The organism is Streptomyces sp. TRM68367, from assembly GCF_014495685.1.
In the GTDB taxonomy this organism is placed as follows: Bacteria; Actinomycetota; Actinomycetes; order Streptomycetales; family Streptomycetaceae; genus Streptomyces.
The window spans coordinates 131,614-242,386 of sequence record NZ_JACTVI010000002.1 but is presented as its reverse complement, the minus strand read 5'-3'; the positions used below and the strand labels follow the sequence as shown (position 1 = coordinate 242,386).

At 69.9% G+C, this 110,773-nt stretch carries 118 protein-coding genes, 5 pseudogenes and 1 riboswitch (1 of these 124 cut by a window edge); of the genes and pseudogenes, 76 read left to right on the top strand and 47 right to left on the bottom strand.

Annotated features, from left to right (window positions below):
* The 7 genes from H8R17_RS02590 to H8R17_RS02560 form a co-directional block, all read left to right on the top strand.
* Positions 1–539, top strand: partial view of a M56 family metallopeptidase gene (locus H8R17_RS02590; protein WP_187821433.1) — the 3' portion only. It extends 439 nt beyond the left edge of the window; only the last 539 of its 978 coding nucleotides appear in the window; its start codon lies beyond the left edge, outside the window; it ends in the stop codon at positions 537–539.
* Between the two features lie 141 nt (positions 540–680).
* A complete protein-coding gene (locus H8R17_RS02585) occupies positions 681–887 on the top strand; it encodes a hypothetical protein (protein WP_187821432.1) in 207 nt (68 codons plus the stop codon).
* A complete protein-coding gene (locus H8R17_RS02580; protein ID WP_187821431.1) occupies positions 884–1,117 on the top strand; it encodes a hypothetical protein in 234 nt (77 codons plus the stop codon). The genes H8R17_RS02585 and H8R17_RS02580 overlap by 4 nt, the downstream gene beginning before the upstream one ends.
* Positions 1,114–3,066, top strand: a complete 1,953-nt coding sequence (locus H8R17_RS02575) for a copper resistance protein CopC (RefSeq protein WP_316959285.1) — start codon at positions 1,114–1,116, stop codon at positions 3,064–3,066. Before H8R17_RS02580 ends, H8R17_RS02575 begins: the two co-directional genes overlap by 4 nt.
* 54 nt (positions 3,067–3,120) lie before the next feature.
* A complete protein-coding gene (locus H8R17_RS02570; protein WP_187821430.1) occupies positions 3,121–3,555 on the top strand; it encodes a hypothetical protein in 435 nt (144 codons plus the stop codon).
* Positions 3,556–3,674: 119 nt separating this feature from the next.
* Positions 3,675–4,331, top strand: coding sequence for a DUF3105 domain-containing protein (locus H8R17_RS02565; RefSeq protein ID WP_187821429.1), 657 nt, complete (start codon positions 3,675–3,677; stop codon positions 4,329–4,331).
* Entirely contained in the window at positions 4,328–5,014 is a 687-nt protein-coding gene (locus H8R17_RS02560; protein WP_187821428.1) for a DUF305 domain-containing protein, read from the top strand. Before H8R17_RS02565 ends, H8R17_RS02560 begins: the two co-directional genes overlap by 4 nt.
* Positions 5,015–5,070: 56 nt before the next feature.
* Here H8R17_RS02560 and H8R17_RS02555 read toward each other — a convergent pair whose 3' ends face one another.
* From H8R17_RS02555 to H8R17_RS02540, 4 genes are all read right to left on the bottom strand, one after another.
* On the bottom strand, positions 5,071–5,220 hold the full coding sequence (locus tag H8R17_RS02555) for a hypothetical protein (RefSeq protein WP_187821427.1): 150 nt from the start codon (positions 5,218–5,220) through the stop codon (positions 5,071–5,073).
* Between the two features lie 537 nt (positions 5,221–5,757).
* Complete coding sequence (locus H8R17_RS02550) at positions 5,758–6,759, bottom strand: VPS10 domain-containing protein (protein ID WP_187821426.1); 1,002 nt, start codon at positions 6,757–6,759, stop codon at positions 5,758–5,760.
* A gap of 447 nt (positions 6,760–7,206) precedes the next feature.
* Positions 7,207–7,488, bottom strand: a complete 282-nt coding sequence (locus tag H8R17_RS02545; protein WP_187821425.1) for a hypothetical protein — start codon at positions 7,486–7,488, stop codon at positions 7,207–7,209.
* The gene (locus tag H8R17_RS02540; protein ID WP_187821424.1) at positions 7,485–7,727 is read right to left on the bottom strand and encodes a hypothetical protein; all 243 of its coding nucleotides are present in this window, start codon (positions 7,725–7,727) and stop codon (positions 7,485–7,487) included. Before H8R17_RS02540 ends, H8R17_RS02545 begins: the two co-directional genes overlap by 4 nt.
* A 409-nt stretch (positions 7,728–8,136) precedes the next feature.
* Between H8R17_RS02540 and H8R17_RS02535 the strand changes: the two genes are divergently transcribed.
* Positions 8,137–8,697: a DUF2752 domain-containing protein gene (locus H8R17_RS02535; protein WP_187821423.1), complete on the top strand. Its 561-nt coding sequence runs from the start codon at positions 8,137–8,139 to the stop codon at positions 8,695–8,697.
* Here the strand turns inward: H8R17_RS02535 and H8R17_RS02530 are convergent.
* The 3 genes from H8R17_RS02530 to H8R17_RS02520 form a co-directional block, all read right to left on the bottom strand.
* Positions 8,627–9,148 (bottom strand): DUF305 domain-containing protein, encoded by a 522-nt coding sequence (locus tag H8R17_RS02530; RefSeq protein ID WP_187821422.1) that lies wholly within the window; start codon positions 9,146–9,148, stop codon positions 8,627–8,629. The genes H8R17_RS02535 and H8R17_RS02530 overlap by 71 nt on opposite strands.
* A 106-nt stretch (positions 9,149–9,254) precedes the next feature.
* A complete protein-coding gene (locus tag H8R17_RS02525) occupies positions 9,255–10,184 on the bottom strand; it encodes a M15 family metallopeptidase (protein WP_262504932.1) in 930 nt (309 codons plus the stop codon).
* A gap of 104 nt (positions 10,185–10,288) precedes the next feature.
* The gene (locus H8R17_RS02520) at positions 10,289–10,930 is read right to left on the bottom strand and encodes a GNAT family N-acetyltransferase (protein ID WP_187821421.1); all 642 of its coding nucleotides are present in this window, start codon (positions 10,928–10,930) and stop codon (positions 10,289–10,291) included.
* A gap of 566 nt (positions 10,931–11,496) precedes the next feature.
* On the opposite strand from H8R17_RS02520, the gene H8R17_RS02515 reads away from it, so the two are divergent.
* Both H8R17_RS02515 and H8R17_RS02510 read left to right on the top strand, forming a co-directional pair.
* The gene (locus tag H8R17_RS02515) at positions 11,497–12,177 is read left to right on the top strand and encodes a TVP38/TMEM64 family protein (protein WP_187821420.1); all 681 of its coding nucleotides are present in this window, start codon (positions 11,497–11,499) and stop codon (positions 12,175–12,177) included.
* Between the two features lie 328 nt (positions 12,178–12,505).
* Positions 12,506–13,522: a TerC family protein gene (locus H8R17_RS02510; protein ID WP_399476172.1), complete on the top strand. Its 1,017-nt coding sequence runs from the start codon at positions 12,506–12,508 to the stop codon at positions 13,520–13,522.
* 175 nt (positions 13,523–13,697) lie between these two features.
* Here H8R17_RS02510 and H8R17_RS02505 read toward each other — a convergent pair whose 3' ends face one another.
* The 6 genes from H8R17_RS02505 to H8R17_RS02480 form a co-directional block, all read right to left on the bottom strand.
* Positions 13,698–15,344, bottom strand: a complete 1,647-nt coding sequence (locus tag H8R17_RS02505; protein ID WP_187821499.1) for a VanW family protein — start codon at positions 15,342–15,344, stop codon at positions 13,698–13,700.
* Positions 15,345–16,335: 991 nt separating this feature from the next.
* Positions 16,336–17,013 carry a response regulator transcription factor gene (locus H8R17_RS02500; RefSeq protein WP_187821419.1) on the bottom strand — a complete coding sequence of 226 codons (678 nt, stop codon included), beginning with the start codon at positions 17,011–17,013 and terminating at the stop codon, positions 16,336–16,338.
* A complete protein-coding gene (locus H8R17_RS02495; RefSeq protein ID WP_399476155.1) occupies positions 17,010–18,359 on the bottom strand; it encodes a sensor histidine kinase in 1,350 nt (449 codons plus the stop codon). Before H8R17_RS02495 ends, H8R17_RS02500 begins: the two co-directional genes overlap by 4 nt.
* Before the next feature lie 85 nt (positions 18,360–18,444).
* A complete protein-coding gene (locus H8R17_RS02490) occupies positions 18,445–19,293 on the bottom strand; it encodes an ABC transporter permease subunit (RefSeq protein WP_187821418.1) in 849 nt (282 codons plus the stop codon).
* Positions 19,290–20,261, bottom strand: a complete 972-nt coding sequence (locus tag H8R17_RS02485) for an ABC transporter ATP-binding protein (protein ID WP_187821417.1) — start codon at positions 20,259–20,261, stop codon at positions 19,290–19,292. The genes H8R17_RS02490 and H8R17_RS02485 overlap by 4 nt, the downstream gene beginning before the upstream one ends.
* A gap of 553 nt (positions 20,262–20,814) precedes the next feature.
* The gene (locus tag H8R17_RS02480) at positions 20,815–21,459 is read right to left on the bottom strand and encodes a M23 family metallopeptidase (RefSeq protein WP_187821416.1); all 645 of its coding nucleotides are present in this window, start codon (positions 21,457–21,459) and stop codon (positions 20,815–20,817) included.
* A 1,007-nt stretch (positions 21,460–22,466) separates the two neighbouring features.
* Here H8R17_RS02480 and H8R17_RS02475 point away from each other — a divergent pair.
* Entirely contained in the window at positions 22,467–23,186 is a 720-nt protein-coding gene (locus H8R17_RS02475) for a transglycosylase SLT domain-containing protein (RefSeq protein WP_187821415.1), read from the top strand.
* Between the two features lie 179 nt (positions 23,187–23,365).
* Here the strand turns inward: H8R17_RS02475 and serA are convergent, their stop codons facing one another.
* The 6 genes from serA to H8R17_RS02445 all read right to left on the bottom strand — a co-directional run bounded on the left by serA (position 23,366) and on the right by H8R17_RS02445 (position 30,401).
* Complete coding sequence (gene serA, locus H8R17_RS02470) at positions 23,366–24,955, bottom strand: phosphoglycerate dehydrogenase (RefSeq protein ID WP_187821414.1); 1,590 nt, start codon at positions 24,953–24,955, stop codon at positions 23,366–23,368.
* Positions 24,956–25,292: 337 nt separating this feature from the next.
* Positions 25,293–26,591 (bottom strand): MFS transporter, encoded by a 1,299-nt coding sequence (locus tag H8R17_RS02465; RefSeq protein WP_187821413.1) that lies wholly within the window; start codon positions 26,589–26,591, stop codon positions 25,293–25,295.
* Complete coding sequence (locus H8R17_RS02460; protein ID WP_187821412.1) at positions 26,588–27,796, bottom strand: PLP-dependent cysteine synthase family protein; 1,209 nt, start codon at positions 27,794–27,796, stop codon at positions 26,588–26,590. The genes H8R17_RS02465 and H8R17_RS02460 overlap by 4 nt, the downstream gene beginning before the upstream one ends.
* Positions 27,797–28,558: 762 nt before the next feature.
* Entirely contained in the window at positions 28,559–29,026 is a 468-nt protein-coding gene (locus H8R17_RS02455; RefSeq protein WP_187821411.1) for a DUF6153 family protein, read from the bottom strand.
* 236 nt (positions 29,027–29,262) lie between these two features.
* A complete protein-coding gene (locus H8R17_RS02450; RefSeq protein ID WP_187821410.1) occupies positions 29,263–29,901 on the bottom strand; it encodes a DUF305 domain-containing protein in 639 nt (212 codons plus the stop codon).
* 86 nt (positions 29,902–29,987) lie between these two features.
* Positions 29,988–30,401 (bottom strand): DUF6153 family protein, encoded by a 414-nt coding sequence (locus H8R17_RS02445; protein WP_316959284.1) that lies wholly within the window; start codon positions 30,399–30,401, stop codon positions 29,988–29,990.
* Between the two features lie 110 nt (positions 30,402–30,511).
* Between H8R17_RS02445 and H8R17_RS02440 the strand changes: the two genes are divergently transcribed.
* From H8R17_RS02440 to H8R17_RS02420, 5 genes are all read left to right on the top strand, one after another.
* Positions 30,512–30,715 carry a heavy-metal-associated domain-containing protein gene (locus H8R17_RS02440; RefSeq protein ID WP_187821408.1) on the top strand — a complete coding sequence of 68 codons (204 nt, stop codon included), beginning with the start codon at positions 30,512–30,514 and terminating at the stop codon, positions 30,713–30,715.
* A 100-nt stretch (positions 30,716–30,815) separates the two neighbouring features.
* Positions 30,816–31,190 (top strand): BlaI/MecI/CopY family transcriptional regulator, encoded by a 375-nt coding sequence (locus tag H8R17_RS02435; protein ID WP_187821407.1) that lies wholly within the window; start codon positions 30,816–30,818, stop codon positions 31,188–31,190.
* Positions 31,187–32,098: a M56 family metallopeptidase gene (locus H8R17_RS02430; protein WP_187821406.1), complete on the top strand. Its 912-nt coding sequence runs from the start codon at positions 31,187–31,189 to the stop codon at positions 32,096–32,098. Before H8R17_RS02435 ends, H8R17_RS02430 begins: the two co-directional genes overlap by 4 nt.
* Positions 32,099–32,331: 233 nt before the next feature.
* Positions 32,332–33,357, top strand: a complete 1,026-nt coding sequence (locus H8R17_RS02425) for a C40 family peptidase (protein WP_187821405.1) — start codon at positions 32,332–32,334, stop codon at positions 33,355–33,357.
* 32 nt (positions 33,358–33,389) lie between these two features.
* Complete coding sequence (locus H8R17_RS02420) at positions 33,390–34,259, top strand: F510_1955 family glycosylhydrolase (protein WP_187821404.1); 870 nt, start codon at positions 33,390–33,392, stop codon at positions 34,257–34,259.
* Between the two features lie 252 nt (positions 34,260–34,511).
* Here H8R17_RS02420 and H8R17_RS02415 read toward each other — a convergent pair whose 3' ends face one another.
* Positions 34,512–35,078, bottom strand: coding sequence for a hypothetical protein (locus H8R17_RS02415; protein WP_262504931.1), 567 nt, complete (start codon positions 35,076–35,078; stop codon positions 34,512–34,514).
* 5 nt (positions 35,079–35,083) lie between these two features.
* Positions 35,084–35,251: a hypothetical protein gene (locus H8R17_RS02410; protein WP_223124536.1), complete on the bottom strand. Its 168-nt coding sequence runs from the start codon at positions 35,249–35,251 to the stop codon at positions 35,084–35,086.
* A gap of 119 nt (positions 35,252–35,370) precedes the next feature.
* Here H8R17_RS02410 and H8R17_RS02405 point away from each other — a divergent pair, with 119 nt between their 5' ends.
* The 6 genes and pseudogenes from H8R17_RS02405 to H8R17_RS49050 all read left to right on the top strand — a co-directional run.
* Positions 35,371–36,036, top strand: coding sequence for a TetR/AcrR family transcriptional regulator (locus H8R17_RS02405; protein ID WP_187821402.1), 666 nt, complete (start codon positions 35,371–35,373; stop codon positions 36,034–36,036).
* Positions 36,037–36,175: 139 nt separating this feature from the next.
* Positions 36,176–37,303: a HoxN/HupN/NixA family nickel/cobalt transporter gene (locus H8R17_RS02400; protein WP_187821401.1), complete on the top strand. Its 1,128-nt coding sequence runs from the start codon at positions 36,176–36,178 to the stop codon at positions 37,301–37,303.
* Between the two features lie 67 nt (positions 37,304–37,370).
* A complete protein-coding gene (locus tag H8R17_RS02395) occupies positions 37,371–38,183 on the top strand; it encodes an aminoglycoside adenylyltransferase domain-containing protein (protein ID WP_187821400.1) in 813 nt (270 codons plus the stop codon).
* Between the two features lie 174 nt (positions 38,184–38,357).
* Positions 38,358–39,305, top strand: coding sequence for a metal ABC transporter substrate-binding protein (locus H8R17_RS02390; protein WP_187821399.1), 948 nt, complete (start codon positions 38,358–38,360; stop codon positions 39,303–39,305).
* 552 nt (positions 39,306–39,857) lie between these two features.
* A complete protein-coding gene (locus H8R17_RS02385) occupies positions 39,858–40,628 on the top strand; it encodes a DUF305 domain-containing protein (RefSeq protein ID WP_187821398.1) in 771 nt (256 codons plus the stop codon).
* Positions 40,556–41,212: pseudogene (locus tag H8R17_RS49050) on the top strand (class F sortase); the annotation flags it as partial. The gene H8R17_RS02385 and the pseudogene H8R17_RS49050, both read left to right, overlap by 73 nt.
* 47 nt (positions 41,213–41,259) lie before the next feature.
* On the opposite strand, the gene H8R17_RS02380 reads toward H8R17_RS49050, so the two are convergent.
* Both H8R17_RS02380 and H8R17_RS02375 read right to left on the bottom strand, forming a co-directional pair.
* Positions 41,260–42,030, bottom strand: coding sequence for a methyltransferase domain-containing protein (locus H8R17_RS02380; protein ID WP_187821397.1), 771 nt, complete (start codon positions 42,028–42,030; stop codon positions 41,260–41,262).
* 175 nt (positions 42,031–42,205) lie between these two features.
* Entirely contained in the window at positions 42,206–43,375 is a 1,170-nt protein-coding gene (locus tag H8R17_RS02375) for a lipid II:glycine glycyltransferase FemX (protein WP_187821396.1), read from the bottom strand.
* A gap of 143 nt (positions 43,376–43,518) precedes the next feature.
* On the opposite strand from H8R17_RS02375, the gene murJ reads away from it, so the two are divergent.
* From murJ to H8R17_RS02360, 3 genes are read left to right on the top strand one after another with little or no spacing between them, the layout of a single operon-like run.
* Positions 43,519–45,210, top strand: coding sequence for a murein biosynthesis integral membrane protein MurJ (gene murJ / locus H8R17_RS02370; protein WP_187821395.1), 1,692 nt, complete (start codon positions 43,519–43,521; stop codon positions 45,208–45,210).
* Positions 45,207–45,782 carry a SigE family RNA polymerase sigma factor gene (locus H8R17_RS02365; protein WP_187821394.1) on the top strand — a complete coding sequence of 192 codons (576 nt, stop codon included), beginning with the start codon at positions 45,207–45,209 and terminating at the stop codon, positions 45,780–45,782. The genes murJ and H8R17_RS02365 overlap by 4 nt, the downstream gene beginning before the upstream one ends.
* A complete protein-coding gene (locus tag H8R17_RS02360) occupies positions 45,775–46,644 on the top strand; it encodes a hypothetical protein (protein WP_187821393.1) in 870 nt (289 codons plus the stop codon). Before H8R17_RS02365 ends, H8R17_RS02360 begins: the two co-directional genes overlap by 8 nt.
* A 126-nt stretch (positions 46,645–46,770) precedes the next feature.
* On the opposite strand, the gene H8R17_RS02355 is transcribed toward H8R17_RS02360, so the two are convergent.
* The gene (locus tag H8R17_RS02355; RefSeq protein ID WP_187821392.1) at positions 46,771–47,385 is read right to left on the bottom strand and encodes a TetR/AcrR family transcriptional regulator; all 615 of its coding nucleotides are present in this window, start codon (positions 47,383–47,385) and stop codon (positions 46,771–46,773) included.
* A gap of 88 nt (positions 47,386–47,473) precedes the next feature.
* Here H8R17_RS02355 and H8R17_RS02350 point away from each other — a divergent pair, with 88 nt between their 5' ends.
* Positions 47,474–47,893, top strand: coding sequence for a nuclear transport factor 2 family protein (locus H8R17_RS02350; protein ID WP_187821391.1), 420 nt, complete (start codon positions 47,474–47,476; stop codon positions 47,891–47,893).
* Positions 47,890–48,105 (top strand): heavy-metal-associated domain-containing protein, encoded by a 216-nt coding sequence (locus H8R17_RS02345; RefSeq protein ID WP_187821390.1) that lies wholly within the window; start codon positions 47,890–47,892, stop codon positions 48,103–48,105. The genes H8R17_RS02350 and H8R17_RS02345 overlap by 4 nt, the downstream gene beginning before the upstream one ends.
* Before the next feature lie 416 nt (positions 48,106–48,521).
* Here the strand turns inward: H8R17_RS02345 and htpX are convergent, their stop codons facing one another.
* The 3 genes and pseudogenes from htpX to H8R17_RS02330 all read right to left on the bottom strand — a co-directional run bounded on the left by htpX (position 48,522) and on the right by H8R17_RS02330 (position 50,479).
* Positions 48,522–49,424: a zinc metalloprotease HtpX gene (htpX, locus tag H8R17_RS02340; RefSeq protein WP_187821389.1), complete on the bottom strand. Its 903-nt coding sequence runs from the start codon at positions 49,422–49,424 to the stop codon at positions 48,522–48,524.
* Positions 49,425–49,429: 5 nt separating this feature from the next.
* Positions 49,430–49,708 (bottom strand): PspA-associated protein PspAA, encoded by a 279-nt coding sequence (locus H8R17_RS02335; protein WP_187821388.1) that lies wholly within the window; start codon positions 49,706–49,708, stop codon positions 49,430–49,432.
* Positions 49,705–50,479: pseudogene (locus tag H8R17_RS02330) on the bottom strand (PspA/IM30 family protein). The gene H8R17_RS02335 and the pseudogene H8R17_RS02330 overlap by 4 nt, the downstream one beginning before the upstream one ends.
* Before the next feature lie 232 nt (positions 50,480–50,711).
* Here H8R17_RS02330 and H8R17_RS46225 point away from each other — a divergent pair.
* Positions 50,712–50,813 (top strand): annotated as a pseudogene (locus H8R17_RS46225) (transcriptional regulator); the annotation flags it as partial.
* 50 nt (positions 50,814–50,863) lie between these two features.
* Here H8R17_RS46225 and H8R17_RS02325 read toward each other — a convergent pair.
* Both H8R17_RS02325 and H8R17_RS02320 read right to left on the bottom strand, forming a co-directional pair.
* Entirely contained in the window at positions 50,864–51,202 is a 339-nt protein-coding gene (locus H8R17_RS02325; protein ID WP_316959283.1) for an STAS domain-containing protein, read from the bottom strand.
* Positions 51,203–51,417: 215 nt separating this feature from the next.
* Complete coding sequence (locus tag H8R17_RS02320; protein ID WP_187821387.1) at positions 51,418–51,831, bottom strand: heavy metal-responsive transcriptional regulator; 414 nt, start codon at positions 51,829–51,831, stop codon at positions 51,418–51,420.
* Between the two features lie 95 nt (positions 51,832–51,926).
* On the opposite strand from H8R17_RS02320, the gene H8R17_RS45555 reads away from it, so the two are divergent.
* Positions 51,927–52,073 carry a hypothetical protein gene (locus tag H8R17_RS45555; RefSeq protein WP_223124534.1) on the top strand — a complete coding sequence of 49 codons (147 nt, stop codon included), beginning with the start codon at positions 51,927–51,929 and terminating at the stop codon, positions 52,071–52,073.
* Between the two features lie 94 nt (positions 52,074–52,167).
* Here H8R17_RS45555 and H8R17_RS02315 read toward each other — a convergent pair whose 3' ends face one another.
* The 3 genes and pseudogenes from H8R17_RS02315 to H8R17_RS02305 all read right to left on the bottom strand — a co-directional run.
* Positions 52,168–53,226, bottom strand: coding sequence for an ArsO family NAD(P)H-dependent flavin-containing monooxygenase (locus H8R17_RS02315; protein WP_187821386.1), 1,059 nt, complete (start codon positions 53,224–53,226; stop codon positions 52,168–52,170).
* On the bottom strand, positions 53,226–53,477 hold the full coding sequence (locus tag H8R17_RS02310; RefSeq protein ID WP_187821385.1) for a DUF2180 family protein: 252 nt from the start codon (positions 53,475–53,477) through the stop codon (positions 53,226–53,228). The genes H8R17_RS02315 and H8R17_RS02310 overlap by 1 nt, the downstream gene beginning before the upstream one ends.
* A pseudogene (locus H8R17_RS02305) lies at positions 53,477–54,061 on the bottom strand (arsenic resistance protein); the annotation flags it as partial. The pseudogene H8R17_RS02305 and the gene H8R17_RS02310, both read right to left, overlap by 1 nt.
* Here H8R17_RS02305 and H8R17_RS02300 point away from each other — a divergent pair.
* Positions 54,020–54,463: an arsenate reductase ArsC gene (locus tag H8R17_RS02300; RefSeq protein ID WP_223124533.1), complete on the top strand. Its 444-nt coding sequence runs from the start codon at positions 54,020–54,022 to the stop codon at positions 54,461–54,463. The pseudogene H8R17_RS02305 and the gene H8R17_RS02300 overlap by 42 nt on opposite strands.
* A 5-nt stretch (positions 54,464–54,468) precedes the next feature.
* Positions 54,469–55,452: a thioredoxin-disulfide reductase gene (gene trxB, locus H8R17_RS02295; protein WP_187821494.1), complete on the top strand. Its 984-nt coding sequence runs from the start codon at positions 54,469–54,471 to the stop codon at positions 55,450–55,452.
* A 296-nt stretch (positions 55,453–55,748) separates the two neighbouring features.
* Here the strand turns inward: trxB and H8R17_RS02290 are convergent, their stop codons facing one another.
* Both H8R17_RS02290 and H8R17_RS02285 read right to left on the bottom strand, forming a co-directional pair.
* On the bottom strand, positions 55,749–56,405 hold the full coding sequence (locus H8R17_RS02290) for a DUF2218 domain-containing protein (protein ID WP_187821384.1): 657 nt from the start codon (positions 56,403–56,405) through the stop codon (positions 55,749–55,751).
* A 4-nt stretch (positions 56,406–56,409) separates the two neighbouring features.
* Positions 56,410–57,042 carry a class I SAM-dependent methyltransferase gene (locus H8R17_RS02285; protein ID WP_187821383.1) on the bottom strand — a complete coding sequence of 211 codons (633 nt, stop codon included), beginning with the start codon at positions 57,040–57,042 and terminating at the stop codon, positions 56,410–56,412.
* A gap of 230 nt (positions 57,043–57,272) precedes the next feature.
* Here H8R17_RS02285 and H8R17_RS02280 point away from each other — a divergent pair, with 230 nt between their 5' ends.
* The 9 genes from H8R17_RS02280 (at position 57,273) to H8R17_RS02240 (ending at position 63,884) form a co-directional block, all read left to right on the top strand.
* Positions 57,273–57,686, top strand: a complete 414-nt coding sequence (locus H8R17_RS02280) for a hypothetical protein (protein ID WP_187821382.1) — start codon at positions 57,273–57,275, stop codon at positions 57,684–57,686.
* Positions 57,687–58,025: 339 nt separating this feature from the next.
* A complete protein-coding gene (locus tag H8R17_RS02275; protein WP_187821381.1) occupies positions 58,026–58,616 on the top strand; it encodes a hypothetical protein in 591 nt (196 codons plus the stop codon).
* Positions 58,617–58,712: 96 nt separating this feature from the next.
* The gene (locus H8R17_RS02270) at positions 58,713–58,967 is read left to right on the top strand and encodes a hypothetical protein (RefSeq protein WP_187821380.1); all 255 of its coding nucleotides are present in this window, start codon (positions 58,713–58,715) and stop codon (positions 58,965–58,967) included.
* A 115-nt stretch (positions 58,968–59,082) separates the two neighbouring features.
* The gene (locus H8R17_RS02265) at positions 59,083–59,460 is read left to right on the top strand and encodes a hypothetical protein (RefSeq protein ID WP_187821379.1); all 378 of its coding nucleotides are present in this window, start codon (positions 59,083–59,085) and stop codon (positions 59,458–59,460) included.
* Positions 59,461–59,629: 169 nt separating this feature from the next.
* Complete coding sequence (locus H8R17_RS02260) at positions 59,630–60,226, top strand: carbonic anhydrase (RefSeq protein WP_187821378.1); 597 nt, start codon at positions 59,630–59,632, stop codon at positions 60,224–60,226.
* Positions 60,223–61,767, top strand: coding sequence for a SulP family inorganic anion transporter (locus H8R17_RS02255; protein ID WP_187821377.1), 1,545 nt, complete (start codon positions 60,223–60,225; stop codon positions 61,765–61,767). The genes H8R17_RS02260 and H8R17_RS02255 overlap by 4 nt, the downstream gene beginning before the upstream one ends.
* 120 nt (positions 61,768–61,887) lie before the next feature.
* Positions 61,888–62,238 (top strand): BlaI/MecI/CopY family transcriptional regulator, encoded by a 351-nt coding sequence (locus H8R17_RS02250; RefSeq protein ID WP_316959282.1) that lies wholly within the window; start codon positions 61,888–61,890, stop codon positions 62,236–62,238.
* Complete coding sequence (locus tag H8R17_RS02245; RefSeq protein WP_187821376.1) at positions 62,235–63,137, top strand: M56 family metallopeptidase; 903 nt, start codon at positions 62,235–62,237, stop codon at positions 63,135–63,137. Before H8R17_RS02250 ends, H8R17_RS02245 begins: the two co-directional genes overlap by 4 nt.
* An 87-nt stretch (positions 63,138–63,224) precedes the next feature.
* Complete coding sequence (locus H8R17_RS02240) at positions 63,225–63,884, top strand: class I SAM-dependent methyltransferase (protein WP_187821375.1); 660 nt, start codon at positions 63,225–63,227, stop codon at positions 63,882–63,884.
* Between the two features lie 83 nt (positions 63,885–63,967).
* Here H8R17_RS02240 and H8R17_RS02235 read toward each other — a convergent pair whose 3' ends face one another.
* The 4 genes from H8R17_RS02235 to H8R17_RS02220 all read right to left on the bottom strand — a co-directional run bounded on the left by H8R17_RS02235 (position 63,968) and on the right by H8R17_RS02220 (position 68,954).
* A complete protein-coding gene (locus H8R17_RS02235) occupies positions 63,968–65,593 on the bottom strand; it encodes a multicopper oxidase family protein (RefSeq protein ID WP_187821374.1) in 1,626 nt (541 codons plus the stop codon).
* A 77-nt stretch (positions 65,594–65,670) separates the two neighbouring features.
* Positions 65,671–66,135 carry a hypothetical protein gene (locus tag H8R17_RS02230; protein ID WP_187821373.1) on the bottom strand — a complete coding sequence of 155 codons (465 nt, stop codon included), beginning with the start codon at positions 66,133–66,135 and terminating at the stop codon, positions 65,671–65,673.
* 96 nt (positions 66,136–66,231) lie between these two features.
* A complete protein-coding gene (gene ccsB / locus H8R17_RS02225) occupies positions 66,232–67,338 on the bottom strand; it encodes a c-type cytochrome biogenesis protein CcsB (RefSeq protein WP_187821372.1) in 1,107 nt (368 codons plus the stop codon).
* On the bottom strand, positions 67,335–68,954 hold the full coding sequence (locus tag H8R17_RS02220) for a cytochrome c biogenesis protein ResB (RefSeq protein WP_316959281.1): 1,620 nt from the start codon (positions 68,952–68,954) through the stop codon (positions 67,335–67,337). Before H8R17_RS02220 ends, ccsB begins: the two co-directional genes overlap by 4 nt.
* Before the next feature lie 340 nt (positions 68,955–69,294).
* On the opposite strand from H8R17_RS02220, the gene H8R17_RS02215 reads away from it, so the two are divergent.
* A complete protein-coding gene (locus H8R17_RS02215) occupies positions 69,295–70,719 on the top strand; it encodes a hypothetical protein (protein ID WP_187821371.1) in 1,425 nt (474 codons plus the stop codon).
* Between the two features lie 283 nt (positions 70,720–71,002).
* On the opposite strand, the gene H8R17_RS02210 is transcribed toward H8R17_RS02215, so the two are convergent.
* Positions 71,003–71,707 (bottom strand): vancomycin high temperature exclusion protein, encoded by a 705-nt coding sequence (locus H8R17_RS02210; protein ID WP_187821370.1) that lies wholly within the window; start codon positions 71,705–71,707, stop codon positions 71,003–71,005.
* A 1,113-nt stretch (positions 71,708–72,820) separates the two neighbouring features.
* Here H8R17_RS02210 and H8R17_RS46220 point away from each other — a divergent pair.
* The 4 genes from H8R17_RS46220 (at position 72,821) to H8R17_RS02190 (ending at position 75,788) form a co-directional block, all read left to right on the top strand.
* Positions 72,821–73,492 carry a M23 family metallopeptidase gene (locus tag H8R17_RS46220; protein ID WP_262504930.1) on the top strand — a complete coding sequence of 224 codons (672 nt, stop codon included), beginning with the start codon at positions 72,821–72,823 and terminating at the stop codon, positions 73,490–73,492.
* A gap of 266 nt (positions 73,493–73,758) precedes the next feature.
* Positions 73,759–73,995: a hypothetical protein gene (locus H8R17_RS02200; RefSeq protein ID WP_187821369.1), complete on the top strand. Its 237-nt coding sequence runs from the start codon at positions 73,759–73,761 to the stop codon at positions 73,993–73,995.
* A 210-nt stretch (positions 73,996–74,205) separates the two neighbouring features.
* On the top strand, positions 74,206–75,087 hold the full coding sequence (locus tag H8R17_RS02195; RefSeq protein WP_187821490.1) for a DUF5134 domain-containing protein: 882 nt from the start codon (positions 74,206–74,208) through the stop codon (positions 75,085–75,087).
* A gap of 323 nt (positions 75,088–75,410) precedes the next feature.
* Positions 75,411–75,788: a cupredoxin domain-containing protein gene (locus H8R17_RS02190; RefSeq protein WP_262504929.1), complete on the top strand. Its 378-nt coding sequence runs from the start codon at positions 75,411–75,413 to the stop codon at positions 75,786–75,788.
* Positions 75,789–75,854: 66 nt separating this feature from the next.
* Here H8R17_RS02190 and H8R17_RS02185 read toward each other — a convergent pair whose 3' ends face one another.
* Positions 75,855–76,607: a CbtA family protein gene (locus tag H8R17_RS02185; protein ID WP_316959280.1), complete on the bottom strand. Its 753-nt coding sequence runs from the start codon at positions 76,605–76,607 to the stop codon at positions 75,855–75,857.
* A 10-nt stretch (positions 76,608–76,617) separates the two neighbouring features.
* On the bottom strand, positions 76,618–76,854 hold the full coding sequence (locus H8R17_RS02180) for a CbtB-domain containing protein (RefSeq protein WP_187821366.1): 237 nt from the start codon (positions 76,852–76,854) through the stop codon (positions 76,618–76,620).
* 51 nt (positions 76,855–76,905) lie between these two features.
* Positions 76,906–76,975: riboswitch (cobalamin riboswitch) on the bottom strand.
* A gap of 210 nt (positions 76,976–77,185) precedes the next feature.
* Here H8R17_RS02180 and H8R17_RS02175 point away from each other — a divergent pair.
* Together H8R17_RS02175 and H8R17_RS02170 are read left to right on the top strand one after the other, a co-directional pair.
* Complete coding sequence (locus tag H8R17_RS02175) at positions 77,186–77,479, top strand: heavy-metal-associated domain-containing protein (protein WP_187821365.1); 294 nt, start codon at positions 77,186–77,188, stop codon at positions 77,477–77,479.
* Between the two features lie 112 nt (positions 77,480–77,591).
* Positions 77,592–79,874 carry a cation-translocating P-type ATPase gene (locus tag H8R17_RS02170; RefSeq protein ID WP_187821364.1) on the top strand — a complete coding sequence of 761 codons (2,283 nt, stop codon included), beginning with the start codon at positions 77,592–77,594 and terminating at the stop codon, positions 79,872–79,874.
* A gap of 353 nt (positions 79,875–80,227) precedes the next feature.
* Here the strand turns inward: H8R17_RS02170 and H8R17_RS02165 are convergent, their stop codons facing one another.
* Entirely contained in the window at positions 80,228–80,545 is a 318-nt protein-coding gene (locus H8R17_RS02165; protein ID WP_187821363.1) for a metal-sensitive transcriptional regulator, read from the bottom strand.
* A 296-nt stretch (positions 80,546–80,841) separates the two neighbouring features.
* On the opposite strand from H8R17_RS02165, the gene H8R17_RS02160 reads away from it, so the two are divergent.
* Positions 80,842–82,701, top strand: coding sequence for a PA domain-containing protein (locus tag H8R17_RS02160; RefSeq protein WP_187821362.1), 1,860 nt, complete (start codon positions 80,842–80,844; stop codon positions 82,699–82,701).
* Between the two features lie 228 nt (positions 82,702–82,929).
* The gene (locus H8R17_RS02155; RefSeq protein ID WP_187821361.1) at positions 82,930–83,211 is read left to right on the top strand and encodes a hypothetical protein; all 282 of its coding nucleotides are present in this window, start codon (positions 82,930–82,932) and stop codon (positions 83,209–83,211) included.
* Positions 83,212–83,367: 156 nt separating this feature from the next.
* On the opposite strand, the gene H8R17_RS48515 is transcribed toward H8R17_RS02155, so the two are convergent.
* Both H8R17_RS48515 and H8R17_RS02145 read right to left on the bottom strand, forming a co-directional pair.
* Positions 83,368–84,708 carry a cell wall metabolism sensor histidine kinase WalK gene (locus tag H8R17_RS48515; protein WP_223124532.1) on the bottom strand — a complete coding sequence of 447 codons (1,341 nt, stop codon included), beginning with the start codon at positions 84,706–84,708 and terminating at the stop codon, positions 83,368–83,370.
* Between the two features lies 1 nt (position 84,709).
* Positions 84,710–85,390, bottom strand: a complete 681-nt coding sequence (locus H8R17_RS02145) for a response regulator transcription factor (RefSeq protein ID WP_187821360.1) — start codon at positions 85,388–85,390, stop codon at positions 84,710–84,712.
* Between the two features lie 262 nt (positions 85,391–85,652).
* Between H8R17_RS02145 and H8R17_RS02140 the strand changes: the two genes are divergently transcribed.
* Positions 85,653–86,336 carry a thioredoxin family protein gene (locus tag H8R17_RS02140; protein ID WP_187821359.1) on the top strand — a complete coding sequence of 228 codons (684 nt, stop codon included), beginning with the start codon at positions 85,653–85,655 and terminating at the stop codon, positions 86,334–86,336.
* Positions 86,333–87,106, top strand: coding sequence for a cytochrome c biogenesis protein CcdA (locus H8R17_RS02135; RefSeq protein WP_187821358.1), 774 nt, complete (start codon positions 86,333–86,335; stop codon positions 87,104–87,106). Before H8R17_RS02140 ends, H8R17_RS02135 begins: the two co-directional genes overlap by 4 nt.
* Before the next feature lie 225 nt (positions 87,107–87,331).
* On the opposite strand, the gene H8R17_RS02130 is transcribed toward H8R17_RS02135, so the two are convergent.
* Positions 87,332–88,606 (bottom strand): DegT/DnrJ/EryC1/StrS family aminotransferase, encoded by a 1,275-nt coding sequence (locus H8R17_RS02130; RefSeq protein ID WP_399476137.1) that lies wholly within the window; start codon positions 88,604–88,606, stop codon positions 87,332–87,334.
* A gap of 399 nt (positions 88,607–89,005) precedes the next feature.
* On the opposite strand from H8R17_RS02130, the gene H8R17_RS02125 reads away from it, so the two are divergent.
* The 25 genes from H8R17_RS02125 to H8R17_RS02010 all read left to right on the top strand — a co-directional run bounded on the left by H8R17_RS02125 (position 89,006) and on the right by H8R17_RS02010 (position 109,707).
* Positions 89,006–89,212: a hypothetical protein gene (locus tag H8R17_RS02125; RefSeq protein ID WP_187821356.1), complete on the top strand. Its 207-nt coding sequence runs from the start codon at positions 89,006–89,008 to the stop codon at positions 89,210–89,212.
* A 16-nt stretch (positions 89,213–89,228) separates the two neighbouring features.
* The gene (locus H8R17_RS02120; RefSeq protein WP_187821355.1) at positions 89,229–89,486 is read left to right on the top strand and encodes a hypothetical protein; all 258 of its coding nucleotides are present in this window, start codon (positions 89,229–89,231) and stop codon (positions 89,484–89,486) included.
* A 130-nt stretch (positions 89,487–89,616) separates the two neighbouring features.
* A complete protein-coding gene (locus tag H8R17_RS02115) occupies positions 89,617–90,072 on the top strand; it encodes a hypothetical protein (protein ID WP_187821354.1) in 456 nt (151 codons plus the stop codon).
* 17 nt (positions 90,073–90,089) lie between these two features.
* A complete protein-coding gene (gene lnt / locus H8R17_RS02110) occupies positions 90,090–91,664 on the top strand; it encodes an apolipoprotein N-acyltransferase (RefSeq protein ID WP_187821353.1) in 1,575 nt (524 codons plus the stop codon).
* 18 nt (positions 91,665–91,682) lie between these two features.
* Positions 91,683–92,546 (top strand): prolipoprotein diacylglyceryl transferase, encoded by an 864-nt coding sequence (lgt, locus tag H8R17_RS02105; RefSeq protein WP_187821352.1) that lies wholly within the window; start codon positions 91,683–91,685, stop codon positions 92,544–92,546.
* On the top strand, positions 92,543–92,791 hold the full coding sequence (locus tag H8R17_RS02100; protein ID WP_187821351.1) for a hypothetical protein: 249 nt from the start codon (positions 92,543–92,545) through the stop codon (positions 92,789–92,791). The genes lgt and H8R17_RS02100 overlap by 4 nt, the downstream gene beginning before the upstream one ends.
* Positions 92,792–93,456: 665 nt before the next feature.
* Positions 93,457–95,058, top strand: a complete 1,602-nt coding sequence (locus H8R17_RS02095) for a peptide chain release factor 3 (protein WP_187821350.1) — start codon at positions 93,457–93,459, stop codon at positions 95,056–95,058.
* Between the two features lie 367 nt (positions 95,059–95,425).
* Positions 95,426–95,962 (top strand): DUF4396 domain-containing protein, encoded by a 537-nt coding sequence (locus tag H8R17_RS02090; protein WP_187821349.1) that lies wholly within the window; start codon positions 95,426–95,428, stop codon positions 95,960–95,962.
* A 44-nt stretch (positions 95,963–96,006) separates the two neighbouring features.
* Positions 96,007–96,288 carry a hypothetical protein gene (locus tag H8R17_RS02085; RefSeq protein ID WP_262504928.1) on the top strand — a complete coding sequence of 94 codons (282 nt, stop codon included), beginning with the start codon at positions 96,007–96,009 and terminating at the stop codon, positions 96,286–96,288.
* 137 nt (positions 96,289–96,425) lie between these two features.
* Positions 96,426–97,064 (top strand): VOC family protein, encoded by a 639-nt coding sequence (locus H8R17_RS02080; protein ID WP_187821348.1) that lies wholly within the window; start codon positions 96,426–96,428, stop codon positions 97,062–97,064.
* A 488-nt stretch (positions 97,065–97,552) separates the two neighbouring features.
* Positions 97,553–98,011, top strand: coding sequence for a Fur family transcriptional regulator (locus tag H8R17_RS02075; RefSeq protein ID WP_316959279.1), 459 nt, complete (start codon positions 97,553–97,555; stop codon positions 98,009–98,011).
* Between the two features lie 14 nt (positions 98,012–98,025).
* Entirely contained in the window at positions 98,026–98,316 is a 291-nt protein-coding gene (locus tag H8R17_RS02070; protein WP_187821346.1) for a hypothetical protein, read from the top strand.
* Positions 98,313–99,329 carry a GTP-binding protein gene (locus H8R17_RS02065; protein ID WP_187821345.1) on the top strand — a complete coding sequence of 339 codons (1,017 nt, stop codon included), beginning with the start codon at positions 98,313–98,315 and terminating at the stop codon, positions 99,327–99,329. Before H8R17_RS02070 ends, H8R17_RS02065 begins: the two co-directional genes overlap by 4 nt.
* Complete coding sequence (locus tag H8R17_RS46210; protein WP_262504927.1) at positions 99,326–99,622, top strand: hypothetical protein; 297 nt, start codon at positions 99,326–99,328, stop codon at positions 99,620–99,622. Before H8R17_RS02065 ends, H8R17_RS46210 begins: the two co-directional genes overlap by 4 nt.
* 33 nt (positions 99,623–99,655) lie before the next feature.
* Positions 99,656–100,360, top strand: a complete 705-nt coding sequence (locus H8R17_RS48510; protein ID WP_316959278.1) for a hypothetical protein — start codon at positions 99,656–99,658, stop codon at positions 100,358–100,360.
* Entirely contained in the window at positions 100,357–100,755 is a 399-nt protein-coding gene (locus H8R17_RS02055) for a (2Fe-2S) ferredoxin domain-containing protein (RefSeq protein WP_187821344.1), read from the top strand. Before H8R17_RS48510 ends, H8R17_RS02055 begins: the two co-directional genes overlap by 4 nt.
* Positions 100,756–100,771: 16 nt before the next feature.
* Positions 100,772–101,119 (top strand): metalloregulator ArsR/SmtB family transcription factor, encoded by a 348-nt coding sequence (locus H8R17_RS02050; RefSeq protein WP_187821488.1) that lies wholly within the window; start codon positions 100,772–100,774, stop codon positions 101,117–101,119.
* Positions 101,120–101,333: 214 nt separating this feature from the next.
* Entirely contained in the window at positions 101,334–101,690 is a 357-nt protein-coding gene (locus H8R17_RS02045) for an NADH-quinone oxidoreductase subunit A (protein WP_316959277.1), read from the top strand.
* Complete coding sequence (locus H8R17_RS02040) at positions 101,681–103,108, top strand: hypothetical protein (RefSeq protein ID WP_316959276.1); 1,428 nt, start codon at positions 101,681–101,683, stop codon at positions 103,106–103,108. Before H8R17_RS02045 ends, H8R17_RS02040 begins: the two co-directional genes overlap by 10 nt.
* Complete coding sequence (locus H8R17_RS02035; RefSeq protein ID WP_187821343.1) at positions 103,101–104,045, top strand: NADH-quinone oxidoreductase subunit H; 945 nt, start codon at positions 103,101–103,103, stop codon at positions 104,043–104,045. The genes H8R17_RS02040 and H8R17_RS02035 overlap by 8 nt, the downstream gene beginning before the upstream one ends.
* Positions 104,046–104,077: 32 nt before the next feature.
* Positions 104,078–104,638, top strand: a complete 561-nt coding sequence (locus H8R17_RS02030) for an NADH-quinone oxidoreductase subunit J (protein ID WP_187821342.1) — start codon at positions 104,078–104,080, stop codon at positions 104,636–104,638.
* Positions 104,635–104,940, top strand: a complete 306-nt coding sequence (gene nuoK, locus H8R17_RS02025; RefSeq protein ID WP_187821341.1) for an NADH-quinone oxidoreductase subunit NuoK — start codon at positions 104,635–104,637, stop codon at positions 104,938–104,940. The genes H8R17_RS02030 and nuoK overlap by 4 nt, the downstream gene beginning before the upstream one ends.
* Positions 104,937–106,784 carry a proton-conducting transporter membrane subunit gene (locus tag H8R17_RS02020; protein ID WP_187821340.1) on the top strand — a complete coding sequence of 616 codons (1,848 nt, stop codon included), beginning with the start codon at positions 104,937–104,939 and terminating at the stop codon, positions 106,782–106,784. Before nuoK ends, H8R17_RS02020 begins: the two co-directional genes overlap by 4 nt.
* A gap of 5 nt (positions 106,785–106,789) precedes the next feature.
* On the top strand, positions 106,790–108,295 hold the full coding sequence (locus tag H8R17_RS02015) for a NuoM family protein (RefSeq protein WP_187821339.1): 1,506 nt from the start codon (positions 106,790–106,792) through the stop codon (positions 108,293–108,295).
* Positions 108,292–109,707 (top strand): NADH-quinone oxidoreductase subunit N, encoded by a 1,416-nt coding sequence (locus tag H8R17_RS02010; RefSeq protein ID WP_187821338.1) that lies wholly within the window; start codon positions 108,292–108,294, stop codon positions 109,705–109,707. The genes H8R17_RS02015 and H8R17_RS02010 overlap by 4 nt, the downstream gene beginning before the upstream one ends.
* 240 nt (positions 109,708–109,947) lie before the next feature.
* Here the strand turns inward: H8R17_RS02010 and H8R17_RS02005 are convergent, their stop codons facing one another.
* On the bottom strand, positions 109,948–110,334 hold the full coding sequence (locus H8R17_RS02005) for a hypothetical protein (protein ID WP_187821337.1): 387 nt from the start codon (positions 110,332–110,334) through the stop codon (positions 109,948–109,950).
* 37 nt (positions 110,335–110,371) lie between these two features.
* Positions 110,372–110,773 (bottom strand): annotated as a pseudogene (locus H8R17_RS45550) (hypothetical protein); the annotation flags it as partial.

Sequence of the window (110,773 nt, the reverse complement as noted above, 5' to 3'; positions counted from 1 at the left end):
AACCCGCCGCCTACTGCCTGCCCGGACGCCACCGCCGCACCGTGATCACCACCGGTGCCCTGCGGGCCCTCGACGACGACCAACTGGAAGCCGTCCTCGCACACGAGCGCGCTCACCAGGCCGAGCGGCACGACGCCGTACTGGCATGGGCGCAGGCGCTGGCCCGCGCCTTCCCACGTGTCCCGCTGTTCCGTATCGCCGAGGCGGAGATCGCGCGGCTGGTGGAGATGCGCGCCGACGACGTTGCGGCTGCCCGCTCCGGGCGGCTGACCACTGCGGCCGCCCTCCTCGCGGTCGCCGGAGGGCGCGCCCCGGCCGTGGCCCTCTCGGCGAGCGGCTCGACTGCCGCCCGACGGGTACGCCGCCTCATCGAACCGCACCGCCCGCTCAGCCGCGTACGCATCGCGGCCGGTTCACTGACAGCGGCCGTCGCGCTCGCCGTACCGCTGCTGGTCGTTGGCGGACCCGCGGCGGCCGCGACCCAACTGAACTACTGCCCGGACGGCACCCCGGCCGCCCAGGTCACCACGATGCGCTGACCTTCCCGCACTCCCGGCCGAACGGCATCACACCCTCCCGGCTGGACGCCGCCATCCACGTTGACCTAATCTCCTTAGGAACTAAGGGTCGACGGGTAAGCACGGAAGGCGTCGTCCGCTCGGGAGACAAGGAGTCCCTCCATGGAAAACCTGCTCTACATCCTCCCCGCGCTCGCCTGCCCGGTCGGCATGGGCCTGATGATGTGGCTCATGATGCGCCCCAAGCACAGTGGGCAGACCGAACCCACCTCGGCCCGCCAGGAGCTGGTGCGCCTCCGCAAGGAGATCGACGCCCTGCGCAGCGAGCAGGCATCCGGGGACACCACCCCGCAGGACCGCCCGGCATGACCGGCATCTGGCTCCCGCTGGTGGCGACTGCACTCGCCGCAGCTCTCACCTGGTGGTGCTGCATACGCCCCATGGCCAAGAACCGCGCCTGCCACGCCACTCGGGCAGGCGTGGACGACCCCGAGCTCCAAGAAGAGCTGCGGCACGCCCGCGAGGAAGTCCGGCGACTGCGCGAACAGGCCACCCCGCCTGCCGCCCCCTCCAAGGGACCGGAGATCCTCGACAGGTGACCTCTTCCGCACCAACGGTCCGGCACTCCGTCGTCACGATCGGCTCGATCGGCTCGATCGTCCCGCTCGTCTCGCTCGTCCTGGCCCTGCTGCTGGGCACTGCCACGTCCGCGTCCGCGCACGCCACCCTGCTGTTCACCAGCCCGGCCGCGGACGCCACGGTGGCCGATTCGCCGAAGTCGCTCGTCCTGGTCTTCGACCAGCCGGTCAGCCTGAGCGGAACCTCCGTACGCGTCGAGCCCTCGGCCCGCCTGGGCACCGCCACGCTCAGCCAGGGCAACCAAGCGGTCACCGTCCCCGTCCGCTCCACCCTCGCCGAGGGCGTGCGCACCATCAACTGGCAGGTCACCGCCCGCGACGGCGACATCATGACCGGCAGCTACCGCTTCGCCGTCGGCCCCCGCACCATCGCCCTCGCCTCCGGCCAGACCACCGCCGCCAAGGACGCCACCCCCACCACGATCCTGCGCTGGCTGCTGTTCGCGGCCCTCGCCGTCATCCTCGGCGAGGCGGCCGGCCGACGCCTCACCGCCCGCGTCCCCGACACCCCTGCCCGGCGCCCGCGCTCCTGGGCCCTGCCCGCCGCGCTCATCGGCACCGCCGCCGCACTCGCGCTGACCGCACTGCAACTCGGGGACGGCTCCCCCTCCTTCCTCACCGGCACCCGGCCCGGCGCCCTGTCCCTGGTCGAGGTCGCGGGCTTCGCTCTCGCCGCCGTGGCCGTGCTGGTGCGCCGCCGCACCTGGGCGGTTGTCCCGCTCGTCGCCGTCCTGGTCGCCGAGGCTCTGCGTGCCCACCCGCAGGCCGAGCAGACCATCGCGGGCCCGCTGCTCACGTTCGTGCACCTCACGGCCGCCGCGCTGTGGGCCGGAACGCTGCTGCACGTACTGCGCACAATGGCCGCGTGGCGCGGCGAACGCTCCCCCGTCCGCGCCCTGCTGCTCTCCTACGCCCGCCTCGCCGCTTGGCTGTTCGCCGCCGTCGTCGTCACCGGGCTGATCTCCGCGCTGCTCCTCGTCCCGCTCGACGACCTCTCCACCACCACGTACGGGCAGGTTCTGCTCGTCAAGATCGCCCTGGTCGCTGTGGTCGCGGGTCTGGCCGTTGCCGCCCGCCGACGCCTGCGCCGCACCGGGACGCCGTCGCCGCGGCGCCCGGCCCTTGCCGAGAACGGCGTACTCGCCGTCGTTCTTGCCTTCTCCGCCACGCTCACCGTGCTGTCCGTCCCCGCCGACGCCAACCGGTCGCTCCCCTTCGCCCCGCCGCTCGACGGCCCGGTCGTGCCCGCCGGCACCCGCGCCGGGGAGATCGGCATCAGCGCCCGCGCCGCGACCGGCCGGCTCGTCATCGACCTCACCGCACCCCAGATCGGCGACAGCGAGAAGCAGTCATACGGCCTGAAGGCCACCCTCGCAGACCCGCGCGGCACCCGCCGGGCCCTGAAACTCCGCGGCTGCGGCACCGGCTGCTTCTACACCCCCGTCGCCTGGCGGAAGGGCACCAGCCGTCTCACCCTCACGGCATCGGCGGGTGAAGAATGGGCTGGCGGCCGCGCGGGCCTCGCCGTCACCTGGCCGCCCCGCCCTGACACGGCCCTGCTGCGCGAGACGGTCGCCGCCATGAAGAAGACCCCGCGCTTCACCCTCCACGAACTGGTCACCAGCAACACGGCGCGCGGCCTCGGCGACCTCAAGCAACTCCCCATCACCGGCGAGGAGTTCCTGGCCTCCGAGCCGTACGGCAGCGGTACCGCCCCCGTGATCACCCGCCTGCCGGACGAGAACGGCCACCGTCGCCTTGCCCTCGCCTATCCCGCCGAGCACACCCAGCTCGACCTCACCCTCGACGAGACAGACCGCATCCTCCACGAGACCCTGACCGCCCCCAACCACCTCGTCACCCGCACCTTCGTCTACCCAGAGGCGGACGAGGACGGCCATGACCACTGAGCGTCCCGGCGAAGCCGTCGGCCCGCCCACAGGAACCACCTAATATCAACTGTGATGGGGAGCCGGACACAGCACACGGCCCGCGGAACGCGGCGGACGACGCGGATCGCGGCGCTCTGCCCTGCCCTGGCCGTGCTGCTCGCCGCACTGGTGATCTGCCTGGGGTTCCTGGCCCACGGCCAGAGAGACGCCCCGGTCACCGCTTCCACGACCACCATGTCCGCCACTGCGGTCCCAACCGGCACCCCGGCCGAACACCACGCGTCGACAGCCGCGCACCCGTCCGACTGCCTTCCCGGCGACGTGTGCTGCAGCCCGGCCGCCGACGGCGTACGCGCCGTGCCCGCCGCTCCCGCCCAGCCCCTCCCAGCGGTCCTGCCCCGTCTGCCGGACCTCCCGAGGCAGCTGAACACCCCGTCGCGCTTCGCCGACCCCGCGCCGACCTGCCGCGCTCCCGATCTCCACGTCCTCCAGGTGCAACGGACCTAGACGGATGCCACGGCGCCGTGCGCACGCGCGCACAGCCAGCCGACTCTCGCCATCCAACCCACACTTGCACCCACCGCCGTCCGACGACACCGCGCGGCGGAGACGAGGAACACACAGCCATGAGCAAGTCCAGCAAGAAGGCGGCCGCCGAGGCACGGCGGGCCAAGGTAGAGGAGATGCGCCGCGCCGAGAAGGCACGCGATCGCCGCAACCGGATCATCACCATCACGGTCAGCACGGTCATCGTCGCCGGGCTGATCGGCTGGGGCGGCTACGCCATCAACAGCGCCAACGAGAAGGACGAGCAGCAGGCCGCCGCGGCCAAGAAGCCCGTGAGCGGCGAAAAGACCTGGGACGCCAAGAAGCTCGGCCGCACCCACGTCAAAGGCACCGTTGACTACCCGATGAACCCGCCCGTCGGCGGCGACCACAACAAGGCGTGGATGACCTGCGACGGCACCGTCTACACCAAGCCCATCGCCAAGGAGAACGCCGTCCACTCCCTGGAGCACGGCGCGGTCTGGGTGACGTACAACGACAAGGTCACCGACGCCGACATCAAGACGCTCGGCGACAAGGTCTCCAAGACGCCGTACACCCTGATGAGCCCGGACAAGACCCAGACCGGAGCGATCACGCTGTCGGCCTGGGGCCACCAGCTCAGCGTCGACAAGGCCTCCGACCCCAGGGTCGAGCAGTTCCTGACCAAGTACGTTCAGGGCGCCCAGACGCCGGAGCAGGGGGCCACCTGCTCCGGAGGCCTGACCGCAGCATGAGGGACACGACTGTGACGGCACCGGGCGTTACGGATTCCGACGACACACCCACCCGGAAACCATCCTTCGGCCCGTGGGCCGTCGCCGCCGCGGCCTTGGTCGCCCTCGGCCTGATCGTCTGGTTCGTGGCCGCTCCCGGCGACGAAGGCACGTCCGAGGTGCCCGCCGCCGCCTCCGCCGACGCGGGCTTCGCCCGCGACATGGCCGTCCACCACCAGCAGGCCGTGGAGGTGTCCTTCGTCATCCACGACCGCACCGACGACGAGGACGTACGCCGCCTCGCGTACGACATCGCGCAGACCCAGGCCAACCAGCGGGGCATGCTGCTCGGCTGGCTCGACCTATGGGGCCTGCCGAAGACGTCGGCCGACGGCTACATGACCTGGATGAAAGGTGACGGCCACATGAGGCACGAGACGAAGGAGGGCTCCCTGATGCCCGGCATGGCCACCGACACCGAAATCGGCCGACTCGGCAAAACGAAGGGCAAGGACGCCGAGATCCTCTACCTCCAGCTACTGACCGACCACCACATGGGCGGAGTCACCATGGCCCGCGCCTGCGCCGAGCAGTGCGAGGTCCCCCAGGAGCGCCGGCTTGCCCAGGGCATGGTCGACGCCCAGCAGTCGGAGATGACGCTCATGGCCGACATGCTCAAGGAACGCGGCTCGGCACCCCACTGACGAGGGCCTTCGTCAGGGTCGAGGGCCACCTCCTCCCCCTGACGTAAGGGCCGTGGCTACGATGCGTCCTTCGTGGCCTCGGTCCGCAGCCGTCCCACGCCGGGAAGAGAGCGGCCCGCCGTGGCGGCGTAGTCGAGGTAGGCGGAACCGTGAGCGCCCGGATGTTCATCTCCTGCTCCGACGCGGCGCACGGTCACCGTGGTCACGAGGCCGTCGTGGCGGTGGGGTCGCGGAAGTCGTGCGGCAGTACCTGGTTCACGCGAGGCGCGAGGGCCGGTGCGCACGTGCGCATGCTCTGCCGGGTGACCAGGAGCAGGGACAGCGTGGATCCGGTCTCGTCGTCGATCGGGAAGCGAGCGTCGGGGTAACGCCGTGAGAAGTCGATGATCGTGTCGACGTCCCGGGTGAGCGACGTCTGCTTGCCGTCCCCGCCCTTGTCCGTGGCGCGGCATGCGGCGTGATGCCGTGCAGGGCCTCGTGCACGGGACGCACCTGGGCGGCCGGCGGAGTGACGAAGGACGCGGTGGCGCTCGGCGCGGCGCCCGCGGCCGACCCGCTTCCGCCGCCGGAACCGCCCCGCAGGGCCACCACCGCCGCGGCGGCCACGGCGAGCACCACGGTCGCGGCCACCGCCGGCAACAGCAGGCCCGGCCTGCGGCGGGGCGGCGGGGCGGCGGCCCCGCCCTCGGGGTCGGGTGCGCCCGGGGCGGTGCCGCGGTGGCCGTCCTCCTCGTCGTACGTCGTCACGAGGTGGCCGTCCAGGTGGCGCCGCCGTCGGTGCTGCGGTAGGTACGGGCGTTCTGGCCGTCCAGCGCCCCCGCGTACAGGGTGCTGCCGGTGGCGTCGTAGCCGACCGCGCTGGCGCCCTCGGGCACGTCGGCCTGCTTCCAGGTCCTGCCGCCGTCGGTGCTCAGCTGGGCGCCGTCCATGCCGACAGCGATGATCCTGTTGATGTCCTTGGGGTCCCAGGCGGCGGCCATCGCGCCCATCGGCCCGCCCAGCTCCTTCCAGGTCTTCCCGCCGTCGCTGCTGGTCTGCAGCCCGCTGGCCATGTCGGGGGCGATCAGCCGCTGCGGGTTCTTGGGGTCGACCAGGATGGTGCCCATGAAGGAGCGGCCCTCCTCGGCGTTGACCGTCTTCCAGGTCTTGCCGCCGTCGGTGGAGGCGAGCAGTCCGGACTCCGGGGAACCGATGTAGACGGTGTTGCCGGTGCCGCCGATGGCGTGGACGTCGCCGACCGCGCCCGCGCCGGTCACCTTGGTGAACGTCGCCCCGCTGTCGGTGGACCGATACAGCCCCGGGTGCCCGCCCACCAGTACGGCGTCGGATGTGGACGCCCAGCCCATGGCGTCCGCCCCGCGCAGCGAGGGCACGTCCTGCCAGGTGCGGCCGCCGTTGCCGGAGGCGGCTACGGCCTCGTGCCCGCCGACGAAGAGCCGGTTTGCGACCACGGACACGGTGTGCAGGTCTCCGCCCACCCGGGGCAGCCCCGCCGCAGACCCGCTCCCGTCGCCGCCGCTGCCGCCGCGGGTGGTCAGGAAGACCCCGCCCGCGGCGACCGCCACCACGGCCAGAGCCGCGCCGCCCCAGCGCAGCCGCTGGGCCCGCTGCTCGGCGCGCCGTGCCGCGGCAGCCTGCTCGGCCGCCCTCGCCCGGCGCCGTTCGGCCTTTGTGGACCTGGCGGCTCCCCCCGACTTGGCGGCTGCTGCCGACGGCTTCGTATTGCGGGACGATGTGGAGGACATGATCGTGCTTCCTTCGCAGAGGGTCGTGAGGGGACGGTCGGCGGGGGGCGGTCGGCGTGTCTGCGACGTGCCGGACGGGCATCGCCGCCGATACGTGATGCCGTAGCCGCGCTCGAAGACGACCGCGGAACCCTTGCTGTCGCGGATGTCGATGCCGAGGAAATGCACCCCCAGCGGAGCCGCTTTTCGCGGGCAGCCGGGCAAGCTCGTGGGCCTCCTTGCGGCAGGGCGCGCACCATGAGCCCACACGTTGACGACGACATCACCGCGCCTGTCGGATGTCGACGCGCCCGCCGGTGAGTGCCGCCGCTCTGCTGGGATCCCTTGGCGGTGCCGCAAGCGGTGAGGGTCCCGGCCCCGAGCACACCGAGGGCGCAAACGAGCCGTCGCGACGGCCCCGCGGGGCGGGGACGGCCTCGGGACGTCGTACGGGAAGGAGTGATCTGGTCAGCGAATCTCACCCTTCACGGGGTGCCCGGTGTCGTCGGAGCGCAGATCCGCCTCGCAACGCAGCAGCCGGACCTCTTCGCGCAGTCGCTTGATCTCTGCGTCGACATCCGTGTCCGGGGCCGTCTGGGCGCCCGGCGCCCCGCAGCACGAACGCACCGCGGCCTCCCGTGCCGGGCCCGCGTGCCCGGCGGTGCCCCGGCGGATCGGTCGTACGCAGCAGAAATACAACATCGCGGCCGACGCCACAGCGAGGAGCAGGGGCAGAGCGTAGCCGCTCACGGCGTACGCTCCCGGACCGGGACGTCGGACTGATGACCGACCCGCGCCCGCAGCGCGTCGACCTCGGCGCGCAGCGCCTCCAGCTCCTGGCGCCGCGGATCGGACGTGACCGACGCCGTCGTGCCCTCCACCGTGTAGGTCTCGGTCTTCCGGCGTCCGGACCGGCTCATGAACCACATCATGGCGCCCATACCCAGCGGGCAGGCCAGCAAGGGCAGGACAGTGAGCAGCTGGCTCATCACACTTCTCCCTTCGACGGGAACGGGGGTTGACCGCGCCGGCTCAGCCGACAGCGGACGGCGGCTCAGCCAACCGCACGCTTCTCCGCGAACGACGGCAGTCAGTAACCACATCCTATGTTACTTAGGTACTAAGGCGACTCGGGAAGAGGCCGTCGGGCAACTTGTCCGCCTCGCGCGCGATGGGCGCGGCATGCAAGGCGCAGGCCAGGCCAGGCCAGTGATCGAGAGGGCGACGGTCCGCGACACAGGACAAGCGGGTGCGGCCCTCCTTCCGGGCGTCTGCAGCACAACGCGGTGCGCCGAGTTGGTCGGCCGGTCCGACCAACCTCGACAATGAGAACTCGCAAGGGGCGGGAAGGGCCTGGGGAGGCGGCGGTATGAGGCAACGGACGACGAGGATGCCGGGATGAGTGACAGGGTGACGGCAGGGACGGAGGGGCGGCGGTGGCTGCCGTTGCAGGTACACCTGGAGGGACACGACCGACACCGATGGGCCGGGCCGCTGGCAGCCGTCGGCCTCACGTCGGGTGCGCTGCTGGCCGCCCTCGGGCTGCCGCCGGTGGATCTGCACAGCCCGCTGCATCACGCGGGCGTGATGGACCCGCTGTGCGGCGGCACCCGGGGCCTGCACGCGGCGATGCTCGGGGACTTCGGCGCGGCGTGGCGCTACAACCCGCTCAGTCTGTTCCTTGTCCTGGGTGCCGCCGGGGTGCTGCTGCGCGAGGTGGTCGGTCGGGTGCGCGGCCGGTGGCTGAACCTCCGCGTCCGCCACCGCCGGGCCGCGGTCGCGACCGGTGTCGTGCTGCTGGTCGCGCTGGAGGCCAACCAGCAGGCGCACGCCGACCTGCTGCGCTCGGGACCGGGCAGCGCACCGTCCGCCTGGCTGCTGCTGTCCATCACCCTGCCACTGGCCGCGGCCGTGGTGCTGTTGGTCCTGCGGCTGATCCGGCGGGCCGGTCGGACATGACGGTCCGGCCACTCCCGTACGGTGGTCCGCTCCAGTGGCGTTCTCCCGGGCCGAGGTGAGGGCGGCGCCGTCTCCGCGGGGACCGGCCACAGGCCAGCCCTGCCCCCTTCCTGCTGCGCGCCGACGACGGCGCCCCGTCCCCCATGCGGTACGCCGACGGTCGGCGCCCGCGACGGCCCCTCTGGTGCCAGAGCTTGGCAAGAAGCCGTGTCAGGCCCCTGACCTCGTCCTCCTGCATGGTGGCCGTCACGGCTGCCTGCTGCTTCACGGTCGCATTGCGGCCGTCCTTCCCCACGTCCCGGGCCATCTCGATCTCGCCGCCTCGGTGCTCGATCATCGCCTCCACGAAGGCGCGGTCGAACGCGGCCCCACGGGTGGCCTTGAGCTTCTTCTTGTCGGCGTCGGACATCGAGCCGGACATCTTCATGTCGCTGCCGTCATAGCCGCCCATGTCCGTTCGCCCACGCCGCCGCCACACGCGCTGAGGGGCACGGCTCCGGCACAGACACCTGCGAGGACGAGCAGACGGCGGGGCGTAGGCGATCGGTCTCCCCCGCTCACCCCGCCGGGGCCGACTGCTCCGCGGTCGACGGACTGGCAGTGGACGGACTCGCGGTGGGTCCCTTGAATGGCTTGGACGGGTACCCGGTGTCGAAGTGCATGTAGTCGGGCACCTTGATGTCCTGCCAGACCCATCCCTCCTCCGTGAACGCCCGCCAGACCAGCCCCCCCTCGATGATCTTGCCCTTCCCCTCCGTGCGTGCCTTGTACTCGGCGCTCGGCTGCCACTGCTTGGTCCGCAGGTTGATCCACGGGTTCTCGAGCGGGTTGATGTCGATCGCCCGGCCGTTGGCGTGCGGGGACTCGCTGAACGGGGCGTTGATCTGGTCGGGACGACGGCAGTTGAACGCGGAGGTGTTGTCGTCGCGCAGGCTCGCGTTCAGGTCTCCGTCGTAGGCCTCCATCGGCTGCATACGGCGGATGGGGAACTCTTCCTCGAACAGTCGCGTGAAGATGCGGATGACACTGGCCGTCACGTCGGCGTTGACCACGAGGACGCCGCGGTGCACCTTGCCGTCGAAGCCCAAGTAGTTCATCTCCACGCGGCGCAGTTGCTCGCGGACGTCGGGGCAGCCCTTGCGCCACAGTCCCGCCGCCGTCATGCGGGACCACTGGGCGTCCGTGACCTCTTTGACGGCGGCGTCCAGGGCCGGCGTGGGCGAAGGGGTGGGTGTCGGGCTGGGAGTCGTGGAGGACCGCGCCGATGTTCCGTCGGAGCTGTCGGCACCCGGCGTTGACGGGGCGGCGCCCGAGGCCGACGAGGACGAGCAGCCGCCGGCCAGAAGCGCCGTCGTGGAGAGCAGCGCGAGGCTGCCGAGGGCGATCTTCCAGCGCCGCCCACCCTTGCGGGCCGATGCTGCCGTGTCCCTGCTCGGGTGGTGGAGGCGGGCGCGCATGCGCTCCGTCTCCGGTGCGTGGCTGGTCAAGCAAAGTCTCCTGGAGTGCTTAGGGGGCACCCGTGCCGGGCACGGCCGCGATCCCGGTACGGGGATGATCTGGTTGGTCGGGGTGGTCACCCAGGACCGGTGCCTCAGTGCCGATCTGGCGTCGTGTCCTCGTTCAGCGGGAGGTCATACGTGAGGAGGCGGCGGCCTTCGGGCGTGCGGATCTCTTCCTGACGCCGCCAGCCGAGCCGGTCGTAATACGGTCCTGCCCCGCCCTCGGCGGCGGTGACGAGAGCGACACGCGCGCAGCCCGCGTCGGTGGCGTCCTTGACGAACCGCGCGATCAACCGAGCCCCTATGCCACGGCAACGGGCGTGCTCGACCACGACGACGTAGTCCAGGACAGCGGTGACGCCAGAGTGGCCGACTGCGGGAGCCTGCCGGGCCGCCCGGTTCGGTATCAGCTTGCGGCCGTAGCGCACCAGCCGAGTACGCAGGAAGTGCAGGGCGAGGCGGGGCCGCAGACACAGGCTGCCCAGGGCGCGGAACAGCAGTCCGCGCCCGTAGTCGCGCAGCACATGGCGGCGGTGCGCCGCCGGGTCGGTCGCACCGATGACGAAGCCCACCGGCTGCCCGCCCACCTCCGCGATGTAGGCGCGCGCGTCCGCACCGGTGAGGTAGGTCCCGTTGTACGCGGTCAGGAACTTCGGCCCGAGGCGGGCGAAGAAGCTGTCTGGAAAGTACCTCAGGTGCTCGGCGACCACGAACGGGAGGTCGTCAGGGTCCATGGACCGTATGCAAAAGCCGCCGCGCTCCGCGGGGCGAGCGTCTCTCGTCCCCGGACTCGGAGGCCCGGCGGGGATCTGGCCCGGGTCGACTCGGGCAGGGCTCGGGTATGCGGCTGAGCGCATGTCGGCGTCCACGTATCAGAAATTACTACACTGCGTAGAAACTTAGTAGTTCAGTATCCTGGTCCTGACAACGTCCCGGGTTCCACCAGGCGGAGCACGCCGGCCGAATACAGCTTCTGAGCAGGAAAGGAAGGACCTCATGGCCTGGCCGCCAAGGGCATGGACTTCCACCGCAGGTTCGCGGAAATGATGATCGAGCCTCATCGGTGTGATCGAGACGTCGATGGACGAGCAGAAGAACCGCCGTAATCTTGTTGCAAGAAGCTCGCCGACGATCTGGTGAAGAACCAGTCCGCCGAGGTCAAGCAGATGCGGGGCATTCTCGACCGGCTCTGATCCCGTCGGTCACGCCCCATGCCGTTCCGGGCCTTCCGTGCAGAGGCCCGGAACGGCCGGCCGCCTCCGTCACCGCATGCCATGCCGACCCGTACCGGACAGGGAAGATGAAGAAAATACCGAAGCTGCAGCCAAAAGCCCGCCCCGCGCTGCTCATCGCGCTGCTCGTGGCTGCTGCCTGCTCCCTGTTGGCGTGGAACCCGGAGCGGCTGCTCTCCCAAGGCTTCACATCCGTGGTGCCCGGGATCTGGGCCGGACCGGCCTTCGCCGTGGTTTTCGCGCTGAGCACCCTCGCCTTCTTTCCGAAGCCGGTGCTCAATGTCGCCGCCGGGGCACTTTTCGGTATCCCCGAGGGGCTGGCGCTGGCTGTGATCGGGACCACCCTCGGCGCGGTGCTCGCCTTCGGGCTCGGCCGCAGCCTCGGCCGGGAGGCACTTCAGCCACTGCTGAAGAGGAAGATCCTCGCCGCCGTCGACCGCCGCCTCACTGATCAGGGCTTCGTCAGCGTGCTGCTGCTCCGCATCGTGCCCGGCGTGCCGTTCCAGGGGGTCAACTTCGCGGCTGCCTTCTCCGGAGTGCGCCCGTGGTCCTTCACGGCCGCGACCGCGCTCGGTGTGCTGCCCGGCACCGCCGCATACGTGACCGCCGGAGCCACGGCCTCATCCCCCGCTTCGCCGGTCTTTCTTCTCTCGATCGCTGCCATCGTCACCATGATGGTGCTCACCCTCGCCATCGCGCGGCGGGCGCGGCACAAGGGCACTCCGCCGAAGGCCGTCGAGCCGGTTTGACCAACGGCGGGACAGGTCGGTAGTCCCGCTCTGGGACGCCTGAAGCAGCGCGATTTGCTCGTTACGGCCGCGCCGCGGCAGCAACTCAGCCTGCACCCTGCCCACCTGCGGTAGGTGTGCCGGAGGGACGCCGGGCAGCAGCGGCCGGTGCAAACCAGTGCGGCCGGGCCGGTCGGGCAGTGCCTTTTGGCGCAGCACGGGCAGTCCGGACATTCCTGCGATTCCATAGGAATCAGGTGCCAGCTGATGCATGCTCGGGATCGAGCGCGGTCCTGGCATGCCGCAGCGACGCCTGGCCGTCGACGAGCAGCGAAATGTGGAGGTTCGGGTGGAGGTCACCGCGGTCGGGTGGGTCCTGACGATCGGTGTGATCGTGGCGCTGCTGACCTTGGATCTGGTGCTGGGCACGGTGCGCCCGCACGCGGTGGGATTCAAGGAGGCGACCGCCTGGTCGGTGTTCTACATCGCGGTGGCGGTGCTCTTCGGTCTGGCTTTCGCAGCCCAAGTGGGCTGGGGATACGGGGCCGAGTACTTCGCCGGCTATGTCGTCGAGAAGAGCCTGTCGGTCGACAATCTCTTCGTCTTCGTGATCATCATGTCGGCCTTCTCGGTACCTCGGGAACACCAGCAGCGAGTGCTCACCTTCGGCATCGTCGTCGCTCTGGTTCTGCGAGCAGCCTTCATCGCCCTGGGCGCCGCATTGCTGTCGCTTTTCTCCTTCATGTTCCTGATCTTCGGGTTGCTGCTGCTGTGGACGGCGGTGCAGCTGTACCGTCACCGCGACGAGGACCCTGACGTCGAGAACAACGCGCTGGTGCGCTCCGTCCGTCGAGTGCTGCCGGTCAGCGACAACTACATCGGGGGCCGCCTGACCTCCCGCGTGGAGGGTCGGCGGGTGGTCACCCCGTTGTTCGTGGTGTTGATCGTCATCGGCGGCACGGACATCCTGTTCGCCCTGGACTCGATCCCTGCCGTTTTCGGCGTGACCGAGGAGCCCTACATCGTCTTCGTGGCGAACGCCTTCGCCCTGCTGGGGCTGCGCGCGCTGTTCTTCCTGGTGACCGGCCTGCTCGATCGGCTGGTGTACTTGTCGAGAGGGCTGGCCCTGATCCTCGCGTTCATCGGCGTGAAGCTGGTGCTGGCCTGGGGACATGACCTTGATGAGGTGGTGCCGGAGATCCCCACACCCCTATCGCTGGCGGTCATCGGCGCAGTGCTGGCCATCACCACGGTGGCCAGCCTGGTCAAATCCCGGCGTGATCCGGCGGCCCGGGCACACGCCGGCGCCGTTCTCGGTGCTCCACATCACGCGACCGGCGGTGAACGCCGCACTTCCGGAGACTGAGGGAGGCCGAGGCTGCACGTGGTGGACGGGGACGCTGCATCCCCGCGCTTTCGGCCGAAGGTCCTCGCGCGCCTCTCCTGGCCGCTCACGCGGCCGACCGCGGTGCGCGAGACCCTGTCGGCCGGCACCGGCCGGGAGTGCGTCGCCGGGTCCGGCGCTCTCACCCGGCCGTCGCTCAGTCGCAGGTGACTTCGTCGCGGGGCACGTACCGCGTCTTGAAGGTCTCCCGCTTGACCTCCTTGCCGCCGTCCTTGAAGACCCGGTCAACCGCGACGTTGAAGCCTTCGAGCGGGCTCTGCGGCACGCACTTCTCTCCGGATGCTCCCTCGCGGGTCGCCGGCTCCTTCACGTTGGTGCGCGGGCCCTTGACCGCTTCCACGGAGTCGTACTTCTTGGTCCCCAGGAAGGTGATCGTGACGGACGTGTCCGTGGCGCGCGCGTCGATGTAGATGGCGTTGCCCGAGTCGTTCCGGAACCTCAGGTCGAGGCTGCCCCAGGCCACCGTCGCCTCCCGGCCCTCCGGGTAGCGCTCGATGTAGAACGAGTGCGCTCCGTACTCCACCGGCTTCACGCCGGCGAAGAAGATGGCGTTGAAGGCCGTGGTGGCCACCGCGGAGACGCCGCCTCCGGCCGCCTTCTCGAACTGGTTGTTGTTGATGATGATGCCTTCCACGAACCCGTTGGCCTTGGTCCGCTCGCCCACGGTGCGGTTGAAGCTCCAGGTCTCGTCGGGCAGTACGACGGACCCGTTGATCAGTTCTGCGGCACGGCCGATGTTGGTGACGCGGTAGGGGGCGGGCTCGAAGTCGACCGTGAAGGTCGACATCTTCTCCTTGATGCCCAGGCTGCCGACGTTGTCACGGGTCAGCTTGGGCTCCACCTCCTCGGTGGCCACCACCCCTGTGCGGGCTGCCCCGGTCTCGGTCAGCAGCGGCAGTACGGCCTTGTGGAGCGCCTGGGCCGTGACCTCCTGCCCGGCCTTGCCGTCCGAGGCCACCGCCACTCCCCCGCCGTCCAGGCGCAGCTTGGCGTTGACCGCCTCGTCGGTGGCCAGCGCGAGCGGACTTGCCACCGCCGGATCGGCCAGGAGCCCCTTGCCGTCCAGTACGGCGGTCAGCCGCTCTTCCCCGTCCGGCTTCATGGTGAGGTGCTTGCCGAGCGTCGCTGCGCTGATCTCGATCTCCCGGCCGCCTGCGGTGAGCGTGACCGGCGCCGACATCGCGGGGGTGGCGAACTCCTTCATCGCGCGGTTCACTTCCGCCGCGCCGACATCGGGTTCGGTCGTGCGGACCGGCAGCCGCACCGGCTCCTTCCCCTGGCCCGGGATCGCGGCAGCCAGGGCCTCGACCGCGCCGTCCACGTCCAGGGATCGCCCGATGACCGGCCGCGTCGGCACTGGCTCGCCCGCGTGGAAGGTGACGGCACCTTCCCGTGCCTTCCGGTCGTACTTCTTCGCCTCCTCGGCCAGTGACGCGCGGGCTTTCGCCTCGTCCACGCGGATCACCGGCTCGACTTCGCGATCATCACTCGCGAACAGGCGGCCTATCACGGTGAACGGGTCGGACCCCGCTTGCGCGGCACGGGCGGCGGTCTCCTCACTGTCCAATGAGATGCCGGATACGTGGACGGTGCCATCACTGTCGCCGAGGCGCACCTTCACCGGCTCCGACCAGGCCCCGCCCAGGCTGCTGTCCAGTTTCTCTCGCGCCTGCGAACTACTCAGCCCCCCGATGTCCACACCGCTCACCCGGGTGCCCGCGGGGACATCGTCACCGGAGACCAGAAGGCCCACCAGATACAGCCCGCCGAAACCGACACCCACCGCCCCGGCCACGAGCGCGACACGACGGCCTATTCGCCGACGACCCGCCGACGTGGTGTCGGCGGGTAGGTCGAGCAGGGATGAGCGACTCACTGGTTCTCCTCGTCTGGGACTGTCGCGTGTTGCGGGCAGGGCCCGCACAGAGGGCCACTTGCCGGGTGATGGTAAGAAGAGGTTTGTGGTGATTCCGTAAGCTCCGTCACCGGTCCCGCTCCGGAGCCGCCGCCTCCGGCCCTGTCGGGGCGGTAGTTCCCTGCGAGCAGGACGTCGGCGCACCGGAGGACAGGCCCGGCCGCCGGTTCCGCCGAGCGGAAACCCGGGCCGTCGGAGCGTGGCTGAGGGCGGCGGAGCGCCGACGGCAGCACTTCCGATCAGGTCCGGCGCCGGCGCCAACGGCTCCTCCTGCACCGGCGGTGAATCTCGCCGGGGATCCCGAGTGCCGACGAACAGCCGGCACCGGGCTGTGAGGAATCGACCGCGACGGGCTACCCGTGTATGCCGGCGCCGCCCAGGCTCCTGGGTGGCCGTCCCGCCGGTCCGCCACTACCCGCCTCCGGCGGACGGGCAGGGCAGGCACTCCCCGGGCGACCGGAGCGGGCGGCGACATGGCGCGGGGCGGGCCGAACACTGCGCGATGGACACGACAGCTCCTGTTCTCCGGAGTACCCGGGAGCGGCGGTGCCGTTCCGTCTCGCCGCCGGGCCGATTTTCCTCGGCTGGTCGACACACACCTTATCTCCTAGCCGACTAAGTCAATTAGTTGGATAGCGGTAACCTCGGTCACGATCGCGGTGGTCGCGAAAGGGTGCTGATGGATGGGTCACTGTTCGGCGTCGCTGCCGCCGCCCCCCACCCGTCGGCGGCTTCCGTTCCCGCGGACGGCTGACGGCGGCGACCACGTCGGCCTCGACGCTCAGCCTGTGTCAACGGCCGTGACGAGTAGGGGCCTTCCGCGTTGCTGCGCGGCTTCCTGGGTCGGCCGGGCCGGGGGTCAGCTGGGGTTGTTGGGCCGGGTCAGCCCCAGGTCGTAGGCAAGGATCACGGCCTGGATCCGGTCCCTGGCGCCGATCTTCGCCAGTACCCGTCCGACATGGGTCTTCACCGTGGACTCCGACAGCACCAGCCGCTCGGCGATCTCACCGTTGGTCCAGCCCCGGCCGATGGCTACCAGGATCTCGCGCTCCCGTTCGGTGAGGGAGCGCACCCTGGGGTCGTCGTCGGCTGTCCGATTGTGAGCAGGCCCGGGCAGCTGATGCGCGTAGGCGTCCAGGAGGCGACGGGTCAGGCGGGGGGCGATGACCGCGTCGCCGCAGGCGACGGCGCGGATCCCGGCGAGCAGTTCGTCCGGGAGAGCGTCCTTGAGGAGGAAGCCGCTGGCTCCGGCGCGCAGTGCGGCGTGGGCGTACTCGTCCAGGTCGAAGGTGGTGAGCACCAGGACGCGGGAGCGGCCACCGCTGGCGACGATGCGCCGGGTGGCCTCGATGCCGTCCATGCCGGGCATCCGTACGTCCATGAGGACCACGTCGGGGCGCAGTTCGGCGGCCTGGCGGACGGCCTCGGCGCCGTGGGCGGCCTCGCCGACGACCTCGGTGCCCGGGGTGCTCTCCAGCAGCATCCGGAAGCCCAGCCGCTGCAGCGGCTGGTCGTCGACGATGAGCACGGTCGTCATGACGCGCTGCCCGTTGTTCGCGGCAGTGCCGAGGTGGGGACGGGGACGGGCGAGAGGGGGAGAACGGCGTCGACACTCCAGCCGCCGCCGGGGCGCGGTCCGGCCGTGACGGTTCCGCCGTACAGGGCGGCCCGCTCCCTCATGCCCGCGATGCCATGTGCCTGTTCGTCGAGGCCGGTCGGCGGATGGTGCGCGGGTCGCAGAGGGCCGCCAGGTGGTCCGGTGTCCTCGACACGGACGTGGACCTCCGCTCCTTCGGTGGACACGGTGAGCTGGGCCCGGGTGTCGGTGCCCGCGTGCTTGAGGGTGTTGGTGAGGGACTCCTGCACGATCCGGTAGACCGTCAGCTGGACCCCGGGGTCCAGGGCGTCCGGCTCCCCGACGGTGCGGTAGACGACCTCGGGCCCGGCGGCACGGACTCGCTCGCACAGAACGTCGAGGTCCGCGACGCCGGGCTGTGGGCTGAGCTCGGCGGCCCCCGCTGCGTCCTCTCCGCCCTCGCCTTCCTCGTCGCGCTCCTCGCGCAGCACTGCGAGCATCCGGCGCAGTTCGCCGAGGGCCTGGCGACTGGTGCCGGCGATCAGCTGCAGCGCCTGCTTGCTGCGCGCGGGCGCGACATCCGCGGCGCGGGCACCGCCGTCCGCGAGTCCGATGATGACGGAGAGGTTGTGGCCGACGATGTCGTGCATCTCGCGGGCGACCCGGGCACGCTCGGCTGCGGCGGCCAGCTTGCTGCGCTGGTCACGTTCCACCTCGAGCCGCGCCGCGCGGTCCTGCAGGGCCACCAGGTAGGCCCAGCCGAGCCGGATCCCCAGCCCGAGGGCGACGGCCGCAGTCGCGGCGCTGCACAGGAAGAACAGGGCGATGAGTGGAGAGATCGGGACGGGCACCCGCACAGCCGCCAGCAGGAGGGCGGCAAGCATGGCTCCGCAGCCGAAGCCCAGGTGCTGCAGCCTGCCGTGCCTGGCCAGGCTGTACAGGGCGATGAACAGGGCAATGTCGCTGTGCAGCGACACGTTCAGGGACCACTGCAGCAAGAAGACGGCCAGGACGGCGGCAAAGACCGCCGAGGGCGCTTTGCGCCGCCAAAGCAGCGGCAGCGTCAGCCCCAGTTGCAGAGCGCCGACGCCGTACAGCGGCAGGTCGGCGGTCCGGACGATCGCCACGTGCTCCCTGTCCGGCAGCAGGTCCAGCAGGCCGAAGGCCAGCAGGGCGACCAGCACCAGTACGACGTCCAGCACCCACGGCCGTTCCCGGTCGGCGCGCCGCAGGCGCCGCCCGGCGCATACCAGCCAGGCGACTTGGGGATGGCCCCACAGCGGGTCCTCGGTCATCACTGGTGTCACCTGTCCATCGTCGACGACGACCTTGCGGGCGACACCCTCAGGGTATTGCCGGGGGCGTCGCCTGCGGTCCGCACGGGGGGATCTGTCAGGCGTCGCTGCGCATCAGCCGGTAGGCGGCGCCGGCCAGGGCCAGCGCGGTCCAGCCCAGGAGCGCGGCCAGGCCGGCCGTGGGCGACAGCGCGCTCGCGGCCTGCGAGAGGGTGTACATCGACTCGCCCGCGTTGCTGGGCAGGTACGGGCTGATGTCCTGCTCCCAGGAGGCCGGCAACAGCGCGACCAGCCCGGGGACCAGGAGCAGCACGGCGACCAGTACGGCGATGCCCGCGGCGGCCGAGCGCAGCAGAGCACCGAGAGCGATGCCGATCACGCCGACCAGCGCGAGGTAGAGCCCAGCCCCCAACAGGCTGCGCACCACGCCCGGGCTCGACAGCGAGAGCGCCACGGGCGTACCAGCGACGAAATGGCTGCCGATCTTGAATGCGATGAGGGCACCCAGGCTGCCCACGGCAAGCGCGACCAGGCCGTAGACCGCGGCCTTGGACCACAGCACCGGCAGGCGGCGCGGCACCGCGGCCAGCGTCGAGCGGATCATGCCGGTGGAGTACTCCCCGGCGGTGACCAGGACGCCCAGGACACCCAGCGCCAGCTGGGCGAAGTCGACCCCGAACAGGGCGAGGCTGACGGCGGTGGCGTCGGCGAAGTGCCCTTCCACCTGCCCACCCGCGTCGATCTGGGACTTGTAACGGGCCGAGGCGATCAGACCGAAGGCCAGCACGAAGAGCAGCGCCAGGCCGAGAGTGATCCACGCGGAGCGCAGCGACCAGAACTTGGACCACTCGGAGCGCAGCACCCGCAGGGCGGTCACCTTGTAGGCCGGGCGCGTGGCCCGCTGCGGGGGGTTCGCGGAGGCAGGGGCCTGGGTGACGGTGCTCATACTGCGCTCCCGGTCTTCTCAACGGTGGCGACCTCGCTGACGGAGCCCTGGCGGTCATGAGGCGTGCTGCCGTGGTACTCGACGGCGTCACTGGTGAGGTCCATGAACGCCGTCTCCAGGGAGACGGCCCTGGGGGTGAGTTCGAACAGGGCGATCCCGGCCTCGGCGGCCTTGATCCCGATCGTGCGCGCCGACACACCGGTAACCTGCAGCTCCTCGGAGCCGGCGTGGCCGGTGATCTCGACGCCCGGACCGGCGAGAAGCTCGCGCAGGCGGGCGGGGTCGGCACTGGCCACCTTCACGGTCTCGCCGCCCGCCTGGCGCACCAGGTCGTGCACGGTGGTATCGGCGAGCAGCCGGCCCCGGCCGATGACGATGAGGTGGTCGGCGACCAGCGCGATCTCGCTCATCAGGTGCGAGGAGACGAAAACGGTGCGGCCCTCGGCAGCCAGATCGGTGAGCAGGGTGCGGATCCACAGCACACCCTCGGGATCGAGACCGTTGACCGGCTCGTCCAGCATGACCGTCGCCGGGTCGCCGAGCAGCGCGGCGGCGATGCCGAGCCGCTGGCCCATGCCCAGCGAGAACGCCCCGGCACGCTTCTTCGCCACCGACTCAAGCCCCGTCAGCTCGATGACCTCTTCCACCCGGCGGCGCGGGATGCCATGGGTGTGGGCCAGGGCCATCAGGTGGGCGAAGGCCGAGCGGCCGGGATGGACCGACTTGGCCTCCAGCAGCGCACCGACCTCCTGCAGCGGGGCAGCGTGCTGGGCGTAACGACGGCCGTTGACGCTGACCGTGCCGCCGGTGGGGGCGTCCAGGCCCACGATCATCCGCATGGTCGTGGACTTCCCTGCACCATTGGGCCCGAGGAAGCCGGTGACGGAACCAGGCTTGACCGTGAAGTCGAGCCGGTCCACCGCCGTCTTCTCCCCGTACCGCTTCGTCAGCTCATGCGCCTCGATCATCGAATCTCCCTGGTCCCAGCCACCGGACCGTCACCGGCTGGCGTCGCCGCCCACGCTAGGAACGAGGGCGGCTCCACCCGTGGTACCTGGGTGCTGTCCCGGGCGAAGGACGTCGTACCGCGGTACCACCCGGGGGAACCCGCCGATCCAGACGAATGCGCCGCTACGGGGATCAGAACCAGGCCTCCGCGAGTTGGGCCGACCGCGCACATCGCTTCATCTGTTGGCCGACTGTCTGAGCGTGAAACCGGCGACCTCGCACCTCCGGGCACGGCGCCGCCCCGTTCGCGTTCTTCACCGACATGTCGGAGTCCGCACATACATCCGCGAGAAGTCCTCGAAGTCCAGGCATCCGCCCGCGGGCGCGGTCCCACCACCGACGGCCCCAGGTCGTCGACGACGACGTGGCCGCGTACGTCCGCACGCTGAGGGGCCACGATGTCCCCGAGATCGCCGCCGACCTGTCACCGGGCGCACGCGGGCGCCTGACAGCCGCGTCCTGATGCGCGCGAGCACCATGGCCCACGCCTCGGACTGTGCCTCGGACCGCGCGTCAGACGGTGAGGCCCTGCGAGCGCAGGAACGCGAGGGGGTTGATCGCGGTGCCGAAGTTCGGGCTCGTACGGATCTCGAGGTGCAGGTGGGGACCGCTGGAGTTGCCGGTGTTGCCGGACCGGGCGATGGTCTGCCCGGTCTTCACGGTCTGCCCGGCCTTCACGTCGATCCGGGACAGGTGCGCGTACTGCGAGTACGTCCCGTTGCCGTGCTTGATCACGATGGCGTTGCCGTACGCCGGTCCGTCCCCGCCGCCGTTCGGGCCGGCCTTGACGACGGTACCGCCGCGCACGGCGCCGACCGGGGTGCCGAGGGGCACGGCGAAGTCCTGGCCGGAGTGGGTCGACGACCACCTGCTGCCCGTCTGGGCGTAGCCCGCCGTGAGCTTGTACTTCTTGACCGGGGCGACCCATGAGGGCGCCTTCTTCGCGGCCTTCTTGACGGCTGCCGCCTGCTTGGCGGACTTCTCAGCGGCCTGGGCGGTAGCCGAGCCGGTCAGCGCGGAGGCGGTCTTGCCGGCTTCCACAGCCACCGCGGTACCCACGCCGAGCACCGCCGACGCTCCGAGGCCGACGGCTATGACGGCAGCCCGAGTACGGAGCAGGGACGAGCCGGAATTGTGGGAGCGAGTGCGCTGGGACATTCGGGATTACCTCCGGGCATGAATGGACCCGGCACACAAGCCACATGCCGGGAGGGCCCTTGGTACCCGCGCTCCCTCCATTACTCAAAGGGCCGTTCTACTAGTCAGGGTCGTAGCCGGGCACTTGGATCCCGACCTCCTTGGCACCTACGACCCCTGCGGCCAAATCACCTCAAAACGACCACCAGGCGACCCTCGGCGAAGAGGCCTACCTGCACTACGCAAGTGGCATACAACACCCACCTGTCCGCCTTTCCATCGCTCCGGACTCTGGCACGCAAACCACCACCTAAGCCATGAGACGAAAACATCTCCATTTACTGCAATCTTCGCCCACTATTCAGCCTAGTAAGGGACAAATCAGCTGTGTGGCACATCACCGGACGGCAAGATCCGATAACCCTGGAATGTGACCCGCGCTACGCCGATGCGCATAGCCCGCAGGCGCCGGTCTTGCGGAGCGCCTGCGCCACAAGCCGAAGGAGTCCCTGGTCAGCGCCCGCCACATCGCCGACCAGGCACGCAGGGCCGACGGCGACGCCGTCGTCGTCGGCCGCATCATCGAAACCAGCGGCGAACGCGGCCGATGAACCCCGACCGGTGAACACAGCAACGCCCCGGCGCACCAGAAGAGAGACACGACCGTCGGCCGCTTCCCGCTCGCGGAGTCGATGACCGCAAGAGGGCCTGGATCCGACCGATGTCCAACCAGGCGTCAGGGCAAAAGGGATGTGAGGTTTCCCATGCAACTCGGCATTGCCTCACGGCGTCCCGATCCGGCAGAGTCTGGGTTTCGTCAGGCCCCGCATGCGACACAGCAGTACCCGTGACAACACGAGACCCCAGAGCTACATAGCGAGTCGCCGCATGCCGCCCGAGATCACCACGCGGCACTCCCCGCAAGGGAGTTGCGCACCGGGCCCGTGCCTCCCGTGACCTGTCAGCGACGGAGGCCAGCGCCAGGGGGCACAATCGCGCCCGTCAGGTCACCCAACCCAGAGCGGGCGATGCTGGAAGGAAACCGTGTGAGCCGGATCCGGGGATTCGCAGTGGCCTCCGCCACCGCAGTCACGACTGTCGGCGCCGTCGCGGGTGTTGCCCCGGGCAACACCACGCAGTCATCGAACGACTTCGATGCGACCGCGGCCGACGCGACCCTCCTCTCGGACATACCCGCGGGCCAGCAGGCCCAGGTCCAGAGCAGCTCGCTGGTTCAGCAGGCCGACTCCCAGGCCATCGCCGCGGACACCGCGACAAAGAAGTCCGCCGAAGAGGCGGCGCGCAAGCAGGCGGCCAAGAATGCGGCGGCCAAGAAGGACGCTGCGGAGAAGAAGGCCGAGGCGGAGAAGCTCGCCAAGGAGCGGGAGGAGGCCCAGCAGGAGGCCGTCAGCCGCTCGGCCCGTGACTCCTCCTCCTTCCCGGTCCAGAGCGCGTACACCGCCGCAGAGGTGCAGGCGATGGCGCGCCAGATGGTGCCCGCCGACCAGTTCCAGTGCTTCAGCGACATCGTGGAGCGCGAGTCCAGCTGGAACTACCAGGCGGACAACCCCACGTCCGACGCCTACGGCCTCATGCAGGCGCTGCCCGGCTCCAAGATGTCCTCCGCCGGCGCCGACTGGGCGACCAACCCGGCCACCCAGATCAAGTGGGGACTGAACTACATGAACAGCCGCTACGACAGCCCCTGCGGCGCCTGGCAGTTCTGGCAGGCCAACAACTGGTACTAGACCAGCCTGGCCCTCCATGAACTCTCGGAGCCCCTGGCCTCAACCGGCCGGGGGCTCCGTTGCTTCCGTACCAGGTAGGGGGTGGGAGAAAAAGGGTGCCCTGCACCGAAACCGCTCGGACGCCCAGTACCCGGTCACCCGCTGAACGGCACTCCGTGCCGTTCAGCGGGTGCTGTCGGTCAGTCGAGGTTGACTGAGCGGGCCGAGGTAGCGCCGATCTCCTGGGCGATTTCGCTGAGGACGTCGGTCGGGACGTCGTTGTCGTTGGTCAGCACGACCAGCGCCTCGCCGCCCTCGTCCAGGCGGGAGACCTGCATCCCGGCGATGTTGAGGCCCGACTCGCCGAGGATCCGGCCGACGGTGCCGACGATGCCCGGGCGGTCGGTGTAGCGCAGGAAGACCATGTGGTCGGCGACCGGGACCTCGATGCCGTGCTCACCCACCGACACGATTTTCTGGATGTGCCTGAGGCCGGCCAGCGTGCCGGAGACCGCGACCTCCTCGCCGCTGGAGAGCGTGCCGCGCACGGTCACCACATTGCGGTGGTCAGGGGACTTGGAGCTGGTGGTCAGGCAGACCTCGACGCCGCGCTCCTGGGCGAAGAGCGGGGCGTTGACGTAGGAGACGGTCTCGTCGACGACGTCCTCGAAGGCGCCCTTGAGCGCGGAGAGTTCGAGGACCTTGACATCATGCTGGATGATCTCGCCGTACACCTCGACGTCGAGCCGGACGGCGACCTCGCCCGCCAGGGCGGTGAAGATCCGGCCGAGCTTCTCGGCGAGCGGAAGCCAGGGCCGTACGTCTTCCGAGATGACGCCGCTTTGCACGTTGACCGCGTCGGGGACCAACTCGCCCGCGAGCGCGAGCCGGACGGAACTGGCGACGGCGATGCCCGCCTTCTCCTGGGCCTCGTCCGTGGAGGCGCCGAGGTGCGGGGTGCACACGACCTGGTCGAACTGGAAGAGCGGGGAGTCCGTGCAGGGCTCCTGCGCATACACGTCCAGGCCCGCGCCCGCGACCCGCCCCTCCTTCAGCGCGTTGAACAGCGCCTGCTCGTCGACGATCCCGCCGCGCGCGGCGTTGACGATCCGGACGTGCGGCTGGACCTTGTGCAGCGCCTCCTCGCCGATCAGGCCCAGCGTCTCCGGGGTCTTGGGCAGGTGCACGGTGATGAAGTCCGAGACCTCGAGCAGCTCGTCCAGTGAGAGCAGCTTGACGCCCATCTGCGCGGCCAGTGCGGGCCGTACGTACGGGTCGTAGGCGACGATTTTCATGCCGAAGGCGGACATGCGCTGGGCGACCAGGACACCGATGCGGCCGAGGCCGACGACGCCGAGGGTCTTCTCGCTCAGCTCCACGCCCGTGTACTTGCTGCGCTTCCACTCGCCGTTCTTCAGGGCGGTGTCGGCCTGCGGGATGTGGCGTGCGGTGGCGATCAGCAGGCCGCAGGCGAGCTCGGCGGCCGTGACGATGTTGGACGTGGGGGCGTTGACGACCATCACGCCGGCCTGAGTAGCGGCGGATACGTCGACGTTGTCCAGGCCGACACCGGCGCGGGCGACGACTTTCAGGTTCTTGGCCGCGGCGATGGCCTCGGCGTCGACCTTGGTGGCGCTGCGCACGAGGATCGCGTCGACGTCGGCGATCGCCGGGATGAGCTCGGCTCGGTCGGCGCCGTTGCAGTGCCGGATCTCGAAGTCCGGACCGAGTGCGTCGACGGTGGCGGGCGACAGCTCTTCAGCGATCAGTACGGCAGGTTTCGGGCTCACGGTGGTCTTCAGTCCTTACCTGTTGCTTGGCGGACGGCCGTCTCGGCGGCCGAAGGTGGTGGCGGCTTGCGATGGGGTTCTGCGGGTGCTGGAGGAGTGCGGCCGGCATGGAGACGTAACGCGGCGCGCCCGCGCACGGGTCGACTCGACGGCGGCGTGATGGGCGAGTACGTCCTGACGCCAGATGACGTGCCGGGCCAGATGGCAGTGGCACGGGCGGGCGAGCGCCCGGCGGTGCCTGCGTCCGTGGGCGCACACGCCCAACCATCGACGTGGGCGTGCCGGCCGGAGGGGACGGAAGCGAACTCGTCCGCCCCCTCCAGCACAGGACGTCGTGTTATGCGGTCGCAGGCTCTGGCTGCGCCTCGCGCACCGGTGGTGCCAGGCGGCCCGTGCGGTGCAGCCCGTAGAGGGCGGCCGCGCAGGCGAGGCCGAGTGCGATCAGCGCCACCCATGGCAGCGCGGACATCCCTGCGGCCCGGGCGGCGTCGAGCGCAGCACCCGTCAGCAGGTTTCCGAGGGTGATGCCGATGCCGCAGATGGTGTTGTACAGGCCGTAGTGGGTGGCGACGAGGCGGTTGCCGGAGAGGCGGACGATGGTGTCCATCTCGAAGGGGTACGCGATCATGGTGCCGATCGCGAGGAGCAGCGCGGACAGTGCCGGCGGCACGGCCGCAAGCAGCCACAGCCCCACGCCGCCGTCCAGTACCGGGACCGCGGTGGCCACCAGCAGCGGAACAAACCCCAGCCCCATGGTCAGCAGCCCCCAGGTCAGCGCGCGGCCCGGTTCCATGCGGGCCTTGCACCAGGCGGTCACCTTGGTCTGGAAGAGGATGGTGCTCAGGCCCGAGACGGCGAACAGCACCGCCACCGCCCCCGTGCCGAACGTCCCGTCGCCACCCAGGCGCCGTACCTCCAGCGGCAGGGCGAGATAGACCTGGAACTGCATGACGTAGAAGCCGATCATGGCAACCGAGAACAGCAGGAACGGCCGGTTGGCCACGATGCCCCGCCACTGGGACAGCACGCCCTCCTGGTCCTGTCCGCGCTTGGCGTCGTCGCCCCGGCGAGCGGGCAGGGCCCGGATCTGGACGATGCTCAACAGAGCGAAGATCCCGGCCGCGACAAGGCACGTGACGCGGAAACTCACGCCGGTCAGCAGCATGCCCACCAGCGGGCCGAGCAGGATCCCGGCCTGGTAGAAGACGTTGAACAGCGCGAACGCCTCGACGCGCCGTTCACCCGCGTCCGCCGCGACATAGGCTCGTACGGCGGGATTGAACAGCGCCCCGGCCAGCCCCGTCGCCGCCGAAGCGGCCAGCAGGGCGGGTACGGACTCCACGAGTCCGAGGGTCGCGAAGCCGACGATGCGCAGCATCAGCCCGGCGATGATCATGGGCTTGTAGCCGAGCCGGTCGGCCAGCGTTCCGCCGAGGAGGAACATGCCCTGCTGGCTGAAGTTGCGTACGCCGAGGATCAGCCCGACCAGCCAGCCCGCCAGCCCCACGGGACCTGCCAGATGCGCGGCCAGGTACGGCATCAGCATGTAGAAGCCGAGGTTGATGGTGAACTGATTCACCATCAACAACTGGACGCTGCGTTCGTAGGAACGAACCTGTGCGATGGTCGACCTCACCGGTTCCCCTCCGCGAGCACATCGACGTCGTCGTGCTGCTCGGCGGCGTCGCTGTCCACGGACGCCCCGGCTTCCGCGTCGTATGCGTCGAGCGGACCGGCCATGTCGGACCGCGGCTCCGAGTCGGCCAGCGTGAGCGGGTCCATGACGCTTTCGCACCGCGTCCAGCGGGTGACCTCCTTCTCGTCCAGGCGGCCGATCACCTCCGGTTCGGGCGCGGGCGGGGCGTCGAGCAGGCCGTGGGCAGCGCAGTAGTCGTCGTCGTAGACCGTGCCGAGGTAGCGCTGCGGGCCGTCGGGGAAGATCGCCGCGATCCGGGTGTCCGCGGGCAGGGTGCGGGCCAGCCAGCCGGCGACCATCGCCACCGCGCCGACGCTCCAGCCGCCGGTGGCGTAGTGGGAGGCGGCCAGCTGACGGCAGGTCCACACCGCCTCCGCCGGGGCGACCCAGTGCACCTCGCTGAAGTTGTCGTAGGCGACATTGCGCGGGTAGATGCTGGAGCCCAGGCCCCGCATCAGGCGGGGGCGGGCGGGCTGGCCGAAGATCGTCGACCCGATGGTGTCGACCCCGACCAGCTTGAGGCCCGGGTAGAGCTGCTGGAGTACGCGGGAAACTCCGGCGGAGTGTCCGCCGGTGCCCACGCTGCACACCAGCACGTCGATGTGGCCAAGCTCCGTGGCCAGTTCGAGGGCGAGCGGGGTGTACGCGGTGGTGTTGTCGGGGTTGTTGTACTGATCAGGGCACCACGAGCCGGGGTGCTGCTCCATCAGCTTGGCGACCCGGTCACGGCGGGCCTGCTGCCAGCCCCCGGTGGGGTGCGGTTCGGAGACGAGATTGACCTGGGCCCCGTACGCGGTCAGCAGCCGGGTCATGGACATCTCCAGCCCCGGGTCGGTCACCAGGGTGACGGGGTGCCCGTAGACCATTCCGGCCAGGGCGAGCCCCAGACCGAGAGTTCCGCTGGTTGACTCGATGATCCTGGCGCCCGGCTGCAAGTCGCCGCGGGCACGGGCACGCTCGACCATGTGCAGACCCGGACGGTCCTTGATGCCGCCGGGGTTGAAGCCCTCCAGCTTCGCCCAGAAGCCACGGTCCGGCTCGGTGAAGGGCTGGGAGACGCGCAGTAGCGGGGTGTTGCCGACAAGCCCCCGAAGGGCGGAGCCGGATCCGGTGGGAGTGAGGTCACTCTTGGTCACGGAGTGCATGTATTTCGCTCTCGTATCGATAGGGACGCGTGCGGGATGCTCATCTCGCGCGACGGCCAAGGCGCGCCGCGCGGCGGGGCGACCAGGGCCGACCCACGGGGCGGCTCCTATATGCGCCACCGGCAGATGGCGGTGAGAGCGGACCGGCCGCCGCTGGGCAGCACTCTTCGGACGGCGCCAGGGGGCTGGCGCACGGGAGTTGCTGTGGCGCCCGTAAGCGACAGCGCGGCGACGGCGGGCGGCGGGACCCGAGGGGACGACTGCGGGGAGACGGCCTGCGCGAGGCGAGGGCCGTGGCAACGGTCGGGAGACTCGGACGGGTCGACATTCTCACCGTCGGAGCCCTCCACAGGCAGAGGGACTTCACTCGACGCCGCGGCCAATCGAGCGGGCGACTCAGGCGCATGGCGTTGATCGCCGAGGCACGTCAGCAGCACGAACAGCAGGGCGTACAGCGTGACCCGGACGAGCCGGCTCCTCCGAAGCGGACGTACGCATGAGGCGTCGGCACGGGAAAGGGCAAGGGTGGGCGGCACAGATCCTCCGCGCGGCGGTCACCGCCCGTACGGGAACTCTCCCGGTCAAGGCAGGGATCGGTGGGGGGTGAGGGAAGAGAGCCGTCGACCATCCCCGCGCCACGCTGTGGGGCGCTGTGCGCAGGAGGTCAGACGCCATGGACCGGTCGCCGGGAGAAGACGTGACGCGGCCTTGGGCCGAGTCCAGAAATCCCGGTAAGGGTCGACCGGTTCGGAAGGCGCTGACCTAGATACGAAGAACCGCGGAGTCCGCCGCTTGGGTTCTCGGGGCCGCGAAGTCCCGTGCCGCGGTGGCGTGACGGGCGGGCGCGAAGCCGGGCGCCTCGTCGCCGCTCTCCGAGCTCAGCGGAGACAGGCAGGGCACAGACACAGCGGGCCCCTGGGAAGGCTGCCCCATCGCACAGTCCGCATCGGCGTGCTGCTGTCCGTGGCCGTCGTGATGGCCGTCCGGCTGCTCATCCGCCACCTGCATCGCCGTGGCACTCGCAACGTTCTCATGTTCGGCACTTGGCTCGAAATGGACGCCCGACGCCGAGACGCCCTTGTCGGAGGCGAGGTGACTCACCGTCGTGTCAGGGCTGACGGCATGCGTATACAGCAGACCGAAGAGGAACAGGCCCAGCCCCAGCACACGCCACAAAGCCGCTGATGAGCGGCTCCTCGGCATACGAGAAGGAGACAAGGCCGTAATCACGTTGTGATCCTAACCTGATCGCGAGGCCCTGGCACGCCGTCTCAAGAGAACATCGCGTGAACCCAGCCACATGACGGTGTCAGGGTCACCCGATGGGACCAATCACACCTAACGGCTGGGGACTTCATCGTTCGCAAACGCCTTGTTCGGCCCCGCGAGACGTCCTCCGGGAACAGAAAAACGGCATGGCCGGACGGCAGTATGCACCGCCCGGCCGCACCGTTTCTGCCGCTGCGTCAGCTCTTGCCGAGCATCTTGTTCATCTGCTCGATCTCGGCGGTCTGGGCCGTGATCACGTCGTCCGCGAGCTTCACGGCGGGACCGTACTCGCCGTTGGCCTTCTCCGTCTTGGCCATCGTGATGGCACCCTCGTGGTGCTCGACCATCATTTCGAGGAACATCTTGTCGAACTCGGCGCCGGAGGCCTTCTCCAGCTTGTCCATGTCCTCGCTGCTCATCATGCCGGGCATGGACGACATGTCACCCATGTCGTGACCCTCCATGCCGGACATGTCCGCGGGGACCTCCTCGCCCCACGAGGTGAGCCAGCCGGACATGGCCTTGATCTCCGGGTCCTGCGCCCCCTTGATCTTCGTGGCGAGGTCCTTGACCTCCTGCGAAGAGGCGCGGTCGGCAGCCAGGTCGGCCATCTCGACGGCCTGACGGTGGTGCTGGATCATCTCCGTGGCGAAGGAGACGTCGGCGTCGTTGTGCTTGCCGGCCTCAGCCGAGGCGGACGTGGACGGGCTGGCGGAGTCGGAGCCCATGGACCCCATGTCGTGCCCTCCGCCGCCACAGGCGGAGAGCACGAGGGCTGCCACTCCTGCGGTGGCGGCGAGAGCGGTACGGCGGATGAGCTTGCGGTGTGCGGTCATGAAGTGAACTCCTGCGTTCGGATCTGTGAGGGGCATACCGGAACGCGGCGCCGCCCCTGTGGGCGTACGGCGTCGCGCGGGTCGCTCTATATCCGCAGGAGCTGGAGTTCGGAGAGTGAGGGCGGAGCGCGGCCGCCGTCGGGATCGCTGCCGGCCGAAGAGGCAGGCACGTTCACCGCGCCGGCGCAGGCCGCCACGTCGGGCAGGAGCGCCGGTGCCACCACGGGGCCTCCGGCGACGGACGCCGAAGCACAGGTCGCGTCGGCATGATCCGTGTGGCCCGGACAACCGCCCTCGCCGTGATCGCACTCGCCCGGCATCGATGCCATGACGTCCGTGTGCGCGACCGACACCATCCGGTCGTGCCCCGAGGCAGCGGTGACCTCGGGAACCGGCCCGAGTCCGTGCATGCCGAGCAGGCCCAGCAGCAGGGCGCAGACGAGCAGCCCACCGGACCGCACCGTCGAGTGCGGTCGAGCGAGCTGTCCGAAGCGGGTCACGGCCTCATCGTAGGCATAGATCATCAGCCTCTTGCATCCCGGAGGCCACGAGAGTAGACACGGAGACGTGATACCCGCCCAGGGTATTATAGCTCTCGGCGGGAGGAACCATGTCCGACGTATTGACGACCGAGTATTCCGTGTCCGGCATGACGTGCAGCCACTGCGAGAATGCCGTTAAGGAAGAGGTCTCGACACTCGAGACCGTCGTCGACGTACAGGTCGACGTCTCCACGGGCCGGGTCACCGTGACGTCCACCACCTCGCTCGACGACACCCGGGTGCGCGAGGCGATCGACGAGGCGGGTTACTAACTCACCGGGCGGGCGTGACGTTTCACCTCGCACCGAAAGCCCGACCGAGCGGCCGTCTACTATGGCCTTGCGTACTCGGTGGCGAAGGGAAGTCAGGGCGATGCGACGGCTGGGAGATCTCGAGGCAGAGATCATGGATCGTCTCTGGACGTGGAACCGTCCGGCGACCGTGCGCGACATAGTCGATGACATCAACAAGACCCGTCCCGTCGCGTACACCACGGTGATGACCGTCACCAACATCCTGTATTCCAAGGGCTGGCTGCTGCGGGGCAAGCAGGGTCGCGCCTGGCTGTACACACCTGTGCGCAGCCGAGAGGCGTACGCCGCCGCACTCATGGAGGACGGTTTGGGAGAGAGCAAGGACCGCCCGGCCGCGCTGGTCGAATTCGTCTCGAACATGTCCGATGACGAGATGGCCGCCCTGCGCAAGGCCCTGCGGACCGCGGGACGACAGGACAAGGCGAACCCGTGAACGCGGCGCCGGCCCTGGTCGGCTACACGGCAGCGGTGGGGTTCGTCGCCCCGCGCCTCATGCTGCGCGGCAGCTGGCAGCACCGGGCCCCCGCGCTGGCGGCAGCGGTGTGGCACGCCCTGGCGGTCTCCTTCTCGATCGGGGCCGCGCTCGCCGCGTACAGCCTGGCCACGCCGGCCGAACACCTGCACGCGGGCCTGGTGGGCCTGCTGCACACCTGCGGACTGGACGTGGGCACGGCTCAGCCCGACCCGAACACCGCGGACCGGCTTGCCGTCGGCGTCCCCGCCGCGATCGGGATCGCCCTGGTGGCAAGCTTCGTCTTCCATGTCGTACGAGCCCGTCGGGTGCGGACAGAGCACCGGGATGCCGTCGACCTGGTGGGCCGCCACTCGGCCCGGCTGAGCGCCACCGTCCTGCCGTACGACGTGCCCGCCGCCTACTGTCTGCCCGGCCGTGATCCCCGGATCGTGATCAGCGACGCGGCCGTACGCGAACTGACGCCCGAGCAGCTCGCCGCCGTACTGGAGCACGAGCAGGCCCACATCGCGGGTCGCCACCACCTGTTCCTGGCCGCCGTGGAAGCGTTCTACTCGGTGTTCCGGTGGCTGCCGCTGGCCCGCCATGCCCGGGAGCAGACAGCGCTCCTGCTGGAGATGATCGCGGACGACCGCGCACTGCGAAGCCACTCCCACGAGGTGCTGGCCACGGCGATGTACGAGATGGCCTCGGCCCGCACTCCGAAGGGCGCGCTGGCGGCAGGCGGCCAGAACGTCCTGATCCGCCTGAAGCGAGTCCTCGGCCCCCGCAAGGCCCCGCACCCCGCCCTGTGGGGTTCCGCGGCGGCTGCGGTCGTGACGGTGCCACTGCTGCCGCTGCTGGTCGCCTGCCCGCCAGGTCTCGGCTGACGCCGGGACTTTTCAGCTCCTCGTGAGGCCGCTGTGGCTCGGGTTCACTTGCGATGCGTAATACGAAGCTACTAAGTTCTAACCCGCTCGATGAATGCGGCGCTGGGCGCGGGCTGGGGTCCGCGCCCAGCGTCCGGTCTACGGGGACAGTGCCGAAGCTGACTGGCCTCGGCCCGACGGACAGGACAGAGTCCGTCGCTCGGTCCACAGACGCGCAGAGGAGTCACCCCACGATGGGATCGCACCGGCGGCCGAAACCGCCCAGCCGTGCTCGAATAGCCACCCTCGGCATGGCGGCCGGCGCGGTCAGCCTGCTGCCGACGCAGAGCCAGGCGGCCCCCAACCCCACCGTGGAGGAAGTGCGCGAGGAGGTGGAGCGGCTTTACGAGGAGGCCGAGGCCCCCACCGAGGAGTACAACGCCATCCGCGAGAAGCAGAAGAAACTGCAGCGCGAGGCCGACCGCGCGCAGGACCGGCTGGCCCGCAAGCAGCAGGAGATCAACGAGCTGCGCGACAAGATAGGCCCGCTGGCGGCCGCGCAGTACCGCAGCGGCGGCATCGACCCGAGCGTGCAGCTCTTCCTGTCGGGCGATCCGGACGACTACCTCGACAAGGCCCAGATACTCGACCGTACGAGCAACCGGCAGGCCGAAGCGCTGAGCGCGATGCAGGACAAGCAGCGCGAACTCACGCAGGAGCGCCTGGCCGCCCAGACGCGCCTGAAGGCCCTGGAGGAGACCCGCACCAAGGCCGCCAAGACGAAGGACGAGGTCCAGGACAAGCTCACGAAGGCGCGCAAGCTCCTCAACAGCCTGACCGCCGCCCAGCGCGCCAAGATGGAAGCCGATCAGGAGCGTGAGGACGCCGCCGCGGGTGCCAGCGACGCGCCGGCCACCTACAACGGCCCGGCCAGCGGCCGCGGCAAGGTCGCGCTGGACTTCGCGTACGCGCAGCTCGGCAAGCCCTACGAGTGGGGCGCGACCGGCCCCAACTCCTACGACTGCTCGGGACTGACCGGCGCCGCCTGGCGCGCGGCGGGCGTCTCACTGCCGCGTACCGTCCAACAGCAGTACGACGCCGGTCGTAAAGTAGCCAAGTCGGATCTGCAGCCCGGCGACATCATCTACTGGTACAACAGCACCCAGCACAACGGCATGTACGTCGGCAACGGCAAGGCCATCCACGCGCCCCGTACCGGCAAGAATGTGGAGATCGTCCCGCTGGACTCCATGCCGTTCTTCGCCGCCAGCAGGCCCTGAACGCCAATCGCCGTACCACCACAGGAACTTCCGTGACCGCACGCCCCGCCATCCGCCCCGTGCTCGCCATCGCGGGCGCGTCCGTCGCCGCTCTGGTCCTCGCCGCCTGCGGAGGCGGCTCTTCCGACACGGATGCCGCAGCGAATGCATCGCAGTCGTCGGGGGCGCTGTCCCATGTGCATGGCCTGGGCGTCGATCCCGCTGACGGACGCGTCTACGTCGCCACCCACAGCGGCCTCTACACCGTGGCCAAGGGACAGGAGCCGAAACTCGTCGGCGACCGCAAGGACGACTTCATGGGCTTCACCGTGATCGGCGAGAACACCTTCGTCGCCAGCGGACACGGCGCCCCGGGCAGCGACCGTCCCGGCAACGTCGGCCTGATCGAAACCAAGGACGCGGGCCGCACCTGGTCGTCCCGGTCCCTGTCCGGGGAGGCCGACTTCCACTCCCTGGACTCGGCCAAGGGCACCGTCTACGGATACGAGGGCGGACGCATCCGGGTCAGTGGCGACCTCAAGAGCTGGGACGACCGGGCGACGCTGAACGCCCTCGACCTCGCGGTGAACCCCTCCGGGGACAAGCTGCTGGCCACCACCGCGGACGGCGTCGTCACCAGCACCGACGGCGGCCGTACCTTCGGCAAGGGTGCCGAGCCGGTCCAGGCGTTTGTGTCCTGGCCCTCGGAGAAGTCTCTCTTCGGCATCGGCACGTCCGGGAAGCTGAGCAGCAGCGCGGACGGCGGCAAGACGTGGAAGGAGCTCACGACCGTGCCCGGCGGGCAGCCCCAGGCATTGACCGCCGTGAACGCCAACCACATCCTCGCCGCGACGATGACGGGCCTGTACGAATCGCGTGACGGCGGCAAGACCTTCTCCGAGCTGGCGCCGCTTGCTTCTTGACCCCAGCTTCGAAGGCCGACAGGCACCCCTTCCGCGCGGACTTCGAGGACCTGCGCGAGCCCACCGGCCTTCTCCCTCACCGGCGTCACTCCGCTGCCGCCTCCCTCCGCGTTCTCGCTGATCGAAGCGGCACCAGACTGATCCCCGCCCCCCATTTCGTCGTACCACTCCAGGCGAGGTGCGCCCGGTCGACGGCCTCCGGAAGACAGGCCTCGGCGGTTGCAGGCCAGGCGCGTTTACCTTGTCCCGGTATCAGGAGACGGTCAGACCTGCTGCCTGGTCGCCTCGGGCTGCGGGCTGCTTCTGGACTCGCGGCTCGTGCTGCTTGCGCCATCCGTAACGGGTCAGGCCCCTCGGCTTGTACACCGACAGCGTGACGGCCACGAGCAGTACCAGCAGGGCAGCGGCGGCGTCGGCCAGCAGCTGGATTCTCATCCCGACGAGATCGCTACTGGACAGGTTCGTCTCGGCTGCGACATCGGCGACGTGGCCGGCCACCTGCATGTGCACCAGCAGCAGAATGGTCGCGACAACGGTGATCAGCAGCTTGAACAGGACCCAGTAGTGGCGGAACAGGCCCCACGAGGTACCCAGGGCCTGGACAACCCCGGTGAGCAGTGAGGCGAGGCTCAACGGGACCAGGACCAGCCAGCCGGTCAGCTCCATCGCGAGATAGGCGCCGCGCACCGTCTGGGCGTTCTGACTGGTCAGACCGGCTACGGCGAGGGCGAGGAAGACGACGACGGCACCGAGCCAGCCGACCGACGAAATGACGTGCGCGGTGAGCGCGAACTTGCGGAGGCGAGGGTTCATGGTCATCGCGATCAGTGGTTTCCCATGCTGCCGCCGAGCACGTGCATGAGCACGAACGCCACAAGCAGGGCGGCACTGGCGGCGATCGCGAGCGTCTTCGCCCAGCGCGGCATGCCGGGATGCGCCGCGGGTCCGGGCCCATGACTGGCGGCGTCGGGGCGAGAAGGTGAGTCGGCCATGTGCGTGTCCCTCACGGTGCGTGGATGTCATGCGATTCGCAGCAGCCGCAGTTTACGAGACACGATGTCTACGATGTCAACCAGGGCGTATCGACATCGCCGCCACGTACACTGGCCCAGTGCCGAAGCTGTGGAACGAGACGATCGAGGCGCACCGCCGCGCCGTGCGCGACGCGATCCTGAACACCACCGCGGAGCTGGCCGCCGAGCACGGCCTGCGGTCGGTGACGATGTCGCAGATCGCCGAGAAGGCCGGCATCGGACGGGCCACGCTGTACAAGTACTTCCCGGACGTCGAGGCGATCCTGCTCGCCTGGCACGACCGCCAGATCACCGAACACCTGGGACAGCTGGCGGAGGTCCGCGATCAGACCGATGGAGCCGGCGAACAACTCGAGGCGGTCCTGAGGGCGTTCGCTCACATCTCACGCCAGTCCCGCGGGCACCACGGCACCGAACTCTCGGCGTTCCTTCACCGGGACGAGCGCGTCGTCCGAGCCCAGCAGCAGCTCCACGGCATGGTCCGGGACCTGCTGGCCGAGGGTGCGCAGATCGGTGTCTTCCGTGACGACATCGCGCCCGATGAGCTGGCTACGTACTGCCTCCACGCCCTCACGGCCGCTGCCGCTCTACCCTCCGAAGCGGCGGCCGACCGGCTCGTCACGGTGACCCTGTCCGGGCTGCGCGACGGACACCCCATGCCGGAGGACCGGAAGCCGGCGAGCCGGCACGAGCACCACGGCCGCCACGCAGGGCACTCAGGGCAAGGGCACTCAGGGCACTGACTCGCCCCCTCTTCCCGCGGCTCCGCATCAGCCTGGGCAGCAGCCTCGGCGAAGTTATTGCAATCCTTTTGCACCTAACTACTAAGTGCCATAGAGAATGGAGTGCGATGTAAGCACGCCCCGGATCAAGGACACGACTATGACCGTTGCGCCCCACCCCCAGCCCGGCCTCGTCCGGCGCGTACGCGGAGCACTCACCCCGCGCGAATGGGCCCGGGCCGGCGGACTGGCCGCCGCGATCATCGCCTTGCATGTCATCGGCTGGGGCACGCTGCTGCTCGTCGTCGTCCCCCAGCACTTCGACCTGGGCAGCCAGGGCGCGTTCGGCGTCGGCCTCGGCGTCACCGCGTACATCCTCGGCATGCGGCACGCCTTCGACGCGGACCACATCGCCGCGATCGACAACACCACCCGCAAGCTGATCTCCGACGGGCAGCGCCCATTGTCCGTGGGCTTCTGGTTCTCCCTCGGGCACTCGACCGTCGTCTTCCTGCTCGCCCTGCTCTTCGCGCTCGGTGTGCGCTCCCTCGCCGGTCCGGTGCAGGATGACGGCTCCGCGCTGCAGCAGACGCTCGGCCTCATAGGCACGTCCGTCTCGGGGGTCTTCCTCTACGTCATCGCCGCTTTCAACCTCGTTGCGCTGATCGGCATCCTGCGCGTCTTCCGCCGGATGCGGGCCGGTCGCCACAGCGAGGCCGACCTGGAGGCACAGCTCACCGCCGGCGGCGGGCTGATGAGCCGCATCCTGGGGCGGGCGACGCGAGCTGTCGGCAAGCCCTGGCACATGTACCCGCTGGGCTTCCTCTTCGGTCTCGGCTTCGACACCGCAACCGAGGTCTCGCTCCTCTTCCTGGCGGCGGGCGCGGCAGGCGCCGGCATCCCCTGGTACGCGATCCTCTGCCTGCCGGTGCTGTTCGCGGCCGGGATGAGCTTGCTCGACACGATCGACGGCTCGTTCATGAACTTCGCGTACTCCTGGGCCTTCTCCAACCCGGTCCGCAAGGTCTTCTACAACATCACCATCACCGGCCTGTCAGTGGCCGCCGCGCTGCTCATCGGCACGGTCGAGCTGCTGTCGATCGCCGCGGAGAAGCTTTCTCTGCATGGCGCGTTCTGGGAGTGGATCGGCCGCATCGATCTCAACAGCGTCGGGTACGCCGTCGTCCTGCTCTTCGTCGTCACCTGGGCCGCCGCGCTGCTGATCTGGCGGTACGGCCGCATCGAGGAGAAGTGGGCACTCAGGCCCCGCATCGCAGAAGAGGACTGACCGACTCCGCACGGGACGGGGAATGCACACTGGCGCCGACGACGACTGAGGCGCACCCTCTGCTCCTATGATTCTGGATCCTTCCGTCTACGTGGTCGTCCAGACCTACGTGCACGCCGTTGACACGGCGCTCCCGGGGCTGGTCCAAGGCCTGTACCTCGTGGGCTCCGTGGCTCTGCGCGACTTCCATCCCGGGGCCAGCGACATCGACTTCGTGGCCGTAACGGCGGCTCCCCCGAACGACCGCCAACTCACCGCTCTGGAGCGGGTTCACGCGCATGTGGCGGACGCGTATCCCCGCCCCTGCTTCGACGGCTCGTACGTCACGTGGGACGAGCTCGCCGCGGACCCGCTGCTGGCTGTACCCGGTCCGCACGTCCACGAGCACAGGTTCAGCCGCACGTCCCACGGTGACCGCCACCCCGTGACCTGGCACACCCTGGCCGACCACGGCACCGCCCTGCGCGGGCCGCTCCCGGGCGCCATCGACATCCATACGGACCCCGCCGGCCTCGCCGGATGGACGCGCGGGAACCTTGCTGACTATTGGGAACCCTGGTGGCGGCGTGCGTCACGGCTTCCCTCTCCACCGGGCCTTGCCTGTCTGGGCAGTTGGGGACCGGCCTGGGGCGTCCTCGGCGTCAGCCGCCTGCACTACACCCTGACCACGGGCCGGATCACGTCGAAGCGAGGGGCCGGAGAGTACGCGCTCACGAGGTTCGACGACGACTGGCAGCAGATCGTGGAGGAGTGCCTGCGCATCAGGAGCTCCACGTCCACACGGTCGCTGTACCGCAACCCCTTCGAACGCCGATCCGCGGCGCTCGCGTTCATCGACATGGCCATCCGTGACGCCCAGCAAAATGTGCATGCCTCCTAAGTAGTTTCGTGGAGAGGGACACCCTCCATGAGGATGAATTCCCGCAGCCTGGGCACCTGCGCACCTCCGAGCCCTCTCCAGAGGGCTTCAGTCCGACAGTCATCTACCAGTCCTCGAAATAGCTTAGTAGCTGCTATTGACAATGGTTGCCATTTTGCTTGAGGGTTGGGCTTCATGACCGTACGACTCCCCATACCTACCGCTGCCGTCATCTCAGCCGTGACGCTCACCCTCGTCGGCCTGTCCGCCTGCTCCACCTCCGACACCGCCGCCGACCGCGAGGACGGCGGCACGGTCGACGTGGTGGCGTCGTTCTACCCCATGCAGTACCTCGCGGAAGAAATCGGGCGCGATCACGTCTCCGTCACGACTCTCACCAAGCCCGGCGTCGAACCGCACGACCTGGAACTCACGCCGCAGCAGACCGCTCAGATCGGCGACAGCGACCTCGTCGTCTATCTCAAGGACCTCCAGCCCGCCGTCGACGAGGCCATCGACCAGTCCGGCGTGAAGAACGCCGTCGACGCCACAGCCCTCACCACTCTGGAGGACCTCGGCACGGCGAACGACGAGGACGAGGAGGAGGGCGGCACGGGCTCGTCGCTCGACCCGCACGTCTGGCTGGACCCGGTGAAATACGCCGAGATCGCCAAGGGCGTCGGCGCGGCCCTGGAGAAGGCCGACCCGGACAACGCCGCCGACTACAGGAAGAACACCGACGCGCTGGTCGACAAGCTCGACGGCCTCAACACCAAGTTCACCGATGGCCTGAAGAACTCCGCGGGCAAGGTCTTCATCACCTCCCACACCGCGTTCGGCTACCTCGCCCAGCGGTACGGCCTGGAACAGCAGGGCATCGCCGGACTGGACCCCGAGTCCGAGCCCAGCCCCGCCCGCATCAAGGAGCTCCAGGAGATCGCCGAGCGCGACAAGGTCACCACGGTCTTCTTCGAGACCCTCGCCAGTGACAGGACGGCGAAGACCCTCGCCGAGGACACCGGCCTGAAGACCGATCTCCTCGACCCCGTCGAGGGAATCACCGAGCAGTCCCGCGGTGATGACTACGTCGAGGTCATGGAAGCCAACCTCACCTCGCTACAGAAAGCCCTCGGCACGAAGTGACGTGTTCGCAGGAGGCGCGAGCCGTAAGAACCGCGTCGATCCGGCCAGGGATCGGACCGCTCTCGGCTCGCGCCCCGGTTCCCGGTGCCGGGCCTCGCTGAGAGTGGCGGTATGACCCCGGAGGCGGTGCTCCCGCCCCGTCCGCGGACGCGGGGCGCGGCGCAGGAACCCCTGAGGGCCATCGACGTCAACTCGTCCCGCAGGCGACGGCAGACTGACTACGCGAGGCGGGCCGACGCACGCGAGCGGGTACTCCAGGCCAACGGGCATGCAACAACCTCTACCCACAAAGCCCTGCCGTCCTCCGTCCACAAGGTCGAAGCACGTATGGCACCCCGTCGACAGCGAGGTCCGCGGATTTCGGGCTGATACGGCGAACGCCCTGGAATCCGCCGCCGAGGAATGCCTCCTTCCGCCTGGGGAGGCAACGCCTCGCCGAACTGGCCGGCAGCACTGATCCATACGGGCTCGGGGTCGAAGAGTCGCCGAACAGCGGAGCACCTAGGAAGCCGTTGCGGACCGCTGGGCGAGTGGGACACGCCGGGCGTTCGGGTGAATCGCACGGCCCGGCGTCAGTTACCGACCGGTTGCGAGGAAATCGGCTTTCAGCACCGTGCTACCGACCGATCGATCGGAGTCTGCATGAACCGCCGGATAATATCCGCGAGCCGTGTGGGTGCGGCCGCGCTGATGACCGTCGGCCTCGCCCTTGCGGCAGCGCCCGCCGCTGTCGCGGACGACGACAGCGAGTTCAACGAAAAAGAGTTCCTCGCCATGACCGTCGACCATCACTTCGGCGGTGTCCGCATGGCCGAGCTGTGTGTGCAAAAGGCGACGCGGGCGCATCTGAAGGGCCTCTGCTCGGAGATCAAGGACACGCAGTCCGAGGAGATCGCCACGATGCGTTCGTGGTTGAAGAACTGGTACGGCACCGATGAGACGCCGAGCGTGCCGCCTGAGACCAAGCCGATGCTGGACAGGCTTTCGGGCCTGTCGGGCCGCACCTTCGACGTGGAGCTCTCCCGCGACTTCGCCCAGCACCACCGCGAGTTCCTGCCCGATGCGGACAAGTGCCGCAAGCACGCCGAGCACGGCGAGCTGCGCGCCATGTGCGACACGATGTACCAGACCCAGACTGAGGAGATCGGCAAGTTCGAGGCGGTCATCGCGGGTAAGCCGATCACCGTCGACACCGGCAACGGCGGCCTGGCCACCGTCGGCTCCGACAGCGCCGGCACCGGCGGGGCCGGGTGGCTGGCCGTCGGCGGCGTGGCCGCGGCACTGGGCACCGCCGCTGTGAGTCGGCGCCTGCGCCGCCAGTGACCGGCGGGCGCGCCGGGCACACCCTGTGGGCGCTGGCCACACTGTCGCTCTGGGTCGTCGCATTGGCGGCCGCCAGCGTCCCGGCGCGCCCTGCCGTCACCGCTGGGGCGTCATCGCTCTTGCCGGTGCCGCCCCAGCGGTCCACTGCCCACACGACCTCGGCGGCGGGTCGGGTACCGGTACGTCTGACTCTGCTCCGGGTGGGTCTGGATGCGGCGGTGGTGCCTGTCGCGGCGGGGGCCGATGGGCGCCTGGCCGTGCCCATTGACGGCAAGGCGGCCGGCTGGTGGAAGGACACCGCTCCGCCGGGCAGCCGGCAGGGCAGCACCGTCATCGCCGGGCATCTCGACACCCGGCGCGGGGCTGCCGTCTTCGCGCCCCTGACCCGGGCCAAGCCGGGCGACCGGGTCACAGTCACCACCCCGGCTGGCACTGTGGGCTACCGAGTGAGGGCAGTCACCGTGCGCCGCGGCGCCGCGCTCCCGGGCGAGTTCATCATCACCACCGGGGCGCCCCGGCTCGTGCTGGTCACCTGCACCGGGCCCTACCGCCACGGCAGCGGCTACCGCGACCGCCTATACGTCGACGCCACCCCGGCCCCGCCCATTGACAAGCGGAAGCCTTCTGAGGGTCAGGCCCCCTTGCCGAAGACAAGCACCTCCGTGGAGGCGACACCCATGGGCGCCAGGAAACTGGCCTCCAGGCTGCAGCCGAGGGTCGAGAAGAGGTCCACACATGTCCGGCGAGGCATGGCGGCTGGGTAGGAGCCGTGCCCCGCGCCGCCCTGAGCCGCCCAAGCGCGTACCGCGGCCGGGTCCAGGCAGGTCTCTGTCATCACGTCGAAGACGATCCGACCACCGGGTCGCGTGACGCGTGCCATCTCGAAGAAGTAGCGGGAGGCGCAGAGGAAGGTCACAGTGTTGAAGACCTTATGGGCCTGAACGAGGTCGATGCTGCCGTCGGGTGTCGGAGCGAGACTGCATCCTGCGGTCGGTTGGGCGACCACGCTGAATGTGTCCATTAGGTAGGCGGCCCAGGGCGCTGCCGTCTCATAGATCTCGTAGCGGTCTGGTGAACACTCCTTCAGCGTCTTCTCCAGGTACCGTCCGGACCCGGGACCGATCTCCAGCACCGTGTTCGGGTTGGCAGCGAAGACGCCGAGAGAGCGGAGTTCATCGATGGTGGACTGGGTGGCGCCAGGCGTCCCGTTCATGACCTCGTCGATGTAGTCACCGACCGACAGACCGGCCGCCCGTGCAGCCCGCACCGTTGCCTCGAACGGGATGAAGTCGTCGACGCCACCCAGGTTGTTGGTGCTGCGCACGATGTCGAATCCAGCACGTCCCAAGAGCCGCTTGACCCCCGACTTCAATACTGACGTTTTCCTGCCTGCTGCCCTCATCAGGCATCCCCCAGGTCGTCTCCACCCTCGCCGTCAGCAGGCGCCCGCCCGCCGGGCGCACCTCTTTCGCACCCCCGCTCCCAATCACCCATCGAGGGAACGCCACCCTACTAAATTACTTAGCACTTCGGGCTACTGTTTCCCCATGACCGATCCGCACGCCCCGGGGCTGCCCTCAGCGCCGTGCCAGATACCTCTGCATGGCACGGTGCAGGGTCTTGTTGACAGCGCCCTCAAGCGCCAGCTCCCACTCACCGAGCGTCTCGACTACCTGGCCTCCCGTACCGAGCTTCCAGCGCATCAGGCCGAACGACCGCTCCTGCGGATCGAGTACATCGGGCACGCCCCGCATGTCGTACACCGCGGCATCCAGCGCGTGCGCGTCCCGGAGCATCCGCCACTGCAGGGCGTTGCTCGGCCGCACCTCGCGGCGGTGGTCCGCGGACGCCCCCGTCTGGTACCAGGCCCGGCGCCCCGCCACGATCAGCGTGTGCGCGGCGAGCACCTCCCCGTCGTGCCACGCCAGGTACAGCCGCATGCGGCCGGGCTCCTCCGCGTTGAGCTCCTGATACTGGCGCTGGAAGTAGTCGAGCGAGCGTCCGAGCCGGAAGCCGTCGCGCTGCTCGGTGAGCTGCAGCAGCCGGTAGAACTCCGGCAGATAGTCGGCCGTACCGATGCAGGGCTCGACGTCGGCCTTCGCCGCCTTCTTTATGTTGCGCCGCCACTCCTGGTTCAGCCCCGCCCACAGGTCGTCGAGGGTGCGGCCGGCGAGCGGCACCTCGAAGAGGTAGCGGGGCTGTGCGTCGCCGGAACTCCCCTCCTCGCCGCAGCGCTGCCATCCGGTCGCCCGCAGCCGGTCCGCGACGGCGGCGCCGACCGGGTCGACGAGGTCCGGCAGCACGTCGCCGACGCGGCGACCGGGACCAATCGCCTCCTTGAGGGTCGCGGCATTCCAGCGGCGGTACGGCAGCGGCGGCCCCATCCGCACCGCGAAGGCGCCGGCCGACCGGAGGTGGTCCAGCAGCGGCTGAAGCAGGTGCGGCAGCCGCGGGTCCGCCCAGTCCACCACCGGCCCTTCCGGCAGGTAGGCGAAGTACCGGCGCGTTCCGGGCAATGGCCGGTACAGCACCTGTGCCGCGCCGCACTGGCGTCCCGAACTGTCGAACCAACCCAGCCGTTCCGCCTTCCAGCCCGCCTTCACCGCGGCCCAGGACGGGTACTGCAGGAAGCTCGCCTGTCCGGGGAGAGAGTCCAGATATCCCAGGTGCCGCTCGGCGGTCGTGCTGCGCACCACGTAGCTGCGGGTGTGTGTGGCTTCGGACATCTGCGCCTCTGTCACGGCCATGTGGCAGGTCTCCTCGATCTGTTCCGTACTCCTCCGCCGGGAGGGCGGCGGGACAGACCCGCCTGTCTCTTGCACGCCTGGCGGCCCCGGTCTGTGGCGGGGAATTTCGCTGAGCTGCTCGGGCGGCGGGGAGGACACAGAGCGTGACGGCTCAGGAACAGGCGGAAGCCGCCACCGATTCGGTTCAGAAGTCCCGTTCGACGCCTCGGCTGCGCAGCGGCGCCGTGATGATGCTGGGCTCCCTGGCGTCGCGAGCCACCGGGTTCGTCCGCGGCGCGGTCATCGTCGCCGCACTGGGTACGGCGCTGCTCGGCGACGCCTACAACGTCGCCAACACGGTGCCGAACATCGTCTACATCCTGCTGATCGGCGGAGCGCTCAACTCGGTGTTCGTGCCGGAGCTGGTGCGGGCCGCCAAGGAGCACGCGGACGGCGGGGCCGCGTACACCGACCGGCTGCTCACGCTCTGCCTGGCCGCCCTGACCGCGATCACCACCGCAGCCGTTCTCGCCGCGCCGTGGATCGTCTCCGCGTACACCGACTACACCGGCGCCCAGCGCGACCTCACCGTCGCGCTCGCCCGTTACTGCCTTCCGCAGATCCTCTTCTACGGCGTGTTCACCGTGCTCGGCCAGGTCCTCAACGCCCGCGACCGGTTCGGGGCGATGATGTGGACCCCGGTCCTCAACAACGTCATCGTGATCGCGGTGTTCGGGCTCTATCTGGCGATCGCCCGTACCGCGAGCACGGCGGGCGAGGTCACGGAGGGCCAGCTGCTCCTGCTCGGCCTGGGCAGTACGGCGGGCATCGCCGTCCAGGCGCTGGCACTGCTGCCGTCGCTGCGGGCGGCCGGGTTCAGGTGGCGGCCGCGGTTCGACTGGCGCGGATCGGGTCTCGGGCGGCCGGCGCGGGCCGCCGTGTGGACCTTGCTGCTGGTCCTGGTGAACCAGGTCGCGTACTGGGTGGTGACCCGGCTGTCCACCTCCGCCGGGGTACGAGCCGTCGCCGAGGGCGTCACGGAGGGCGTCGGCTATACCGCGTACAGCAGCGCCTATCAGCTGTGGGTGGTGCCGCAGGGCATCATCACCGTCTCCCTGGTCACCGCGCTGCTGCCGCGGATGAGCCGGGCCGCCACGGATGGCGACCTGGCGCAGGTGGCCGCCAGCCTGTCCCGGACCCTGCGTACGACGGCCGTGGCGATCGTGCCCGCCGTGTTCCTCTTCCTGGTGCTCGCGCCTCAACTCGCCGGTCTCGCCTATCAGTACGGGCAGGTGAGCGACGCCGATGCCCGGGCGATCGGCTGGGTACTGGCGGCGTTCGCGCCCGGGCTGGCGGCTTTCTCCGCGCAGTACGTGCTCTCGCGCGGCTTCTACGCGCTCGGCGACACCCGTACGCCGTTCCTGCTGACCCTGGTCATCGCCGGCGTCAACGCGGGGCTGTCCGTGGCCTCGTACGTCGTGCTGCCCGCGCGCTGGGCGGTCACCGGCATCGCGGCCGCGTACGCGATCGCCTGTACGGCGGGCCTGTGCTGCACCGCGCTGGTGCTGCGCCGCAGGCTGGGCCGTTCCCTGGACCGGACACTCGGCACGCACCTGCGCCTCGGCGTCGCGTGCCTGCCGGGCGCCGCCCTGGCGTACGCGATGAGCCACTGGTTCACGGAGCGGCTGGGCGGCGGCCTTGCGGGGGACGCCTCGGGCCTGGTGCTCGGCGCCGCCGTCATCGGCCTGTCGGTCGTGGTGTTGGCGCGTCCGCTGCGCATCCCCGAGGTCGGCGAGCTGGTTGCTCCGCTGACCCGCCGTTTTGGAGCTAGTGGCCGTCACAGGAGGGGGCGATGACGGACAGCCAGGGGCAAACACCGGACACCCGCCGGGACTTCGAGCGCTTCTACGCCGCGAGCGTCAAGCGGCTCGTCACCGTCGTGTACGCCGTGACGGGCGACCTCGGCGAGGCAGAGGACGCGGTACAGGAGGCATACGCCAGGGCCTGGCCGCGGTGGGAGCAGCTGGTCGCGGAAGGGGATCCGACGCCGTGGGTGCGTACAGTCGCCCTGCGCCTGGCGGTCAGCTCCTGGCGCAGGACCCGCAACCGGGTCCGCGCCCACTTCCGGCACGGTCCGCCGCCCGATCTGCCGGGCCTCGCACCCGACCACGTCGCCCTCGTCGCCGCGCTGCGGCACCTCAACCCCGAACAGCGGCGCGCGGTGGTGCTGCACCACCTCCTCGACCTCCCGGTGGAGGAGGTCGCCCGCCAGACCGGGTCGACGAGCACGGCGGTACGCTCACGGCTCATGCGCGCCCGCCGCGTCCTCAGCGCCCATCTCACCGACTCGCCGGACACGCCGACAGCAGGAGCAGGCCGTCCAGCGACCGCCGCACAACCCCGGCAGGAGGTCCTCCCCCATGAGTGACGGGACCCGCCGTCCCCCGCAGGACGACCTCGGCACGCTGCTCCACGGCTTCGCCCACGACGCCGAACCTCTGATCACCGTGAGCGGGGGTGTCACCGACGTGCACGAGCGGGTGCGCCGCCACCGCACCCGCCGCCGACTGGCGGTCACCACGGCGGGTTGCGCCGCCCTGCTCTCCATCGGCCTGTGGGGCCTGACGTCTCTGCTCGGCAGCGCGTCGGCCGACCGTCCCGAGCGGACCAACCCCGGTCTGGTCTCGGCCGCCTCGATCCTGCCCTCACCGGACAGCGATGGTGGTCTCCCGCGTACGGATTTGCTGGCCCCGTCCGCGCTGCCTTGGAACGCCGGGTATCACTGGCGCACCACAACCACAGGTAACGGTGCCGCCACTCCCCTGCCCACCGGCGGGACGGGTGACTGCGCTCTGCAGTGGTTCGACGGGACCGGCACCGAGGACCAGATCGTTCGTACGTACAGAGGAACCAGCGGAGCGACGGCACAGCACCGCATCGCGGCGTACGCGGACCACTCCGCCGCCCGGCACGCCGTAAGACAGCTGGCCGAAGCCCTGCACAGGTGCGGCTGGCACGAGACCCGAAGTCCCGATACGCAGGACCACGGCTCGACGGCGCCCGCGCTCTACGAATACGTCCTGACGAGCGGGGCGGGAGCCCCGCTGCGCGTGACGCTGGTCCAGTCCGACCACCGGGTCGCCGTGCTCGTGCTCGCTACTCAGCAGGCTGACGATCACGCACACGCCGATCCCCGGACAGAGCACTGCCTGGAACAGACCGTGAACTCCGCGCAGCCTCATACTCCTTCACCGCCGTCGACGGGTTCCCTGTCAAGTTCAGCTTGTTGAAGTCGGAGGGGGTGTAACTGCGTCTTGAACTCCCCTGCCCATCACCGTCCCGGCCCGCGCCGCGCTGCGGACAAGGCCGCTCGCATGGTCGGCCCGGAATCATGAGATGAGGAAAGTTCGATACGTTCACCGAGGCCGAGGTGAGGAATCTGCTTGTGCGGTGGCATCGAGTATGCGGAGCAGGCTGGTACGGAGGGCGTCCTGTGCGGCCGCGGCGGACAGCCGGCCGGCGTCCTGCTCCTCGCTCGCGGCATGGCCGAGCCTGATGGTCGCCGCGACCAGCCAGTCGACGGGGAGTCGGTCGTCGAACTCTCCGGTCTGTCGGCCGCGTTGGATCACCCGTCTGATCCGGTCGGCGACGGGTGTGTGCCGGTCGTGGTCGACTTGCGGGCTGACGGGGTGGGCGCTGATCAGTTGCAGCAGTACGGGGTAGCGCCCGGTCACCTGTGCGCCAGCGTCGAGCATGCGCATCAGGGCGTCCGCGGCGGGGCCGGTGTCGAGATCGGACGCGTCCATGGCGGCGACGGCCTCGTCGCTGATCCGGTCGACGACGGCCAGCAGCAGCAGCTCCCGTGAGGGGAAGTGGGCGTAGACAGTCGGGCGGGTCACGCCCGCCGCGCTGGCGATTGTCTCCAGGCTGGCGTCGGGTTCGGCGTTGAGGACCCGGGTTGCGGCATCCAGGATGGCGGCCCTGCTGCGGCGGGCGTCAGCACGGCGGTTGCGGGCGGGGGAAGACATCATCTCTTACATGTTGCCAAACTTATCGGAGGCCACATATTTTACAGCGTGTAAAAGATCGTGCGTGAGACACCGGACCGGCGGGAGTGACATGCGCCCACTCGGCAACACCGACCCCAAGCAGTTCATCGCCGACTTCTTCACCTCCTTCACCGAGGACTTGCTACAGACGGACGAGGATGCGGCACTGATCGTCGACCGCTATCACACCCCGGACATCGTCGAGATCGCCGACGGACACCGGATGGACCGTGACAAGCTCATCGCGCACACCCGCCCGGTCCGCAAGAACCGGCCCACCATCCGCATGGAGGTGCACGAGGCCGTCGCCGACGGCTACGGGCTCGCCGCCCGCTACACCCTGCACTCCTCGCAGCGCGGCAAAGACCTCGCCATCGAGGTCTACTTCTTCGGCCGGTTCGCCCCCGATGGACGGATGCGTCAGGCGCATATGACCACCCGCACCGTTCCCGTGGACGGCAGCAGCGAGCAGGAAGAGGCGGCGTCGTGAGCGAGAGCACGTACGCCGTCACGGGCATGGCCTGCGGGCACTGTGCGGCTTCGGTCACCGAGGAACTCGAGCGCATCGCAGGCGTCACCGCCGTGACAGTGGACGTCGACAGCGGCACGGTTGTGGTGACCAGCGACAGGGAGCTGGAAACCGTGGACATACGCGCCGCGGTCGAGGAAGCAGGCTACGAGCTCACGACCGAGGACACATAGAATCCGCGACGGCACGGCTGTCCCCGCACGCCACTTCGGATGCCTGCGCGGCATGCCGCCCACGGCACGCAGTCCGACAACTCCGGATGGGTGCCGACGCGCGGGGCAGACCAGCGCGACCGGAATGCCTGCTCCGGAAAGGATCCAGGAATCTTGACCGAATACACACTGCGCCCGATTGGGCGCGTCGAGTCGACGCTCACCGATCGGGCTGCGGCACTGGTAGCCCGACGAGGGAGCACCTGACGCCTGGCTCGTCTTCAATGACCGGTGGTCGGGCTTGACCGGCTTGCTCCGCCCGAACAGGACATCCAGAAAACCCATGACTGTTCAGCTCCTTCCCGCCCCGTAGCCCGCCCGGACCGGCTCCGACACAGCGCACCGGACCGGGTTGCCGGCACCGCAGTGGGCGGCGGTCATGACGACTCGCCCAGTTGGGCGGAGATCTCCGCGAGCGCCTCCAGGCGCCGCTCCAGGCTGGGGTGGGTGGAGAACAGTTTGGCCACCGTGGTGCCGGGCCCGAGCGCGGGGGTGAAGAAGAAGGCGTTGAACGCCTGGGCGGTGCGCAGGTCCTGGGTGGGGATACGGGCCACGTCACCGGTGACCTTGGTCAGAGCCGAGGCCAGGGCGGAGGGCCGCGCGGTGAGCATGGACCCGGCCCGGTCGGCGGCCAGCTCCCGATAGCGGGACAGCGCCCGGATCAACAGGAAGCTGATCGCGTAGACCAGGGCGGAGACCGCCATCACGAGAGCGAGCGCGACAGCGGTGTTCTGGTCGCGCTGACGCCCGCCGAACAGCTGGGAGTAGAAGGCGAAGCGGACGATCAGGCCCGCGATCACACCCAGGAACGAGGCGATGGTGATCACCGCCACGTCGCGGTGCGCGACATGGGACAGCTCGTGGGCGAGGACGCCTTCGAGCTCGGCGGGCTCCAGGCGGCGCTGCAGCCCGGTGGTCACGCAGACCACCGCGTGGTCTGCGTTGCGGCCGGTGGCGAACGCGTTGGGCATGTCCATCTGGGAGATGGCCACGCGGGGCTTGGGCATGTCCGCGGCGGCGCACAGCCGGTCGATGACGCCGTGCAGCTGAGGCGCTTCCTCACGGGTGACCAGACGGCCGCGCATGGCGTACAGGGCGATCCGGTCGGAGAACCAGTACTGCGCGCCCAGCAGCCCGGCTGCGATGACGACCACCAGGACCACGGACTTCAGCAGCACGATCAGCGCGGCGATGAACGCCACGTACAACAACCCGAGCAGGAACATCGTGACCAGCATCCGGGCCGTCAGTTGCCGGTCCGGCGCAAAGCGGCTGCGCATCGCCATCACCCCGGGATGAGGCCCTCGTCGGAGAGGAGGTCCCGCACCTGCGTGAGGCTGGTGTCCGCATCGGGCAGGACCAGCTCGGACGGGGTGATCGTCTCGTCCGGCAGCGGTGTGCCGAGGGTGCGCACCCCGTCGAGCAGGGCCGACAGGGCGGCGGCGAACGCCGTCTCGTCGCCCGCGTCGGCGGCTGACTGCAGGGCGGAGTCCAGCTCGTTGAGCCGGGCCAGGTGCTCTTCGGCGATCTCGTACTGGCCCTCGCCGAGAATCCGCATGATCATGGTGTCGCCTCCTGGTCCGGCGGGCCCTGCGCGGCGGCTCCGCCTTCCACGGCCGGCGGGGTGGCGGAGGCGGGGAGCTGGGCCTTCATCCGGGCCAGTTCCCTGTCCACGTCCTGGCCCGCGGTGACGCGCTCGAGTTCGGCCTGGATGTCGTCACGGCCGGCGGGGAGCGTGGCGTCCTCCAGCGCTCCGGAGGCGAGCAGTTCATCCAGTGCGCTGGCGCGGGCCTGCAGCTGTTCGGTCTTGTCCTGGGCGCGCTGCATGGCCATGCCGACATCGCCCAGCTCCTCGCCGATGCCGGTGACGGCCTCGGCGATGCGGGTCTGGGCCTCGGCCGCGGTGTAGCGGGCCTTGATGGTCTCCTTGCTGGTGCGGAAGGTGTCCACCTTCGTCTGAAGGCGTTGCGAGGCCAGGGTGAGCTTCTCCTCCTCCGCCTGGAGGGTGGACTGCTGGGTCTGGAGGTCCGTGAGCTGGGAGGCCACCGCGGTGCGCCGGGTCAGGGCCTCGCGGGCGAGGTCCTCGCCCGGCGGCGAGCGCCTGCTGCGCCTGCCCCTCCAGCTTGCCGCTGGACTGCCGCAGCTGGTTGATCTGCAACTCGATGCGTTTGCGGCTGGTGGCCACGTCGGCCACGCCCCGCCGTACCTTCTGCAGCATCTCCTGCTGCTGGGCGTAGGAGTAGTCCAGGACCTCGCGCGGGTCCTCGGCCTTGTCCAGGGCCTTGTTCGCCTTCATCCGGAACAGGGTGGCTATGCGGTGAGTAATGCTGCTCATGAGGCCCGTCTCCTCTCGACGGGGCTGAGGATCAGCCAGGCCACGCCACATCTGCGGACACTTTCAAGGCTCCAGCCCGGTGACATGGACCGCAACCTCGGCCCAGGTGTGCCCGACCCTGCCCCCACAGGTCGGTGAGGGCCCCGGGCCGTGCCTGGTCTGGATACCATTCTTACTCCGCGATACCCGGCGGGGGTAGGGACCAGCGGCCCGCACCGAGGGTCGGCCGGGGGCCGGGCTGCTCACCTCCGAGCGGCGCGGCACCTGGGTGTACCACCGCGTCGAGCCGTCGGTGCTCGCTGCGACGGGCAAGCTGCTGACCACGGCCGCCTGAGCAGCCTGCCCTTCACGCCGGGGATCCTCGCGTGCCTGGGTGGTCGTCGGCTACTCCTCGATCGTCGCCACCGCATCGATGCCGGCATGCCGCAGGGTCCGCTGCACGTTGCGGCGAGCGCCGCGGACGGTGAGGGCGGTCGGCTCCGGGGCACTCGTCACCGCGCGGAGCAAGGCGTAGGCGCACGCGAGGTCCAGCCGTTCGAGGTCGCTCATCTCCAGCACCCAGACGCCTGCCTGCCGCAGGCGCTGGTCGAGGAGTCGTTCCTCCAGCTCGCGCAGCACGTGCGCGTCCAGGACACCCGAGAAGGCCAGGACGGCGCGCTGCCCGTCGGTCTCGGCGATCCTCACCGTCCCGGTCTGCTGCCGCGCGGGGCGTTCGTCTGCCACGGCGACCTCCTCAGCGGCGAGCAGTGTGCGCATCTGCATCCCATTCTCTCAACGACCACGTCTGCGCGCCGGTCCCGGAGGATCGGCGCGACAGCCGCGAGAGCGAGCGTCCGGGCGGCGTGCTCTTTCCGCGTCGGCGCCCGGGAGCGTCGCCCGTGGCGCGGCGCGGAACTGACCGAGCGCCGTCGGCCCGCGGCTATGTCCGGGCGGGCCGCTCAGACGTCCTCGATGATCGAACAGACCGTGGCCGGCTCTCCGCACGGCCGGTCGTCGGCGGTCCGGCGGGTCTCCACCAGGGTCTGGCGCAATACCAGGAGATCTGTGACGGTTGCGTCGATCTCGGCGATGCGCGCGTCCAGCAGGTCACGGACGGCGTCGCACGGCGGTGTGCCGCCGCGGCGGATATTCAGCACCTCACGCACGTCTTCCAGGTGCAGGCCCAGAGCGCGCGCCCTGCGGATGAACGTCAGCAGCTCGACGTCATCCGGACTGTAGAGCCGGTAGCCGGCCGCGCTACGCTCCGCCTTCGGCAGCAACCCCTTGGCCTCATAGATCCGGACGGCCTTGCGCGTGAGCCCGGCCGCCTGCGCCGTCTGCCCGATGGTCATCCCTGGCATCGCCATCGCCATGCTCCCTCCTCCCGTCCAGTGTTGACCTTGCCCCTGGGGCCAGGTTCTAGCGTCGCTCGCGAGAACCGGAACACGTAAACAGGGAGGTGAGCGCGATGCCGTTCCGTGAGGGCGAGGTGTATCGCTGCCCCGATGAGAACTGCGGGTGCGAGCTGACGGTAACCAAGGGCGCCCCTGCGACCTGCGGCGGCCAGCACGCCCCGACATGCTGCTGCGGCAAGACCATGATCAAGGCCGCCTAGGGAAGTCAGCGGCATCCTGGCCGCTCAGCGCAGCCGGCGCCGGGCCGCCAGGATGCTCCAGCCTGGGACACCGCTGCACTCACCGAGCGCAGAGTCACAGGAGCGTGGCGATCTCGCGGGCCGCGTCCCGAGCCGGGCGGCCAACGCCGATCAACGTGGCGGAAGCCGGGCCGGTCCAATCCCCATAGCCGAGCAGATGCAGCCGCGGCTCACCGAGGGCGCGCGTACCGTCCGTGGCGATGCGGCCGCGTGGTCCGCGCAGTCCGAGCGGGGCCAGATGTGCCAGGGTCGGTCGGAAACCGGTGCACCAGATGACCGTGTCCACCGTGGCGCTGATGCCGTCGGCCCACTCGACGCCGGTGGCGGTGAGCCGGGTGAACATCGGCCGCGCCTGGAGAAGTCCGGCGTCGCGGGCGGCGCGCACCGGCGGCACGGCCACGATGTCGCCGAGCGAGGCGATGCCGCCGGTGTCGGTGCGGCCCGCGTCGAGCGCGCGGCGGCGGGCGGTGGCGACGTCGAACAGGACGCGGCCGTCGATGTCGTCGGCCAGAAACCGCGGCGGGCGCTGCGTCGCCCAGGTCACCTCAACGCCGACGCGGGCGAGGTCGGCTGCGATCTGCGCGCCCGAGTTGCCGCCGCCGACCACGATGACGCGCTGTCCGGCGAATTCGGCCGGGCTCCGGTAGCCCACGGTGTGCAGCTGACGGCCGTCGAAGGCGCCGCGGCCGGGGACGGCGGGGATAAAGGGGCGCGACCAGGTGCCTGTGGCACTGATGACCGCTTGCGTCGACCAGTTGCCCGCGTCGGTCTCTATCAGCAGCCGGTCGCCGTCGCGGCGTACGGCGTCCACCTGGACGCCGTGCTGGACGGGCAGGTCGTAGCGTTTCTCGTAGTCGGCGAGGTAGTCCACCACGTGCCCGGCATCCGGGTACGTCTCGCCCGGTTGGGCGGGCATGAGGCGGCCGGGGAGGGAGGAGTATGCGGCCGGGGAGAACAGGTGCAGGGAGTCCCAGGTGTGTTGCCAGGCGCCGCCCGGCGTGGACTGCGCGTCGAGGACGACGAAGTCCTCGCCGTGGCGGCACAGGTGGTAGCCGGCGGCGAGTCCCGCTTGGCCGCCGCCGACGACCACCACTTGCGTCCGCTGGACACTCATCACGAAGTCCGGATGGTGTGCGCGGTCTGCGGGCAGCACGCCGCGTGGGCGCGGTGGGCCGCGGCGCAGGTCCCGCACAGCAGCCGCCGTACCGGTGGCTCGGTGGCCACCGAGCGGGAGATCGGTTTCGTGCAAGTCAGGTACTGCTCGGTGATTTCGGCGTGGACGGCGCAGACGGCGGCTTGGCACTGGGCGCAGACCCCGACGGCGGCGACCTGCGCACCGATGCCGGTGCAGTCCAGACAGTGCATCAGCTCTCCTGCGCTGCTGCCGTCAGCTGTTGGCCGGCACCGAACTTGCGACGCCAGGCCAGTGAGACGTACACGAGCCCGACCAGGACCGGCACCTCGATCAGCGGGCCGACGACACCCGACAGTGCTTGGCCGCTGGTGACGCCGAAGGTGGCGATGGCGACCGCGATGGCCAGCTCGAAGTTGTTGCCGGCGGCGGTGAAGGCGAGGGTCGCCGTGCGGTCGTACGCGAGGCCGATCACCTTGCCGAGGACGAAGGTGCCGAACCACATCACCGCGAAGTACACCAGCAGCGGGAGCGCGATGCGGGCCACGTCCAGCGGCTGCGAGGTGATGGTCTTCCCCTGCAGCGCGAAGAGGATGACGATCGTGAAGAGCAGCCCGTACAGCGCCCACGGGCCGATCTTCGGAAGGAAGGTGGACTCATACTTCTCGCGGCCCAGCTTCTGCTCGCCGATGCGGCGGGTGAGGAAGCCGGCCAGCAGCGGGACGCCAAGGAAGATGACGACGTTCAGGGCGATCTCCCACATGGAGATGTCCAGTTGCTCACCATTCCCGAGGCCCAGCCAGCCCGGCAGCAGGTCGCCTCCGTGCTGTTCGTCTGCGTCCACAACGCGGGCCGCTCTCAGATGGCCGCCGGATTCCTCAATCACCTCGCGGGGGACCGGATCGAGGTCCGCTCCGCCGGGTCCATCCCGGGCGACCAGGTCAACCCGGCCGCCGTCGAGGCGATGGCCGAGGTCGGCATCGACATCGCCGACGCCAAGCCGAAGATTCTGACCACCGAGGCCGTGCAGGCATCCGACTACGTCATCACCATGGGCTGCGGCGACGCCTGCCCGATCTTCCCTGGCAAGAAGTACCTCGACTGGGCCCTGGAGGACCCAGCCGGCAAGGGCGTCGAGTCCGTCCGCCCGATCCGCGACGAGATCAAGACCCGTATCGAGGCCCTGATCGCCGAGATCGACGCCAAGCGGGAGGCGTGAACACCGTGACGGACTCCGACGACGTGCGCGAGGTCATCGTCATCGGCTCCGGCCCCGCCGGATATACCGCCGCCCTGTATGCCGCCCGCGCGCAGCTCAAGCCCGTGCTGTTCGGCAGCAGCATCTTCGTCGGCGGCTCGCTGACCACCACGACCGAGGTCGAGAACTTCCCCGGCTTCCCCGAGGGCATCGACGGCCCCGTCCTGATGGAGAACATGCGGGCCCAGGCCGAGAAGTTCGGCGCCGAGATGATCGACGACGACATCACCGCCGTCGACCTCACCGGCGACATCAAGCTGCTCACCGACACGGCCGGCACCGTCCACCGCGCGAAGACCGTGATCGTCGCCACCGGCTCCGGCTACCGCAAGCTCGGCCTGCCCAAGGAGGACGAACTCTCCGGCCGCGGCGTGTCCTGGTGCGCGACCTGCGACGGGTTCTTCTTCCGTGACCGCGACATCGCCGTGGTCGGCGGCGGCGACACCGCCATGGAGGAAGCCACCTTCCTCACCCGGTTCGCCCGCTCGGTCACCGTTGTCCACCGCCGCTCCACCCTGCGGGCCTCGAAGGTCATGCAGGACCGGGCGTTCGCCGACGACAAGATCTCCTTCGCCCTCGACAGCGAGGTCGCCGAGATCAAGGAAGTGAACGGGATGCTGGCCGGGGTCGTTCTGCACGACGTCTCCACCGACGCCACCCGCGACCTGGACGTAACGGGCCTGTTCATCGCCATCGGCCACGATCCGCGCACCGAACTGTTCAAGGGCCAGCTGGAGTTGGACGACGACGGCTACCTGAAGGTGCAGTCCCCGTCCACGCGTACGAACATCCCTGGCGTGTTCGCTGCGGGCGATGTCGTCGACCACACCTATCGCCAGGCCATCACCGCGGCCGGCTCCGGTTGCGCGGCCGCGCTGGACGCCGAGCGGTACCTGGCCGCCCTGAGGGCTGCTGAGGCGGAGCAGGAAGCGGCTGCCGTCCTGGCCTGAGCGCGGGCAGCGTGGCGGGTCCGTTCAACGCTTCGGACGGGCCCGCACGGCCCGCACTGCTGTCTTGAACCGCCAACTGGCGCCTGAGGACAGTTGCCGCCACGAGACACGGACGCCGCGGACCGTCGGGCCCGAACGGGCACGCCTTGCTCGCCTACAGCCCAGCTCCCGTTCTACGTGCTCCCCGTCAACGAGCTGAGACAGGTAGAGACACTGGACCTGACCGGGAACGTCGAAAGCGCTTATAGGTGCTTCTCTGCTCGTTTCTCGCGGGCAGGCGACGGCCCGCGTCCGCGTCACCGGGTGCGCCTGCGGCGGTGGTGGGCGGCAAAACCGCCCATCCCGATGACCTTCACGAGGACGACCGCCACGATGACGGCGCCGGCGCCCCAGCCCAGCCACCGCGAAGCCGCCAGCAAGGAGCCGCCCAGCACCAGATGCGCGACGGCCAGCAGCGCCACGGCTCCGATGACCGCCCTGACGGTCCACCGGCGGGTCGTGCCGCTGGCGTGACCGTGCTCCTTCGGGTGCGGGGCGTCTGCCTGGTCGCCTGCACCGGGAAGAGCGCTGGGCGCTTCCGGCGGCTGTCGCCAGGCCACTGTCAGGTGGTCGCGCCTGCCGATCTTTTCGACGCGTGCGGCGATGAGATCTCGCATCCGTTGCAGATCTTCCTCGGTGGCGGCCTCGACGCGCATCACCAGCGCGTCCGTGGTGGCCCGCAAGGTCCACTGGCCCAGGCTCAGGCGGACGGTCCCATCGGTATCGGTCCGTTCGATGTGATGCACCACGGGGGGCCTGTGCGTGTCTGTGCTGCCCTGAGCGCCCTGCCGATAGTGGGGGTGTCGTTGCATCTGCTGGGCGTGTCGGCAGAGTTGGTCGAGGTAGCGGCTCGCGCGTTCGGTCTCGACGCGGGCTTCCGCAGTCAGCATGGCGTTCCCTTCCGGGCCGCTCACGGGTTCAGGTCCTGGTGAGGGCGACGAGCCAGGCCCGGATGCCGTCCGGGTCGGTGGTGATGTCGATCGTGCTGGGCTCGATGGAGTCGATGCGCCATCCTTCGGCGAACGAGGCCTCGATCTCGGCTCGCGCGAGCTTGTGTACCCGTCCCCACTCGCCGGGCTGCCGGTCGCTGAAGCACAGCATGAAGTAGCGGCCGCCCGGCCGGATCGCGGCCCGCAGGCTGTCGACGTAGGCGGCGCGGTCGTCGCTGCCGAAGATGTGGAAGAGGCCGCAGTCGAGCACGGTGCCGAAGGTTTCGTGCAGGTCGACCAGCTTCAGGGCGTCCCAGCGCAGGAACCGCGCCGTGCGGCCCCGCTCGTGAGCCTTCCCCTCCGCGGTGCGCAGGGCCCGGGAGGCGAGGTCGATGCCGGTGGCGTCCAGGCCGAGCGCGGCACACATGAGCACGTGCTCGCCGGTCCCGCAACCGGCGTCCAGTACCCGGCCCCGGATGGCACCCGCCTCGGCGAGGGCAAGGAATGCCGGTTGCGGGCGGCCGATGTCCCAGGGCGGCGGCTCGGCGTACAGATCGTCGGGCTCCGGCGGTTCCCCGGAGCCAGGGTGGGGGTGGTGGGAGTAATGGAGTGAGCCAGCCATGCCGGTGTCCTTCCCGTCGCGTCGGGCGCTCCGGATCGCCGCCCGGACCTCATGACGACAACCAGCTTTATCGAGACACTTTGTCTCTGTCAATTCAAAACGTCTCCATTAGCGGCGCGACGTATGACTCCAAGAGCACCGAAGCCAGGTACCGGGAGACGGCGGCACAAGTGCGCAGGCGACCTTGAAGTCGACGGCACAGCGTCGTCCGGACTCGCTATGATCACGCCGTGCTCACGGAACGGACGGCCGCAGCCACGCCGCGAGCCCGTACACGGGCTCCGCAGCTGTCCCGTCCGCTGTGGCTCGCAATGTTGCTGTTCAGCCTGCTGTTCACCCATGGACTGCATGGAGAGAGTGCCGCCGGGCACCTCGCAGCGGGCGTCACCGCATCACTTCCCGTGGATGAACCGGAGTCTCCGGCCGACGACGAGCACCGCCAGCACGAGGACGGCGAGTTCGTGGACTCCGCGCACAACTGCGCCCCGAACCAGCCGAACGAGGCCCTCGATGTGCCTCCGCCCGGCACTTCGCCACTCGAAGTGACCGCACCCTGCCGTCTGTTGCCGCACTCCGGCATGAGGACCGGCATCGCGGACCTGGTCACCGATTCCGTGACCGCAACATCCGTATTGCGCATTTAGACAGACGGGGGCACACCCCGTCCTGACTGCTGTTCACGAGCGCACGTTCCAGCTCCGTGCAGGGCTTCGCACGTCCTGACCCAGCCAAGCAGCGACGCACACGTGCCCCCTCGACCGCGGCTGAGCGCTGCCGTGGCGCTTCTGCCTGCAATCACCTCCTTCCCGAACTCCCTGAACTACGAGTCGCCGAAAGGCCCCGCCTTGTCCCTAGTCACCGATCGCCCCGCCCCCTCCGCACCCCACCAGCACCCTGAGGGCGGCCGAGCGGCCGCCCGCCGCGCTCGTGGACGGCGGCGCGCCCGCAAGCCCGCACCGCTCGCGGGCCGTTACGTCGGATACGTGCTGTACTTCGTCGGGGCGGGCCTCATCAGCGGCGCCGTGGTCCACCACCCGCTGGATCCGGCCCGGTACACGAAAATCGCCGTCATCGGTGTCCTAGTGTTCCTGGCCGCGACAGTGGTCAACGAGTTTCTTCTCGCCACCGACCGGCCCGCGCTGCGGCGCGCGATCCTCGTCATCGGGGCTTCACTGCTGCTCTCGTTCGGCATCGGCATGCTCAGCGGCGGCCTGCAGCACTTCGAGGACTTCCCGGACCGGGGTGCCGTGCTCGTCCCCCTGGGGATAACGGTCTCCTTCATCGCCTTCGTGCTCAAGGACGCCCACTCCTCCTGGCGCCGCATCTTCGGCCCCATGGGGCTGGCCGTCCTCCTCACCGCAACCGTCAGCTTCTTCGGCCTGCGGGCAGTGGCGGACGGTCTGGGCGAGTCGTCCGGAGAGAGCGGACACAGCCACGGGGAGGGCACGGAGACGTCCGACGAGCACGCCACCACGGAGGAGTCCCCGGCTGCCGACACCGAATCCGCAGCACCGGAGACGAGCGCGTCAACCGACGCCGAGGCCGGCCACACGGAAGACGGACACGGCCACTGACACGCGGGCCGGACAGCAGCATCTACTAAGAGCCTTAGCTTGATTCGGGTAACGTAGGCGTCGCACACCCCCAATAGCGGGGGACCGGAGGGGGACATGACCGGATACAGCGACGCCTACACCCTGAACAGCATCACCAGCACCCTTCACATCGCTTCGGATGTCAAGGAGGAAGACGGGTTCCTGTCAGGGGTCTCCACCATCAGCATTCTCGCGATGGCGCTGGTCGCGGCTCTTGCAGTGATCCTGACAGCGGAGCTGATATGGAGGGAGCGGCGGCAGCGCAGGCGAGAAGAGCCGGTGGGGTCCACCCCTGAAACCGATCCCCATGAGGGTGACATCTCGCCGTAACGACTCGGACGCCGACTACGGTTAATGTACTAATGAACTTAGCGGAGCGCTGTGTAGGTCTCCGCTGCGCAGCCCATGCTGCACGGACCGACTTACGACCAGGAGCTGAACGCAAGTGTCACGAGGCAAGCGGGTATGGGCCTTGTTCGCGGCCCTCGCCGCCGCATTGCTGGCATTTCAGCTCTTCACGCATACGGCGCCCATCACGGCCGTCCACAAGCAGGAGACGACGACGTCCCGGGGCGAGGCCATGGCCTATGAGGTCTGTGATGCCACGCACTCCTCCCCTGAGGAGATGTCCGAGCACTCCCTGACCCGCGATCGCCAGCGGGCCGACGAGCGCACCCCGGACGGCCCTTCCCGCAGCACCCAGACCACGGACACCAACGCGGTCGCGGCGCCGTCGGCCCCGCCGCCGAACACAAACGCGCACCGCCGGCAGAGACCGGCCTCAGACCTCTCACCGGCGGCGATTCAGGTCTTCCGCTGCTGATCCGGCCCACGGGCAAGTGCCATACCGGACGGCTGAAGCCGCACTCCCAGCCGCCCCGCACCCTCGCACGCTCCGACGCGTTCCGAGGCAGTTCCGCTTGCCCGCCGCAGTGACATACCGCACCTGACGAACCGACGCGCCCTCATGGCGCGCCCAGGAGGCATCTCACATGCAGCCCTTCATCGACAACGCCCGCTCGTTCCGGCAACAGACCGCGGCACGGCCCGAAGAGTTCGCCCGCCTCGCCGAAGGCCAGGCCCCACAGGCCCTGTTCATCACCTGCTCCGACTCGCGGGTCATACCGTCCCTGATCACCGGGGCCCGCCCGGGCGAGCTCTTCGAACTCCGCACCGCGGGCAACATCGTGCCCCCGTACACCCCCGCGCGGCCGACCAGTGAGGCCGCCACCATCGAGTACGCGGTGGAGGTACTCGGCGTCAACGACGTGGTCGTCTGCGGCCACTCGCACTGCGGCGCGGTCGGCGCGCTCGTACGCGGAGAGGACCTGACCGCCGTACCCGCCGTCCGCGACTGGCTCGCCCACGCCGCACCTCGGCCGGGAGACGCGACAGCACCGGACGACCCCACCGTCGCGGACGCAGTGCAGTCCCACGTACTGGCGCAGATTCTCAGGCTGCGCTCGTACCCGTGCATCGGGCCGCGGCTGGAGGCGGGCGAACTACGCCTGCACGCCTGGTTCTACGAGATCCACACCGGCACCGTGCTGGCCCACCGGCCGCACGCCGACACCTTCGTCGCGCTGTGAGCGCCCACAGGAAGGGCGCCCGGACAGCAGCCCGTACGACGCCCACGGGCAGCCGGGGGCACGGCCGCCGCCGCAAGGACGCGGGTACTTCCGGAGCGACTTTCCGGCAGGACTTCGCCGCGTCACTCGTAGTCTTCCTCGTCGCCCTGCCGCTGTGCGTGGGCGTCGCCGTCGCCTCCGGCGTCCCGGCCGAACTCGGCCTCGTCACCGGCATCGTGGGCGGCCTCGTCACCGGACTACTGCCCGGCAGCAGCCTGCAGGTCTCGGGTCCGGCTGCCGGTCTGACCGTGCTCGTCTTCGAAGCCGTACGCGAGTACGGGCTGCCTGTACTCGGCGTCATCGTGCTCGCCACCGGCGTACTCCAACTCCTCATGGGCGCCCTGAAGTTCGGGCGCTACTTCCGGGCCATCTCGGTCGCCGTCGTCGAGGGCATGCTGGCCGGGATCGGGTTGGTGCTGATCGCGGGCCAGCTGTACTCCATGGCCGGGACCAAGGCGCCGGCCGAGGGCCTGGCCAAGATCGCCGGGCTGCCGGAGATGTTCGCCGACGCAGTCGGGTCGCCCGGTGCGCGGGCCGCGCTCGGCCTCGGTGCGGGCACCATCGCCGTACTTGCGCTGTGGAAGAAGCTGCCGAAGGCGATCCAGGTGGTGCCGGCGCCGCTCGCCGCCGTGGGACTCGCCACGGCCGCTTCGGTATTCCTCGGCCTGCCGGTGGCCAAGGTGGAGGTGCAGGGACTGCTCGGCGCGATACAGCCACCGACCCCAAGCGCCTTCGGGGACCTGGTGGACGTCGGGGTGCTCAGCACCGTTCTCGCCTTCACGCTGATCGCCTCCGCCGAGAGCCTGTTCAGCGCGGCCGCGGTGGACCGACTGCACGACGGGCCGCGCACTCAGTACGACAAGGAGCTGATGGCGCAGGGCGCGGGCAACACCATCTGCGGGCTGCTCGGCGCGCTGCCGATGACCGCCGTCATCGTGCGCAGTGCGGCGAACGTCCAGGCGGGTGCCCGCACGAAGGCATCCCGGGTCCTGCACGGCGTATGGCTGCTGCTGTTCGCGGCGCTCCTTCCGGCCGCGCTCGGGGTCATCCCGATTCCGGCGCTCGCCGGCATCCTCGTCCACTCGGGCTTCAAGCTGATCCCGGCCAAGGAGGTGAAGGCCCTGTGGCGGGAACACCGCGGTGAGGCACTGATCCTCGTCGTCACGGCGGTGTCGATCGTCGCGGTCAGCATGTTCGAAGGCGTACTCATCGGCCTCGCGCTCGCCGTGGTCAAGACGGCGTGGGATGCCTCACACGTCCGGCTGGAGATCATCGACAAGGGCGCCGGCCCCATCCAGGCACACCTGATGGGCAACGCCACCTTCCTGCGGCTGCCGAAGATCCTCGACAGTCTGGAGGCGCTGCCCCAGAACCGCCCCGTCGAGGTCAACCTGTCCGGAGTGCACCACCTCGACCACGCCTGCCGCACCGCTCTGGAGAACTGGGCGGCACGGCACAGCTCGGAGGGCACCGAGCCCGTGAAGGTCACGTCGGCCGTGTGACGAACCCAAGCTGCTGCGGTACCGGGCCGGTACCGCAGCAGCTTCCGCACACCAGGACCTCGCCCCAGGCCAGGCGTACTACGCTCGCATAGTAGGAACGGTCCTGAAAGGGTGGCGGCGGTGGTCCTGGGAGCACTTGAGGGCGAGGTCATGCGAGTGTGCTGGGGTGCGGAACACCCGGTCACCGTCCGCCAGGTACTGGACGAGCTGAACAGGGGCCGCACCCCGCCCCTCGCGTACACGACCGTCATGACGGTGATGAGCCGGCTCGCGGAGAAAGACGTCCTCGACCGCACAGCGCAGGGACGCGGTTACGCGTACAGTCCCGCCGTGCCGGACGAGGCAGCCCTCGCCGTACGCGAGGTGCTGCGCGCTCACGGGGACGCCGCGGTCGCGCACTTCGCCGCCGAGGCCGCCCTCGATCCCGGCCTCCGTGACCGGCTGCGACGCCTGCTGGACGAGTCGCCGTGATCGGCGCGGCAGCACTCGACCGCGGCGACCGCGCCTTCTGGACGCTGGTCGCCGTATCCGTGGTCATCCGTGCCGTGGTGGTCTACGTCGCGTGCTGCCTGACCATGGCTCTCGCCTGGCAGGTCGGCCATCGCGGCACAGGTGTTCTGCTGTCCGGCGGCGTCTGGGCGGGCACAGTTCTCCTGACTCTTTCGGTCAGCGGCGGCGTACGATCTGCCGTCCACCTCTGGAAGGGGCTGCGCGCCACACGAATCCTGGGCCAGGAGGTGCGAGCCCGAGCTCATGACGACGGCACCGCCACAGACACTCCCGAGGTCAGGCACGCGGCCGAACGTGCAGGCCTGGCCGACCGTGTCACGGTGGTCGTCTCCAAGGCTCCGTTCGCGTTCACCTATGGCCTGTTCCGCCCCCATGTTGCGGTCAGCAGCGGCCTTGCGACGGCCGCCACCCGGCGCGAAATCGATGCGGTCCTGGCCCACGAGGCCGAGCACGTACGTGGCCGTGACCCGCTCAGGGCGTTGATCACCGGTGTCCTGGCCACACGCCACTTCGCCCTTCCCCTGCTGAGTCACCTGCGGGCCGTCTTCGTCGCCGACCGCGAACTCACCGCCGATCGCAGGGCGGTCGCCCACTGCGGTACGCCCGCGGTCGCCGGGGCGCTGCTCAAGGTGTCCGGCATGCCCGGCTGGGCACTCGCCGTACCCGCCAGCGCCATGGGGACCCCGGAGCTGCTCGACGCGCGGATCACCCAGCTCGAAGCTGGACACCCACCGCGCCTTGCGCCACCGGCCCGATGGCGGGTGGCCGCCTCCGTCGCCGGGATCGCCGCCTATGTCTGGGCGCTGGCAGGCTCCGCCGCGCTGATCGCCGCGACACCGTTGACCTGTATACCCGCCTGAAGCCCCCTCATCTACTACGCAAAGATAGTATCTACTACGCCAACGTAGTAGCGTGGCGACGTCACTCACCGACAAGGAGGTGCCGTCATGCCCATGGCCGCAGCCAGGCGCCCGAAGATCAAGCACCCGTTCTTCGCACGGCTCTACCCGAGGATCAACGCCTTCGCAGAGGCCCACGGCGGCCTCGATCACCGCAGGGAACTCCTCGCGGACACCGAGGGCTGCGTCGTCGAGGTGGGCGCGGGAACCGGCGCCAACTTCGCCCACTACCCAGCGAAGGTGGAGAAGGTCATCGCCGTTGAGCCCGAACCGCGGCTGCGCAAGCTGGCGACGGGGGCGGCGGCCGAGTCGTCCGCGCCGGTCGACGTACGCGAGGGCCGCGCGGAGGAACTGCCGGTGCCGGACGGCTCCGTTGACGGGGTCGTCGCATCGCTCGTCCTGTGCAGCATCGCCGACGTGCCCGCGGCGCTGGCCGAAGCGGCGCGGGTCCTGCGGCCCGGTGGGCGGCTGTACTTCTACGAGCACATCCGCTCGGCCGATCCCCGGTTCGCCAGGAAGCAGCGCAGGATCAACCTCGTGTGGCCACTGCTGGCAGGCGGCTGCAACCTCGACCAGGATCCCGAACGGGCCATCGAGGAAGCCGGTTTCACCATCGAGCACGCTCGGCACTTCGACTTCCTCGTCAACGGCCGTACGACGCCCAGCTCTCCGTGCGTCATCGGCGTCGCGCGCAAGCCGGAGAGTTGAAAAGCTGAGACGGCACCCGCGCGCCACGTCCGGACGCGCCCACCGCCAGCCGATGGGCCCGCCCGGACGGTGCCAGGTGAACGTCAGGCCGGATAGGCCACGTTCGCCATCATCCCGGCCTCGCCGTGGTAGGCGTTGTGGCAGTGCAGCATCCACTGGCCCGGGTTGTCGGCGTCGAAGAAGACGGACAGCTTCTTCTTGGGCAGCACGATCGCGGTGTCCTTGCGGGGGCCGGAGGTGCCGAGCTGGTATGTGTGGCCGTGCAGGTGCATCGGGTGCCACATGTCGGTGTCGTTGACGAAGTCGAGCCGTACGCGCTGGCCCTCCTCGATCATGATCGGGTTCGCCTCGGGGTCGGCCATGTCGAAGGGCTTGCCGTTGATGGCCCAGTTGTACTTCTCCATCCCGCCGGTCAGCTTGAGCTGGTGCGTCACGTCGGTCTTGGCAGTCTCGAACCGCACGCCGTCTGCGGCGCGCAGCTGGGAGGCCGTCATGATCATGCCGTTGAGTTCCTTCGGGCGGACGGTCGGCTTCGGGGCGCTCCCCGAGCCCGTGCGCACCAGCGCGAAGCCGTTGGCGTCTTTGCCCTCGGCCACGGCGACCAGCGGGAAGACGCCGTCGCCGAGGGTGACGAGGACGTCGTAGCGCTCGCCCATGCCGACCAGCAGGGCGTCCACCTCCTGGTGCTGGACCGGGAAGCCGTCGGTGTGGGTGATGGTCAGCTTGTGGCCGCCGAGGGCGACCCGGTAGGCGGTGTCCCCGCCCGCGTTGATGATCCGCAGCCGGACCTTCTTGCCGGGCTTGCCGGTGTAGACGTCCGGGTCGGTCGCCACCCGGCCGTTGATCAGGTGGTGCGGGTACTTCACGTCGCCGGCGTCGCCGCCGAGCAGGTCGCTCTCGGCGCCCATGAGCATGAACTTCATCGACATGCCGCCGGACGAGGAGGCGGAGGCCGAGGGGGACGCCGAGTCCCCGCCCATGTCCATGCCGCCCATGTCCCCCATGTCGTGGCCCTCCATGCCGCTGGAGCTGGGGCTGCTGCCGTCCCCCATGTCCATGCCGCCCATGCCCTGCCTGAGCTCGGCGAAGACCTCGTCAGGGGTGCCGGTCACGCCGTCGACCCAGTCGTCGAGGAGGACGACCCACTCGTCGTCGTACGCGAGGGTCTCCTTGGGGTCCTCGACGATCAGCGGGGCGTACAGGCCGCGGTCGAGCTGGACGCCGACGTGCGGGTGGAAGAAGTACGTGCCCGGGGCGTCGGCGACGAACTTGTAGGTGAACGTGGAGCCGGCCCGGACGGCGGTCTGGGTGGTGGGCGGCACGCCGTCCATGTCGTTGCGCAGGGCGATGCCGTGCCAGTGGATGGACGTGGTGGTCTTGTTCGGGAGCTGGTTCGACAGCTCGGCGACCAGGGTGTCGCCGACGGAGAGCCGGACCTCCTTGCCCGGGGTTCGGCCGTCGAAGGCCCAGGTCTTGGGCATGACGCCGCCGCCCAGGTCGATCCTGGCCGGTGCGGCCGTCAGGGTGACCTTCTGCTGGCGTCCAGTGCTCTTGCGCTTCTTCTCGGTGGCGGCGACCGCCGAGGCGTCGGGGTTGATCAGGGCGGTGCCGCTGCCGGAGCCACTCGCATTGGTGCAGGCGGCGAGTGCTCCGGCGCCTGCGGCTCCCAGCCCGGCGAGCAGGACGGAGCGGCGGTTGATGCTGTTCATTGTGTTGTGTCCTCTGGTTCGAAACTGCCGATGTGGTCGCGGAGGGACGGCACATCGCGCGCCGTCCGGCGCGGCTCCTATATGCGCAGTTGCGAGAGGACGGACAGATCGGGCGGGGCACGGCCGACCGCGCTGGCGGGGACACGGCCTTCCGCGGCACGCTCCAGGTCTGCGGGCGGGTCGAACGTGCTCTGGCCTGGCGCGGCCAGTTGTACGGAACCGACGCTCGTCGTGGTGCAGTGCTGCATGCCGGGCATGGCACAAGTGCCGGAGTCAACGCCGTGCGCGGACGATTCCGAGGCGGAGGGTGTTGCCTCGCCCGCCATCACATGGGCCGGGTCCGCCATGGCATGAGCGGCGTGGGCGGGAGCCGGTATGCGAGCAGAGACCGAGGTGGGCGACGCGGTCGCCATGGACATCACGGATGTCATGGGCGTCTCGTGGTGTACGAGCACGGCCAGCGCGACGGACAGGGTGAGGAACACCCCGTACGCCCAGCGGACGGCTGTGCCGCCGCCGCTGTGAGCTGTCCGTATCGCCATGAGTTCCACCTGTGCCGTGCTGACTGATCGCCGGAGTCGCATACTACCCCCAGGGGGTACTGGAACACCTTACGGCCTCACCACCTGATGAGCTCTTCATCGGGTTGGCAGTCCTCCATACGAGTGCAGACCGGTGATGAGGATGTTGACTCCGTAGTAGTTGAAGACGAAGGTGGCGAACGCCACGAGCCCGAGCACCGCCGCGCGCCGGCCCTTCCACCCGGCAGTGGCACGGGCGTGCAGGTACGCGGCGTAGGCGACCCAGGTGATGAAGGCCCAGGTCTCCTTGGGGTCCCAGCCCCAGTAGCGGCCCCACGCGGCCTCCGCCCACACCGCGCCCGCGATGACCGCGAAGGTCCACAGCGGGAACACCAGACCCGTCAGCCGGTACGCCAGCTTGTCCAGCGTCCGCGCGGACGGCAGCCGCCGCCAGAGCCCCGCCGTCCGCCCCTCGACTCGGCCCGCCGCGACCTCGCGCTCCCATCGGTCGCGGAACAGGTACAGGACGGTGACCACGGCCGCGGTGTGGAACACGCCGCCGGAGATGATCGCGGCGGAGACGTGGATCCACAGCCAGTACGAGTGCAGCGCCGGCACGAGCTGCGCGGAGTCCACATACAGCACCGACACCGCGAGGCCGAGGGTCAGCAGGACCGAGAAGAGGACCGGAACTCCCAGCCAGCGCACGGGCTTCCGGGCCGCGAGCAGGCCCACGTACGCGGCCGACGCCATCAGGGCGAAGGCGGTGGAGAACTCGTACATGTTGCCCCACGGCGGGCGGCTCACCGCGAGACCCCGGGCGAGGACCGAGCCGAAGTGGAGCAGAAGCCCCAGCACGGTCAGCGCGACGGCGATCCGTCCGACCAGGTCGGCCCTGGGGCTGTCACCGGCCGCGCCGGAGCCGTCGCCCGCCGGGGCTCGATGTTCTTCCGGAGACGTGGCCGCGGGCGGTGCCAGCACTTGCGTGCTGCTTCCTGTTGCACCGTCCACGGCCACGCTCCTCGTCCGGCCGCGTGAGGGCGCGACCGGAGTCTGTTGTGCCGACGAGGCGGCAGCGGATACGCGAACGACTTTGGTGCTGCCACCGAACGCCCACTCGGCGCAGGCTGCGACGAAGGCGAGCAGATAGACGGCGATGGCCGAGTACATCAGCCAGTTGGCGAGCTGGGCCAGGTTCTGGTCCGCGAGAGAGGTACCGCTCACTTCTGCTCCTGGTGCACGGGTTCTGGGGTGTTCACGTCCGGCGTGGCTGTGCGCAGGGCGGGAAACCGCTCACGCAACTCGTCGGCGAGTTCGGTCACTTCCTCGGCCGTCCGCTCGGTACCGCCGGGGTCCAGTCCGGCGACCACGATCCGTACGCGGCCGCCCAGCAGGGGCTCGACGCGCACCCACACCCGTCGGCGGCGGATGAAGAGCGACGCGCACAGGCCGAGGCCCATGGCCACAGAGCTCCACAGGGCCGTGCTGTTGCTGGGGTTGCGGGCGATCTGGAAGCTCGCCCACTGCTTGATGCCGTCGAAGGTGAGCGAGCCGGCTCCGCCGGGGAGTTTCATCCGGTCCCCGGGGCGCAGCGCCTGCGCGAACGGCGATCCGTCGGCCTTCCGGAACTGCGTCATACCGCTGGAGTCGAGCTGGTAGACGTTCTGCGGCCGCCCGCTGTCCAGGCCAAGGTCGCCGTGGTAAGCGGTCAGGACCATGACGGGGTCGTCGGGGGCGGGGAAGCTGGAGAACCAGCCGTCCTTGGTCAGTTGGACGGTGGGCAGGAAGAAACCGGAGAAGCCCAGGCCGTCCCGCTTGCCGTTGCGGTCACGGGCGTCGGGCGCCTTGACCACACCCACCGAGCGCAGGTTGCCGTCCTGCGGCAGGAACGCGGCGGGCCCCTGCCACGCGACCTCGCCCTTGCCGTCGCGAACGGTCACCACGGGGGCGTAACCGTGGCCGACCAGGAACACCTTCGAACCGCCCACCTCCAGCGGCTTGTTGACCTCCACGAGGGCATCACGGGCCCGACCACCGTCGCCCTCGGTGTAGCTCAGCTTCGCGACGAAGGAGCTGGCGGTGCCGCGCTGCGGACCGCTGCGTTGATACGTGGCCGAGAACCCCTTGAGCCGGAAGCCGAACGGCTGGAGGCTGTCGGCCGAGGCCAGCGTGCCGGGGGTGAAGTCGTCGTACTGAGTCACGGTGTTGGTGAAGCTCTCCCCTTCGAGGACGAGCTTCTGGCCGGTCGTACCGAAGAGGCTGCCGCCGGCGAGCGCGATGAGGAGTCCGAACAGCGCGGTGTGGAACACCAGGTTTCCGGCCTCGCGCAGGTACCCCTTCTCCCCCGCGACCGATCCGTTCCCTTCAAAGTCGACGGCGACCCGAAAGCGGCGCCGCCGCAGCAGGTCCCCGGCAGTGAGCAGCGCCTCGCCCCGGTCGGAGGACGCCGTCCAGGCGACGTGCTGCGGCAAGCGGTCCAGGCGGCTCGGTGCCGTCGGCGGGCGGGACCGCAGGATACGTACGTACTGCTTGGTCCGCGGCACGATGCAGCCGGCCAGGGAGATGAAGAGCAGCAGGTAGACGGCGGCGAACCAGGGCGAAGCGTAGACGTCGAAGAAGCCGAGCTTGTCCAGGAGCGGGGCAAGATCCGGGTAGCGCCTGCGGAATTCCGCGGCCTGGGCGGGCTGCCGTCCCTCCTGGGGGACCAGGGAACCGGGCACAGCGGCGAGCGCGAGCAGGAGCAGCAGGACGAGGGCCGTGCGCATCATGGTCAGCGAACGCCAGCCCCAGCGCAGCCAGCCGACCGGCCCGAGCCCCTTGGGCTCGCCGACCTGCGGCACGGATTCACTCGTAGGGGCATCGCCTTGCGTGGGAGGATCGGCGAGACTACGAAAATTGTTAGTAGCCACGGGCCGAGTCTGACACATGCCATATCCGGTACGGCAGGCACCCCGAGAGTCGAGGGAGCATAAGGTTCCGCCGATCATCTACGAAAACCTTTAGAGCACCAGAGGGAAGAGGAGACCTCGCGCGGCATCGCCTGACGGCACAGCGGGCAGCACCACCGGGGCGACCCCGGAAGCCGCCAATACGACCCTTCCACAGCAGGTTCCCCCATACCCCTAGGGGGTATATGTTCGTCGTATCGAGCGTCGTCAACCACGGAGGCGGGCGGGGAACATGAACCGGCTCATCGCAGCGACAGCGGGCGGGCTGCTGGCACTGTTCAGCATGTACTGGGACGACTCCCTGCACACCGACGTTGGCCGGGACACTTTCTGGAGCGCACCGCACGTACTGCTCTACGGCTCGCTCATGGTGACGCTCGCCGCCACCGCATGGTGGGGGATCGGGAGGGCCCGCTCCCAGGGGCTGCGTACGACCATGGCGGATCCGCTGCTGCGGTGGGCGGTCGTGTCCGCCGGAGCCATCGGTGTCTCGGCTCCGGCGGACGAGGCCTGGCACATCGCGTTCGGCCGGGACGCGGTGCTGTGGAGTCCGCCCCACCTGCTGGGCATCGTCGCCACGTTCGCTCTGGCCGTCACCCTGCTCCGGGCGATCGCCACCGAGGGCGGCGGCCGGCCTCTGGTGCTCGGCAGCGGACTCGTCCTGGCGGCCTCGCTGGCACCGGTCATGGAGTACGAGTCGGACGTACCGCAGTACTCAGCCGTCTGGTTTCTGCCGGCCGCCGCCACCGGGCTCACCTTCGCGATCGTGCTGATCCGGCGGTTCGACCCGCATCCGTGGGCCGTCACGCGCGCGGCCCTGGTCGCCACCGCCGTGCGGCTGGCCGTGATTCCGGTTCTCGCCGGTCTCGGGCACTCCACGCCGATCGTGCCGCCCGTGCTCGTCGTCGCCCTCGCGGCCGACGCGGTCCGCAGGTGGCGGACGTCCCCGTGGGGGCTCGCGCCCGTCGTTCCCCTCGCCGTACACGCGGCGTACGTACCGCTCCTCCCCCTCCTGCCGCACGGCTCGACCGTCGCGGCCGACCAGATTGTCCCGTCCCTGCTCCTCTCGCTGGGCGGCTCGGCACTGGTCGTGCTCGCCGCCGAGGGGCTGCCACGCACCCGGCTCCCTGTGATCCGGACAGCCGGGCTCACGGTCGCCGCACTGACCCTGGCGCTGCCCCTGCTGTCCGCCGAGCGCGCGATCGCCCACGACCCCGGTCAGGGGACCGAGGCGGGCGAGGCCCACTGGCGGACGACCGCGCGGGGCTCCCGGATCGACGTCACCGTGTCTCCCGAGCCGAGCGCATCCGGCCGCGCCGTCCTTGTCGCACGACGCGCCGGGCAGGAGCTGTCCGCCCCTCTCACCTCGTCCGGCGTCGGCGTGTACCGCGGGTACGTCACGGTGCCGGAGTCCGGCCGCTGGTTCGTCTACGCCGCCTTCCGCGACGCCGGGGCCTCGACGACGGAGACCTGGATCCCGGTCGAGGCCGGCTCCTCGCAGCTCCTGCACGAGAACCGGCCGCTCTATGTGCCTCCCGCCCCGCAGAAGGACGGCGCGGGCAGGACGGCTGCCACCGTCGCGCTGTACGGGCTGTCGGGCGTGATCCTGGTCGCCGTCGCCCGCTCTGGCCGCCGTACACCTCTGCCGCAGGGGTGAGCGTGCCACCGTGTCCCGACGACGGGACTGCCATGGCCCGGAATCCGGACTGCCGGGTGACGCTCCGGCAGTCCGGCGGAGCGGGCGGCCCGGGAGTGCGTCGACCGCGCCCCTGGAGACGGGCCTTGGTGACGGCACGTCCTCCGAACGACGCGCGTTCGACGCCCTGTCCGCGACCGGAGGATCAAACGGGCCGACCCGCGTGGCTTCTGGAGAAGCGCTCGCCGCCATTCAAACGGGTTGTCAGCCGTCCTCTGATCACCGGGCCTCAGCCGACGGCTGATCACCGCGCGCCTGCCAGCGCCCGCGCCACCCCCGGTTCCTTCGGCCCGAGGAACTGGGGGTCCGGCTCGAACGCCGCGTCCAGCGCCGCCTTGTTCGCGGCGAACACTTCGCGGGTGGCGCTGTAGTACCAGACCGCGTCGTGGTGGTCGGCCGCACTGACGCCGTACGAGTCGACGCCCGCCTCCTGGCAGAGGGCGACCGCCCGGCGGATGTGGAAGCCCTGGCTGACGAGGATCGCGCGGTCGACGCCGAAGATCTTCTTGGCCCGCACGCAGGAGTCCCAGGTGTCGAAGCCGGCGTGGTCGCTGACGATGCTGGCGTCGGGCACGCCGCGATGGGTGAGGTAGTGGCGCATGGCGTGCGGCTCGTCATAGTGCACGGTGCTGTTGTCGCCGGTGACCAGAACCACCTCGACACGACCCTCTCGGTACAACTCCGCCGCCGCGTCGAGGCGGTTGGCGAGGAAAATCGACGGCTCGCCGTTCCCGAACAGGCCCGCGCCGAAGACCACGGCCACCCCGGTGCGCGGGGCGTCGGCCGTCGTCCGCAACCGGCCGTCCGCCGCCGTGAACACCCACGTCGCGGGCAGTAGCGCCAGCACGCACAGGAGCATCACCGCCTGCACGGCCCGCCGCTGCCCCGCGCGGGTGCGCGGCAGACACGGCCTGAGGATGGCGCTCGGGTGCGGGCGCGGCAGGCGCATGACAGTGGTTCCCCCCGGTTCGTGGGCCACCGTGCTCAGCGGTGGCGGCTTGTGTGGCTCGGCTGTTTCTGTCGTCCCGGACAGCAACCAGCGCTCTGACAAACGAAAGACGCCGCACATGGTCCCCACTCGCCCTCGCAGCGTGACCAACTTCACTCAGTGGCACCGGGCCTCGACGAAGGCGTAGTGGGGCCCGGTCGGGGCTGGTTCTTCGAGGTCCTGCAGGAAGCTCGGCCGCCCTACGTGCCACCCTCCCTGCAGAAAGACAGCGCGAGTCGGGCGGCCCCACGGTCGCACTGTGCGGGCTGTCGGCGACGATCGTCGCGGCCGTCGCACGCTCGGCTCGCCATCAGATGCTACGTAGTGGTTTAGTATCCGCTCGAGATCTAAGGCCGTTCTGGTGTTCGTACGGACTCTCCCCGGTGCAGTCGCCGATCTCCCTCGGCTGTCCAGGTGAAAGAGAAGGTGCTGGTGGACGACCGTCATGCGTCGGGGATCCCGACCTCGGCAGTCCCCGTTGCCGCCTCCCCGTACATGCCGTGGCCGGAGAGCCCCTGGGGGGAAGCCCGGTACGAGCCCTACGGCCATCCTGTCCACAGCCTTGGTCAGCCCCACACCGGACATGCCGACCCGGACCCGCTGTTCGGTGCGATACCGGGCGAGTACGGCATCGGCGCGCCTGGTGGCGAGGCCTTCGGCCACCAGACGTGGCACCACCACGAGAGCGGCCACAACGACACGGCTCTGACGTGGGAGACCCCCGGATACCGAACGGATCCGAGCGGCCAGTGGTGCGGAGCCCATTGGGTGGAGACCACCGATCCAGCCTTTCCCCCGCAGGACTTTCCCCCGCCCCCGGACAGCTCCGACGCCCTCCGTTCGTACGGCACTGCCGAGCTCATCGATTTCCACAGCTCTGCCAGCGAGGAACCACCGGGCCAAGCGCCGCCACACGGTGAGATCCCCGTGTGCCACAGTGCGCCCGAAGCCACGTCCCCCAGCGCTCCCCCGGACCGGCCGGCAACGCGCCGCGCCGGCAGCCGCCGTCGCAGAGCTCCGCGCCGAGGATCCGCGTTCCTGACAGTGGTCGCTCCCTCGGTCGCATTCGTGGGCATGGCCGGGATCGCTGCCGCCTCCATCGGCCTCGGCGGCAGCAGCGGCAAGGCCGCGCAGGCCGCCCCGGACCCTGCTGTCGAACCCTCCACTGCCAACGACGAGTTCGACACCCAGCTCCGCACACTCAGCCGAGAAGCCGACGACTTCGCCGAGCGCGCGAGCCGTACACAGGAACGCATCGACCTCGACCAACAGCGGCGTGAGGAACAGAGACGCAGGAGGGAGGAAGCGGAACGCAAGAAGGCGGAGGCCGCGCGCAGGGAGGCACTACGCCCCAAGTTCGTACTCCCCGTCGCGCAGAAGGGAGTCGGCGAGCTGTTCGGAGCGGCCGGGTCCATGTGGTCGAGTCGGCACACCGGCCTCGACTTCCCTGTACCCATGAACACGCCGGTGAAGGCCGTGACCGACGGCACGGTCGTCGCCGAGTGGAATCCGTACTACGGGAACCTCGTCAAGGTGACCGCCCCCGACGGCACACAGACCTGGTACGCCCACCTCGCCAGTGCCAGGATCCGCTCCGGCTTCGTCCAGGCGGGGACCGTCATCGCCTATGCGGGCAGCACCGGCAACTCGTCGGGGCCTCATCTCCACCTGGAAGTACACCCCGGCGGCGGCGATGCGATCGATCCGCTGGCGTGGCTGCGCAGCCACGGCCTCGACCCGACGTAGCACCGCCCACGACGGCCGATGGAAGCGCCACCGGCGGCAGGTGCCCGCCCGGAAGTGCGCAGACGGGAGCCTGAGCCACGGAATCCCGCGCAGGGAGCCGAGCACCGCGGGGAGGGCGAACCGTAACTGTCCAGTGGGCGGCCTTCCGTGCGCGACGCCCCGCTCGTCTCCGCGCGTGGGCCGGCTCCCACCCTTCGGCTGAGCCCAGCCGGTCGGCGTTTGCGGAGGTCGTCGTCGGCCGTGCGGGCTGGACACCCAGCGCTCCGATGAGGACACCCGTCTCCCTTCACTCCGATGTCACGTCCGAGCTCGGCGGCAACGGCGTACTGGCCTGGGAACCGACGCCCGGCGTGGTCGCCTATGTCGGCTACAGCGGTGCATCCCTCGACCGGGGCGCCGTCGCTGGCCTGCACCGGCTCGCCGAGCGGACCCGCCTGCTGAGCGCGCAGGAGTGGCAGGCCACCGGTCCTTCGACGGTCGACCAGGTCAACGACTTCGGTTGAGGCCGTCCGGCCGGAGACGGTTCCGGTACTCCTACAAGTCGTCGGCCAGACCGCGGTACGCAATCCCACCGGCCACCTGAACACCCTCCGACTCCGAAACGTACTAAGGGCACTAGCAGTTAACGCCCAGGCAGCGCCTCGCGGTGCTCCGTACGACGAGGCGGCGTCGGCAGCGCAGGCCCGCCAGCTCGGACGAACGGAAAGGTGAAGATGGGAATCCTCGCGCTCAGTTGGGCCATCGCGTTGGTCTCTGCTCTGGTGGCAGCGGTCAGCGCGGTCCGGGTGGTGACCACCAGCGGTGAGACCCGGTTCGCGGCGGGCGGCGACCTGCTCATGGGGCTGTGCATGGCGGCCATGGCCCTGCCGGCGACGGTCGGCTGGTACGCGGGCTACGGCATCTGGTGGGCGGTGGCGTTCGGCATCCTCGGGCTCGGGGCTGTGGCGATGGCGGTCAAGCACACACGCGCCGGCGGGTGGAAGCACGGCCGTCACTGGGTGCACCTGATCGTCGGCAGCTTCGGCATGGTGATCATGACGCTGGCCATGACGAGCACGTCGTCCGGTCCGGTACTCGCGCTGGGCGGCGGGCACTCCATGGCGCACATGCCGGGCATGGAGAACACAGCGAGCGCGACGGGCACGACGGGCACACACGAGATGGAGGGCATGGAGTCCATGCACGGGGCGGGATCCATGCACGGGATGGACACGCCGGGCATGACGAATGCCGCGGCTGACGCCGGTTCCTCCGCCGGGTCCGGTTCTGCATGGCGGTTCGTGATCGCGGCTCTCGCCGTCTATTTCCTGCTGTCGATCGGCGCGTCCGTGTGGGCGAGGGTCCGGGGCACCAGACGGGGCGGCCGGAGTGCCGGCTCCCAGTCCGGCTGGAGCCGCTGGCTGCTCGCCATGCCGGACACGGTGTTCGTCTACCTGGCGTCGCTGACGCTCTCGGTGTGGGACAGGACCAGGACGGACCAGCGGTCAGGCCACGGACGGCGCCGCAAGCTCGGAGCCGCGCCGGACGCGGCGCTCGCAGCCCATATCGGCATGGGCGGAACCATGTCCGCGATGCTGCTGATGATGGCCGCGTGAGAGCCAGCCGAGTCGTCGCTGACCACTAGGACGACGCCGCGTCGGGGACCAAGCACGGTGCACCGTGGCCGGCATTGACATCGGCTTCACGTCGCACGGAGTGGACTCAGCGCGGACTCGAATCGCTCAGCATCGACCCGATCGACCCGCGTCATGCAAAGCCGATTCGTATTCGGCGTCCGGGACGGCGAGAATGGACACACGCGATCCACGCGCCCGGACGGCCTCGGACTCCGAGTTCCCCAGCGCAGGCCGCATGCGGGCGCCCGTCCGAAGGGTCCGGTCCGATGTCGCCTTCACGTCTCCGCAGGCGTAGCGTCCCGTTGGCGCTCGGAGCAGCCTCCGTCCTGCTGCTCGCGACCGCCTGTGCCGGCGGGGACAACGAACCCGCCACGACCTCACCAAGCCCCACCTCCTCCCCCACGAGCCCCTCGACCGCCCCAGCCGACACGGGCAGCATCACGATGGAGAACTTCGCGTTCAGCCCCGCGAATCCGGAGGTGCGGCCTGGCGAGAAGATCACCGTGGTCAACAAGGACTCCGCCGCCCACACCGTGACGGCCACGGAAGACGATGCCTTCGACACCGGGAGCATCGCCGGCGGGAAGTCCGGGACGTTCACAGCCCCGCCCAAGGCGGGTGAGTACGCCTTCGTCTGCACCTTCCACCCGAACATGACAGGCACTCTGATCGTCCGCTGAGGCGCCCCGGACCCGGTCGGTGCCCGTGCACACACGGGCACCGACCGAGGTCACACCGCTGCGGCGTCAGCCGACCGGCACGGGCGCGGTGCGCACGCTTGGCGCCGTCCGAGCGCGGGCCGCCCGCATGCCGAGCAGCCCGAAGCCCACGGCAAGACCGCCCCAGAGCAGGCCCATGGACGCGGCCGAGAGCACGCGGAAGTCCCACACCAGCGTGGCGGGGGCGGTCACCGCATCAGGGTTGTCGGGCAGCGCGAACAGGGAAGCCAGCGCGGCCAGCACGATGGCCGTCACGGCCAGCTGACGCAGCGGCGCGGGACGTCCGTGCTCCGCCAGCCATCCGTGGACACGCCAGGCCAGGACGACGGCTATCACCCCGATCGCGATGGCCGCGAGCCACGCGTTGACGCGGGTGTCGATCGTTCCCGGATCACCCACGCCGGGCGGGTTCGCCGGATAGCGGAGGAAAGGCAGCAGCCAGACCCCGGTGAAGCCGGCGCCCGCCAGCGTCAGCGACCGCCGCCAGGGCGCACCGTCCGGATCACGGCGATGCAGGATCGCGTACACGACGGCGAAGAGGACCCCGAGCGCCGCTCCGGTGAGGACGGCGGCCACGAGCAGGCCCGCGTGCTGCGTGGAGCGGGAGAAGACCTCGGCCGCGGCCGGTCCCGCACCGCTCGCCTCCTCGCGGGCCGCCTCCAGCCGCACCGCCCGGTCCAGTACCGGCTCGGCGAGCAGCCACGAGAATCCTCCGCTGACAAGTCCAGCGGCTCCACCGGCGAGCGTGCCTCGCCCGAGCAGGGACAGAAGTGACGTCACCTGTCCCCCCTCAGTGGCAGGGGCCGGCAAGGAGGTGCCGGCCGTCGTGGGCGAACTCGTGGACGTAGTTGGCGGATGTCGCGACCTTGCCCAGCACCGGCGAGAGCAGCGCGCCCTGGTCCAGGAAGACCGCGTCCAGCGCGACCAGGGCGAGGATCACCGCCGCGGCTGCGATCAGCCCGTCTCGCAGCGGGTGGACGACCAGCCCGGTGGCCGGTCGCGCCTCGGGAATCGCCGAAGCACTCATGGAACCTCCTCGCGGGGTGCACACGCCCCGCCGTTCAGGAGGACGACGGGTCAGTGTCTGACTCCCGGGACATCCCGGTCACAGTGGCGGGACCGCCCCGGATTCTCACCGGGTTCCTGCTCACCGTCGCCTCGATGTGAAGTTGTCGTCGCAGGCCGCGACGCTTACTAAGCAGGTTAGCGAGAAACGCGGCGACCGGACAGGCCCGTGTGGGCGGCACCACGGGCGCAGGAATACCCCTCGGGGGTATAGTGTTGATGTCACAGGAGGGGTCAGGGTCGACGCCCCTCCCGGAAAGCAACCCACGCACCCACACCCCGAGGAAGTAGCCATGACCACCCAGACGAACTCCAGCTCCGACTCTTGCTGCGGCTCGTGCGGTTCCGGCGCCACGGTCGATGTCGAGGGCGTCGGCGTCACCACCACCTACAAGGTGTCCGGCATGACCTGCGGCCACTGCGAGGGCGCGGTCTCCCAGGAGATATCCGCGCTGGACGGCGTTACCGCGGTCCAGGCCGTCGCCAAGACCGGCGAGGTCACCGTCACCTCCACCGCACCGCTCGACGAGGAGGCCGTCCGCGCCGCCGTCGACGAGGCCGGGTACGAGCTCGTCGGCCGCGCCTGACGACCTCCTTCGGGGTCCACGGCCCCGAACAGCGAATTCCTCCCCACGCCGGGACGTACCGCTCCGCTGATACGGACGCTGTACGTCCCGGCCTCTCCCTGGAGATACGCCCATGACCAGCACGGCTCCCGAGAAGGCCGTCCCCGACACGGCACCCGCGCCCACCTCCGCGGTCGAGCTCTCCATCGGCGGCATGACTTGTGCGTCGTGCGCGGCCCGTATCGAGAAGAAGCTCAACCGTATGGACGGCGTCACCGCGACCGTCAACTTCGCCACCGAGAAGGCCAAGGTCTCCTACGCGGACGGCGTCGAGGTGACCGACCTCATCGCCACCGTCGAGAAGACCGGCTACACCGCCGAGGAGCCGCCCCCGCCCGCGTCCGGCACCGCCGACACGAGCGAGGGCGAGGCCACTCCGGCGGCGGACGGTGAACTGCTGTCCCTGCGGCAGCGTCTGTACGTGTCGCTGGTACTCACCGTGCCCGTCGTCCTGATGGCGATGGTGCCGGCCCTGCAGTTCGACAACTGGCAGTGGCTGTCGCTGACGCTGGCCGCCCCGGTCGTCGTCTGGGGCGCCTTCCCCTTCCACCGGGCCGCTTGGACGAACGCCCGGCATGGCGCCGCCACCATGGACACGCTGGTGTCCATCGGTACGCTCGCCGCGCTCGGCTGGTCGGTGTGGGCGCTGTTCTGGGGGCACGCCGGGATGCCGGGCATGCGGCACGGCTTCGAGTTCACCATCTCCCGCGGGGACGGCTCATCCTCCATATATCTGGAGGCCGCGGCAGGGGTGACCGCGTTCATCCTCGCTGGGCGCTACCTGGAGGCGAAGTCCAAGCGCAAGGCGGGTGCGGCGCTGCGGGCGCTGCTGGAGCTGGGCGCGAAGGACGTCGCAGTGCTGCGGGGCGGCAAGGAAGTACGTATCCCTGTCGCGCAGTTGGCCGTCGGTGACCGCTTCGTCGTACGCCCCGGGGAGAAGATCGCCACCGACGGCACCGTCGTCGAGGGCGCGTCGGCGGTGGACGCCTCCATGCTGACCGGCGAGTCGGTGCCGGTGGACGTGACCGTCGGGGACGCCGTCACCGGCGCCACCGTCAACGCAGGCGGCCGGCTCGTCGTCCAGGCGACCCGCATCGGCACGGACACCCAGCTCGCGCGCATGGCGAAGCTGGTCGAGGACGCGCAGAACGGCAAAGCCGAGGTGCAGCGCCTCGCCGACCGGATCTCCTCGGTCTTCGTCCCCGTGGTCATCCTCCTTGCCCTCGGCACCCTGCTGACCTGGCTGTTCGTCACCGGAGACGCCACCGCGGCCTTCACCGCCGCCGTGGCCGTCCTGATCATCGCCTGCCCGTGCGCCCTTGGCCTCGCCACCCCGACGGCCCTCATGGTCGGCACCGGCCGCGGCGCCCAGCTCGGCATCCTCATCAAGGGTCCCGAGGTCCTGGAGTCCACCCGCCGCGTCGACACCGTCGTCCTGGACAAGACCGGCACAGTGACCACGGGCCGCATGCAGCTCCAGGACGTCATCCCCGCACCGGGCGTCGACAAGGACGAACTGCTGCGGCTGGCGGGCGCGTTGGAGCACGCCTCCGAGCACCCGATCGCCCAGGCCATCGCGGCCGGTGCCGCTGAGCGGGTCGGAAGCCTGCCGGTGCCGGAGAACTTCGAGAACGTCGCCGGCCTCGGCGTACAGGGCGTCGTCGACGGTCACGCCGTACTCGTGGGCCGCGAGAAGCTCCTCAAGGAGTGGGTCATCGAGCTGCCCCATGAGCTGGCCGACGCCAAGGCCGCGGCAGAGGCAGAGGGACGTACGGCGGTCGCCGTCGCCTGGGACGGCGAGGCGCGCGGTGTCCTCACCGTCGCCGACGCGGTCAAGGAGACCAGCGCCGAGGCGGTGGCCGAACTGCGCCGTCTCGGCCTGAAGCCCGTCCTGCTGACCGGCGACAACCAACTCGTCGCCGAGTCGGTCGCCCGTTCCGTGGGCATCGACGAGGTGATCGCCGAGGTCCTGCCCGAGGACAAGGTCGACGTCGTCAAACGACTGCAGGCCGAGGGCCGTTCGGTCGCGATGGTCGGCGACGGCGTCAACGACGCGGCCGCCCTGGCCACCGCCGACCTCGGCCTGGCCATGGGCACCGGCACGGACGCGGCGATCGAGGCGGGCGACCTCACCCTCGTACGCGGTGACCTGCGGGTGGCCGCCGACGCGATCCGCCTCTCCCGCAAGACCCTGGCCACCATCAAGGGCAACCTCTTCTGGGCCTTCGGCTACAACGTCGCCGCCCTGCCGCTCGCCGCCGCCGGCATGCTCAACCCGATGATCGCGGGCGCCGCGATGGCCTTCTCGTCGGTGTTCGTGGTGACCAACAGCCTGCGGCTGCGGTCCTTCAAGTGACCGTGAGGGCTTACGCCTTTCGCTGAGGCGCCCGGCCCGATGAGGCCGGGCGCCTCGGTGTCGGGCCCGTCGCTCGGCTGGTCTCTCGGTTCGTCGGCTCAGTCCCCGAGCGCGCCGGAAGCACTCCGCCTCCGCCGACGACGGCGTGCACACAGCGAAGTCTGCGGCTTTATCACCGGAGCACCGAGGACCGCAGTCATTCGCAATGCCTCTATGCCGCTGACTTGCCGGCGCGCTCCCGCCTCAAGCGTCCGCCGGGTGCGCCACGTGCTTCCAGCGCACTCCCCCACCCATCGGCAACATTGCACCAACGCCAACGAGTGCACCTCTGGGATCGAGCAACCGGTCGGAGATCATGTGCGCAGCAGCCGGGCGATGGCCCGCGTAGCCTCCGCGACCTTGTCCCGCGCCTCGTCTCCTCCGGCAGTCATGGCGTCCTGGACGCAGTGCGCGAGGTGATCTTCCAGTAGCTGCATCGCCACCGCTTGGAGGGCCTTGGTGGTGGCCGCGACCTGGGTGAGGACGTCGATACAGTACTGGTCCTCCTCTACCAGGCGCTGCAGGCCTCGGACCTGGCCCTCGATGCGGCGGAGCCGCTTGAGGACGGCGTCCTTGCCCTCGCGATAGCCCGGCGGCGCCTGCTCGGCCTCGGTCTGTTCCTGCTGGTCCATACGCCCCAACAGTATTCGCCGGCGGCTTCAGACAGGAGGCGAACGTGAACTGTGTCTCGGCGCTCGTCATGCCGACCCGCAGGAGGCCTTGCCGACCCGCAGAGGATCTGCCGCCCATCACCCAATCGACGACTCCCACGCGTACCACGCTCAGCCCAAGTCCCGCAAAATACGATCAGGTTAAAGACCTTTACGGTTGATCACCGTACTAAGTACCTTCGCGGTGCCGGTCAGTTGGTGGCCGGCATCACCTCGTTTTGGGCCGGTCACCCCGGCCGCACGAGTGGAGGTCAAGCATGCGCAAGGCCCACAGACAGACCGGCGTGGGCGTGCTCGCGGCGATACTCTTCGCCACGACCGCTCTCGCCGGTTCCGCACAGGCACACGACGGCGTCTCGGCAACCGACGGCGCCATCGACAACGCGGCGGCCACCCACGGCCACGACCAGCACGGCGGCAGCGACGGACATCTGCCAGCCACTCAGAAAGACGTCCGACTGGTCAGCAAACTCAAGCTGAGCAACGTCGTCGAGGGCAAGATCGCCGACGTCGGCGTCTACAAGGGCTACGCCTACCTCGCCTCCTGGGGCGGCGTCGGCTGCGACAACACCGGCGTGTACGTCGTGGATATCCGAAAGCCCAGCAAGCCCAAGGAAGTCGGCTTCATCCCGGCCCCGGCGGGCAGCGCCCCCGGCGAGGGCATCCAGACGGTGCACCTCTCCACGCCGTCCTTCAACGGTGACGTGCTCGTCAGCAACAACGAGATCTGCGGCGACACCGGCTCCGGCGGCATGAACATCTACGACGTCACGAACCCCACCAAGCCGAAGGTGCTCGCCGAGGGCGTCGGCGACTTCACGCTGGAAGGTGAGCCGACGGAGATCGCCCGTCAGATCCACAGCGTGTTCGCGTGGGACGCGGGCCGGAAGGCGTACGCGGCGATCGTCGACAACGAAGAGGGTACGGATGTCGACATCATGGACATCACGGATCCGGCGAAGCCGCAGCTCATCGCCGAGTACGACCTCGACGAGACGTTCCCGCAGATCGTCCAGGCGGCCCCGGACAACCTGACCGAGATGTTCCTGCACGACATGGTCGTCAAGAACATCCGCGGCCGCCAGGTCCTGCTGGCCTCCTACTGGGACGCGGGCTACGTCGCCCTGGACGCGACCGACCCGAAGAACCTCACGTACATCGGCGACACGGACTTCACCAACCCCGACCCCGAGGGCGCCGCGAACGGGCGCGACGTGGCGCCGGAAGGCAACGGTCACCAGGCCGAGTTCACCCTCGGCAACCGGTATGTGATCGGCGCCGACGAGGACTTCGCCCCGTACGCCCTCTCGGCCCGCAACCTGGACGACAACACCGCCGTCACCGCCGGCCAGGGCATCCCGCTGGAGGCGGGCAAGACCATCACCGGCGACACGGTGTACGCCGGCCTGGGCTGCAACGACAGCCCCGCCATCCCCGCGGGCGACCCGGCCGCCGTGGACATCGCCGTCGTGGAGCGCGGCGTCTGCACATTCACCGAGAAGGCCGCCAACGTCGAGGCAGCGGGCGGCTACGACGCCATACTCGTCTTCAACCGCACCGGCTCGGACGCCTGCGACACGCAGAGCGGCATGGGCGTCGAGGGCACTCTGCCGACCTTCGGCGTAGCACCGCGCGGCCAGGGCTTCGCCGTCTTCGACCAGCCCTACAGCAACGACGACTGCCTCGCCGGCACCGGTCCCGCCACCCTGCCGGTGGACATCGGCACCAAGGGCGACCGGCTCACCTTCTCCTCGCACTTCGACGGCTGGGGCTACGCGCACCTCTACCGCAACAAGGGCGGGAAGATGACCGAGCTGGACACGTACGCCATCCCGGAGAGCCAGGACCCCGCGTACGCCTCCGGCTCCGGCGACCTGTCGGTCCATGAGGTGGCGACCTCCGGTGTCCGGCCCGACCTGGCGTACTTCGCCTACTACGCGGGCGGATTCCGGGTCACGAAGATCAAGAATGACAACCTCGTGGAGGTCGGCCGCTTCATCGACGAGGGCGGCAACAACTTCTGGGGTGTCCAGACCTTCAACTCCTTCGGGAAGGAGTACGTCGCGGCCTCCGACCGGGACTTCGGGCTGTACATCTTCGAGTACACCGGTCACTGAGGTGATCTGAGGGCGGCGGGGTCCCTTGCAGCTTCGGAGAGCGGCCGGGGCCCCGCTGAGGTCGGTCTCTGACGGCGCGAGGGGCCTCCCAACCCGACGGCCACACAGGCGAGGGGCCGCGAAGCTTAACGCTCGCTGAGAAGCACTCAGGTTGCTCTCAGTGGCCTCCCGGCACATTGGGTTCGTCCCGGCGAGAGCCACCGGGACGAAGCATTTGAGAGGCAGTCAATGAACCTGAAGAAGAAGCTCGTCGCCGTCTCCGCGGTCATCGCCGTGCCCATCGGACTGGGCATCGCCGGGACCGCGTACGCGGGCACTTCAACCGACTCGCCCAAGGCGCCCGCGGTCTCCGAGTCCGCCAAGAAGTCGGAGCAGCATGGTCCCGGCCACGAGCGCCCCGAGGGCGTCGAGCACGGCAAGAACCACAAGCACCCCGGCGGTGGCGAACACGGCAAGGACCACACGTGCCCCGCAGGTGTCGAGCACGGTGAGGACCACGAGCAGGGCTGACACGGAGCGCCCCGAGGGACGACTGGGGCTCGGGCGCCTGAACCGGTTCGAGCAGTCCGATTTCGACTCCGAGGAGTCGGGCTGACCACCGAGCCGCCATCCGATACGGCCCGAGGGCGGCGTGCGCCCCTCGGGCCGTTTGCCTGCTGTCTTCGCTTACGGCAGCCGGGGGATCCGTACCCGGAACAGGGCGCCGCCGCCGGGTGCTTCGACGACCTCGGCCGTACCGCCGTGCTCGCGGGCGATCTCCCGGACGATCGCCAGCCCCAGGCCGGTGCCCCCGGTCGACCGGCCCCGCGCGTCGTCCAGCCGGACGAACCGGTCGAAGACCCGGTCGCGCTCTCCGGCCGGCACACCAGGCCCGTCGTCGCTGACTTCGAGCACCGCGTCCCCGGCGTCCTCCGCTGTGACCAGCCGGATCTGGGTCCGGCCGTGCCGGGCCGCGTTGTCCGCCAGGTTGCGGACCAGCCGTGCCAGCGCGTCCCGGTCCCCGCGCACCTTGACCGGGGTGAGGCTCGCCTCGACCGCCAGATCGGTCGTGCTGCGCAGCCGCACCCGTTCGGCGTCGACCACGTCGTCGAGGTCCACCTCGTCGCGGCGCAGCGCCAGGCCGCCCTCGTCCGAGCGGGCGAGCAGCAGCAGATCCCCGACCAGAGCGCCCAGCCGCCGCGTCTCGTCCTGGGCGGTGCGCAGGGAGTCGGGGTCGGTCAGCCCGCCGTTGCGTTCGGCGAGTTCCAGGACGCTGGTGATGGTGGTCAGCGGGGAGCGCAGTTCGTGCCCGGCGTCGGCGACGAAGCGTCGCTGTGCCTGCTGCGCGCTCTCCAGTCGGGCCAGCATCTCGTTCATGGTGGCCGCGAGGCGGGCGATCTCGTCCTCACCTCCGGGCTCGGGGACTCGGCGAGCCAGGTCGGCCTCTCCAATGGCGGCCACCTGCTCCCGGATGCGCTCGACCGGAGCCAGTGCCCGCCCGGTGAGCCGACGGGCGAGCAGTCCCATCAACACCACGGTGAGCGGGACCGCGACCGCGGCCATGACGACGACCGTGTTGACGGCGACGTTGATGGGGCGGAGCGGCTCACCCACCACGGCGGTGTAGTCGGCGCCGTCCAGCGCGACCCGTTTGCTCAGCACGAGCAGCCCGTCGGTCTCCGTCCGAGCGGTTTGCCCGGGCTCCGGGTCGAGGTCGGCGACGGGCGTGTCCGGACGGCTGCCCGCGACGAGCTTGCCGGAGGAATCCACAAGCTGCACCACTGCCACCTTCTGGTGCGGGTTCCACTGGACCCGGTCGTCCGAGCCGTGCGGGTGCGAGGAGGTCGGGCTGTCCTCGATCTCCTCGATCGCCGTGGTGAGGGTGCTCTCGGTCGAGTCGAGCAGCACCTGGCGCAGCACGAGGATCCCAGCGACGGCACCGAGGACCAGGGCGACGGCCGTCACGGCGACCGTGGCCCACACCAGACGGCGGCGGACACCGACGCGGGTCACCGGGCGCGCGGCCACCTCAGCCACCCTCCGGGTCGAGCAGGTACCCGGCGCCGCGCACGGTGCGGATGGCCTGTCGGCCGAACGGTTCGTCGATCTTCCTGCGGAGGTAGCGGATGTAGACCTCGACGACGTTCTCGCCGCCGTCGTAGTGGGCGTCCCAGACACCGCCGAGAATGTCGGTCTTGGCGAGCACCGTGCCCTTGCGGCGCATCAGGAACTCCAGCACGCCGTATTCACGTGGGGTCAGCTCGATCCGGGCGCCGCCGCGGGCCACCCGGTGCTGGGAGGGATCCAGGGTGAGGTCACCGGCCGCGAGCACCGCGGGACGCTCGGCCGAGCCCCGCCGGGTCAGCGCCCGCAACCGCGCCACCAGGACCACGAAGGAGAAGGGCTTGGTCAGGTAGTCGTCGGCCCCCAGGTCGAACGCGTCGGCCTCGTCGTACTCGCCGGTCTTGGCCGTGAGCATCAACACGGGCGTCCACACGTCCCGTTCACGCATCCGCTTGACGACCTCGTAGCCGCTGAGGCCGGGCAGCATGATGTCGAGGACCACGACGTCGTAGTAGTCGCGCTCGGTCGCCGCCCACAACCCGTCGACGCCGTTGGACTCCACGTCGACCTCGATGTGCTCGGTGGCCAGCCCCCGCTGCACCGTCTCGGCGATCCGCGGCTCATCCTCCACGAGCAGGATCCGCATGGGCCGCTCCCTTCGCCGCCAATTTTGCCGGGGCTCTTACGCCGGTCCGGTGTCAGGGAACCACAGCCGCCTATGGCCCCTTCCCGCGAGGCCTTCACACGAGGGCAGGCCGTGGTCCGACCATCGACGCCAGTAGGGGCCCAAGTCGGTGCCCGTCCAGGTTCATCACATCGGCCTGCCGCCCTCGCGGCACCCCGGCTTCAAGGCACCGAAGCGGCTTTCCTAAGCTACTTAGAAGATTCTATCGCCGAAGGAGACAGCCGTGGCCCCAACGGCACCGCGCACCCACTCCGCCCCCACAGCGCCACCACCGGCAGACCGACGCGCCGACCGCTCGCGGCTGCGTACCAGGGTTCGGTGGCGGGCCTCCGGCGTGGTCGCGGCCGCTCTGCTGCTCGCCGCGTGCGGGACGAGTACGACTTCCGGCTCGTCGGACACCGAGAAGGCCGCCGCCTCCAGCACCCAGGAGGGACTCACCGAGTACCCGGCAGGCAAACGGCCCACGGCTCCCATGCTCAGCGGCGAGACGATCACCGGCGATCAGTTGGACCTGGCCGACCTGCGCGGCAAGGTGATCGTGCTCAATGTGTGGGGATCTTGGTGCGCGCCGTGCCGGGCCGAGGCGCCCGATCTGAAGAAGGTATCCGAGGAGACCCGTGACCTCGGCGTGCGGTTCGTCGGCATCAACACACGGGACAACGACGCGGCGGCGAAGGCCTTCGAGCGGAACTACGGCATCACGTACCCCAGCTTCCGCGACCCCGACGGCAAGCTGCTCCTGGGCTTCGACGGACGCATCCCGCTGTCCGCGGTTCCCAGCTCCGTGATCATCGACCGTGACGGACGCATCGCCGCCCGCATCATCGGCCGGACCACCTACACGACCCTGAGCGAGCTGGTGAAGGATCTCGCCGCGGAGAAGAACGGCGGAGGTACGGACAAGTGACGGTGGCCGCCGGTGTCGGCGAAACGGTCCTGACAGGGCCGCTCGCCGTCGCCCTCCTCCTGGCACTCGCCGCCGGAGCGCTCTCCTTCTTCTCGCCCTGCTGCCTCCCCCTGGTCCCGGGCTATCTCTCGTACGTCGCCGGGATGTCTGGCGCGAGCACCGCCGACGCGGGGCGGCGCGGCACGAGATGGCGGGTTCTGGTCGGCTGTTTGCTGTTCGTGGGCGGTTTCGCCGCCGTCTTCACCAGCTACGGGGCGCTGTTCGGTGGTGCGGGTGCCGTGCTGGTGGCGCACCAGCGGACGCTCGGCATCGTGCTGGGCTCGCTCACCATCGTGCTGGGCCTGGTCTTCGCCGGGCTGCTCGACAAGCTGCCGCTGGCCGGGTTCAGCTGGCGGCCCTCCGTCCGGCCCGGCGCGGGCCTCGCGGGCGCGCCGCTGCTCGGCGCGCTCTTCGCGATCGGCTGGACGCCGTGCATCGGCCCCACGCTCGCGGCCGTCCTTTCCCTGGCGGCGGACAGCGCGAGCGCCGGGCGCGGGGCCCTCCTCTCATTCACGTACAGCCTCGGACTCGGCATTCCCTTCCTGCTCGCGGCGGCGTCGTTCGACGGCGCGATGCGACGCTTCACCTGGGCGCGGCGGCACGCGCGGACGGTGATGCGAGTCGGTGGAGTGCTGCTGGTGGCGGTGGGGGTCATGCAGGTGACCGGCTGGTGGGGGCAGCTCATCGCTCAGCTTCAGACACTCATCACAGGTTTCCAACTCCCACTGTGAATCCGCCCATGGCATGGGGAGCGTTCAGGTTCTCCGCCCCGGATACGAGCCCGCACGGGCGAACTTTCCCTCTTCAGCCTGCACGGGCAGCACTGGGAGCGACCTCGCCGAGGCGGCATACCGCCCGCGCCCGCGCAGTCTCAGGCCGCGGCACAAGCGACGTCCCATAGCTGGCGGATGCGATGTGCACGGCCGACGGAGGCCGAGCGGGGCCGAGGCCTGGAATCACACTCGCGGCGCCTGGTCGCCTACGGCCGGGCCCGGAAACGGATCCGCCGGCTCCGGAGCCTCCCGTTGCAGCAGGCGCATCATCCTCCGCGCCAGGAGGGGGTCCACCGGCAGCGCGTGCGCCGCGAACCAGCGGGCCGCTTCAGGCGCCGGGGACGGCTCCACGAACTCGGGTCCGGCGAAGTCGTCCAAGGGCGGGTCGTACAGGTACCCGATCACGACACCGCACCGCTCCAGACGTGCCACCAGCTCGTCCCGGTCGCGCACCATCAGGGGCACGCGGAACAGCGGCGGCACGTGGCGAGCCTGCACCCCCTCCGCGACCGCGCCCCTCACGCCCGCGGCAGCCCAGACGGTGCCGCCCAGCAGCCTCGTACCCTCACGCCGCCGAGACAGGTCCGCGTCCAGGCCACTCATCCGCCGCCTCAGCGTGCGCTGCAGAACGCGTCCGTGTTCCCTGCGGTATCCGTGCAGATCGACTCGCACCCAGCGGTCGAAGGCTCCCAGGTCCGGACTGCGGCCCGTGCTCTCCCGCAAGTGCCGTTCTTGGAGCTCCATACGAAAGCGTTCGCGTTCCAGCAGCCCCAGGGTCCGCATGGTCCTCCATACGGGTCGGACCAGATGGAGCCGCTGTACCGCAGCGCGCGCGAGAGGGCGCAGCGTGTACGCCAGGTCCCGATGCAGCTGCCGCGGCGCCAGCAGCTCATCACGCAGTTGTTCCAGCGCCTTGCGGTCCGCTGGGTCCTCCAGCGCCAGGAATCCGCCACCGGTCGCCCCCGCGTGCTTGCCCAGGCTGAAAGCCGCGGCTGTTCCGAAGGTGCCGATCGGGCGGTCGCCCAGCGTCGTACCGATCGCGTGTGCTGCGTCCTCAAGGAGGGGGATGCCCATTCGGTCGCACCGAGTGCGCAGTTCGTCCGCGTCGTCCGGCATGCCGTAGACGTTGGTCGTCAGCACCGCGCTTACGCTGCGCCAGGTCGATTCCGGCACCGCGCGGATGTCGATGTTCCCGTCCCGAGGTGACACCGGCGCCATTACGGGACGCAGCCCGGCTGCCAGCACGACGAACACCATGACGTCGTCGTTGACCGGCGACATCAGGACGCTTCCACCAGGAGCGCACCAGCGGCGTAGTGCCAGGTACACGGCCAGTCTGCACGACGGGACATACACGCACTCACGGCCGAGCCGCTCACGCATCAGATCTTCGAGGGCACCGCCGGCCGACGGCGATGGATGTGGAGACTCTCCTGACCGCACGGCTCCCCTTTCCATTCGATGCGGTCACCCGAGACTTCCGGAGGCAAGGAGAGTCATGCGGGATGACCAGCTCCCAATCGGTGACCGGTGACGTCCTTTGAGGGTGGGATCACAGCGGACGGAAAGAAGGCGGCCGCTGGGGATCGAGTGTCGGCTACCGAACTAGACACTAAGTCCCTTAGTAGATAAAGGCAAGCGCATCACCTCCGGCCCGTACACGAACCCCCGACCGCGACCTCGCCGGCCGCGCTGCAGCCAACCAGACCCACCCCCGGCACGAGACACCCCCAGCAACAGATCCATCACACTGCGCGATGGATTGCGCCCGGACTGGCGCCAACGTCCCCATTTATCTAAACTACTTAGTAGATAGAGCGGTTCGATGAGCGTCCCGCAGTCCACCGGGAGGCCCCCATGCCTCAGTTTCTGTATCCACTGCTCCTCCTGGCCTGCCCGATCGGCATGGGCCTGATGATGTGGTTCATGACGCGCGGAGGGCTGCACGCATCACGGCGAAGCAACTCCGTCGACTCACCCGCGGCGCACTTCGAGCTGGACGAGCTGCGCAGGGAAGTCGCCGAGCTGCGCGCCGCACAGAAGGACACACGCGAAACCTTGTGAACTGGGCCTTGGTCCCATGGCCGCGATAGCGATACTGATCGGCACCCTGCTTCTCGCTGCGATCTACTACGACATAGTCCGCCTGGTCAGCACACACCAGAGCCGGTACCCACCCCTGGCCCGCGTCAGGGGCAGGCGCGCGGCGCTCGAGGATGAGGAGCGGTGGTGCGCCGGCCTGCTGCTGCACGGACGGATCGACACACGCTCCTACCAGCGACGCATGACAGCCCTCGCCCACGGCCACCGCGTCGTCGAACCCCGACCTCGCCACTGATCCAACCCCTCATTGCTACTAATCCGATTAGTGACTTAGCATGGCTGCCAGCCGCCGACCGGAGGCCGTTGTCAGGCTCCCCGGTTTGCCGTGCCGTCCGGTCGGCGGCCCGATCCCGAGGAGCAGCCCCATGCGCACCTGGCCCGCCCGCAGATGGCTCGTGGCAGCAGCGGTCACGGTGATCGCCGCACTTGTCATCGGCGTTCCGACGGGCGTGGTGCCGACCCCCTTCTACACGCGGATGACCCCGGTGCTCTGGTGGAACTACCCGGTGTGGCTGGTCAGTTCCGTACTTGAGGGGCTCCTGGTGGCCACGTACGTCCGCATCGGCCCGGCCGACGTCCCCGCGGCCGGGCCGCCCGAGCGTCCCCGCACCGCTCGCGCCCTCGGCGCGGGACTGCTGTCCGCCTTCGCGGTCGGCTGTCCGATCTGCAACAAGCTCGTGGTGCTGGCCATCGGTGTCAGCGGCGCCCTGTCGTACTTCGCTCCGCTGCAACCGGTACTCGCCGCCGCCTCGGTGGCGCTGCTGGTCCACGTGCTCGTACGACGACTGCGCACCGCGAACGTCTGCGCAGTGCCTTCGTGAGGACCGGTACTTCCCTCGTGACCCGCCCCAATGCGGCCACGCTACGGTCCTGGGCAGCGGCCTCCGCCGGTGGACTGCTGCTCTACGCCTCGTTCCCGCCTGTCGGCTGGTGGTTCCTGGCCCCGCTCGGCCCGGCTCTGCTGATCCTGGCGGTGCGCGGACGGCGTGCCCGGTCCGCCTTCGCCGCGGGCGGGATCTTCGGCATCGCCTTCCTCGCCCCGCTGATCGTCTGGCTGGCGAACCTCGGTCTGGTCCCGTGGCTGGCCCTCACTGCGATCCAGGCCCTGGTCTTCGCACTCGCCGCGCTGCCGCTGCCCCGCTTGATCGCGCTGCCGGGCTGGCCGCTGTACACCGCTGCGTGGTGGGTGGTCCTGGAGGCGGTGCGCGGCCGGGCTCCGCTCGGCGGCTTCCCCTGGGGACGGCTGGCCTTCGGTCAGGCGGATGCCCCCTATGCGGGCTGGGCCGCTGTCGGCGGCGGCCCAGCCCTCTCCTTCGCCGTCGCGTTCCTGGGATCGCTGCTGGTGTGCGGCCTGACAGAGTGGCGCCGCGGCCGACGGGAGGCCAGCGCGGCCGTATGCCTTGGCGCGGTTGCCCTGATCACGACACCGCTCGCCCTCCCCGCCCCGGGGACATCCGGGCCGAGCGCCGTGGTCGCCGTCGTCCAGGGCAACGTCGAACGCGAGCGCACGCTGGAGGAGCAGGCCCGGGTGCGCAACGTCGCACAGAACCACGCCCGCGAGACCAAGGCCCTGGCCGACGCCGTACGCCGCGGCGAGGTCCCACGTCCGGACATCGTCCTGTGGCCGGAGAACTCCCTCGACGGCGACCCGAGACGCAATCCGGAGCTCGGCTCCCTCGTCGCCGACTCGGTCCGCGAACTGGACAGCCCCCTCCTCATCGGCGCCATGCTGGAAGCCCCCGACGACCGGGCCTACAACGCCGGCCAGCTGTGGCTGCCCGACCAGGGCCCGGTCTCCTGGTACGCCAAGCGCCAGCTCGTACCCTTCGGCGAGTACATCCCGGCGCGTTCGCTCCTCGGCGGCCTCGGCGCGCTCCAGCTCATCCCGCGCGACCTCCTGCCCGGTACGTCCACGGCCCCGCTGGAGGCGGGGCAGGTGCTGCTCGGTGACGTGATCTGCTACGAGATCGCGTACGACGACCGGGTCCGCGACACCGTCCGGGCGGGCGCCAACCTCCTCGTCGTCCAGACGAACAACGCGACGTACGAGCGCGGTATCCAGGCCGGGCAGTCCGAGCAGCAGCTCGCGATGGCCCGCATCCGCGCGATCGAGTACGGACGGGCGGTCGCCCTCGCCTCGACGAGCGGGGTCAGCGCCATCGTCGCCCCGGACGGACAGGTCATGGACCGGCTGGGGACCTGGCGTGGCGGTCATCTGGTGGAGCAGGTGCCGCTCTCTTCGGGGCTCACCCTCTCCGAGTGGCTCGGCGTGTGGCCCGAGGTGGTGCTGGGGGCGCCCGTTCTCGTCGGTCTGGCGCTCTCGCTGCGTCGCTCGCGGCGCACCGCAGCCGCAGCTCAGGCACCTGCTTCCATGCCCGAGCATGACCAACCATTTACTAAGCTACTTAGCTGAATCTCTTATAGTGCAGGTATGGAACTCGCCGCACTGCCCAGCCCCTCGACCGGAGTCCTGTACCTGGGTCCGGTCCCCCTGAGGGCGTACGCCTTCTGCATCATCCTGGGCGCCTTCGTCGCCGTCTGGCTCGGCGCGCGCCGCTGGGCGGCGCGCGGGGGCAAGAAGGAGACGATCACCGACATCGCCATCTGGGCCGTACCCTTCGGGCTCGTCGGCGGCCGCCTCTACCACGTGATCACCAGCCCGGACGCGTACTTCGGTGCGGGCGGCGAGCCCATCAAGGCCCTGTACATCTGGGAGGGCGGCCTCGGTATCTGGGGCGCCATCGCGCTGGGCGGCGTCGGCGCGTGGATCGGGTGCCGCCGACACGGGGTTCCGTTCCCCGCGTACGCGGACGCGGTCGCGCCCGGCATCGCGCTCGCGCAGGCCATCGGGCGGTGGGGCAACTGGTTCAACCAGGAGCTCTTCGGGCGCCCGACCTCCCTCCCCTGGGGTCTGGAGATCTCTCCGGACAAGCGGCCCGAGGGCTACGCGGATGTGGCGACGTTCCATCCCACCTTCCTCTACGAGTCGCTGTGGGACGTCGGGGTCGCGGTGCTGGTCATCTGGGCCGGCGCGCGCTTCGCGCTCGGGCACGGGCGGACCTTCGCGCTCTACGTGGCCGCGTACACCGTCGGCCGGTTCTGGATCGAGTACCTGCGGATCGACGAGGCACAGCACTTCCTGGGGCTCCGGCTGAACAACTGGACCTCGATCGTGGTGTTCGCCGGCGCCGTCGCCTACCTGGTGATCTCGGCCCGGCGGCGCCCGGGCGTGGAGGACATCTCGGCGAGCGACGGCGGGGCGGACGCCCCCGAAGCGGAGAAGGCGAGCACATGACCGGCAACAGCATCAAGCACAACAAGCTCAAGGTCGGGAAGCTGCACACCCGGTCCGTGCCAAACAGGATCTTCGGATGGACCCTGTTCTGGCTGGGTCTGGCGGTCGTCGTGGTGAACTGGATCGAGGAGTTCAGCGACCTGGAAGTCCTCCCCGGGGGCCATTCGGTGTTCTACCTGGCGGGCGGCGTTATGGCGGCCGTCATCGGCGTCTGGCGGGCCGGTGTGATGGACGCCAAGTCGTAGGCGCTCCTCGCCGCCGAGCCTGCCCGTGGCCGTCCCCGCGCGTCGGCGCGCCGCCAGCCGAGCACCTGCGGGCCGCCCAGTGCGGACGGTCAGAGCCATCACGACTGGGGGAGCGTTCAGGAGCGGTCGATCGCGGCCTGGCAGGCCTCGGCACCACCTACCCCAGCATCTACGACCCCGCCAGCCGCATCCTGCTCGCCTTCAAGAGCATGGTCGCACGCACTGTGCCCACCAAGTACGTCCGGGACGAGCAGGGCCGCGTGGCACCTGTCCATCGGCGCCGTCACCTACTTCCTGCCATCAAACACATCCCCGCCGAGAAGGCGTGACCGTCGGCATCGCACCGATCTGCGGATCAGATGTGGTCAAGCCGTGGACCAGCAGGCTGGGCACCATGGAACATGGAGCAAACACCCGGCGAGGAAACATCTGCCCCAAGCTCTCAACTCCGTACGAGCAGGGCACACCCCCGATCCGGAGACTGGCGAGCAGGCACGAGGAACTGATTGCATGGGGCACATATCCGGTCGAGGCAGCCGCTGCACGGCGCGAAGACCCGCACCGGGAGCCGACGCCGACGGACTGCGTCGGCCACTCTCCGTACGGCCGCATCGCCCGGCTCATGACTCCGTCGCGGCTGCCCGTGCGGGCGCGGAGGCGGTGCGGTGATCCCGGACGGCAGAGGGGCGGCGCCCCATGAGGCGGCACGGCGGCGCACCTTCGCGGTGATCAGCCATCCCGACGCGGGCAAGTCCACGCTCACCGAGGCCCTCGCGCTGCACGCCCAGGCCATTACCAGGGCGGGCGCGGTGCACGGCAAGGCCGGGCGGCGTCGGGTGGCCTCGGACTGGATGGAGATGGAGAAGGCCCGCGGCATCTCCGTCACCGCCGCCGTGCTGCAGTTCGCGCACCGCGGGTGCGTGCTCAACCTGCTGGACACTCCCGGCCACGCGGACTTCTCCGAGGACACGTACCGCGTCCTGGCCGCGGTGGACTGCGCGGTGATGCTCATCGACGCGGCCAAGGGCCTGGAGGAGCAGACCCGCAAGCTCTTCGACGTCTGCCACCACCGCGGTATCCCCGTGATCACGTTCGTCAACAAGTGGGACCGGCCCGGGCGTGAGGCGCTGCGGCTGCTGGACGAGATCGAGCGCGAGTTCCGGCTCAGGCCCACCCCGGTCACCTGGCCGGTCGGGGACGCCGGGAATCTGCGCGGTCTGATCGACGTACGAATGCCCGGGCGGATGCTGCGCTATACCCGCGCCCTGGGCGGAGCCCAGGAGGCCGTCGAGGAGGCGATCGCGGCCGAGCGGGCGGCGGCCGAGGAGGGCACGGACTGGGACCAGGCGGTGGAGGAGCTGGAGTTGCTGCGGGCCGCCGGCGCCGTGCACGACCAGGAGGCGTTCCTGGCCGGCCGGACCACACCCGTGTTCTTCGGCGCGGCTATATCCAACATCGGCGTACGGCAGCTGCTGGAGGCCATCGTCGACCTCGCCCCGCCCCCGGGGCCGCGGGAGCTGGCGGGCGGCGGCACCCGCCCCGTCGACGCACCGTTCGCGGGGCTGGTGTTCAAGGTGCAGGCGAACATGAACCCCGCCCACCGCGACCGGATCGCCTTCATACGGGTGTGCTCCGGCGTCTTCGAACGCGGCATGACGCTCACGCGCGCCGCCACCGGAAGACCGTTCGCCACCAAGTACGCGCACAGCCTCTTCGGCCAGGACCGCTCCACCGTCGACGTCGCCTACCCCGGCGACGTGGTCGGCCTGGTCAATGCCCACACCCTTCGGGTGGGCGACACCCTCTACGCGGACCAGGCCGCCGTCTTCCCGCCGATGCCCGCCTTCGCCCCCGAGCACTTCGCCGTTGCCCGGCCGGTCGACGTCGGCCGCTCCAAGCAGTTCCGGCGGAGCATCGCCCAGATGGACGAGGAGGGTGTGGTGCAGGTGCTCGTCTCCGATCTGCGCGGCGGCCAAGCCCCGGTTCTGGCCGCGGTCGGCCCGCTGCAGTTCGAGGTCGTCACCGCCAGGATGGCGGGCGAGTTTGCCGCCCCGGTCAGGCTAGAGCCGCTGCCGTACCGCCTCGCACTGGCCACCGACGCGGCCGGCGCCGAGGCGCTGGGCCGCTCCCTGATCAGGGGCGAGGCGCTCACCCGCGTCCGCGACAACGCCCGGCTCGCCCTCTTCCGCAACCGCTGGCAGGCCGACCTCCTCCAGCGTGAATTCCCGGACCTCCGCCTGGACCACCTCATCGCCGCTCACGACTGACTGTCCAGCGACATCGAGGCCGGCCCTGCGGGCGAATTCGCCGCCGGGCACTGGTCGGACGACCGTGGGCGGGGCGTCGCCGGAGCCTTCGCATCCACATGAGCAGCGGAGGGACTCGGGCTCTTGCCGGGAGTCTGCGGCGGGCCTCTGCCACTCTCCGCCCCGCCCTCTTGCCCAGCCCTCGATCGACTGGCCGTCACTCCGCAAGGAGCGCAGCACCGCAGTGCTCGACCATCTCCGAATCCACCTGCCACCCCAGAGACGGAACGACCCCAGGCGCCACCCTCTTGGCGCATACCCCTGGGGGGTATATGCTCCTGGCCGCGGCTCGAAGACGGGCCCTATGGACGGGAATGGGATGTAGGCCATGGACCACAGCGCGCACCACACCAGCCCCACGCACGACCACGCCACTCGCGAGGGCCACCACGGCCACTCCGACCATGCGGTACCCGATGGGGGACACGGCGGAGCGTCCTGGGCCATGGCGGCGAAGGCGACGCTGCACTGCCTGACCGGGTGCGCCATCGGCGAGATCCTCGGCATGGTCATCGGCACCGCCCTGATGTGGGGAAACGTGCCGACCATGGTCCTGGCGATCACGCTCGCGTTCGTGTTCGGCTACTCGTTCACGCTCTTCGCCGTGCGCCGGGCCGGCCTGGACCTCAAGACCGCGATCAAGGTGGCGCTTGCCGCCGACACCGTTTCCATCGCCGTGATGGAGCTGGTCGACAACGGCATCATCGCCCTCACTCCGGGCGCGATGGACGCCCACCTTTCCGACGGGCTGTTCTGGTCCGCCCTTCTCGGCGGGTTCGGGGTCGCCTTCCTGATCACCACGCCGGTCAACAAGTGGATGATCGGCCGCGGCAAGGGCCACGCCGTCGTCCACGTCTACCACTGACCAGCGACCCGACCAGCGCGCCCTGGCACCCCTGAGCGCAAGGGGTGCCAGGGCGCGTTTGCGTCGCCGCCACCCCCGAACTCGCCGAGTTGTGGCGCACCAACACGGAGCAGCGACACACGGTTCAACTACGGTTCGCCGAGGCCCTGGTGACCAAGACCGACGGCCCGCTGCGCGACGGCCACGACGCCGCGTCGGCCGCCGACGTCGCCCTGACCATCCTCGGCCCGGAAACCTATGCCCTGCTCACCACCGGACGCGGCTGGCCACCGTCCCGCTGGGAGCAATGGGCTGCGGACGCGCTCGTACGCCAACTCCTTCCATGAGCCAGGGCGCCCCCAGTCAAGCTCCCGCAATTACAGCCCGCCTGGGCCGCTGCCCGGCACTATTGAAAACGAACTTCACTACGAATATTTTGGTGTCCCTCGCAGTGCAGGCGGGATGCGGCGGAAGGTAAGTTCCGATGGAGATCGATCACGTCGTGCTGGCCGCCCGGACCAAGACTGACGCCGAGCAAGTGCTCAGCGAGGCCGGTCTGGGTATCGCCCGTGGTCGGACCATTCCGGGTCTTGGACTGTCCAACCTCGTCGTACCGCTGCGGCATGGCCAGGTGCTGGAGATCCACTATCCGAACGGTGAGGCTCCCGCGCCCGGCGCCCCGCCGCTGCTGGAGTTCGACAAGGAGGCACTCGCCGCACACCCCTCGCAGCCCCTGGTCCCGATGGCGTGGCTCGTAGCGTTCGAGAACGAGCAGCGGCTGCGCGAGCTCGCCGCCACGAACGGGATGTCCGTGATCGAGACACCCTCGGAGGGCCCGGGCTTTCCGCCGTACACGCTGGCCGGCTTCGGCGCCAACTTCGACCGGCGCTTCTTGCCCTGCCTCATCCACTGGCCGGAAGGCCCTGCTGCCCTCAGCGCCGCGCACCGCCGCCAACCGGTCGGCATCACCGGCATCGATGTGGCTGGCCCGGCCGACGTCATCGAAGGCTGGTGCGGAGGAAAGCCCAACGGCCTGCGCACCGCGCCCGGCACCGCGGGTCCCCTGCGCATCGAGATCGGCTTCGTGGACGGGGCGCCCCTCACGTTGGGCCTCGCTGAGTAGTCCGCCGTGCCACTCCGCCGGACGAGCGGAACAGCGGCACGTACCCCCCACCGTTTGGGCGCGGCACCATGTACCCGGCAGCTCACACCTCGCCCATGCCAAAGCCCCAGGGCATTGACGGGTGATGAGCCCCGCCTGGTCGGGGTCATACGGCTCTCCCCCGGGAAGCCCAGGGGAGAGCCTCACCGCGCTTGCGGATACCGCCATGCCTGTATGCCTTCGGGCGCGGCCGGGTGACGTCGAGCCCCATGGCTGACAGCTCAGCGGCCAGCGTCTCATCGGAGAACCGCAGGGTCATGACCTCTTCGCGGCAGGCTCAAGAATCGTCACGCACCTTCACCCGCACCGATCGCCCGGTCAGGACAGCCGCACGGCCGGGATGCCTGGCGCCAGTCGCCGATGAGGAACAGGTCAACGAGGGCCACGCGTCCCAGTGGCGCGAAGCCATACCGTCTGGCGCCCCCGCCCTCACATGAGCTAACGTTCATATGGAGATGGGTTTCATTTTCATCTGCTCGCTGGGGGTGACACTTGGCGTGAGCGACCTGACGACGCAACAGCGGCCCACCCGTCAGCGGTCGGCCCTTCTGGCAGCTCTCGCGAACTGCCGCGACTTTGTCTCAGCGCAGGATCTGCACGCGCGCATGATCGCCGACGGAATACGGATCGGGCTGACCACGGTGTACCGCGCGCTGCGCGACCTGGAGGCCGCAGGCGCGGTCGATGTCGTCCAAGCCGGCGCCGGTGAACGGCTCTACCGGTGGCGGCCCGACGACAGCCACCGCCACTACCTCCTCTGCCGCGCCTGCGGCAGCAGCCGGCCGGTGGACTCCGAGGTCGTCGAGGCGTGGGCCGGACGCATCGCCGCCGCCTCCGGATTCGCCGCGGTGGAGCACACCGTCGAACTCACCGGCGTCTGCGTCGGCTGCCAACCCGCCACCGACTGAGGAGAACCTCCCCCATGCCCCTGGGATTTGGCCCCGGAAGCCCCGCGACTCCCAACCCACGGCTGCGCGAGCTGAAGGAGGCCGTGCGCAGCCTGCTGGACCTCGATGAGGACACCGCCGTCGTGATCCGCCAGCTGACCTGCACCGAGCCGAGCTGTCCGCCGCTGGAGACGGTCGTGGCCGTCCTCCCCATGGACGGGCCGCCCCGCCGCTGGACCCTGCACCAACCCGCCGAGCAGATCACCGAGAACGACCTCAAGGCCGCCCTGCTCACCACCGCACCCGAAGGAGCCCGACCCGCATGACCGAACCCACCAGCGTGGACGACGGCCGCGTCCCCGTCACCGTCCTGACCGGCTTCCTCGGCTCCGGCAAGACGACCCTTCTCAACCGGATCCTCACCGAGCACCACGGCATGCGGATCGCCGTCATCGAGAACGAGTTCGGCGAGATCGGCATCGACGACGCCCTCGTGCTGGACGCCGAGGAAGAGATCTTCGAGATGAACAACGGCTGCATCTGCTGCACCGTGCGCGGGGATCTCATCCGTATCCTGGGCGCGTTGATGCGCCGTCGGGAGAAGTTCGACCACATCCTCATCGAGACCACCGGCCTCGCCGACCCGGCCCCTGTCGCCCAGACCTTCTTCATGGACGACGAGATCGCCGCCCAGCTGCGCCTGGACGCCATCATCACCCTCGTCGACGCCGCCCACGTCCTCCAGCACCTCGACGAGGTCAAGCCCGAGGGCGTGGAGAACGAGGCGGTCGAGCAGATCGCCTTCGCCGACCGCATCGTGCTCAACAAGACCGACCTGGCGGACGAGGCGACCCTCGCCGAGGTGGAGTCGCGGGTGAAGGCGATCAACGCGCCCGTGCAGATCCTGCGCGCCCGCAACGCCGAGGTCGACCTGAAGCAGATTCTCGACGTCGGCGCCTTCGACCTGGACCGGGTGCTCGCCGACGACCCGGCTTTCCTGACCGAGACCGAGCACCAGCACGACACCACCGTCACCTCGGTCGGCATCGAACTGGACGGCGAGGTCGACGACCGCCGCCTGAATGCCTGGCTGGGCAACCTGCTGCGTACCAAGGGCGTCGACATCTTCCGCTCCAAGGGCATCCTCGCCATCGCCGGTTCGGGCAGGCAGTACGTCTTCCAGGGCGTGCACATGCTGCTGATGGGCGAGGAAGGAGCCCAGTGGCGGACCGGCGAGCCGCGCCGCAACCGGCTCGTCTTCATCGGCCGCAACCTCGACCGCGACGAGCTGGAGCGCGGCTTCTCCGACTGCCTGGCCACGGCGGGAGCGGCCGCATGAGCATCACCGCACCCGACCAGGCCCTGACCGTCGCCTGGGAGATCACCATCGACGACGCGCCCGTCGCCCTGAGCGCGCGCGGCGACCTCGTGGCCGTCGCCGGAGCCGAGGGCACGGTACGCGTCCTCGACGCGGCGATGGGTGGCGAGATGGGGGCACTCGACCTGCCCGGCGGCGCCCTGAAGACTCACCTCTCCCCCAGCGCCCGACACTTGGCGGTCACCGGACCCATGGGGTACGCGCTGTGGCGCCGCTCGGACGGCCGCACCGTCGTACGCGAATCCGGCGCCTGATCCTCCTCCGCCGCCTGGGCCAACGACGAACGGGTGGCCATCGCCTCCGGACGCATGGCGCTCGTACTCGACGCGGACAGCGAGGAGTTGTGGCGTACGGAACCGTCCGCGTCCACCGTCACCGACCTCGCCTGGCTGCGCCGGGGGCGACGGCTGGCCGTCGCCGCGTACGGGGCCGTGCACGGCCACGAGCGCCACACCGCACAGCCCGTCGTCACCTACCCCTACATCGGCTCACACCTCGCCCTCGCCGTCGCCCCGACCGAGAAGTGGATCTGCAGCGGCAACCAGGACGCCTCCATCCACATCTGGCGCACCCGCGACGGCAGCGAACTGACCATGTCCGGCTACCCCGAGAAGGTCTCCCGCCTCGCCTTCGACGACACCGGCTTCTGGCTCGCCGCCGACGGCGCACCCGACCTGACAGTCTGGGACTTCTCTGGCAAGGGACCGGCCGGCACCGCACCGCGCTCCCTGCGCTGCCACGAGACGATCAGCGCGCTCGCCTGGCGGCCCGGCCCCGCCGGACACCTCGCCAGCGGCGGCCACGACGGCACCGTCGCACTCTGGTACGCCACCGCCGGACAGCCCGCCAACCGGCTGCGCCCGGCGCGCACCCTGGACGACGCGGACTCGCCCGTCGCCGCGCTGGCCTGGGCCGGACCGCACCTGCTGATCACCGCCCACCGCGACGGCCGCGTTCGCGCATACGGCCTGCCCTCACGGACCGCCCTGTGAACCGGACGGTACTCGGTGCTGCGAACCGTCCGTGCACGCTCGTCGTATGCCGCGGCTGTTGCTGCGGCAACCCGCGCAAGCACCCCGGCACCGACCACGCCTGGCAGCTCGAGCGGCTGCGCGCCGGCGCCGCGTCCGGTGGCCGCTTCGCGGTGCGGACGACGGACTGTCTGGGCCCCTGCGACCAGGCCAACGTCATCGTCGTCCAGCCGTCCACCGCCGGACGCCGGGCCGGCGGCCGGGCGACCTGGATCGGCTGCGCCATGGACGACTGCACCGACGACCTCCTGACCTGGGCCGACGCGGGCAGCCCCGGACTCGCCGAACCCCCACCTGCCCTGGCGATGCAGTTCGTCCGCCCGCCGCGCGAGACGAGGACCCGTGCACGCCGCTGAGCACGACAGCAACGGCATGGGCGACGGCCGCGACACCATCGTGGCCGTCGCCCGCCTCGACGAGGCCACCGCCGCTTCCGTCGCCGCCACCCTCCAGGCCCTCGCCACGCCCTCGCGGCTGCTCATCCTCACCACGCTGCGGCAGACCGGGTACTCCGTCACCGAACTCGCCGCCGCCGTCGGCATGGAGCAGTCCGCCGTCTCCCACCAACTCCGGCTGCTGCGCACCCTGGGTCTCGTTACGGGACAGCGCGACGGCCGCCGCATCGTCTACCGCCTCTACGACGACCACGTCGCCCAACTCCTCGACCAGGCCGTCCACCACATCGAACACCTCCGCCTTGGCCTGCGCGGTCCAAACTGACCCAGTCGCGGCCAGGAGGGGCCCGCCACAGCGTTGCGAGCCAGGCGATTCCTCGGAGCGCAGCTATCGGCACCTCTGCGGCAGCAGCGATCCTCCACATGGGCGGCCGCATCCTGGCATGGCGGTCCCAGTGTCGTAAGTACCCAGCTGCACGACGGACTGACATGCTGCCTGGCGTGGTAACCGTGTGACGGCAGCGTAGGGAAGGGGCCCCGTGCGGACATCAGACTGGCAACCGGTGCTGGCCCTGCTCGTGCTGGTCGTCGCGGCCGTCGTCCTGCTCCATGCCTTGGCCATCGCGGTAAGGGCGGTCCGCGAGCCGCTGCGCACCGGACCGTTCAGTGGAGGGCTCGAACCGGAGGAGCATCCCCTCTCCCGGTTCCACGTCCGCTGGTATCCCGTCACGATGGTCTTCCTCGCCTTCGACATGGAGATGCTGTTCATGTACCCGTGGACGAAGGTCGTCTCTGCCGTCGGCACGACCGCGGTCGTCGAGATGTTCCTCTTCCTCGGCATCCTGCTGGCGGGCGTCGGGTACGCCTGGCGGGAGGGGGCCTTCAGGTGGAGCTGACGCGCAAGCTCACGCGAGGGGCCATGGCCCGGCCGGGGGTTCTGCTGGCAGTGTCTCCCGGTGCCACGCGGGAACGGCTCGCCGTCGAGGCCGAGTTGACGCGGCGCGGGTGGCGCTGCGTGGCCGTTCCCGCGGAGGCCGATCTCCTGGTGATCGTGGGCGATCGCGAGGCCGAGGAGAGTGACTGGGTCGCAAATCTGTGGCGGGCCGTCCCAGCCCCCAAGGCCTGGGTACGGCTCACCGACATCGAGCAGATCTCCGAGACCTTCGATCACGGACTCACTGAACTCCGGCGCGGGGAACCTGTGCGTCCTCCCGGGCATTCTCACCACGCCGACCATGGCGGCCACGACGACTCGGCCGGACACAAAGACCACGGTGGCGGGGACGAGGCCCAGGGATCGAATGAGGAGCAGGACGGTCACCACAAGCACGGTGGAGACGCTCACCATGCCGAACACTCCGCGCACGACGAGGTCGAGCCCCACCCGCACGACTCGCACGGGCACTCGGGGGCGCCCGAAGGCCGCGCCGGGCACGAAGATCATCACGATGGGCACGACGGACACGAGGCGCACGACGATCACGGTGGACATGAGGCGCACGGCGGGCACGACATGGGCGGCGTCGTGGACGGACTCCCCATGGCCGATCGGGCCGACGACCGGGACGGGCTGAGGCTCGACCGGCTGCACGTACCGCTGGGCCCGGCCCTTGCCGACTGGCCCGCCGGGCTGGTCCTGCGCCTGACTCTGCAGGGCGACGTCGTTCAGCAGGTCGCCGTTGAGTCGACGGCCCCCGCATCCTCGCGTCCGCCCTTCTGGAATGAGCCGTGGCTGCGGGAACGCATGGGTGAGCGGGTTTCCCAGGGTGACGCTGCCCGACGGTTGTGCGCGGCGCATCTGGACAGCTTGGGCAGGTTCTTCGCCGTGACGGGGTGGGCCGACATGGCGGCCCGGGCTCGGCACGTACGGGATCGCGCTCTGGCCAGGGCCGGTGCTGCCGAACTCTCCGCTCTTGTACGTCCCTTGATCCGCCGGGCCGAGCGGTCCCGCACCTTGCGGTGGCTGACCGCCGGGCTGGGGCCGCTGGTTGCTGAGCACGCACGTCACCTCGGAGTCACCGGCCCGGCGCTTCTCGCTGACGGTGACGCGCACAGTCGGATGCTCGTGTGGCTCGACGCGGTTGGGCGAAGTGCGGCCGCCTGCGACGACAGCGACGTTCTGGACGCGGCAGAAGCTGTCGGCCCTCGTGGGCGAATCGACGGGGCAGCGCCGCCTTCTCAACCGCTGCTGGATGCCTTGCCCGGCCTGCTGAAGGGTGCCGAGTTCGCCTGCGCGCGGGTTATCGTCGCCAGCCTGGACCCGGACCTCGACGAGCTCGCGTCCTTCCCCCTGGCGGGGGTGGCCCATGACTGATCGCGCTCCGCTGTGGGCGGTCTTCGCCCTGCCCGCTCTCCTGTTCGCGGTGGCCTTGGTGATGGCCGCTCTCGACGCCGTGCTCGCGGCAGGCGCACGGAACGGGCGCCCGGCGTCCCTGCACGAGGCGGTCGTCCACGCGACCGGCCCCGGCCGAGAGGTACTGCGACACCTCGTGCAGCAGCCCCGTCGTACACGGGCGTCCGACGTGCCGCTGGCCCGGATCGGAGCGGCTCTCCTCCCCGTCGCCGCCGTCCTCGCCGCCGTCGTACTGCCCCTCGGCTTCCGGTCGGTGTCCGATCTGCCGGAGGGAATCGTCTGGTTCAACGCGATGGAGGCGCTGGCCTGGGCGGCGGTGTGGCTAGCGGGCTGGGGGCCGAACTCGACGCTCTCGCTCATCGGCGGTTATCGCTTCCTCGCGCAGGGGCTGGCGTACGAGCTGCCACACATGCTCGCGATCACCACCGCCGCGCTCGGCGCGGAGTCGCTGCAGGTCGGCGAAGTCGTGGGCGCCCAGGCCGGGTTGTGGTTCGCGGTGTGGATGCCGGCGGCCTTCGGGATCTATCTGCTCAGCGCGATGGCGATGGCGTTCTGGGGGCCGTTCGACCAGCCCGCCGGACACGATGTCGCCGGTGGCGCGGCCTCCGAGCTGTCCGGCGCGGACCGGGTGCTCTTCCTCGGCGGCCGGTGGCTGCTGCTGGTCGTGGCCGCCTCTTTCAGCGTGCCGCTCTTCCTCGGCGGCGGACACGGGCCGTTGCTGCCCGGCTGGGCATGGACCGTGCTCAAGACGGCGGCCGTGCTGGCTTTCCTGGTCTGGGCCCGGCGCCGGGTGCCGACCCTGCGCATGGACCGCTATCTGGAGCTGACCTGGGTCGTGTTGACCCCGCTGGCCATCGTGCAGGCGCTGGTCGTGGCCGTGGTGGTGCTGAACCGGTGAACTCCGTGACGGAAATGAGGTGACGTACGTCAATGGATGTCGCGGTCTTCTGGGTCCTGGCCGTCCTGGCCGTGATCAGCGGCGCGATGGTGTTCCGCTTCGACTCGATGGCCCGGGCGACGTTCTCCCTGCTGACATCGCTGCTGTGCGTGGGCGGGCTCGTGGTGCTGCTAGGGCTCGACTACCTGGGCATCGTCACCGTGCTGATGATGACCATCGAGATGGCCATCATGGCGGTCTTCATGGTGATGTACATGATGAACCCGGCCGGGCTCATGCCGATGACGATGATGCACAACAAGCGGGGTGCGGCCGTCGTCTGCGGTCTTGTCTTCGTGCTCCTGGCCGCCGGGGTCCTGTTCGCGCCCTGGCCCGCCCGGCGGGGGAAGGCGCCTGCTGACCCCACCATGGAACTCGGTATGTCCCTCATGGGCCCGCAGATGCTCACCATGATGACGCTGGGCATGGCCCTGTTCGCGACGATCGTCGCGACGGTGGTACTGGCCACGCGACGGGGACGCTACGACCGCCTCGGCGACGATCTGCGGGCCCGGCGCGCGGACGATCCCGTACGAGGCGGTGTCGGCCGGTGAGTCTGGAACTGTTTCTGCTGCTGGCCGCCGCGCTCTTCTGCATCGGGCTGTTCGGGGCGCTCACCCAGCAGTCGATCGTGATGCTGATGATGGGCCTGGAACTGATGCTGGGCGGGGTCATCCTGGCCGCAGCGACCGCCTGGCACTACATCGCACCGGCCACCGCCGACGGACAGGTACTGGTCGTCGTCGCGATCACGGCGATGGCACTGGAGATGGCGATCGGATTCGCCGTCGTCACGGCCCTGTTCCGGTCACGGGAAGTCGATATGACCGACATGGCCGCGGAGTTGAAGGAGTGAGCGCCCTGCTGTGGGTGCTGGTCGCCGTACCGCTCGGTTCAGGTGTCCTGCTGCTGGCGGTGGGGCGCAGGGCCGACCGGATTGCACCCGGTCTGGCGCTCGCCGTCGCGGTCGCCGCCACGGGACTCGCCATCGCGGCGGCCTTTCGGCATCCGGCCGCGCAGGCGCCACTCCTGGACGGGCTGCCGGTACGGCTCGCGGTGGACGGGTTGTCCGGGCTGCTGGCGGCGACGGTCACGGCGGTCACCCTGGCCGTACTCCTCTTCAGCGCCGCCGAGTTCGGGGCAGGCGAGGCACAGGCCCGCTTCTTCGGGCTGATGCTGCTGTTCGCCGGGAGCATGCTCGTCACAGTCACGGCCACCACTCTCCCGGTCCTGCTGATGGGCTGGGAGGTCATCGGCGCCACCTCATGGGCGCTGATCGGATACTGGTGGCGGGATCCGGAGCGTACGCGCGCTGCCGACACCGCGTTCCTCACCACGCGCACCGCCGACCTGGGACTCTATCTGGCGGCGGGTGCCGCGCTCGCGAGCGGCCGGGACACGACGCTCTCGCTCGACGGACTGGCGCGCGCCGACGACCCGTGGCTGTCCTTCATCACCGCCGGCATCATCGTTTCCGCCTTCGGCAAGTCCGCCCAACTGCCCTTCAGCTTCTGGCTGTCCAAGGCCATGCAAGGCCCGAGCCCCGTCTCCGCGCTGCTGCACTCGGCGACCATGGTCGTCGCCGGGGCGTACCTGCTGTTGCGGACCGGACCGCTGCTGGACGCCTCCGGCTGGGGCGACGATGTGGTCGCGTGGACAGGCGCCGCCACCGCGGTCTTCCTCGGGCTCGTCGCGGTAGCGCAAACCGACCTCAAGCAACTGCTCGCCGCATCGACCTGTGCCCAGATCGGCTTCATGGTGCTCGCCGCCGGAACCGGCGCGGCATCAGGTGGCACGCTGCAACTCATCGCCCACGCCTCGGCGAAGAGCCTGCTCTTCCTGGCCGCCGGCGCCTGGCTGACCGCGCTGGGCACCCAGCGACTCCCCGAACTGCTCGGCGCCGCGCGACACAACGGGACAGTCGGTGTGGCCTTCACCGTCGGCGCGCTCTCCCTGGCCGGGATTCCGCCGCTGTCGCTCTGGGCCGCCAAGGACGTCCTGCTCGCGGGAACCCTGGAGACCAGTCCCTGGTTGTACGGCGTCGCCCTGGCGGCCGCCCTGCTGTCGGCGGTCTACAGCACCAAGGCCCTGTGGTTCGTGTGGCGGCCCGCGGTCCCGCGGCCCGAGGGCCGCCGTATCCCGGGCGGCGCCGTGTGGCCCCTGGCCCTGCTGGCCCTGGCGTGCCTCGCGCTGACGCCGGTGGCCTTCCCTCCACTGCGTGACAGTGTCGGGCGCGTCCTGGCACACGCAGGTCAACCCGAGCCTCATGCCTCGGAGTTCGTGCTCTCCGGGGCGCTCGCTCTGCTGGCCGCCGCGGCCACCTGGGCCTGGGGCACGCGCCCGCTGCCCCTGCCTCAATGGGCGAAGTCGAGCTTCGCGGACTGGCTGCTCTTCGAGCGTGCCGCGCATGTCCTGCTGGTCGCTCCCGTGATGCGGCTGGCACGGGCCGCCGCGGCCTTCGACGATCGGGGCCTGGACCGTGCCGTCGACGGTTCGGCCGCGGCAGCCGTACGGTTCGCCCGCTGGACGGACGGCGTCCTGGAACGCGCAGTCGACGGCACAGTGACCGCGGTCGCCTCCGGGACTCGTGCCCTCGGCCGCTGGGCCCGCCGCCCGCAGACCGGGCAGCTGCACCAGTACCTCGCCCAGGCCGTCGCCGCCTTCACCGTCCTCGCCGTCGTGCTCGTCCTCGTGAGGTGACCCACTTGCTGACCGCCCTCGTCTTCGTACCCATGGCCGTCGCACTACTGCTGTTCGCCTTGCCTCGCCGTACGACATCGACGGTCATCCGTGCCGTGTGGATCCTGACGTCGGCGCTCGAACTCGCCCTGGTCATCGCGATGTGGGCCGGGTACGAGGCCGACGGCGGCATGCAGTACGAAGAGCGCGCCCGCTGGATCCCCAGCGCCGGCGTCGGCTACCACGTCGGCGTGGACGGGCTGTCGCTGCCGCTGCTCGCCCTCACCTGCCTGCTGTTCCTGGCCTGCGCGCTGTACTCGCTGCGGGAGAACCGCCGTATCCGCGAGTTCGCCGCGCTGTTCCTCTTCCTGGAGACCACCTGCCTGGGCCTGTTCGCCGCCCTCGACCTGATCCTCTTCTTCGTCTTCTTCGACCTGTCCATCGTGGCGATGTACTTCGTGATCGCCGGATGGGGCCATCGACAGGCCGCCCGGGCGGCGTTGAAGTTCTTCCTCTACACCTTCATCGGCTCGCTCGCTCTGCTGCTCGGCTTCATCGGCCTCTACCTCGCCGCATCGCCCCACACCTTCGACATGGTCGAACTGACCGAGCAGAACCCGCTCGCCGGACGCTCCGTCTACGGCGCGTTCGTGCTCCTCGCCGTCGTCGTCGGCCTGGCGGTGAAGACCCCGACGGTCCCGTTCCACACGTGGCTGCCGCCGGCCCACGTCGAGGCGCCCTCCGCCGGTTCGGCCATCCTGGCCGGGGTGCTGCTGAAGATGGGCACGTACGGTTTCGTCCGTATCGCCATGCCGATGCTCCCGGAGGCCTGGCGGCGCTACGCGATCGTCCTGGTCGTTATCGGCGTCATCTCCGTCCTCCACGGCGCGCTGGTCGCCCTCGCCCAGACCGACTTCAAACGGATGATCGCCTACACCTCCGTGAACCACATGGGCTACATCGTGCTCGCCGTCGGCGCCTCCGCCGCGACGGCGGACACCTCCGAGCAGGCCCGCTCCCTGGCCGTCACCGGGGCGGTGACACAGATGGTCAGCCACGGGCTGCTCACGGGCGCACTGTTCCTCCTCGCCGGCGTGCTGTACGAGCGCGGGAGGACGTACGACATGGGCTCCTACTCCGGACTCGCCGCCATGGCGCCCGCGTTCGCGACCATGACCGGCGTCGCGGCCTTCGCCTCGCTCGGGCTCCCGGGGTTCTCCGGCTTCATCGCAGAGTTCCAGATCTTCACCGGCAGCCTTGGACCAAGGCCCGTGGCTACAGCTCTGTCGGTGCTCGGCATCCTCCTCACCGCCGGGCTGTTCCTGCGCGCGCTGCGTCAGGTCTTCACGGGGCCATTGCGCCTGCCCGACGCCCCGGGCACGCCCCGTGCGTTCGCCGACATCCGCGTGCACGAGAGCCTCGCAGTCGTCCCGCTCCTCGCCTTGGCCGTCGTCCTCGGTGTGGCCCCGCGCTTCCTGCTCGACGTCATCGAGCCGGCCTCCCGGTCCGTCCTGGAGCTGCTCGCCCGATGACCGAGATGAACGAGAACCCACTCGACCTCCTCCCCGAGGTATTGCTGGCCGCCTCGGCCGTATTCGGGCTGCTGCTCGGCTCCTGGCTGCCCCGTGCCCGGCAGTGGATCGTGGGGCTGTTGGCCGCCCTCGCGTGCGTGGGCGGGATCATCGCCGCGTCGGTGGCTGCCGCGGAGCCCGCCATGACCGCCTTCGGTGAGGCCTTCACCATCGATCCGGTGACGAGTACGTCCAGGATCGTGGTCCTCTCCGGCACGCTCCTCGTCCTCGGCGTCTCCTTCGGCCCACTCCAACGAGATTCACGTGAGACCGAGTTCTACGTCCTGGTGCAACTGGCGGCCCTCGGCGCGCTGATGATGGCCGGCACGCAGGACCTGCTGCTGCTCGCCGCCGGGTACCTGCTGGCGAGCATCCCCGCCTACACCCTCGCCGGCTTCCGCAAGGACGGTCCCGGTACCGAGGCAGCCCTGAAGTACTACGTCATTGGTGCCCTGTTGGGCGTGCTGATGCTGACCGGCATCACGGTCCTGTACGCGACCGGACGCGGCACCGGGTACCCGATGCTCGCCGAGGCGTTCCGCGACGCGCCCGAGGCACTGATCGCCACCGGCACGATAGGGCTTCTGGCAGGCATTCTGTTCAAGGCCGGAGGCGTGCCCGCACACTTCTGGGTCCCCGACGCCGTGCAGGGCAGCAGCCCCCCGGTGGCGGCGCTCCTCACCACCATCCCGAAGATCGGTGCACTCGCCGCGCTCTTCCGCCTTGGAGCGGTGCCCCTGGCCGACAGCCCACTCCCCTGGTCCGCCCTGATCGCCGTACTCGCCGCGGCCTCCATGACCCTCGGCAACCTCGCCGCCTTCTTCCAGAACGACGTCAAACGACTGCTCGCGTACTCCACCATCAGCCAGGTCGGCTACCTGCTGATGCCCGTGGCGGTCGCCGACCGCTCGGACGAGGCCCAGCAAGCTCTGCTGTACTACCTGGCCGCCTACGCCGTCACCAACCTCGGCGCCTTCGCCGTGGTCTGCGCCCTCCCCCGGGCCCTGAACCTGGACGATTACCGCGGGCTGGCCCGCCAACGGCCCCTGCTGGCCCTGAGCCTGGTCATCTGCCTGCTGGGCCTCGTCGGCACCCCGCCCACCGCGGTCTTCCTCGGCAAGCTGGAGGTGTTCACCGCCGCCGTCGACGGCGGCTACGCGTGGCTCGCCGTCCTGGCCGCGGTCAACACGGTCGCCTCGCTCTTCTACTACCTGCGCTGGATCGTCCCGCCCCTCTCCCGGGGCGAGGGAGCAGCACTCCACCACGGCGACCGCACCGCACGCACTGTCGCGTACACGGCCACCGCCGCATCACTTGGTCTCGGCCTGGCGGGTGGGCCGGTACTGGCAGTGCTGAGCGGCGCTCTCAACTGAGGTACGCGCCGGGGGGCGATGCCACGGAGCACCGCCCTCCCCTCCGTCCTGCCACGCCCATACACCAGAGACCGGACGCGGCACCTCTTGATGGTGATTGTGGCCGTGACGAGTCCCGTCGTCAGGTGAACGGTGAGTTCTGTGGCGCCTCACGGTCTGCCTCTACGTGCATAGCCCTCTGCCCCATGGCAGGGGCCCTCGGTTGCCGCATGAGCGGCCGAGGGCTCCAACTGGGGATGATTACGGTCCGGCGGTCGGCGGGGCAGGAGGTGGAACGGTGCCAGGAGTACCGTTGGGGGGCTGCGAGTGCCAGGAGCGCCCGGTGCCCGGGGTGGGCGTGACATGTTGCTGGTCCGCCGTAGGGCGGGTTGTCCACCACATCACGGCCACCAGACCAATGGCGCACGCACCAGCGATGGCCAGCCTAACTGGGGGGCGTCGCGGGGAGCGCACTAGGCGCAGGCCCACCCAGCCGACGCATGCTCCCGCGAAGACCGCAATGCCGTTCTCGTAGGTGACCAGCAGGGCGTCGTAGTTGGTGAACAGCACCAAGAGCGTCGCGTAGAGCACCGCGATGACCGCGCACAGCCCTTCCAGCAGACGCAACACGCGTCGAACTCCCCTCATGCCCTTCTCCCCCTAGCCCGGCCGGCCGCGGGGGCCGTCAGTTAGCGGGCGGTACGGACGGCCGGACCTGGATGTTCTCGGTCACCCGTCCGTCCGCGTCCGTTTCGACGGATCGATTCTCTCCCGCCTTCAGATTGGGGGCGGACTGGGGTCCGTACTGGGGTGCGACGGGAGCTCCGGAGGGGTTGAGTAGGCCGCGTGTCTTGACCTTGAGTGTCTTGCCCTTGGCGTCCTTGACGACCTTGCCGTCAGCACCGATGAGCGGCAGGGACTCCGGCATCTTGCTTTCGTCGACCGTGCCGTCGGCGTTGACCCACTCCGGGGTGGGCGGCGCCGGGGGCGGAGCAGACTGTGCACGGATGCGGTCGCCGCGGCGGCGCCGATCAGGAGCGCGGCTACTGCCGTGCCCAGGGCTATGTGCGCCTTCTTCACGTACGTC

What these genes read in the sequence shown, in the direction of transcription:
- H8R17_RS02585 (WP_187821432.1), top strand. Translation starts at nt 681, where the DNA reads ATGGAAAACCTGCTCTACATCCTCCCCGCGCTCGCCTGCCCGGTCGGC.
- H8R17_RS02580 (WP_187821431.1), top strand. Translation starts at nt 884, where the DNA reads ATGACCGGCATCTGGCTCCCGCTGGTGGCGACTGCACTCGCCGCAGCT.
- H8R17_RS02570 (WP_187821430.1), top strand. Translation starts at nt 3,121, where the DNA reads ATGGGGAGCCGGACACAGCACACGGCCCGCGGAACGCGGCGGACGACG.
- H8R17_RS02565 (WP_187821429.1), top strand. Translation starts at nt 3,675, where the DNA reads ATGAGCAAGTCCAGCAAGAAGGCGGCCGCCGAGGCACGGCGGGCCAAG.
- H8R17_RS02560 (WP_187821428.1), top strand. Translation starts at nt 4,328, where the DNA reads ATGAGGGACACGACTGTGACGGCACCGGGCGTTACGGATTCCGACGAC.
- H8R17_RS02550 (WP_187821426.1), bottom strand. Translation starts at nt 6,759, where the DNA reads ATGTCCTCCACATCGTCCCGCAATACGAAGCCGTCGGCAGCAGCCGCC.
- H8R17_RS02540 (WP_187821424.1), bottom strand. Translation starts at nt 7,727, where the DNA reads ATGAGCCAGCTGCTCACTGTCCTGCCCTTGCTGGCCTGCCCGCTGGGT.
- H8R17_RS02535 (WP_187821423.1), top strand. Translation starts at nt 8,137, where the DNA reads ATGAGTGACAGGGTGACGGCAGGGACGGAGGGGCGGCGGTGGCTGCCG.
- H8R17_RS02530 (WP_187821422.1), bottom strand. Translation starts at nt 9,148, where the DNA reads ATGGGCGGCTATGACGGCAGCGACATGAAGATGTCCGGCTCGATGTCC.
- H8R17_RS02520 (WP_187821421.1), bottom strand. Translation starts at nt 10,930, where the DNA reads ATGGACCCTGACGACCTCCCGTTCGTGGTCGCCGAGCACCTGAGGTAC.
- H8R17_RS02515 (WP_187821420.1), top strand. Translation starts at nt 11,497, where the DNA reads ATGAAGAAAATACCGAAGCTGCAGCCAAAAGCCCGCCCCGCGCTGCTC.
- H8R17_RS02500 (WP_187821419.1), bottom strand. Translation starts at nt 17,013, where the DNA reads ATGACGACCGTGCTCATCGTCGACGACCAGCCGCTGCAGCGGCTGGGC.
- H8R17_RS02490 (WP_187821418.1), bottom strand. Translation starts at nt 19,293, where the DNA reads ATGAGCACCGTCACCCAGGCCCCTGCCTCCGCGAACCCCCCGCAGCGG.
- H8R17_RS02485 (WP_187821417.1), bottom strand. Translation starts at nt 20,261, where the DNA reads ATGATCGAGGCGCATGAGCTGACGAAGCGGTACGGGGAGAAGACGGCG.
- H8R17_RS02480 (WP_187821416.1), bottom strand. Translation starts at nt 21,459, where the DNA reads ATGTCCCAGCGCACTCGCTCCCACAATTCCGGCTCGTCCCTGCTCCGT.
- H8R17_RS02475 (WP_187821415.1), top strand. Translation starts at nt 22,467, where the DNA reads ATGCTGGAAGGAAACCGTGTGAGCCGGATCCGGGGATTCGCAGTGGCC.
- H8R17_RS02460 (WP_187821412.1), bottom strand. Translation starts at nt 27,796, where the DNA reads ATGCACTCCGTGACCAAGAGTGACCTCACTCCCACCGGATCCGGCTCC.
- H8R17_RS02450 (WP_187821410.1), bottom strand. Translation starts at nt 29,901, where the DNA reads ATGACCGCACACCGCAAGCTCATCCGCCGTACCGCTCTCGCCGCCACC.
- H8R17_RS02440 (WP_187821408.1), top strand. Translation starts at nt 30,512, where the DNA reads ATGTCCGACGTATTGACGACCGAGTATTCCGTGTCCGGCATGACGTGC.
- H8R17_RS02435 (WP_187821407.1), top strand. Translation starts at nt 30,816, where the DNA reads ATGCGACGGCTGGGAGATCTCGAGGCAGAGATCATGGATCGTCTCTGG.
- H8R17_RS02425 (WP_187821405.1), top strand. Translation starts at nt 32,332, where the DNA reads ATGGGATCGCACCGGCGGCCGAAACCGCCCAGCCGTGCTCGAATAGCC.
- H8R17_RS02415 (WP_262504931.1), bottom strand. Translation starts at nt 35,078, where the DNA reads ATGACCATGAACCCTCGCCTCCGCAAGTTCGCGCTCACCGCGCACGTC.
- H8R17_RS02410 (WP_223124536.1), bottom strand. Translation starts at nt 35,251, where the DNA reads ATGGCCGACTCACCTTCTCGCCCCGACGCCGCCAGTCATGGGCCCGGA.
- H8R17_RS02400 (WP_187821401.1), top strand. Translation starts at nt 36,176, where the DNA reads ATGACCGTTGCGCCCCACCCCCAGCCCGGCCTCGTCCGGCGCGTACGC.
- H8R17_RS02395 (WP_187821400.1), top strand. Translation starts at nt 37,371, where the DNA reads ATGATTCTGGATCCTTCCGTCTACGTGGTCGTCCAGACCTACGTGCAC.
- H8R17_RS02390 (WP_187821399.1), top strand. Translation starts at nt 38,358, where the DNA reads ATGACCGTACGACTCCCCATACCTACCGCTGCCGTCATCTCAGCCGTG.
- H8R17_RS02380 (WP_187821397.1), bottom strand. Translation starts at nt 42,030, where the DNA reads ATGAGGGCAGCAGGCAGGAAAACGTCAGTATTGAAGTCGGGGGTCAAG.
- H8R17_RS02375 (WP_187821396.1), bottom strand. Translation starts at nt 43,375, where the DNA reads ATGGCCGTGACAGAGGCGCAGATGTCCGAAGCCACACACACCCGCAGC.
- H8R17_RS02365 (WP_187821394.1), top strand. Translation starts at nt 45,207, where the DNA reads ATGACGGACAGCCAGGGGCAAACACCGGACACCCGCCGGGACTTCGAG.
- H8R17_RS02360 (WP_187821393.1), top strand. Translation starts at nt 45,775, where the DNA reads ATGAGTGACGGGACCCGCCGTCCCCCGCAGGACGACCTCGGCACGCTG.
- H8R17_RS02355 (WP_187821392.1), bottom strand. Translation starts at nt 47,385, where the DNA reads ATGATGTCTTCCCCCGCCCGCAACCGCCGTGCTGACGCCCGCCGCAGC.
- H8R17_RS02350 (WP_187821391.1), top strand. Translation starts at nt 47,474, where the DNA reads ATGCGCCCACTCGGCAACACCGACCCCAAGCAGTTCATCGCCGACTTC.
- htpX (WP_187821389.1), bottom strand. Translation starts at nt 49,424, where the DNA reads ATGCGCAGCCGCTTTGCGCCGGACCGGCAACTGACGGCCCGGATGCTG.
- H8R17_RS02335 (WP_187821388.1), bottom strand. Translation starts at nt 49,708, where the DNA reads ATGATCATGCGGATTCTCGGCGAGGGCCAGTACGAGATCGCCGAAGAG.
- H8R17_RS02320 (WP_187821387.1), bottom strand. Translation starts at nt 51,831, where the DNA reads ATGGCGATGGCGATGCCAGGGATGACCATCGGGCAGACGGCGCAGGCG.
- H8R17_RS45555 (WP_223124534.1), top strand. Translation starts at nt 51,927, where the DNA reads ATGCCGTTCCGTGAGGGCGAGGTGTATCGCTGCCCCGATGAGAACTGC.
- H8R17_RS02315 (WP_187821386.1), bottom strand. Translation starts at nt 53,226, where the DNA reads ATGAGTGTCCAGCGGACGCAAGTGGTGGTCGTCGGCGGCGGCCAAGCG.
- H8R17_RS02310 (WP_187821385.1), bottom strand. Translation starts at nt 53,477, where the DNA reads ATGCACTGTCTGGACTGCACCGGCATCGGTGCGCAGGTCGCCGCCGTC.
- H8R17_RS02285 (WP_187821383.1), bottom strand. Translation starts at nt 57,042, where the DNA reads ATGGCTGGCTCACTCCATTACTCCCACCACCCCCACCCTGGCTCCGGG.
- H8R17_RS02270 (WP_187821380.1), top strand. Translation starts at nt 58,713, where the DNA reads ATGACCGGATACAGCGACGCCTACACCCTGAACAGCATCACCAGCACC.
- H8R17_RS02260 (WP_187821378.1), top strand. Translation starts at nt 59,630, where the DNA reads ATGCAGCCCTTCATCGACAACGCCCGCTCGTTCCGGCAACAGACCGCG.
- H8R17_RS02240 (WP_187821375.1), top strand. Translation starts at nt 63,225, where the DNA reads ATGCCCATGGCCGCAGCCAGGCGCCCGAAGATCAAGCACCCGTTCTTC.
- H8R17_RS02235 (WP_187821374.1), bottom strand. Translation starts at nt 65,593, where the DNA reads ATGAACAGCATCAACCGCCGCTCCGTCCTGCTCGCCGGGCTGGGAGCC.
- H8R17_RS02230 (WP_187821373.1), bottom strand. Translation starts at nt 66,135, where the DNA reads ATGGCGATACGGACAGCTCACAGCGGCGGCGGCACAGCCGTCCGCTGG.
- H8R17_RS02215 (WP_187821371.1), top strand. Translation starts at nt 69,295, where the DNA reads ATGAACCGGCTCATCGCAGCGACAGCGGGCGGGCTGCTGGCACTGTTC.
- H8R17_RS02210 (WP_187821370.1), bottom strand. Translation starts at nt 71,707, where the DNA reads ATGCGCCTGCCGCGCCCGCACCCGAGCGCCATCCTCAGGCCGTGTCTG.
- H8R17_RS46220 (WP_262504930.1), top strand. Translation starts at nt 72,821, where the DNA reads ATGGCCGGGATCGCTGCCGCCTCCATCGGCCTCGGCGGCAGCAGCGGC.
- H8R17_RS02200 (WP_187821369.1), top strand. Translation starts at nt 73,759, where the DNA reads ATGAGGACACCCGTCTCCCTTCACTCCGATGTCACGTCCGAGCTCGGC.
- H8R17_RS02195 (WP_187821490.1), top strand. Translation starts at nt 74,206, where the DNA reads ATGGGAATCCTCGCGCTCAGTTGGGCCATCGCGTTGGTCTCTGCTCTG.
- H8R17_RS02180 (WP_187821366.1), bottom strand. Translation starts at nt 76,854, where the DNA reads ATGAGTGCTTCGGCGATTCCCGAGGCGCGACCGGCCACCGGGCTGGTC.
- H8R17_RS02175 (WP_187821365.1), top strand. Translation starts at nt 77,186, where the DNA reads ATGACCACCCAGACGAACTCCAGCTCCGACTCTTGCTGCGGCTCGTGC.
- H8R17_RS02170 (WP_187821364.1), top strand. Translation starts at nt 77,592, where the DNA reads ATGACCAGCACGGCTCCCGAGAAGGCCGTCCCCGACACGGCACCCGCG.
- H8R17_RS02165 (WP_187821363.1), bottom strand. Translation starts at nt 80,545, where the DNA reads ATGGACCAGCAGGAACAGACCGAGGCCGAGCAGGCGCCGCCGGGCTAT.
- H8R17_RS02160 (WP_187821362.1), top strand. Translation starts at nt 80,842, where the DNA reads ATGCGCAAGGCCCACAGACAGACCGGCGTGGGCGTGCTCGCGGCGATA.
- H8R17_RS02155 (WP_187821361.1), top strand. Translation starts at nt 82,930, where the DNA reads ATGAACCTGAAGAAGAAGCTCGTCGCCGTCTCCGCGGTCATCGCCGTG.
- H8R17_RS02145 (WP_187821360.1), bottom strand. Translation starts at nt 85,390, where the DNA reads ATGCGGATCCTGCTCGTGGAGGATGAGCCGCGGATCGCCGAGACGGTG.
- H8R17_RS02130 (WP_399476137.1), bottom strand. Translation starts at nt 88,606, where the DNA reads ATGGAAAGGGGAGCCGTGCGGTCAGGAGAGTCTCCACATCCATCGCCG.
- H8R17_RS02125 (WP_187821356.1), top strand. Translation starts at nt 89,006, where the DNA reads ATGCCTCAGTTTCTGTATCCACTGCTCCTCCTGGCCTGCCCGATCGGC.
- H8R17_RS02120 (WP_187821355.1), top strand. Translation starts at nt 89,229, where the DNA reads ATGGCCGCGATAGCGATACTGATCGGCACCCTGCTTCTCGCTGCGATC.
- H8R17_RS02115 (WP_187821354.1), top strand. Translation starts at nt 89,617, where the DNA reads ATGCGCACCTGGCCCGCCCGCAGATGGCTCGTGGCAGCAGCGGTCACG.
- lgt (WP_187821352.1), top strand. Translation starts at nt 91,683, where the DNA reads ATGGAACTCGCCGCACTGCCCAGCCCCTCGACCGGAGTCCTGTACCTG.
- H8R17_RS02100 (WP_187821351.1), top strand. Translation starts at nt 92,543, where the DNA reads ATGACCGGCAACAGCATCAAGCACAACAAGCTCAAGGTCGGGAAGCTG.
- H8R17_RS02090 (WP_187821349.1), top strand. Translation starts at nt 95,426, where the DNA reads ATGGACCACAGCGCGCACCACACCAGCCCCACGCACGACCACGCCACT.
- H8R17_RS02080 (WP_187821348.1), top strand. Translation starts at nt 96,426, where the DNA reads ATGGAGATCGATCACGTCGTGCTGGCCGCCCGGACCAAGACTGACGCC.
- H8R17_RS02075 (WP_316959279.1), top strand. Translation starts at nt 97,553, where the DNA reads ATGGAGATGGGTTTCATTTTCATCTGCTCGCTGGGGGTGACACTTGGC.
- H8R17_RS02070 (WP_187821346.1), top strand. Translation starts at nt 98,026, where the DNA reads ATGCCCCTGGGATTTGGCCCCGGAAGCCCCGCGACTCCCAACCCACGG.
- H8R17_RS02065 (WP_187821345.1), top strand. Translation starts at nt 98,313, where the DNA reads ATGACCGAACCCACCAGCGTGGACGACGGCCGCGTCCCCGTCACCGTC.
- H8R17_RS46210 (WP_262504927.1), top strand. Translation starts at nt 99,326, where the DNA reads ATGAGCATCACCGCACCCGACCAGGCCCTGACCGTCGCCTGGGAGATC.
- H8R17_RS02050 (WP_187821488.1), top strand. Translation starts at nt 100,772, where the DNA reads ATGGGCGACGGCCGCGACACCATCGTGGCCGTCGCCCGCCTCGACGAG.
- H8R17_RS02035 (WP_187821343.1), top strand. Translation starts at nt 103,101, where the DNA reads ATGACTGATCGCGCTCCGCTGTGGGCGGTCTTCGCCCTGCCCGCTCTC.
- H8R17_RS02030 (WP_187821342.1), top strand. Translation starts at nt 104,078, where the DNA reads ATGGATGTCGCGGTCTTCTGGGTCCTGGCCGTCCTGGCCGTGATCAGC.
- H8R17_RS02010 (WP_187821338.1), top strand. Translation starts at nt 108,292, where the DNA reads ATGACCGAGATGAACGAGAACCCACTCGACCTCCTCCCCGAGGTATTG.
- H8R17_RS02005 (WP_187821337.1), bottom strand. Translation starts at nt 110,334, where the DNA reads ATGAGGGGAGTTCGACGCGTGTTGCGTCTGCTGGAAGGGCTGTGCGCG.